General features: G+C 60.0%; 102 protein-coding genes, 4 tRNA genes and 3 pseudogenes. 63 read left to right on the forward strand and 46 right to left on the reverse strand.

Going from position 1 to position 113181, the window contains the following annotated elements; all coding sequences use genetic code 11:
- Window positions 1-107: 107 nt before the first annotated feature.
- The gene (locus CAF65_RS29115) at window positions 108-656 is read right to left on the reverse strand and encodes a methyl-accepting chemotaxis protein (RefSeq protein ID WP_371919025.1); all 549 of its coding nucleotides are present in this window, start codon (window positions 654-656) and stop codon (window positions 108-110) included.
- A gap of 1450 nt (window positions 657-2106) precedes the next feature.
- Window positions 2107-3777 (reverse strand): diguanylate cyclase GcbA, encoded by a 1671-nt coding sequence (gene gcbA, locus CAF65_RS23275; RefSeq protein ID WP_085718380.1) that lies wholly within the window; start codon window positions 3775-3777, stop codon window positions 2107-2109.
- A gap of 485 nt (window positions 3778-4262) precedes the next feature.
- On the opposite strand from gcbA, the gene CAF65_RS23280 reads away from it, so the two are divergent.
- The 6 genes from CAF65_RS23280 to CAF65_RS23305 all read left to right on the forward strand — a co-directional run bounded on the left by CAF65_RS23280 (window position 4263) and on the right by CAF65_RS23305 (window position 10957).
- A complete protein-coding gene (locus CAF65_RS23280) occupies window positions 4263-5330 on the forward strand; it encodes a DUF2333 family protein (protein WP_085718381.1) in 1068 nt (355 codons plus the stop codon).
- A 3-nt stretch (window positions 5331-5333) separates the two neighbouring features.
- On the forward strand, window positions 5334-5891 hold the full coding sequence (locus CAF65_RS23285) for an NUDIX hydrolase (protein WP_085718382.1): 558 nt from the start codon (window positions 5334-5336) through the stop codon (window positions 5889-5891).
- Between the two features lie 219 nt (window positions 5892-6110).
- Entirely contained in the window at window positions 6111-6482 is a 372-nt protein-coding gene (locus CAF65_RS23290) for a translation initiation factor Sui1 (RefSeq protein ID WP_008016777.1), read from the forward strand.
- Window positions 6483-6700: 218 nt separating this feature from the next.
- Complete coding sequence (gene speA / locus CAF65_RS23295) at window positions 6701-8614, forward strand: arginine decarboxylase (RefSeq protein ID WP_085718383.1); 1914 nt, start codon at window positions 6701-6703, stop codon at window positions 8612-8614.
- A 232-nt stretch (window positions 8615-8846) separates the two neighbouring features.
- Window positions 8847-10166, forward strand: coding sequence for a contractile injection system protein, VgrG/Pvc8 family (locus tag CAF65_RS23300; RefSeq protein ID WP_085718384.1), 1320 nt, complete (start codon window positions 8847-8849; stop codon window positions 10164-10166).
- The gene (locus CAF65_RS23305; RefSeq protein ID WP_085718385.1) at window positions 10163-10957 is read left to right on the forward strand and encodes a DUF4123 domain-containing protein; all 795 of its coding nucleotides are present in this window, start codon (window positions 10163-10165) and stop codon (window positions 10955-10957) included. The genes CAF65_RS23300 and CAF65_RS23305 overlap by 4 nt, the downstream gene beginning before the upstream one ends.
- 43 nt (window positions 10958-11000) lie before the next feature.
- Here the strand turns inward: CAF65_RS23305 and CAF65_RS23310 are convergent, their stop codons facing one another.
- Together CAF65_RS23310 and CAF65_RS23315 are read right to left on the reverse strand one after the other, a co-directional pair.
- The gene (locus CAF65_RS23310) at window positions 11001-12350 is read right to left on the reverse strand and encodes an MATE family efflux transporter (protein WP_085718386.1); all 1350 of its coding nucleotides are present in this window, start codon (window positions 12348-12350) and stop codon (window positions 11001-11003) included.
- 66 nt (window positions 12351-12416) lie between these two features.
- Entirely contained in the window at window positions 12417-12710 is a 294-nt protein-coding gene (locus CAF65_RS23315; RefSeq protein WP_085718387.1) for a hypothetical protein, read from the reverse strand.
- A gap of 179 nt (window positions 12711-12889) precedes the next feature.
- Between CAF65_RS23315 and CAF65_RS23320 the strand changes: the two genes are divergently transcribed.
- Genes CAF65_RS23320 through CAF65_RS23335 form a run of 4 tightly spaced genes read left to right on the forward strand, consistent with a single transcriptional unit; the run spans window position 12890 to window position 15175 of the window.
- Window positions 12890-13192, forward strand: coding sequence for a MazG-like family protein (locus CAF65_RS23320; protein ID WP_007971343.1), 303 nt, complete (start codon window positions 12890-12892; stop codon window positions 13190-13192).
- Complete coding sequence (locus CAF65_RS23325) at window positions 13192-13941, forward strand: methyltransferase domain-containing protein (protein ID WP_085718388.1); 750 nt, start codon at window positions 13192-13194, stop codon at window positions 13939-13941. The genes CAF65_RS23320 and CAF65_RS23325 overlap by 1 nt, the downstream gene beginning before the upstream one ends.
- Before the next feature lie 12 nt (window positions 13942-13953).
- Window positions 13954-14556 carry a DUF4136 domain-containing protein gene (locus tag CAF65_RS23330; protein ID WP_085718389.1) on the forward strand — a complete coding sequence of 201 codons (603 nt, stop codon included), beginning with the start codon at window positions 13954-13956 and terminating at the stop codon, window positions 14554-14556.
- 55 nt (window positions 14557-14611) lie between these two features.
- Window positions 14612-15175 (forward strand): DUF4136 domain-containing protein, encoded by a 564-nt coding sequence (locus CAF65_RS23335; protein WP_085718390.1) that lies wholly within the window; start codon window positions 14612-14614, stop codon window positions 15173-15175.
- 111 nt (window positions 15176-15286) lie between these two features.
- On the opposite strand, the gene CAF65_RS23340 is transcribed toward CAF65_RS23335, so the two are convergent.
- The 3 genes from CAF65_RS23340 to CAF65_RS23350 form a co-directional block, all read right to left on the reverse strand.
- Window positions 15287-17107 (reverse strand): ATP-binding protein, encoded by a 1821-nt coding sequence (locus CAF65_RS23340; RefSeq protein ID WP_085718391.1) that lies wholly within the window; start codon window positions 17105-17107, stop codon window positions 15287-15289.
- 344 nt (window positions 17108-17451) lie between these two features.
- Window positions 17452-18306: a MaoC/PaaZ C-terminal domain-containing protein gene (locus CAF65_RS23345; protein WP_085718392.1), complete on the reverse strand. Its 855-nt coding sequence runs from the start codon at window positions 18304-18306 to the stop codon at window positions 17452-17454.
- A gap of 2 nt (window positions 18307-18308) precedes the next feature.
- Window positions 18309-19661 (reverse strand): 3-oxoacyl-ACP reductase, encoded by a 1353-nt coding sequence (locus CAF65_RS23350; RefSeq protein WP_085718393.1) that lies wholly within the window; start codon window positions 19659-19661, stop codon window positions 18309-18311.
- Window positions 19662-19875: 214 nt separating this feature from the next.
- Here CAF65_RS23350 and CAF65_RS23355 point away from each other — a divergent pair, with 214 nt between their 5' ends.
- Window positions 19876-21153 (forward strand): acetyl-CoA C-acetyltransferase, encoded by a 1278-nt coding sequence (locus CAF65_RS23355; protein ID WP_085718394.1) that lies wholly within the window; start codon window positions 19876-19878, stop codon window positions 21151-21153.
- A 58-nt stretch (window positions 21154-21211) separates the two neighbouring features.
- Here CAF65_RS23355 and CAF65_RS29120 read toward each other — a convergent pair whose 3' ends face one another.
- Together CAF65_RS29120 and CAF65_RS29125 are read right to left on the reverse strand one after the other, a co-directional pair.
- The gene (locus tag CAF65_RS29120; RefSeq protein WP_371919026.1) at window positions 21212-21979 is read right to left on the reverse strand and encodes a methyl-accepting chemotaxis protein; all 768 of its coding nucleotides are present in this window, start codon (window positions 21977-21979) and stop codon (window positions 21212-21214) included.
- Between the two features lie 90 nt (window positions 21980-22069).
- A pseudogene (locus CAF65_RS29125) lies at window positions 22070-23260 on the reverse strand (cache domain-containing protein); the annotation flags it as partial.
- Window positions 23261-23603: 343 nt separating this feature from the next.
- Here CAF65_RS29125 and CAF65_RS23365 point away from each other — a divergent pair.
- Window positions 23604-24497 carry a PA4780 family RIO1-like protein kinase gene (locus tag CAF65_RS23365; RefSeq protein ID WP_085718396.1) on the forward strand — a complete coding sequence of 298 codons (894 nt, stop codon included), beginning with the start codon at window positions 23604-23606 and terminating at the stop codon, window positions 24495-24497.
- A 195-nt stretch (window positions 24498-24692) separates the two neighbouring features.
- Here the strand turns inward: CAF65_RS23365 and cueR are convergent, their stop codons facing one another.
- The 3 genes from cueR to CAF65_RS23380 form a co-directional block, all read right to left on the reverse strand.
- Window positions 24693-25106 (reverse strand): Cu(I)-responsive transcriptional regulator, encoded by a 414-nt coding sequence (gene cueR, locus CAF65_RS23370; RefSeq protein ID WP_085718397.1) that lies wholly within the window; start codon window positions 25104-25106, stop codon window positions 24693-24695.
- Entirely contained in the window at window positions 25103-27496 is a 2394-nt protein-coding gene (locus CAF65_RS23375; protein ID WP_085718398.1) for a heavy metal translocating P-type ATPase, read from the reverse strand. The genes cueR and CAF65_RS23375 overlap by 4 nt, the downstream gene beginning before the upstream one ends.
- Before the next feature lie 87 nt (window positions 27497-27583).
- The gene (locus CAF65_RS23380) at window positions 27584-27967 is read right to left on the reverse strand and encodes a hypothetical protein (protein WP_085718399.1); all 384 of its coding nucleotides are present in this window, start codon (window positions 27965-27967) and stop codon (window positions 27584-27586) included.
- Between the two features lie 147 nt (window positions 27968-28114).
- Here CAF65_RS23380 and CAF65_RS23385 point away from each other — a divergent pair, with 147 nt between their 5' ends.
- Both CAF65_RS23385 and CAF65_RS23390 read left to right on the forward strand, forming a co-directional pair.
- Window positions 28115-28312 (forward strand): heavy-metal-associated domain-containing protein, encoded by a 198-nt coding sequence (locus CAF65_RS23385; protein ID WP_057395749.1) that lies wholly within the window; start codon window positions 28115-28117, stop codon window positions 28310-28312.
- Between the two features lie 90 nt (window positions 28313-28402).
- Complete coding sequence (locus CAF65_RS23390) at window positions 28403-29599, forward strand: multidrug effflux MFS transporter (RefSeq protein WP_085718400.1); 1197 nt, start codon at window positions 28403-28405, stop codon at window positions 29597-29599.
- Window positions 29600-29607: 8 nt separating this feature from the next.
- On the opposite strand, the gene CAF65_RS28525 is transcribed toward CAF65_RS23390, so the two are convergent.
- Both CAF65_RS28525 and CAF65_RS23395 read right to left on the reverse strand, forming a co-directional pair.
- A complete protein-coding gene (locus CAF65_RS28525) occupies window positions 29608-29781 on the reverse strand; it encodes a hypothetical protein (protein ID WP_008021930.1) in 174 nt (57 codons plus the stop codon).
- Window positions 29782-30047: 266 nt separating this feature from the next.
- Complete coding sequence (locus tag CAF65_RS23395) at window positions 30048-31061, reverse strand: zinc-binding alcohol dehydrogenase family protein (RefSeq protein WP_085718401.1); 1014 nt, start codon at window positions 31059-31061, stop codon at window positions 30048-30050.
- A gap of 125 nt (window positions 31062-31186) precedes the next feature.
- Between CAF65_RS23395 and CAF65_RS23400 the strand changes: the two genes are divergently transcribed.
- Entirely contained in the window at window positions 31187-32101 is a 915-nt protein-coding gene (locus CAF65_RS23400; RefSeq protein WP_085718502.1) for a LysR family transcriptional regulator, read from the forward strand.
- A gap of 331 nt (window positions 32102-32432) precedes the next feature.
- Complete coding sequence (locus CAF65_RS23405) at window positions 32433-33167, forward strand: helix-turn-helix transcriptional regulator (RefSeq protein ID WP_085718402.1); 735 nt, start codon at window positions 32433-32435, stop codon at window positions 33165-33167.
- 54 nt (window positions 33168-33221) lie between these two features.
- Here CAF65_RS23405 and CAF65_RS23410 read toward each other — a convergent pair whose 3' ends face one another.
- Window positions 33222-34175, reverse strand: a complete 954-nt coding sequence (locus CAF65_RS23410; protein ID WP_085718403.1) for an adenosine deaminase — start codon at window positions 34173-34175, stop codon at window positions 33222-33224.
- A gap of 82 nt (window positions 34176-34257) precedes the next feature.
- A pseudogene (locus tag CAF65_RS23415) lies at window positions 34258-34419 on the reverse strand (2OG-Fe(II) oxygenase); the annotation flags it as partial.
- A gap of 157 nt (window positions 34420-34576) precedes the next feature.
- Here CAF65_RS23415 and CAF65_RS23420 point away from each other — a divergent pair.
- The 3 genes from CAF65_RS23420 (at window position 34577) to CAF65_RS23430 (ending at window position 37408) form a co-directional block, all read left to right on the forward strand.
- Window positions 34577-35632: a Gfo/Idh/MocA family protein gene (locus CAF65_RS23420; protein WP_085718405.1), complete on the forward strand. Its 1056-nt coding sequence runs from the start codon at window positions 34577-34579 to the stop codon at window positions 35630-35632.
- Window positions 35633-35634: 2 nt separating this feature from the next.
- On the forward strand, window positions 35635-36450 hold the full coding sequence (locus CAF65_RS23425) for a sugar phosphate isomerase/epimerase (RefSeq protein ID WP_085718406.1): 816 nt from the start codon (window positions 35635-35637) through the stop codon (window positions 36448-36450).
- Window positions 36451-36529: 79 nt separating this feature from the next.
- Window positions 36530-37408, forward strand: a complete 879-nt coding sequence (locus CAF65_RS23430; protein WP_085718407.1) for a DMT family transporter — start codon at window positions 36530-36532, stop codon at window positions 37406-37408.
- A 126-nt stretch (window positions 37409-37534) separates the two neighbouring features.
- Here the strand turns inward: CAF65_RS23430 and CAF65_RS23435 are convergent, their stop codons facing one another.
- A complete protein-coding gene (locus tag CAF65_RS23435) occupies window positions 37535-38872 on the reverse strand; it encodes an MFS transporter (RefSeq protein WP_085718503.1) in 1338 nt (445 codons plus the stop codon).
- 268 nt (window positions 38873-39140) lie between these two features.
- Here CAF65_RS23435 and quiC point away from each other — a divergent pair, with 268 nt between their 5' ends.
- Window positions 39141-41042: a 3-dehydroshikimate dehydratase QuiC gene (gene quiC, locus CAF65_RS23440; protein ID WP_085718408.1), complete on the forward strand. Its 1902-nt coding sequence runs from the start codon at window positions 39141-39143 to the stop codon at window positions 41040-41042.
- Between the two features lie 102 nt (window positions 41043-41144).
- The gene (locus tag CAF65_RS23445; RefSeq protein ID WP_085718409.1) at window positions 41145-41822 is read left to right on the forward strand and encodes a TetR family transcriptional regulator; all 678 of its coding nucleotides are present in this window, start codon (window positions 41145-41147) and stop codon (window positions 41820-41822) included.
- 74 nt (window positions 41823-41896) lie between these two features.
- Here the strand turns inward: CAF65_RS23445 and CAF65_RS23450 are convergent, their stop codons facing one another.
- From CAF65_RS23450 to CAF65_RS23470, 5 genes are all read right to left on the reverse strand, one after another.
- On the reverse strand, window positions 41897-42751 hold the full coding sequence (locus tag CAF65_RS23450; protein ID WP_085718504.1) for a shikimate dehydrogenase: 855 nt from the start codon (window positions 42749-42751) through the stop codon (window positions 41897-41899).
- Between the two features lie 5 nt (window positions 42752-42756).
- Window positions 42757-43197, reverse strand: coding sequence for a type II 3-dehydroquinate dehydratase (aroQ, locus tag CAF65_RS23455; RefSeq protein ID WP_085718410.1), 441 nt, complete (start codon window positions 43195-43197; stop codon window positions 42757-42759).
- A 140-nt stretch (window positions 43198-43337) separates the two neighbouring features.
- Complete coding sequence (locus CAF65_RS23460) at window positions 43338-44249, reverse strand: LysR family transcriptional regulator (RefSeq protein WP_008022572.1); 912 nt, start codon at window positions 44247-44249, stop codon at window positions 43338-43340.
- Window positions 44250-44362: 113 nt separating this feature from the next.
- Window positions 44363-45442, reverse strand: coding sequence for a tRNA (uridine(54)-C5)-methyltransferase TrmA (gene trmA / locus CAF65_RS23465; protein WP_085718411.1), 1080 nt, complete (start codon window positions 45440-45442; stop codon window positions 44363-44365).
- Window positions 45439-46734, reverse strand: coding sequence for an NCS2 family permease (locus CAF65_RS23470; RefSeq protein ID WP_085718412.1), 1296 nt, complete (start codon window positions 46732-46734; stop codon window positions 45439-45441). The genes trmA and CAF65_RS23470 overlap by 4 nt, the downstream gene beginning before the upstream one ends.
- A 222-nt stretch (window positions 46735-46956) precedes the next feature.
- Between CAF65_RS23470 and CAF65_RS23475 the strand changes: the two genes are divergently transcribed.
- Window positions 46957-47403, forward strand: a complete 447-nt coding sequence (locus CAF65_RS23475; protein WP_085718413.1) for a DUF4879 domain-containing protein — start codon at window positions 46957-46959, stop codon at window positions 47401-47403.
- A gap of 68 nt (window positions 47404-47471) precedes the next feature.
- Window positions 47472-48023, forward strand: a complete 552-nt coding sequence (locus CAF65_RS23480) for a DJ-1 family glyoxalase III (protein ID WP_085718414.1) — start codon at window positions 47472-47474, stop codon at window positions 48021-48023.
- A 6-nt stretch (window positions 48024-48029) separates the two neighbouring features.
- Here CAF65_RS23480 and CAF65_RS23485 read toward each other — a convergent pair whose 3' ends face one another.
- Window positions 48030-49280 carry an MFS transporter gene (locus CAF65_RS23485; protein WP_085718415.1) on the reverse strand — a complete coding sequence of 417 codons (1251 nt, stop codon included), beginning with the start codon at window positions 49278-49280 and terminating at the stop codon, window positions 48030-48032.
- A gap of 385 nt (window positions 49281-49665) precedes the next feature.
- Between CAF65_RS23485 and CAF65_RS23490 the strand changes: the two genes are divergently transcribed.
- The 3 genes from CAF65_RS23490 to CAF65_RS23500 all read left to right on the forward strand — a co-directional run bounded on the left by CAF65_RS23490 (window position 49666) and on the right by CAF65_RS23500 (window position 52379).
- On the forward strand, window positions 49666-51102 hold the full coding sequence (locus tag CAF65_RS23490) for a cytochrome ubiquinol oxidase subunit I (RefSeq protein WP_085718416.1): 1437 nt from the start codon (window positions 49666-49668) through the stop codon (window positions 51100-51102).
- 3 nt (window positions 51103-51105) lie between these two features.
- Window positions 51106-52113 (forward strand): cytochrome d ubiquinol oxidase subunit II, encoded by a 1008-nt coding sequence (gene cydB, locus CAF65_RS23495; RefSeq protein WP_085718417.1) that lies wholly within the window; start codon window positions 51106-51108, stop codon window positions 52111-52113.
- Window positions 52114-52211: 98 nt separating this feature from the next.
- Window positions 52212-52379 carry a DUF2474 domain-containing protein gene (locus CAF65_RS23500; RefSeq protein ID WP_007975773.1) on the forward strand — a complete coding sequence of 56 codons (168 nt, stop codon included), beginning with the start codon at window positions 52212-52214 and terminating at the stop codon, window positions 52377-52379.
- Between the two features lie 63 nt (window positions 52380-52442).
- On the opposite strand, the gene CAF65_RS23505 is transcribed toward CAF65_RS23500, so the two are convergent.
- Together CAF65_RS23505 and CAF65_RS23510 are read right to left on the reverse strand one after the other, a co-directional pair.
- Window positions 52443-53567: a methyltransferase gene (locus CAF65_RS23505; RefSeq protein WP_085718418.1), complete on the reverse strand. Its 1125-nt coding sequence runs from the start codon at window positions 53565-53567 to the stop codon at window positions 52443-52445.
- 165 nt (window positions 53568-53732) lie between these two features.
- On the reverse strand, window positions 53733-54446 hold the full coding sequence (locus CAF65_RS23510; protein WP_085718419.1) for an autoinducer binding domain-containing protein: 714 nt from the start codon (window positions 54444-54446) through the stop codon (window positions 53733-53735).
- Between the two features lie 302 nt (window positions 54447-54748).
- Here CAF65_RS23510 and CAF65_RS23515 point away from each other — a divergent pair, with 302 nt between their 5' ends.
- Complete coding sequence (locus CAF65_RS23515) at window positions 54749-55525, forward strand: ferredoxin--NADP reductase (RefSeq protein ID WP_085718420.1); 777 nt, start codon at window positions 54749-54751, stop codon at window positions 55523-55525.
- 42 nt (window positions 55526-55567) lie between these two features.
- On the opposite strand, the gene mscL is transcribed toward CAF65_RS23515, so the two are convergent.
- Window positions 55568-55981, reverse strand: a complete 414-nt coding sequence (gene mscL, locus CAF65_RS23520; RefSeq protein WP_085718421.1) for a large-conductance mechanosensitive channel protein MscL — start codon at window positions 55979-55981, stop codon at window positions 55568-55570.
- A gap of 634 nt (window positions 55982-56615) precedes the next feature.
- On the opposite strand from mscL, the gene radA reads away from it, so the two are divergent.
- Window positions 56616-57983: a DNA repair protein RadA gene (gene radA / locus CAF65_RS23525; protein WP_085718422.1), complete on the forward strand. Its 1368-nt coding sequence runs from the start codon at window positions 56616-56618 to the stop codon at window positions 57981-57983.
- A 130-nt stretch (window positions 57984-58113) separates the two neighbouring features.
- On the opposite strand, the gene CAF65_RS23530 is transcribed toward radA, so the two are convergent.
- The gene (locus CAF65_RS23530; RefSeq protein ID WP_085718423.1) at window positions 58114-58482 is read right to left on the reverse strand and encodes a PilZ domain-containing protein; all 369 of its coding nucleotides are present in this window, start codon (window positions 58480-58482) and stop codon (window positions 58114-58116) included.
- A gap of 160 nt (window positions 58483-58642) precedes the next feature.
- Here CAF65_RS23530 and CAF65_RS23535 point away from each other — a divergent pair, with 160 nt between their 5' ends.
- The 3 genes from CAF65_RS23535 to yjiA all read left to right on the forward strand — a co-directional run bounded on the left by CAF65_RS23535 (window position 58643) and on the right by yjiA (window position 62057).
- Window positions 58643-60709: a carbon starvation CstA family protein gene (locus CAF65_RS23535; protein ID WP_085718424.1), complete on the forward strand. Its 2067-nt coding sequence runs from the start codon at window positions 58643-58645 to the stop codon at window positions 60707-60709.
- A 15-nt stretch (window positions 60710-60724) separates the two neighbouring features.
- A complete protein-coding gene (locus CAF65_RS23540; RefSeq protein WP_007895266.1) occupies window positions 60725-60922 on the forward strand; it encodes a YbdD/YjiX family protein in 198 nt (65 codons plus the stop codon).
- A gap of 163 nt (window positions 60923-61085) precedes the next feature.
- On the forward strand, window positions 61086-62057 hold the full coding sequence (yjiA, locus tag CAF65_RS23545; RefSeq protein ID WP_085718425.1) for a GTPase: 972 nt from the start codon (window positions 61086-61088) through the stop codon (window positions 62055-62057).
- Between the two features lie 103 nt (window positions 62058-62160).
- On the opposite strand, the gene CAF65_RS23550 is transcribed toward yjiA, so the two are convergent.
- The 5 genes from CAF65_RS23550 to CAF65_RS23570 form a co-directional block, all read right to left on the reverse strand.
- Window positions 62161-62850, reverse strand: a complete 690-nt coding sequence (locus CAF65_RS23550; RefSeq protein WP_085718426.1) for a GntR family transcriptional regulator — start codon at window positions 62848-62850, stop codon at window positions 62161-62163.
- 25 nt (window positions 62851-62875) lie between these two features.
- Entirely contained in the window at window positions 62876-63580 is a 705-nt protein-coding gene (locus CAF65_RS23555; RefSeq protein WP_057400500.1) for a FadR/GntR family transcriptional regulator, read from the reverse strand.
- Window positions 63581-63629: 49 nt separating this feature from the next.
- A complete protein-coding gene (locus tag CAF65_RS23560) occupies window positions 63630-64943 on the reverse strand; it encodes a C4-dicarboxylate transporter DctA (RefSeq protein WP_085718427.1) in 1314 nt (437 codons plus the stop codon).
- A 350-nt stretch (window positions 64944-65293) separates the two neighbouring features.
- Window positions 65294-66547: a serine hydroxymethyltransferase gene (gene glyA, locus CAF65_RS23565; protein WP_085718428.1), complete on the reverse strand. Its 1254-nt coding sequence runs from the start codon at window positions 66545-66547 to the stop codon at window positions 65294-65296.
- Window positions 66548-66724: 177 nt separating this feature from the next.
- A complete protein-coding gene (locus CAF65_RS23570; RefSeq protein ID WP_085718429.1) occupies window positions 66725-70573 on the reverse strand; it encodes a bifunctional diguanylate cyclase/phosphodiesterase in 3849 nt (1282 codons plus the stop codon).
- A gap of 289 nt (window positions 70574-70862) precedes the next feature.
- Between CAF65_RS23570 and ettA the strand changes: the two genes are divergently transcribed.
- Together ettA and gdhA are read left to right on the forward strand one after the other, a co-directional pair.
- The gene (gene ettA, locus CAF65_RS23575) at window positions 70863-72527 is read left to right on the forward strand and encodes an energy-dependent translational throttle protein EttA (RefSeq protein ID WP_085718430.1); all 1665 of its coding nucleotides are present in this window, start codon (window positions 70863-70865) and stop codon (window positions 72525-72527) included.
- Between the two features lie 372 nt (window positions 72528-72899).
- Window positions 72900-74237, forward strand: a complete 1338-nt coding sequence (gene gdhA, locus CAF65_RS23580) for an NADP-specific glutamate dehydrogenase (protein ID WP_085718431.1) — start codon at window positions 72900-72902, stop codon at window positions 74235-74237.
- On the opposite strand, the gene CAF65_RS23585 is transcribed toward gdhA, so the two are convergent.
- From CAF65_RS23585 to CAF65_RS23595, 3 genes are all read right to left on the reverse strand, one after another.
- The gene (locus CAF65_RS23585) at window positions 74234-74728 is read right to left on the reverse strand and encodes a GreA/GreB family elongation factor (RefSeq protein WP_085718432.1); all 495 of its coding nucleotides are present in this window, start codon (window positions 74726-74728) and stop codon (window positions 74234-74236) included. The genes gdhA and CAF65_RS23585 overlap by 4 nt on opposite strands.
- A gap of 263 nt (window positions 74729-74991) precedes the next feature.
- Window positions 74992-76845 carry a DUF4105 domain-containing protein gene (locus tag CAF65_RS23590; RefSeq protein ID WP_085718433.1) on the reverse strand — a complete coding sequence of 618 codons (1854 nt, stop codon included), beginning with the start codon at window positions 76843-76845 and terminating at the stop codon, window positions 74992-74994.
- A 93-nt stretch (window positions 76846-76938) separates the two neighbouring features.
- Complete coding sequence (locus CAF65_RS23595; RefSeq protein ID WP_085718434.1) at window positions 76939-77427, reverse strand: DUF3015 domain-containing protein; 489 nt, start codon at window positions 77425-77427, stop codon at window positions 76939-76941.
- A gap of 276 nt (window positions 77428-77703) precedes the next feature.
- Here CAF65_RS23595 and CAF65_RS23600 point away from each other — a divergent pair, with 276 nt between their 5' ends.
- Both CAF65_RS23600 and CAF65_RS23605 read left to right on the forward strand, forming a co-directional pair.
- Window positions 77704-80142, forward strand: a complete 2439-nt coding sequence (locus CAF65_RS23600; RefSeq protein ID WP_085718435.1) for a Lon protease family protein — start codon at window positions 77704-77706, stop codon at window positions 80140-80142.
- A gap of 237 nt (window positions 80143-80379) precedes the next feature.
- Window positions 80380-80721 (forward strand): hypothetical protein, encoded by a 342-nt coding sequence (locus CAF65_RS23605; RefSeq protein ID WP_008022519.1) that lies wholly within the window; start codon window positions 80380-80382, stop codon window positions 80719-80721.
- A gap of 6 nt (window positions 80722-80727) precedes the next feature.
- Here the strand turns inward: CAF65_RS23605 and CAF65_RS23610 are convergent, their stop codons facing one another.
- Window positions 80728-82557, reverse strand: coding sequence for a hypothetical protein (locus tag CAF65_RS23610; RefSeq protein WP_085718436.1), 1830 nt, complete (start codon window positions 82555-82557; stop codon window positions 80728-80730).
- A 161-nt stretch (window positions 82558-82718) separates the two neighbouring features.
- On the opposite strand from CAF65_RS23610, the gene CAF65_RS23615 reads away from it, so the two are divergent.
- The 3 genes from CAF65_RS23615 (at window position 82719) to CAF65_RS23625 (ending at window position 84372) form a co-directional block, all read left to right on the forward strand.
- Window positions 82719-83207 (forward strand): TIGR00645 family protein, encoded by a 489-nt coding sequence (locus CAF65_RS23615; protein WP_085718437.1) that lies wholly within the window; start codon window positions 82719-82721, stop codon window positions 83205-83207.
- 135 nt (window positions 83208-83342) lie between these two features.
- Window positions 83343-83633 carry a DUF6482 family protein gene (locus tag CAF65_RS23620; RefSeq protein WP_085718438.1) on the forward strand — a complete coding sequence of 97 codons (291 nt, stop codon included), beginning with the start codon at window positions 83343-83345 and terminating at the stop codon, window positions 83631-83633.
- Window positions 83634-83754: 121 nt separating this feature from the next.
- Entirely contained in the window at window positions 83755-84372 is a 618-nt protein-coding gene (locus tag CAF65_RS23625; protein WP_008022510.1) for an FKBP-type peptidyl-prolyl cis-trans isomerase, read from the forward strand.
- A 131-nt stretch (window positions 84373-84503) separates the two neighbouring features.
- On the opposite strand, the gene CAF65_RS23630 is transcribed toward CAF65_RS23625, so the two are convergent.
- From CAF65_RS23630 to CAF65_RS23640, 3 genes are all read right to left on the reverse strand, one after another.
- Window positions 84504-84761 (reverse strand): hypothetical protein, encoded by a 258-nt coding sequence (locus CAF65_RS23630; protein WP_085718439.1) that lies wholly within the window; start codon window positions 84759-84761, stop codon window positions 84504-84506.
- Window positions 84762-84964: 203 nt separating this feature from the next.
- Window positions 84965-85306, reverse strand: coding sequence for a zinc ribbon domain-containing protein YjdM (locus tag CAF65_RS23635; protein ID WP_008022504.1), 342 nt, complete (start codon window positions 85304-85306; stop codon window positions 84965-84967).
- A gap of 203 nt (window positions 85307-85509) precedes the next feature.
- On the reverse strand, window positions 85510-86478 hold the full coding sequence (locus tag CAF65_RS23640; protein ID WP_085718440.1) for a polyprenyl synthetase family protein: 969 nt from the start codon (window positions 86476-86478) through the stop codon (window positions 85510-85512).
- A gap of 239 nt (window positions 86479-86717) precedes the next feature.
- Between CAF65_RS23640 and rplU the strand changes: the two genes are divergently transcribed.
- The 5 genes from rplU (at window position 86718) to CAF65_RS23665 (ending at window position 90477) form a co-directional block, all read left to right on the forward strand.
- Complete coding sequence (rplU, locus tag CAF65_RS23645) at window positions 86718-87032, forward strand: 50S ribosomal protein L21 (protein ID WP_007950961.1); 315 nt, start codon at window positions 86718-86720, stop codon at window positions 87030-87032.
- Between the two features lie 35 nt (window positions 87033-87067).
- Complete coding sequence (gene rpmA / locus CAF65_RS23650) at window positions 87068-87325, forward strand: 50S ribosomal protein L27 (protein WP_003281574.1); 258 nt, start codon at window positions 87068-87070, stop codon at window positions 87323-87325.
- Window positions 87326-87520: 195 nt separating this feature from the next.
- Window positions 87521-88744: an Obg family GTPase CgtA gene (cgtA, locus tag CAF65_RS23655; protein ID WP_085718441.1), complete on the forward strand. Its 1224-nt coding sequence runs from the start codon at window positions 87521-87523 to the stop codon at window positions 88742-88744.
- 137 nt (window positions 88745-88881) lie between these two features.
- Entirely contained in the window at window positions 88882-90000 is a 1119-nt protein-coding gene (gene proB, locus CAF65_RS23660; protein WP_085718442.1) for a glutamate 5-kinase, read from the forward strand.
- A 12-nt stretch (window positions 90001-90012) separates the two neighbouring features.
- On the forward strand, window positions 90013-90477 hold the full coding sequence (locus tag CAF65_RS23665) for a CreA family protein (RefSeq protein ID WP_085718443.1): 465 nt from the start codon (window positions 90013-90015) through the stop codon (window positions 90475-90477).
- Window positions 90478-90656: 179 nt separating this feature from the next.
- Here the strand turns inward: CAF65_RS23665 and rpsT are convergent, their stop codons facing one another.
- A complete protein-coding gene (gene rpsT / locus CAF65_RS23670; protein ID WP_007970922.1) occupies window positions 90657-90935 on the reverse strand; it encodes a 30S ribosomal protein S20 in 279 nt (92 codons plus the stop codon).
- Window positions 90936-91187: 252 nt separating this feature from the next.
- On the opposite strand from rpsT, the gene murJ reads away from it, so the two are divergent.
- The 6 genes from murJ (at window position 91188) to ispH (ending at window position 98666) form a co-directional block, all read left to right on the forward strand.
- Complete coding sequence (gene murJ / locus CAF65_RS23675; RefSeq protein ID WP_085718444.1) at window positions 91188-92726, forward strand: murein biosynthesis integral membrane protein MurJ; 1539 nt, start codon at window positions 91188-91190, stop codon at window positions 92724-92726.
- Window positions 92727-92855: 129 nt separating this feature from the next.
- Window positions 92856-93794: a bifunctional riboflavin kinase/FAD synthetase gene (gene ribF, locus CAF65_RS23680; RefSeq protein WP_085718445.1), complete on the forward strand. Its 939-nt coding sequence runs from the start codon at window positions 92856-92858 to the stop codon at window positions 93792-93794.
- 13 nt (window positions 93795-93807) lie between these two features.
- Window positions 93808-96639, forward strand: a complete 2832-nt coding sequence (gene ileS, locus CAF65_RS23685; protein ID WP_085718446.1) for an isoleucine--tRNA ligase — start codon at window positions 93808-93810, stop codon at window positions 96637-96639.
- Window positions 96632-97144, forward strand: coding sequence for a signal peptidase II (gene lspA / locus CAF65_RS23690; protein ID WP_007970932.1), 513 nt, complete (start codon window positions 96632-96634; stop codon window positions 97142-97144). Before ileS ends, lspA begins: the two co-directional genes overlap by 8 nt.
- Window positions 97145-97151: 7 nt before the next feature.
- The gene (gene fkpB, locus CAF65_RS23695) at window positions 97152-97589 is read left to right on the forward strand and encodes an FKBP-type peptidyl-prolyl cis-trans isomerase (RefSeq protein WP_178076738.1); all 438 of its coding nucleotides are present in this window, start codon (window positions 97152-97154) and stop codon (window positions 97587-97589) included.
- 129 nt (window positions 97590-97718) lie between these two features.
- The gene (gene ispH, locus CAF65_RS23700; RefSeq protein ID WP_015096888.1) at window positions 97719-98666 is read left to right on the forward strand and encodes a 4-hydroxy-3-methylbut-2-enyl diphosphate reductase; all 948 of its coding nucleotides are present in this window, start codon (window positions 97719-97721) and stop codon (window positions 98664-98666) included.
- Here ispH and CAF65_RS23705 read toward each other — a convergent pair.
- A complete protein-coding gene (locus CAF65_RS23705; RefSeq protein ID WP_085718448.1) occupies window positions 98635-99174 on the reverse strand; it encodes a GspH/FimT family pseudopilin in 540 nt (179 codons plus the stop codon). The two genes, ispH and CAF65_RS23705, sit on opposite strands and share 32 nt — an antisense overlap.
- A gap of 128 nt (window positions 99175-99302) precedes the next feature.
- Here CAF65_RS23705 and CAF65_RS23710 point away from each other — a divergent pair, with 128 nt between their 5' ends.
- Genes CAF65_RS23710 through thiO form a run of 7 tightly spaced genes read left to right on the forward strand, consistent with a single transcriptional unit; the run spans window position 99303 to window position 103389 of the window.
- A complete protein-coding gene (locus tag CAF65_RS23710) occupies window positions 99303-99776 on the forward strand; it encodes a GspH/FimT family protein (protein ID WP_085718449.1) in 474 nt (157 codons plus the stop codon).
- Window positions 99773-100222 (forward strand): type IV pilus modification protein PilV, encoded by a 450-nt coding sequence (gene pilV / locus CAF65_RS23715; protein WP_085718450.1) that lies wholly within the window; start codon window positions 99773-99775, stop codon window positions 100220-100222. The genes CAF65_RS23710 and pilV overlap by 4 nt, the downstream gene beginning before the upstream one ends.
- Window positions 100219-100926, forward strand: coding sequence for a PilW family protein (locus CAF65_RS23720; protein ID WP_085718451.1), 708 nt, complete (start codon window positions 100219-100221; stop codon window positions 100924-100926). The genes pilV and CAF65_RS23720 overlap by 4 nt, the downstream gene beginning before the upstream one ends.
- A gap of 10 nt (window positions 100927-100936) precedes the next feature.
- Window positions 100937-101416 (forward strand): PilX N-terminal domain-containing pilus assembly protein, encoded by a 480-nt coding sequence (locus CAF65_RS23725; RefSeq protein ID WP_085718452.1) that lies wholly within the window; start codon window positions 100937-100939, stop codon window positions 101414-101416.
- A gap of 25 nt (window positions 101417-101441) precedes the next feature.
- On the forward strand, window positions 101442-101816 hold the full coding sequence (locus tag CAF65_RS23730) for a hypothetical protein (RefSeq protein WP_256578715.1): 375 nt from the start codon (window positions 101442-101444) through the stop codon (window positions 101814-101816).
- A 14-nt stretch (window positions 101817-101830) separates the two neighbouring features.
- On the forward strand, window positions 101831-102232 hold the full coding sequence (locus CAF65_RS23735) for a type IV pilin protein (protein ID WP_085718454.1): 402 nt from the start codon (window positions 101831-101833) through the stop codon (window positions 102230-102232).
- Window positions 102233-102288: 56 nt separating this feature from the next.
- Window positions 102289-103389, forward strand: a complete 1101-nt coding sequence (gene thiO, locus CAF65_RS23740; RefSeq protein WP_085718455.1) for a glycine oxidase ThiO — start codon at window positions 102289-102291, stop codon at window positions 103387-103389.
- Window positions 103390-103428: 39 nt separating this feature from the next.
- Here thiO and CAF65_RS23745 read toward each other — a convergent pair whose 3' ends face one another.
- The 4 genes and pseudogenes from CAF65_RS23745 to CAF65_RS23760 form a co-directional block, all read right to left on the reverse strand.
- On the reverse strand, window positions 103429-104766 hold the full coding sequence (locus CAF65_RS23745; RefSeq protein WP_085718456.1) for a sigma-54 dependent transcriptional regulator: 1338 nt from the start codon (window positions 104764-104766) through the stop codon (window positions 103429-103431).
- Window positions 104763-105083: pseudogene (locus CAF65_RS23750) on the reverse strand (hypothetical protein); the annotation flags it as partial. The gene CAF65_RS23745 and the pseudogene CAF65_RS23750, both read right to left, overlap by 4 nt.
- Window positions 105084-105111: 28 nt before the next feature.
- On the reverse strand, window positions 105112-105345 hold the full coding sequence (locus CAF65_RS23755; RefSeq protein WP_085718458.1) for a PP0621 family protein: 234 nt from the start codon (window positions 105343-105345) through the stop codon (window positions 105112-105114).
- A 124-nt stretch (window positions 105346-105469) separates the two neighbouring features.
- Window positions 105470-106492: an outer membrane protein assembly factor BamD gene (locus CAF65_RS23760; RefSeq protein ID WP_085718459.1), complete on the reverse strand. Its 1023-nt coding sequence runs from the start codon at window positions 106490-106492 to the stop codon at window positions 105470-105472.
- Window positions 106493-106643: 151 nt separating this feature from the next.
- On the opposite strand from CAF65_RS23760, the gene rluD reads away from it, so the two are divergent.
- The 7 genes from rluD to CAF65_RS23795 all read left to right on the forward strand — a co-directional run bounded on the left by rluD (window position 106644) and on the right by CAF65_RS23795 (window position 111738).
- The gene (gene rluD / locus CAF65_RS23765; protein WP_085718460.1) at window positions 106644-107606 is read left to right on the forward strand and encodes a 23S rRNA pseudouridine(1911/1915/1917) synthase RluD; all 963 of its coding nucleotides are present in this window, start codon (window positions 106644-106646) and stop codon (window positions 107604-107606) included.
- Window positions 107603-108328, forward strand: a complete 726-nt coding sequence (gene pgeF / locus CAF65_RS23770) for a peptidoglycan editing factor PgeF (protein ID WP_085718461.1) — start codon at window positions 107603-107605, stop codon at window positions 108326-108328. Before rluD ends, pgeF begins: the two co-directional genes overlap by 4 nt.
- Window positions 108329-108458: 130 nt before the next feature.
- A complete protein-coding gene (gene clpB, locus CAF65_RS23775) occupies window positions 108459-111023 on the forward strand; it encodes an ATP-dependent chaperone ClpB (protein ID WP_085718462.1) in 2565 nt (854 codons plus the stop codon).
- Between the two features lie 300 nt (window positions 111024-111323).
- Window positions 111324-111399: transfer RNA gene (locus CAF65_RS23780), tRNA-Asn, on the forward strand.
- 9 nt (window positions 111400-111408) lie between these two features.
- A tRNA-Pro gene (locus CAF65_RS23785) sits at window positions 111409-111485 on the forward strand.
- A 5-nt stretch (window positions 111486-111490) separates the two neighbouring features.
- A tRNA-Lys gene (locus CAF65_RS23790) sits at window positions 111491-111566 on the forward strand.
- A 95-nt stretch (window positions 111567-111661) separates the two neighbouring features.
- A tRNA-Pro gene (locus CAF65_RS23795) sits at window positions 111662-111738 on the forward strand.
- A 122-nt stretch (window positions 111739-111860) separates the two neighbouring features.
- Here the strand turns inward: CAF65_RS23795 and CAF65_RS23800 are convergent.
- Window positions 111861-113159, reverse strand: a complete 1299-nt coding sequence (locus CAF65_RS23800) for an NAD(P)/FAD-dependent oxidoreductase (protein WP_085718463.1) — start codon at window positions 113157-113159, stop codon at window positions 111861-111863.
- Window positions 113160-113181 lie beyond the last annotated feature (22 nt).

The raw sequence follows: 113181 nt of genomic DNA on the forward strand, positions 1-113181 counted from the left end.
GGGCGGGAGTTTTGTGGTGAAGGTTCTGACGCCTTCGCGAGCAGGCTCGCTCCCACAGGGGTAGCGCCCACCCTTGTGGGAGCGAGCCTGCTCGCGAAGGCGGTTTATCAGACGCGGAAGGCTTGGACAGCCGTGTGCAATCGCCCACCCAGCACCAGCAGGTTCTCCCCCTGCTCGCGCCCTTCGCCGATACGCAGCAGGTTATCCCCTCCCAACTGGTGAATCCGCTCACTGTGGTCGCGGATCTCGCTGACAGCGCCGCTTTGCTGGGCGGTGACATCGGCGATGCGTACCGCCGTGTCGGAAATGGTCTGGATTGCCCCGACGATTTTGTCCAGCGCGCCATCGGCGGCCTGGGCCTGGTTGGCGGTAGCTTCGGCGTGTTCGACCTGGGCGCGCATGCCTTCCACCGATTGCCGCGCGGCGGTTTGCAGGCCTGCGATCAGCGTCTGGATTTCTGCCGTGGCCCCGGCGGTACGTTGCGCCAGTGAGCGCACTTCTTCGGCCACCACGGCAAAACCTCGGCCCATTTCCCCGGCCCGGGCTGCCTCGATGGCCGCGTTCAAGGCCAGCAGGTTGGTCTGGTCGGCAATCGAGCGGATCACCGTCAGCACGCCACCGATAGTGGCCGACTCTTCGGCCAGGTGTTCGATCATTTGTGCATTGCCTTGCACTTCATCCACCAGCGCATGCAGGCCGGTGAGGCTCAGGCCGATGACTTTCTGTCCATGCTCCACGGCCAGGCCGGCGTGGCGGCTGGCGTCGGCGGCCTGGCTGGCATCACCGGCGACTTGTTGAATGGTCGCTTCCAGTTCGCTGAGGGAGTCGCGGATCAGCGCCGTATCGCCGGCCTGGTGCTCGGCACCGCTGTGCAAGTCGTTGCTCAGGTCGGCCAGGGTGCGGCTGCTGCCGGCCACCTGTTCGGCGTTGCGGCGAATGGTCCCCACCAGGTCCACCAGATACGCCCGCAAGCGGTTGAGCGACGCTTCAATGTCATGCAGTTCGCGGTTGGTGTTGCCCAGTTGAATGTCGCGGCTGAAGTCGCCTTCGGCCCAAGTCGACAGGGCCGGGGCGAGGTTGGTCAGGGTCCGGGCCAGTTTGCGCTGCAGGGTGTCGATCAGCAGTGCAATCAATAGAATCAAACCGATCATCACGCCTTGCATCAACCGCACTTCACCCTGGATCTGCCCGTGCTGGGCGCGTACCACCGGTTCCAGCCCAGCAATGGCCTGTTGCACGTCGGCGATTTTCAAGTGAGTCGCGGTGCTGAGGTCGGCACGTTTGCTGATTTGATCGCGAGTGCGCGAGAGCTCGGCCGGGTAGCGGGTGAGCAGGCTGTTGAGCTCGCGCTTGAGGCCAACGCCGGCATCTTCGGCGACGGTTTTTTCCTTGTTCTCAAGGCCCATCATCGAGGCGAAATCATCGGTGTTCGAGTCGTTGCTGGTGGTCACGCCCAGCAGCGGCAGGGCGTCGAGCTTCTCCGCCTGGGTGCGGATGTTGGCCACTTCGCGTTCAACATCGGCGGCCAGTTCACTGCGGCCGCTGCTGACCAGTTTGTCCCGCGCCAGGGACAACTTACCCAGGTGCTGCGATGCGGCGAGCAGCGGCGTCAGGTAGGCCGCATTACCACTGGCGTACTGGCTGAGCTGATCGAGACTGGCGCCCAGTTCCCGCTCGGCCTGCAGCAGCAGCGCTTGCGGATCGCCGGCCAGTTTGCCGGCGGCCAACAGGTCGGTTTTGCTGAACTCTTCAAGGGTCGACAGGCTGGGGCGCAAGGTTTCGGCCAAGGCCGGTGGCAATTCGCCGAGTTGTTTTTGCAGACTGTCGATGCCCTGGGCGGCACTGCTCAGGCGCAGGGTATCGCCGCTGCCAAGGTAATCTTCGACGCTGCGGGCGACTTCATTCTGAAACTGCTGCGACAGGCCCAGGTAGCGCTCCATTAATAGATACGGGCGCTCAAGGGCTTTCTGCGACCACCACAGCGTCGCGCCGAGGGCCACGCACACGGCCACCAGAAGGAGGGTATTGAGATTGGTCAGCAGCTTCAGGCGCATTACGGACTACCAACGGCAGAAATGGTAAGTGCCTGAAGTTATTGCGTTTCTGTTACAGGGTTATGACCGTATCGGTCGATTCCGATAAAAAAGTGGCACTTTGCTTTGATGTGCGTGCGGCCTGTACGCGATTGCGTCCACCGTCTTTGGCGCGATACAGCGCCTCATCGGCCTGACTGGCCATCATCAGACTGTCGGAGCTTTCGCATAACTCCACCACCCCGGCACTGAAGGTGCACCACAGGTCCTGGGGTTGAGCGGGGTAGTGAATCTCGGCAAAACGCTGACGGATTTCATCGAGCACGTTGTAGGCCGCTTCGATATCGGTGTCCGGCATGACGATGGCGAACTCTTCGCCACCATAGCGGCCGATGAAGTCGGTTTTGCGCAGGCGTTGTTTGAGAAACAGCGCCAGGCTCTTGATCACCCGATCGCCCATGGGGTGGCCGTGGCTGTCGTTGACCCGTTTGAAATGGTCGATGTCGAGCATGGCAAAGCTCAGCGGTTTGTTCTCGCGACGGGCGCGGAACGAGCAGTCTTCGAGCAATTGCAGGATGTGCGTGTGGTTGTACAGGCCGGTCAGGCTGTCACGGACCATCCGTGCCTTGAGGTTGCGGGCTCGCGCCGCACGGTTGCGCACGGTGGTGATCAGGTGCCGGGGCTTGATCGGTTTGGTCAGGAAGTCATCGCCGCCCTCGCTCATGGCGTCGAGCTGTTTGTCCAGGTCGTCTTCGGCCGACAGGTAAATGATTGGCACGCTGACGTAACGGTCGTTGTGACGGATCACCTTGGCCAGTTCCGTACCGGTGCAGGCCGGCATATACATGTCGAGGATGATCAGGTCCGGCTGGAAATCCGCCAGTTCGGCCATGGCCTGGATCGGCTCGATCAACGTCCGGGTAACGATCCCTGCGCTGTTGAGCAGGCGCTCGGTGTGCAGGGCCTGGGCGCGGGAGTCGTCGATGATCAGCACTTTATATGGTTCGTACTGGGCAACGCAGGTCAGGACTTCGATTTTCTCCAGCAGGCTCGACGCTTCGAGGGTGCCGGTGAGGAACTCTTGGCCACCGGCACGCACGGCGGCCAGGCGGGTCGGGGTGTCGGTTTCGTGCAGGCTGAAGAACAATAGCGGCAAACGCTGGTCGAGGCCTTCCTGGGCTTCAGCGGCCAGTTTCAGGCCGACACCGGGGCCACTGAAATCCACGTCCATGACAATCGCTGCGGGCGAGCGCTCAACCATCGATGAGCGAAACGCGTCCACGCTGTCCAGGGACTGGGCGCTGAGCCCGAAGAACTCCAGTTGCTTGGCCAGGCGCTCGGCGCGGTCGTGATCCTGCAACATCACATAGATGGGCTTGCGCAGGGGAGGCAGGAAAGTCTGATCGAGTTGGTCGCCATGGCGCAGGCCGGTGCGTGACAGGCGTTGCATCAAGCGATTGAGGTCGGTGATCAGGCCGCTGCTCAGGCGTCCGCGGTTGGCATCGACTGCCTTCAGGGACTCACCGATATGGTGTGCCAGTTGCGTGTGCTCCGGTTGCTCGAAACGCTCGGCGAAACGCAGCAGGCGCAGGTTGGCCTCGCTCAGTTCCGAAAGGTCGGCGGTGGACCACTCACTGCGTTGCAGGCGCTGCCATATCTCAAGAATCTGACGAGCCTGATGAATTACCCGCTGGGCAAAGTGATGCTTGAGGCGCTCGCGGCTGGGGTCTTCTGGCTCGGTCATATCCTGACTACTAGTTAGGGTGCACACTGAGGTCGACTGGTGGCTCTATGCTAGCACCACTTTTCCATTACATGAGTGCTGTACGTCAATAATCTGCAATGTGACTCCATTCAGTTTGTGACTGGCTGGTCTGATTCAGGCCTTGGAAGTCCTGGCATGCGGAGGGCGAAGTGCATTGATCAGGGCACTTGACGGGTGTGGGGCGGCCATTGGCGAGTGACTGACCTTCGGCCATTGATGATTTTTTTGCGAGTGCTGACCGGCTCGGTTTTTTGGGTTTCAGGGGGTAGGGGATTCCCTTATGAATGCAATCCGAACCATTAGGTGAACTTCGAGGGCGGCAGCGTCGTCGGGTAGGCAGGAACACTTTTCATCCCAAGCCCGGTAATTTTCCCCTTCGATGCAATGGCGGGTGCCGAGCCAAGGCACGTTGTTGTATGGTTGTGGTCGAACCGTCGAACTCAAGAGATTGAAAGGATATCGCCATGCTGGACTGGAAGAACCGCACAGGCAGTGCGCCTGAACGTGCCGCTGAACCGAAGTCGGAGGCCCGAAGTTATCTGGGCGGCCTGTTGTTCAGCCGGGCGCTGGCCACTCTGCTGGGTATCTACCTGTTGGTGGCGAGTGTCCTGGGCTGGTACTGGAGCCAGGAACCGGCGTTGTTCCCGGTTCAGCAAACCGCTCAACTGGCGGCCGAGAAAGAAGGCAAGCAGATGGTGGTCGGCTATACCACGGTGGAAACCCTCAAGACCGTCGCCGGCACCTTGCTGACCAAGCCAGGCGGCTATATTTCCAACGACCGATTCCCGCCAGGCCTGTGGATGGACAACATGCCGAGTTGGGAATACGGCGTGCTGGTGCAGGTCCGCGACCTGAGCCGTGCACTGCGTAAAGACTTCGCCCGCTCACAGTCGCAGTCCGCTGAAGACGCCGACCTGGCCAAGGCCGAGCCGCGTTTCAACTTCGACAACAAGAGCTGGGTGCTGCCGTCCAGTGAGTCCGAGTACCAGGAAGGTATCAATTCCCTGAGCCGCTATCAGGCGCGCCTGTCCGACCCGAACCAGAAGAGCGCATTGTTCTATGCCCGCGCCGACAACCTGAACAACTGGCTGGGTGATGTTGGCACCCGTCTCGGTTCGTTGTCGCAACGGCTGTCGGCCAGTGTCGGGCGGGTCAAACTCAATACCGCGTTGAAAACCGAGGTGGTGGCGCCGGGTGAAGTGCCACAGGTCGATGAGGAAATCGTCGAGACCCCGTGGCTGCAGATCGACAATGTGTTCTACGAAGCCCGTGGCCAGGCCTGGGCTCTGTCGCATCTGTTGCGTGCCATCGAAGTCGACTTTGCCGATGTGCTGGCCAAGAAGAACGCAACTGTCAGCGTGCGCCAGATCATTCGTGAACTGGAGGCGTCGCAGGAGCCGGTGTGGAGTCCGATGATCCTCAATGGCAGCGGCTTCGGTGTGTTGGCCAACCACTCGCTGGTCATGGCCAACTACATTTCCCGGGCCAACGCCGCGGTGATCGATTTGCGTCAATTGCTCAATCAGGGCTGAGTCATGGTCGATAACGCCAGAGAGGCCGCGCACCGCGCGGCGTCTGATGCCGAACAGATCGCCTGGGTCGACGAGCAGGACAACCTGCTCGGCGCCCTGGTCCGTTCCGACCTGCGCGAGCGCGGGCTGATCGGGCGCGGCACCTACATCATGCTGTTCAACTCCGCTGGCGAACTGTGTGTGCATCGCCGCACGCTGAGCAAGGCGATCTATCCCGGTTACTGGGACGTGGCGGCGGGTGGCATGGTGCTCGCCAGTGAAACCTACGCCGAGTCGGCGGCCCGGGAACTGGAGGAAGAACTGGGCGTGAGTGGCGTGGAACTGACCGCCCATGACCATTTTTTCTTCGAAGACACCGGCAATCGCCTGTGGTGTTCGGCGTTCTCGGCGGTGTGGGACGGCCCGTTGATCCTGCAACCGGAAGAAGTGCTCGAAGCACGTTTTTTGCCGGTTGAGGAAGTGCTGCGGGAAATCGAGGAAAAGCCTTACTGCCCGGACTCTTTGGCGGCACTGAAGCGCTATCTGAGGTCTCGCGGGCAAGACGTCGCAAAAAGGCTATAAATTGGCGCCGATTGGCTCTTAGCAATCGGCGTTTTTGTCGTTACACTGCGCGACCTTTTCAAACTGAACCGGTATGGCTGTTTCTGTAGGAGCTAGCTCCTGCAGTGAAATGAATGTCGTACCGTATCAGTAGCGCTGCCCCTGCCTGAGTGGGGCTTCGCGGTCGATGGCACTTCCCAGGTGCTGCGACCAGTCTTTGTCCTCCAAAGAGGATTGCCGGTGGCCAAAAAAGCCGCATCCTTCGCCGCCCTGGGCGGCCTGGTATTTTCCACCGACGCAGGTCGTCATTGCCCGGAGTGCAGTAAACCGGTGGACGCCTGCATCTGCAAACAGACCGTTATCCCGGCCGGCGACGGCATTGCGCGCGTGCGTCGCGAAAGCAAGGGCCGTGGCGGCAAGACGGTGACCACCATCACTGGCGTGCCATTGGCTGAAGATGCGCTCAAGGAACTGGGCACGACGTTGAAGAAACGTTGCGGTACCGGTGGGGCGTTGAAAGACGGTGTCATCGAAATCCAGGGCGATCATGTCGAGCTACTCTTGGCAGAGCTGATCAAGCTCGGTTTCAAAGCGAAGAAATCCGGCGGCTAGCAGCCTCTGTGAAAACCACCCTCGGCTTGACCGGTCCTGATGGCATTCAGGCCTGGCGTCAGCTACATGGTTTTCACAGAGCCTGTTCATGACCGGTTTCTAAACTCACTGCGGTCGGCGGGGTCTATTGCCTCGTTGACGAACCGTCATTTTCATTCTTTAGACTGCGCCGGCCTGAACCCAGGCGACGCACTATGACTTCTTTATAGGGGACTTCGATGTCCGTACGACGCACACGCAAAGACGATGGCAGCCAATGGACAGTTGCGGACAGCCGCAGTGTTTACGGGATTCGCCATTGGGGGGCCGGGTATTTCGCGATCAATGACGCCGGTCGCGTCGAAGTTCGTCCGAACGGTCCGAGCAGCTCGCCTATCGACCTGTTCGAGCAAGTCGACCAGCTGCGCAAAAGCGGCCTGTCCTTGCCGTTGCTGGTCCGCTTCCCGGACATTCTGCAGGACCGCGTGCGTCAGCTGACCGGCGCGTTCGACGCCAACATCGAGCGTCTGGAATACCAGAGCAAGTACACTGCGCTGTACCCGATCAAGGTGAACCAGCAGGAAGCGGTGATCGAGAACATCATCGCCACCCAGAACGTTTCCATCGGCCTGGAAGCCGGGTCCAAGCCCGAACTGCTGGCAGTGCTGGCACTGGCGCCGAAGGGCGGCACCATCGTCTGCAACGGGTACAAGGACCGCGAATTCATCCGCCTGGCGCTGATGGGCCAGAAGCTCGGCCACAACGTGTTCATCGTGATCGAGAAGGAATCCGAAGTCGGTCTGGTGATCGAAGAAGCTGCCTCGCTCAAGGTCAAGCCTCAGGTCGGCCTGCGCGTGCGCCTGTCGTCTCTGGCGTCGAGCAAGTGGGCGGACACCGGCGGCGAGAAATCCAAGTTCGGTCTGTCGGCGGCGCAACTGCTGTCGGTGGTCGAGCGTTTCCGCGCGGCCGGCCTGGACCAGGGCATTCGCCTGCTGCACTTCCACATGGGCTCGCAGATCGCCAACCTCGCCGACTACCAGCACGGCTTCAAGGAAGCGATCCGTTACTACGGCGAGTTGCGCAACCTCGGCCTGCCGGTGGACCACATCGACGTTGGCGGTGGCCTGGGCGTGGACTACGATGGTACGCACTCGCGTAACGCCAGTTCGATCAACTACGACATGGACGATTACGCCGGCGTCGTGGTCGGGATGCTCAAGGAATTCTGCGATGCGCAGAGCCTGCCGCACCCGAACATCTTCTCCGAAAGCGGTCGCTCCCTGACCGCTCACCACGCCATGCTGGTGGTGCAAGTGACCGACGTCGAGAAACACAACGACGACGTTCCGCAGATCGAGAACAAGGACGCACTGCCGGAAACGGTGCAGTGGCTGGTGGACCTGCTGGGGCCGACCGACATCGAGATGGTCACCGAAACCTACTGGCGCGCCACGCACTACATGAGCGATGTTGCGGCCCAGTATGCCGACGGCAAGCTGACCCTGGCCGAGAAAGCCCTGGCCGAGCAATGCTACTTCGCGGTGTGTCGCCGCCTGCACAACTCGCTGAAGGCGCGCCAGCGTTCCCACCGTCAGGTGCTGGACGAACTCAACGACAAGCTGGCGGACAAGTACATCTGCAACTTCTCGGTGTTCCAGAGCCTGCCGGACACCTGGGCCATCGACCAGGTACTGCCGATCATCCCGCTGCATCGCCTCGACGAAGAGCCGCTGCGCCGTGCGGTGCTGCAAGACCTGACCTGCGACTCCGACGGCAAGATCAACCAGTACGTCGACGAGCAGAGCATCGAAACCAGCCTGCCGGTGCACGCGCTGAACGAAGGTGAAGACTATTTGCTGGGAGTGTTCCTGGTCGGCGCCTACCAGGAAATCCTTGGCGACATGCACAACCTGTTCGGTGATACCGACTCGGTGAACATCTACCAGAACGCCGACGGCAGCGTGTACCACGCCGGTATCGAAACCCATGACACCATCGAAGACATGCTGCGTTACGTGCACTTGTCGCCGGAGGAACTGATGACTCACTACCGCGACAAGTGCGCCAGTGCCCGCATCAGCGCAACCGAGCGCACGCAGTTCCTCGATGCCTTGCGTCTGGGGCTGACCCGTTCGTCTTACCTGTCTTCCTGAGGTAAGCGCTACGCTGATCAGGTTGTCTGAAATTTTTCCGTTTGCTGCGGAAATTTCAGATGACCTGGTGCGGCAATTCACCTGTTCCAGGCGAAATTTCCAGCATCTTCGATAACCCAACACATTTGGTCTTCTTTTCGCGTAGGTCATTTCCTAAGTTGTACTTCGGCACTCTACTCGGCCATGTCTCTCAGCGAGAATCCCCGGCCGCCCCTCCTGTAGAGAAACGCCGATGTTCAATCCAGTCAGCGAACCGTCATTTCGTCTGGATGTAGCAGGTCTGCCCGACTCCTTCGAGGTCCTGGCCTTTACCGGTAGAGAAGCCATCAGCGAGCCGTTCGTGTTCGACCTGGAGTTGCTGATCGATGACCCGGTGCTTGACCTTGCCAGTTTGCTGTATCGCCCGGCCTCCTTGCATTTCGGGCCAGCCGGAAGCTACGTGCATGGACAATTGCGTGAACTCGTCCAGCGTGATCATGCCTCGGGCCCTCGACTCTGCCAGGTGCGCCTGGGGCCAAAACTGGCATGCCTGGCCCAGCGCTTCAGCCAACGAATCTTCAGCGGCCGTTCAGTGCCGCAAATCCTCGACCAGGTGCTCAAGGAGCACGGCATTACCGGCAAGGATCGACGCCTGGAGCTGAGCGGTGATTACCCGGCCAGGGATTTTTGCACGCAATATCGAGAGTCAGACCTGCAGTTTCTCCAGCGACTGTGCGCCCAGGAACGGCTTCACTACCACTTCGAACACCGGGCCTGCGGACACTGTGTGGTGTTTGGGGATGACCGGCAGCATTTTCCAACCGGCGAACCGGCGGTGTTCCGCAGCGATGGTGATTGGCCGGCGGTGCGGCAGTTCGAACGTCAATGCTGCACAGGAACAGCAGCGCAGTGTGCCGAATGCCGGACAGACCTGGCGATCTTGCGCAGCGGTCGGCTGATGTCGCTGTCCGGTCATCCGGTTGCCGATTGCAATCGACTTTGGCTGCTGACCCACGTTGAACATTGGGGCAGCCAGGATACGACGACGCCTTACCACAATCAGGTCCGTGCCCTGCGCTGGCCTGCACCCATCGAGCCGCCCTGTGCGGCGGTCAAACCACAGATGCATAGCCTGCAACGGGCGTGGCTCGTCGAGGTCGATGAACCAGGCCCCGACCCGGCAAGAGCGGTACCGGTGCAATTCGACTGGCTTTATCAGGGCGAAGGGGCAGCACCCAGTCATTGCTGGTTACCCTTGGCCAGGACGTTGCAGGCTGAAGTGTTCTCGCCATTGCGGGAAGGAACTGAGCTGGTCGTGAGTTTTGTCGAGGGCGATCCCGATCAACCGCAGATAACCGGGTTGCTGCATGCACCGGCAACGATCGAGGTGACGGACACCGACACACCCCAGGCCACCTGCACCCCTGATGAGGGCCTGGAGCAATGGTTGCAGTCGGGAGAGCCATTGCTGGTGTTGTGCCTGTTGCCCGGCGGTGGCAGCTTCAACCACTGTGCAGAGGTATTGTGCACCTGTCGCCTGGCGACACAGCTTGGCCAGAGCTCTGGAGCATGATAGTCACACGCACGCCCGAGGCCCCACCGCAGTGGCTGTTGCTGGTTGTGCCGGGCACGCCGCAGGCGGGCGTCACACTTCGACAGATGTTTGCGCAAGCCTGGTGGTCCGGGCTGTTCGAAGGTACCGAGTGGCATGCGCTGCATGAACAGGGACCGGTCCTGGTCGATCTGCGCACCTGCCCGGCACTGGCCGATTTATGCATCGTCGACGGGCGGCGTTGGCCCGGGTTGCTGATGGTCAGCGAGGCCAGCGCTTCGTCGTTGCTGGTGCATTTGCGGCGCATGCTCACGGTCACGCTTGGCCAGTACCGAGCCCTTTTGAGCTACTACAACCCGATCACGGCCAGCTATTTTTTTGATGCCTGCGATGCGGCTGAACTGAGTCGCTGGCTAGGGCCTATCAAGCAGTTGCGCTGGTTCGGCGGCACTTGGGCGGATCGCGCGATGGGGTGCGAGGGCTGGCAGCGCTTGTCCAACCCGGGGTTGACGGTCAGCCCGCTGGCAATCGAGGAGAGCCTCAGCGCCGGGCAACTGGGAGCACTGCAAACCTGCCTGCTCGAGCAGCATGCCTGGCGCTGGAGCCAATCCACCGGTGTCGATTTCTACCGCCTGTCGGCCCATGTGCAGGAGGGGGTGGTGCTGGGTTTCAGCGAGCGCCCGGTGCTTGATGGCTGGATATGGCTACGCTTGCAGTATCCAGACGCCGTGCCCGTGCAGCCATTGCCGGGCAGGACTCAACAGGAACGCCTCGATAGCCTGCGTCACCGGTGGCAGAACGACCTGCCCTGATGCTGGTCACGTTGTCCCGGTCGTTGCCTGGACTGGCGCCCGTTCAGTGAGTGCTGCCGGCGAACCAGCCATCGTGACGGCGCAGGCGCCAGGCGATCACGCCGAGGGTCAGGCTGCGCAGCAGCATGAACAATAGAAAGGTTATCCACAGGCCATGATTGCCCCCACCTTGCAGTGCCCAGCCGACAGGCAGCACCAGCGCCACGGTCAGCAGCATGCCGTTGCGCATTTCCCTGGCGCGGGTGGCGCCGATGAACAGGCCGTCGAGCAGGTAACTCCAGACGGCTATCAGCGGCAGTACGGCGAGGTAGGGCAGGTAGATGAAGGCGGTGTCGCGCACACTCTGAATGTCCGTCTGCATCTCGATGAACAAATGCCCGGCGAACAGGAACAGCGCGGCAAAGCCCAGGCTCGCCAGCAACGACCAGCCTCCTGCCACTATCAATGAACGGCGCAGGGCATCGCGGTCGCGGGCGCCGAGAGCATGCCCGCACAGGGCTTCGACGGCATGGGCCAGGCCATCGAGGGCGTGGGCAGTGAGCAGCAGACCGTTGAGCAGCAAGGCATTGGCCGCGACCGTGGCGTCGCCCAGCCGTGCGCCTTGCACCGTGATCAGGAAAAACACCGATTGCAGCGCCAGGCTGCGGATGAAGATGTCGCGGTTGACCGCCAGCAATGGCCGCCAGCTCTGCCACCGCGCCAATGCCGCCCAGACGATATGCCCGGGGTAGGCGCGCAAGGCTTTGCGAGTCATCAGCAAACCGATCAGTGCACCGGTCCATTCGGCAATCACCGAGGCCCGGGCAGCACCCGCCACGCCCCATTCCAGGCCGAGGACGAACCACAGGTTCAGGGCAATGTTGACCAGGTTGGTGCTCAGCAAAATCGCCAGCGGCGCCCGGGCATTCTGGGTGCCGAGAAACCAGCCGACCAAGGCATAACTGGCGAGCGCCGCCGGCAGGCCAAACAGGCGGGTGTGGAAGAACTCGCGGGTCAGATGATCGAGCTCCGTCGACGGTTGCATGAAGTGCAACGCGACTCCGCTCAACGGCACGCCTACCGCGCCCAGCACCACGGCCAGGCCGATGGCGAGCAAGAGGCCTTGCAACAGAATCTGTCGCAACGCCGCACCATCCCCGCGCCCGGCTGCCTGGGCGGCGAACCCGGTGGAGCCCATGCGCAGAAAACCCATGGCCCAGGCAAGGAAGGTATACAGACTCGCCCCGACCGCGACGGCGCCAAGTTGATGGGCGTGGGGCAGGTGACCGATGACGGTGCTGTCGACCAGAGCCACCAGCGGTACGGAAATGTTCGAAAGAATCATCGGTGCGGCGAGTGCCCAGACCCGGCGATGGGTAGGGCGGTCACGCCAGTCGGCGGTCAGGATGGACATGCAGGCTCCTTGGAGGAGCGGGCATTGTAGCGGTACATCGAGAGCAAGCCGCGATCAATTGTGGGGTCAGTGAATAATCCAGCTGAGCAACCAAAGCCCCAGCACCAACCAGATGATCCCCATGATGAACGACGCATTGAGAAATGCGCGGATCGCCGACCACAGCAGTATCAGCCCGAGGATCAAGGTCACGATGCTGACGATCGAGGTTTCCATGCCCAGCGCCATGGACAAGCCTTCGACAAAATTGCTGCTGGCGTTGCTCAACAGATTGAACAGCCCACTGAGGCCATCAACGATGAAGCGGATGATCGAGCCGAGTACCTGGCCGAGCCATTCGGAAAAACCTTCTACCTGCATGGAGTGGGAGTCCTGATTAAAGAGAGTCGAGTCTTGGGCTGTCGATCATGCTGCCGAGTTCCCCCAAGCATAGAGGGTTGCACAGTACCTGTGGGAGCGGGCTTGCTCCCACCCGAAAAACGTTGTCACTTGCCATCCTCGGTCATCCCCCCGAAGCTATACGTCTTCAGGAGAGCCCGATGAACCTTGTTGAACTGACCGAACGCCTGCATGCCATCCGTGACCGCAATGACTGGCGGCAATTTCACAGCCCGAAAAACCTCGCCATGGCCGCGAGTGTGGAAATGTCCGAGCTGGTGGAAATTTTCCAGTGGCTGACCGAAGACCAGTCACGCCAGTTGCCGGCGGACAAACTCGCCCACGCCGGGCAGGAGGTCGGTGACATCGTGCTTTATCTGTTGCTGTTGTGCAGTGAGCTGGGTCTGGACATGGAGGCCGTGGTGCGCAGCAAACTGGCGGATAGCGAACGGAGGTTCAGCTGATGAGCGACCGTCATTTCGATCAACTGGCAACCCGTTTCGCCGAAAAAATCTATGGCGGTGCCAAAGGCGCGATCCGTCTGGCGGTGTTGCAGGCCGATCTGGCCGAAACCTTGCCCGACCGGCCGCTGCGCGTTCTGGACATCGGCGCCGGCCTGGGCCACATGTCGTTGTGGCTGGCCCAGCGTGGCCATCAGGTGACCCTCGCCGAGCCTGCCGAACCGATGCTCGAAGGGGCCCGCCAACGCTTTGCCGAAGCCGGGCAGAGCGCGACATTCATTCAGGCTCCCTGGCAGGAACTGCTCGGGCAGCTCACCGAACCCTATGACCTGGTGCTGTGTCACGCCGTGCTGGAGTGGTTGGCCGAACCCCACGCCATCCTGCCGGTGCTGCATCAGCTGACCAAGGCGGACGGCTGGCTGTCCCTGGCGTTTTACAACCGCGATGCACTGATTTATCGCAACTTGCTCAAGGGGCATTTCCGCAAGATGCGCAAGAACGTCATGGCCGGCGAAAAGCAGAGCCTGACCCCGCAGCAACCCCTCGATCCACGCGAGCTGGCGGCGCAACTTGAAGGCCTGTGGCGGGTCGAATCAGAGAGCGGAGTGCGGGTTTTTCACGATTACATGCCGGTGGAATTCCAGGCCCGCGCCGAGCTGGTGGACTTGCTGGAAATGGAACTGGCCCACCGTCGCCATCCGAGCTTTGCCGGGCTTGGGCGTTACTTGCACTGGATCTGTCGGCCTGTCTGATCGGAGCACGAAATGAAAAGTCATTCAGGTGTGCTGATGTTCTGCCTGGGGCTGGCCGCCTGTCAGGGCAGCAACCCCTATGTCGCCACGTCCAAGCCTTTGCCACCGGCACCGCCCCAGGCTGCCAACACCTTTGACCGCAGCGCTTACCCGGCAGCACCGCGTGACTATGGACGCTACCGCAGTTGGGCCTGGCTCAACGGGCACCTGCCACCGGGCACTGCCTGGGCCGACTCGGCGCAGGTCGCCGAAGCGGTCAGCGATGCGCTGGATCAACGCGGCTTGCGCCCGTTGCACGACAATCGCCCGGCCGACCTGTTTGTCAGCGCCGACCTGCGCCTGGAAACCCGCTTGCGCCAGGTCCGGGACGACTACGGTTACTACGGCGGTTACGGCGGCTACGGGCCGGGATACGGCATGTACGGTAGTGTGCCGATTGTGCGCACCTATTCGGAACAGGTCGTGGTAGTTCAAGTGGATATGTTTGACGCCAGGAGCGGCCAGCCGGTATGGAGCTCGAGCGCTGAAACCGGCAACCGGGGCAGCGAAAGCGAGCGGGTCGACGCGATACGGAAGGCTGTGGAAAAGGCAATGTCGGCGTATCCTCCTAGTTAGCTTCTTGTAGATAAGAAGCATTTCACAGGATCATGCCTTCAACCGGAGAATCACCATGTTCCGCCGTTTTGTTTTACTGGCAGTGGCCGCGCTGCTCAGTGCCTGCGCTGCCAACCAGGTCAATCATGACTTCGACGCCAGCCGCGATTTTGCTGCCTATCGCAGCTGGACCTGGAAAGAACCCGCCCTGCAATACCGTCCCGATGATCCACGAATCAAGAGCGACCTGACCGAGCAGCGCATCCGTCAGGCGGTTGCCGATCAACTGGATCAGCGTGGTTTGCGCCCGGCCGCCTCAGGCGCCAAGGGCGATTTGAATGTGCAGACCTACTTGATTGTCGAAGAGCGGCAACAACAGGTGACCACCAATTACGGCGGCGGCTGGGGCTACCCATGGCATGGCTACTACGGCGCCCCCATGTATAACGAAACCCGCAATGTCAGCTACAAGGTAGCGACCATCCAGATCGACATGCTCGATGGCAAGGACGGCAAACTGGTGTGGCGCGGCAGTGACGAACAGTTACTCAGCCGCACGCCGAACCCGACGGATCGTCGCGATGCCATCTGGGAAACGGTCACGCGGATCTTGGCTAACTACCCACCGCACGCCTCCTAGAATCAGTCAGCCCCCTCGACCCCTGTGCACCCACAGGGGTTTTTTTATGCTCGACACTGGCGAGCCTGGGGGTCGACCTGAACAAAGCCGAGGTGGGGCCAACCTCGGTTGTCACTCGGGGCGCCCGTCACTGCTGATCTGATCCGGCAGCACAATTGGCAGTTCGATGCAAAAACGCGCACCTTCGGTGGAGTTACTGACACTCAGTTTACCGCCCATGTTTTCGACGATGCCGTAGCTCACCGAGAGCCCCAGACCGGTGCCGACGCCCACCGGTCTGGTGGTGAAGAACGGCTCGAAAGTCCGCTCCAGCAAACGCGGGTCGATACCGCCGCCGTTGTCTTCGACCCACAGGCGTACCGAGCGTGTATCCCGTTCGGCGTACAGCGAAATCCATGGATTGAACCCGGGCTGGGTTTCGCGTTTGCCGAGCAACGCGTCCCGGGCGTTGACCGTCAGGTTGATCAGCACCTGTTCAAGCAGATTGACGTGGCCGCGCACCTGCACTTCAAAACCGGTCTCGATGATGCGCAGGTCGATGCCTTTGCCGCGCATGCCCTCGGACAACAGCGACCGCGCGCCTTCGATGGCCAGGGCCGGGTTGAACTGTTGCTGCTCGATTTCCGAGCGGCGGCCGAACACCCGCATGTGATCCACCACCCGCGCGGCGCTCTGTTCCTGGCTCTTGATGTCGCTGATGTCGAGCATGAATCCCACCAGCCGACGTTTTTTCCCCACGCCCAGGGACTGGCCTTGCAGGCGATACCAGATTGGTTCGGGTGCACCGTCGGGGTGATACAGGCGTACGCACAACAGCAGCGGCATACCCGACACCTGCAAGTCTTGCAGACGGATGCGCAGCTCTTCGCGGTCGGCGGGATACACCTTGTCGAGCAAGTCCTGCACGGATAAACGTGTCGCTCCAAGGTTCAGGGTCGTGGCCAGCGAAGGTGCCAATTGCAACTCGTCGCTGTCGCTGAAAACTTCCCACCAGCCTGTGCCCAGCAACGCTTGCAGCGATTCCAGTCGTTCCAGTTGCAGATGATGTCGGTGCTCGCGCAGGCGTTCGAGCAAGGGGCTGGCGAGTGCAGCGGTGATTTGCAGCCAGTCGCGCTCAGTGACATCGGGGGCCCGTTGGTGCGCTGTATATAAACCGCACAGCAACCAGGCAACCACCCCTTGCGCATCGTGGTAGGGCACGGCGAAGCCATCGGTATTGCCGAAGGTTTCTTGCAGGCGCGGGTGTTCGCGCAGGGTCAGGTGCTGCGGCGTCGAGCCGCTCAAACTGTCCAGCCCAGTGCCCAAGCGTTGGCCGTTTTGCCACAGTTGCGGTGCATCGAGGGCTGCGTAGTGTTGGTGAATCTGCCAACCCTGTGCCTGCTCATCGAGCAAGGCCAGGGCAATACAGGGAATCTGAAAGCGTTGGGCCAGGTTTTGCAGTTGTTCGCCCAGCATTTCGGGCAGGCGCGTCAGGCTGCACAGGCGCAACTGCTCGGTGATTTGCATCGCCAGCACCTGGCATTGTTCGCGGTTGCGCGATTGCCGGCGCTCAAGCAGCAAGTCGCCGATGTCGAGCATCTGCAGCAGCCAGGCATCGGCCAAGGGTTGCACCCAGCCGCGCAAATGCAGTGGCGGACCATTGAGGCTGTAGAAGTCCAGGTCCAGGGTTTGTCCCTGCCAGTCCGCCGGTACACCTTCGATGACGAGGCTACTGTGGGGCAACAGAAAGTCGAGCAGGTGTGGTGCCTGCGTGCCGGGACTTTGCTGAGTCAACAGGTGCCGCAGCGGACCGCTCAGTTGAACGATGCGCCCCTCGGCATCGAGCTGCATCTGCAAACCGAAACTGTGCACCCGCAGTGTCTCTTGCGGCTCCGGCGGTGGGGGCGGATGGCGGTTGAGCAGGCGCCCGAAGAGTTTGTCGCCGGCACTCAAAATTGCAGGCTCGCACTGGCCGCGAGGGTCGCCGGCAGGTTCAGGAACGGGATGGCGGCGCCTTTTTGATTGTGGGGGAGGCTGGCTTTCATGAGTGTGTCTACCCTGACCAACACATGTGTCATGTCAGCATAGAATCATTCAGCCAAAACGGATGTTTTTTACCGAATGCAGAGCTTTGTCCTACTGATCTGGCTGGCGCTGTGCGCCGCACACGATGCCCGGCAATGGCACATCGGTATGACTCACCCACATAGGTAAAAGTCTTTAACTGGCCGGCCTGATTGTCTGGGTGTAATCATTACCTGTGTGAGTAAACTCCCTCGCCACAGACATTGGCCTTGTCAGGCCACTGGCCGCCAATGCCCGACCATATGCTCCAGGTCCCCGGCGCCCATCAGTTGAAAGTCCCCGCTCGCCCCCGGTGCACTGGCCAGCAATGTCACCTCGCTGGGCAGCCGTACCGGCTTCTTGAACCGCACCGCGATCTCGACATTCGCTGCAGGCAGATGCACGGCCAGCGCAGCCAGCGTGCGCGCCTTGTTCCACAGGCCATGGGCGATGGCGGTCGGGAAACCGAAGAGTCGGGCACTGGCTGCGCTCAGGTGGATCGGGTTGTAGTCGCCGGACACTTTGGCGTATTGCCGGCCGATGTCCGACGGCGCTTTCCAGTGGTCGACTTCGGTCAAGGCCAGGCTGCTTGCCAGTTGCTCCTCGGGCGGTTCGCCCACAAGTTTGACGCCGCGACAGAGCATTCGGCTTTGCGCTTCCCACAACGGCCCCAACTGATCGTCGAGGGTGGTCAGCAAATCGAACGTCGCGCCTTTGGCGTGGGGTTGCAGGTTCTGCACCTGTACGCTGACGCGCACCCGGCTCACCCCGCCCATGGGACGCAGCGCACGAATGCGATTGCTCAGGTGAATCAGGCCAAGCAGCGGGAACGGGAAGTCCCTGGCCGTGAGCAATTGCATCTGCAAGGCAAACCCGAGGATGTGCGGGTAGGTCGGTGGCAGCAGGCCGTTGTCGGCGAAACCACAGACCTTGCGATAGGCCGCCAGATGCCTGGGATCGACATCGACCCAGCAACGCAAACCTGAGTCGGACAAGGTGGTGCCGGTGATTTTTCGCCGGGTCGCGGCGCGGGCGTACAACCCCGGCAGGCTGGGTTCGCGATCGAGTGTGTGCCAGTCAGTGATCATCCTTAAGCCCCCAGAACGCTTTGTCCACACACGCGCAACGCTTGCCCGGTGAACGCGCCGGTGCCCGGTTGTACCAGCCAGGCCACGGCCTCGGCGACGTCTTGCGGCAGACCGCCCTGGCCGAGGGCGCTCATGCGGCGGCCGGCTTCGCGCAGGCCGAAGGGAATGTGCGCGGTCATTTGCGTTTCAATGAAACCCGGCGCCACGGCATTGATGCTGATACCGCGCTTCTGGAGCAGCGGCGCCCAGGCTTGCGCCAAGCCGATGAGCCCGGCCTTGCTCGCGGCGTAATTGGTTTGTCCGCGATTGCCGGCGATGCCGCTTATGGACGCCAGCAGAACCACCCGGCCGTTGTCATGCAGGGTGCCGCTGTCGAGCAGGGCCTTGGTCAGTACTTGCGGCGCATTGAGGTTGACCGCCAGCACGGCGTCCCAGTATTCCGGGGTCATGTTGGCCAGGGTTTTATCCCGGGTGATACCGGCGTTGTGCACCACGATGTCGAGGCCGTCGGGCAACTGTTCGATCAACTGCGCGGCAGCGTCTTCAGTGCAGATGTCGAGGGTGATGCTGCGCCCGCCGAGGCGCGCGGCGAGGGCGTCGAGATCGGTCCTGGCCGGTGGCACGTCGAGCAGGATGATGTCGGCACCATCACGGGCCAGGGTTTCCGCGATGGCGGCACCAATGCCTCGCGCTGCGCCGGTAACCAGTGCCTTGCGCCCGGCGAGCGGGCGTGTCCAGTCGCTGACGGGTGTCGAGCACGGATTCAAGCGAATGACCTGCCCGGACACGAAGGCGCTTTTCGGGGAGAGGAAAAACCGCAGCGGGCCTTCCAGTTGTGACTCGGCACCTTCGCCGACATGGATCAATTGCAAGGTGCCACCGCTGCGCAACTCCTTGGCCAGCGAACGGCTGAAACCTTCCAGGGCACGCTGTGCACTGGCGGCGAACGGGTCGCTCAGAGATTGCGGATCGCGCCCGAGAATCACCAGGTGCGCACAGTGATCGAGGTTTTTCATCAGCGGCTGGAAAAACTCGCGCAGTTGCTTGAGCTGATCGGTGTGCAGCAGATCACTGGCATCGAACACCACGGCCTTGAGTTTCGGTCCGTGGCCGGGAATCCAGGCCGTGGCCCTTGAAGGCTCGGTGCCGTAGCTGTAGATCGCGTCGGTCAAGCGGTTGGCGAAGGTGCTGACGTGTTTCGCCAACGGCCCGCCGCCGATCAGCAGTGCACCTTCTACAGGTCGCAGTCGGCCTGCTTGCCAGCGCTCCAGTCGGGTCGGTGCCGGCAGCCCCAGGGCGCCGACCAGGCGATGGCCGATGGACGAATTGGCGAAGTCGATATAGCGGTCAGACATGGAACACGCTCCGGCAGCTGGGGTTGAAAGTGTGGACCACGAATGGCGATCAGTCGTTCGATCCACGAGATACGGCCTACGCTAGTGTAGGAGCGAGCCTGCTCGCGATGGCGATAAGTCAGTCGACATCAATGTAGCTGACAGGCCGCCATCGCGAGCAGGCTCGCTCCTACAGGGGGCGGTTTTCGTTTTGAATCACTCACCAGGAGTTCTTATGACCCAGCTGCGCCGCGTCGCGATCATCGGCGGTAACCGGATTCCCTTCGCCCGCTCCAACGGCCCCTACGCCACGGCCAGCAACCAGATGATGCTCACCGCTGCCCTCGAAGGCCTGATCGAACGTTACAACCTGCACGGCCAGTGCATCGGCGAAGTGGTTGCCGGGGCCGTGCTCAAGTTGTCGCGTGACATGAACCTGACGCGTGAATGTGTACTGGGTTCGCGACTGTCGCCTGCCACCCCGGCCTATGACATCCAGCAGGCGTGCGGTACCGGGCTGGAAGCGGCGTTGCTGGTGGCGAACAAGATTGCCCTGGGCCAGATCGATTGCGGCATTGCCGGTGGTGTGGACACCACCTCGGATGCGCCGATCAGTGTCAGCGAGGGGTTGCGCAAAATCCTCCTGCAAGCCAATCGCGCGAAAACCACCGGCGACAAACTGAAAACATTCCTGCAATTGCGTCCCCAGCATCTGATCCCCGAATTCCCGCGCAACGGCGAGCCGCGCACCGGGTTGTCAATGGGCCAGCATTGCGAGCTGATGGCCCAGACCTGGAACATCCCTCGCCAAGCACAGGATCAACTGGCGCTTGAGAGCCACCAGAAACTGGCCGCGTCCTACGCCGAAGGCTGGCACAACGACCTGATGACACCGTTCCTGGGACTCACCCGCGACAACAACCTGCGCCCTGACTCCACGCTGGAAAAGCTCGCCGCCCTCAAACCGGCGTATGAGAAAAGCGCCATGGGCACCCTGACCGCAGGCAATTCCACACCGCTGACCGATGGCGCGTCACTGGTGCTGCTGGGCAGCGAGGAATGGGCCAAGGCACGCGGGTTACCGATTCTTGCCTACTGGCGTGACGGTGAGGCGGCGGCGGTGGATTTCGTCAATGGCGCGGAAGGGTTATTGATGGCGCCGGTCTATGCCGTACCGCGCTTGCTCGCGCGCAATGGCCTGACCTTGCAGGACTTCGACTACTACGAAATCCACGAAGCCTTCGCCGCGCAAGTGCTGTGCACATTGAAGGCCTGGGAAGATCCGCAGTATTGCCAAACCCGTCTTGGGCTCGATGCGGCGCTGGGCTCGATCGACCGCAGCAAGCTCAACGTCAAGGGCAGTTCACTGGCGGCGGGGCACCCGTTTGCCGCCACCGGTGGGCGCATCGTCGCCAACCTGGCGAAGTTGCTGGATGCGGCGGGCAAGGGACGGGGACTGATTTCGATTTGCGCGGCGGGCGGGCAGGGTGTGACTGCCATTATCGAGCGCTGAACACAAAAAACTGTGGGAGCAAGCTCGCTCCCACAGGGGGTAGTGGTGATTTTGCGAATCAGGTACGGAACCGGCGCACCAATACGTCCAGCTCATTCGACAATCCGGCCAGGCTCTGGGAGTCCAGGCGTGCCGAGTTGGCCAGTTCCGCCACCAGTTGCGCATCGCCATGGATCTGGCTGATGTGCCGGTTGATGTCTTCGGCCACTTGATGCTGTTGTTCCGCCGCCGTGGCGATCTGAGTGTTCATGTCGCGGATCACGTCCACCGACTCGCGAATCTGCCCGAAGCTGTTACGTGCTTCACCGATGCGCGTCACCGATTGCTGGGACACTTCCAGGCTGGCGTGCATCTGTTGGGTCACCTGGCTAGTGCGTTTGGCCAGGTTGCCCAGCAGGCCGTCGATTTCCGCCGTGGAGTCGGCCGTGCGCTTGGCCAGGGCCCGCACTTCGTCGGCCACCACGGCAAAACCGCGACCTTGTTCACCGGCACGGGCCGCTTCGATCGCGGCGTTCAGCGCCAGCAGGTTGGTCTGCTCGGCGATCGAACGGATGGTCCCCAGGATCGACTGAATGTCGTTGCTGTCGCGCTCCAGCTGTTGCATCGACTGGGCCGACTGTTCGATTTCCTGGCTCAGGCGATCAACGCTGTTCACCGCCGCATCAATCTGCTGCTGACCTTCACGCGCCTGGCGCTGGCCACTGTCGGCGGATTCGGCCGCCTGACTGCAAGAGCGTGCGACTTCGTTGGCGGTGGCGACCATTTCGTGGAACGCCGTGGACACCATGTCCACTGCTTCACGCTGGCGTCCGGCGGCTTCGGCCATGTCGCTGGAGACCTGGGTCGAGCTCTTGGAGGTATCGAGGATCTTGCCCGCCGCACCGCCGATATTCTGGATCAGGTTGCGAATCGCCGTCAGGAACTGGTTGAACCAGTTGGCCAGTTGCGCGGTTTCGTCGCTGCCACGGATTTGCAAGTTCTGGGTCAGGTCGCCTTCGCCCTGGGCGATGCCTTCCAGGCCACTGGCCACGCTGCGGATCGGGCGCACGATGAGGCTGGCAAAACTGGCGCCGACGATGGCGAAGATGACGGCCAGTACGGCAGCGATGATGGCGATCAACCAGGTCAACTGGGTGGCGGAGCTCATCACGTCGTTCTGTTTGATCAGGCCGATGAAGGTCCAGCCCAGTTGCTCCGACGGCCAGACGTTGGCCATGTAGCGCTCGCCGTTCAACTCCACTTCCACCAGGCCCTTGCCAGCCTTGGCCAGTTGCGCATAGCCGTCGCCAAGGCTGTTCAGCGGTTTGAAGTTGTGTTCCGGTTGTTTCGGGTCCACCAGGACCGTGCCGGTGTTTTCCAGCAGCATCAGGTAGCCGGTTTCACCGAGCTTGATCTGTTTGACGATTTCGGTGAGCTGCTTGAGCGTCACGTCGATGCTGACCACGCCGCCGTTGGTGCCCAACTTGTTGTCGATGGTGCGCACGGTGCTGACATAGGTCGCATCGTCCTGGGCCCAGTAATAGGCCTCGGTGCGGAACGGCTTGCCCGGTTTGGCCTGGGCCGCTTTGTACCAGGGACGCTGGCGCGGGTCGTAGTTGCTCAGCTTCGGATCATCCGGCCACGACACGTAGCCGCCTGCTGCCGTGCCGAGAATGGCGTAGGCGTAGGCCGGGTGGCTGTTGCCCAGATCCTGGAGCAGAGTGAAGACTTTCTTGTCCATCTCGCCCTGGGGAATGCTCTCGGCGTTGGCGCCCATGTAAGTCTTGAGGCTGTCGTCGGAGTTTCGGATCAGCGGTTGCCTGGCCAGGTAATCGACGTTCTGGCTGATGCCGTCAAAGAACAATTGCATGGCGTTGCTGACCTGACGAATCTCGCGGGCACTGCCGTCGACGAATTCGTCCCTGGCATCACTGCGCAGGTTCAGCACAACGAGGGTGGCGACCAGTACCACGGGCAGGCAGGCGATGATTGCAAACGCCCAGGTCAACTTCTGTTTGATGTTCATCCGCGCTCCAGATTTTCTTGTAGGCCCACGCAGTGCAGATGACTCGCGGTTTATTGGCAGCCGTAAACGTTCTTGGTCAACCCGGATCCTTGAGTGCGGCATCGCTTTTTTGAGGTGGCGATTGTCGGACAAATCACTTTGTCACTAAGGACTTCGGCTGTTGTCGGAGGAAATTGAGGCCCGTCGGGAAAAATCCTATGGAAGGTACGAACTGTGGTGTCTGCTTCTGTCGCAATTGCCCTCAATGCCCTTGCACAACAAGTGACGCAGGCTCGGCTATGATCTGGAGCGACCCGTGGCGGTCGTCGGTTTTACCCGATGAGTTCGGCACATTGTGTGCTTCTGCAATGTTCATAAGTCGGCAACCCCTCCCCCCGGTGAGTGGATTGCCGTATAACGAATGACTTTCGCGTGTTTGGTAATAAAGGACCCACAATAAAAGCTGATGAAGACTCCAAAACGCATTGAACCCCTGATCGAGGACGGTCTGGTCGACGAGGTGCTGCGCCCACTCATGAGTGGTAAAGAAGCAGCTGTTTATGTGGTGCGCTGCGGCAACGAGTTACGTTGCGCGAAGGTCTACAAGGAGGCGAACAAACGCAGTTTCCGTCAGGCGGCCGAGTACCAGGAAGGCCGCAAGGTGCGCAATAGCCGTCAGGCCCGTGCGATGGCCAAGGGCTCCAAGTATGGCCGCAAGGAAGCCGAAGACGCCTGGCAGAACGCCGAAGTGGCGGCGCTGTTCCGTCTGGCCAATGCCGGTGTGCGGGTGCCCAAGCCGTTCGACTTCCTCGAAGGCGTACTGCTCATGGAGCTGGTGGCCGACGAGCACGGTGATGCCGCGCCGCGTCTGAACGATGTGGTGTTGGAGCCGGACCAGGCCCGCGAGTATCACGCGTATCTGATTTCCCAAATCGTGCTGATGCTGTGTACTGGTCTGGTGCACGGCGACCTGTCCGAGTTCAACGTGCTGCTGACGCCGACCGGTCCGGTGATCATCGACCTGCCACAAGCGGTGGATGCAGCGGGCAACAACCACGCATTCAGCATGCTGGAGCGGGATGTGGGCAACATGGCGTCCTACTTCGGGCGGTTCGCGCCGGAGTTGAAGAAGACCCGATACGCCAAGGAGATGTGGGCCTTGTACGAGGCCGGTACCTTGCACCCGGCCAGTGTCCTGACCGGCGAGTTCGTCGATACGCAAGAGCTGGCCGACGTGGGGGGCATCATGCGCGAAATCGAGGCTGCACGCCTGGACGAAGAGCGCAAGCAGGCGGCCCGCGCGGCGGACGATGCGCCACCGGGCAAGGCCGAAGAACCGCCTCCACCGTGGATGCAGTGATCGGCTAAAGAAAACCCGGCTTTGGCCGGGTTTTTTGTGGATTACAGATTCAATGTGACACACACAATACCTGTGGGAGCGAGCTTGCTCCGGGCGGCGATCCGACGATGACGTCGGCACATCCAACATTGATGTGTCAGATACACCGCTATCGCGAGCAAGCTCGCTCCCACAGGGTTTTGCGGTGCCCTGCAATCAAGCGCGGGTCGGGGTGGCGCAACACCCCGACTCCAGATTCTTGAGAATCGGGCAATCCGGCCGATGATCGCCGTGACAGTGCTCAACCAGATCTTGCAGGGTGTCGCGCAACTGGCCGAGTTCACGTATCTTCCGGTTCAACTCATCGATGTGCTGGCGGGCCAACGCTTTCACATCGGCGCTGGCGCGCTGGCGGTCTTGCCAGAGGGTCAGCAACTTGGCGACTTCTTCCAGGGAGAACCCCAGGTCCCGCGAGCGCTTGATGAACGCCAGCGTGTGCAGGTCGTCATCGCCATACACCCGATAACCGCTATCAGTGCGATGGGCCGCCTTGAGCAGGCCGATGGATTCGTAATAACGGATCATCTTTGCGCTCAGGCCGCTGTGGCGGGCCGCTTGGCCGATGTTCATCGGTTGTCCTCCAGGTCCTTGGGTTTCCAGGTTTTCAACAGTAGCGCATTGCTCACCACGCTGACGCTCGACAACGCCATGGCCGCACCGGCCAGCACCGGGTTGAGCACGCCAGCCACTGCCAGCGGGATGCCAATCAGGTTATAGATGAAGGCCCAGAACAGATTCTGACGGATTTTTGCGTAGGTCTTGCGACTGATCTCCAGCGCGGCCGACACCAGTCGCGGATCGCCGCGCATCAGGGTGATGCCGGCCGCGTGCATGGCGACGTCGGTGCCGCCACCCATGGCGATGCCGATGTCGGCGGCGGCCAGTGCCGGGGCGTCGTTGATACCGTCGCCGACCATCGCCACCACGCCGGTTTCTTTCAAGGCGGCGACCGTGGCGGCTTTGTCCGCCGGCAGTACTTCGGCATGCACATCCTGGATGCCCAGTACCTCGGCCACCACGTTGGCACTGCCACGATTGTCGCCAGTCAGCAGGTGGCTGCTGATGTTCCGCGCACTCAGTTGTTGCACCGCTTGCAGCGCCCCGGGCTTGAGGGTGTCACCGAAGGCGAACAGGCCCAGCACTTGTGGCTCGGGGGATTGTTCGATCAGCCAGGACAAGGTCCGGCCTTGTTTTTCCCACGCGATCGCCGAGTCGGCCAATGGCCCGGCGTTCAAGCCGCTGTCCTCCAGCAGGCGACGATTGCCCAGCGCCAGGCGACGCCCTTCGAGGCTGCCGGCGATGCCGCGGCCGGTCAGGGACTGGCTGTCGCTGACATCGGCTACCTTCAAGTGGCGTTCGACACAGGCATCCAGAACAGCCTTGGCCAGCGGATGCTCACTGCCGCGTTGCAGGGCACCGGCCAATTGCAAAAGGCGCGCCTCATTACCGTCGATGGCACTCAGATGAGCAATGCGCGGGGCACCGGAGGTCAGGGTGCCGGTCTTGTCGAACACCACCGCGCTGACCTCATGGGCGCGCTCCAGTGCTTCGGCGTCCTTGATCAGAATCCCGTGACGTGCCGCCACGCCAGTGCCGGCCATGATCGCCGTCGGCGTGGCCAGGCCCAGGGCGCACGGGCAGGCGATTACCAGCACCGCCACGGCGTTGATCAACGCGGTTTCCATCGGCGCGCCATACAGTAACCAGCCGATCAGGGTTGCCAGGGCAATCAGCAGCACCGTGGGCACGAACACCTGGCTGACTTTATCCACCAGTTTCTGGATCGGCGCTTTTGCGGCCTGGGCGTCTTCCACCAGGCGGATGATCCGCGCCAGCACGGTTTCCGCACCGAGGGCCTGGGTACGCACCAGCAAGCGGCCTTCGCCGTTGATCGCGCCGCCGGTAACTTTGTCACCGGGCTGCTTGGGCACCGGCAGGCTCTCGCCGCTGATCAGGGCTTCGTCGGCGTGGCTCTGACCTTCAATCACTTCGCCGTCCACCGGAAAGCGTTCGCCGGGTTTGACCAGCACCAGGTCGTTGAGGTGCAGGGCAGTGATGGCGACCTCTTGCTCGTGGCCATCGATCACCCGGATCGCCCGCTCCGGACGCAAGGCTTCGAGGGCGCGGATGGCGCTGGCGGTCTGGCGCTTGGCGCGACTTTCCAGGTACTTGCCCACCAGCACCAAGGCGATCACCACCGCCGAGGCTTCGTAATACAGATGCGGCATGCGCCCGGCGGCGGTAGCCCATTCGTATAGGCTCAAGCCGTATCCGGCACTGGTGCCCAAGGCGACCAGCAGATCCATGTTGCCGGCTCCGGCGCGCACGGCTTTCCACGCGGCGAGGTAAAACCGTGCGCCGAAAATGAATTGCACGGGCGTGGCCAGGGCGAATTGCACCCAGGCCGGGAGCATCCAGTGCACGCCGAAGGGCTGTAGCAGCATCGGCAATACCAGCGGCAAGGCGAGGGCAATGGCGATGATCAAGGCCCTGCGTTCGCGATGCAGGCGCTGTTGCTGACTGTCGGCTGACGGGTGTTCGGCTTCCCATACGCTGGCGGCGTAACCGGCCTTGGCCACGGCCGCGATCAAGGTTTGCGGATCGATCTGGCCGAGCAGTTCCAGGTGGGCACGTTCGTTGGCCAGGTTGACGCTGACGCTTTTTACTCCCGCAACCTTGCCCAGCGCACGCTCGACCCGACCGACGCAGGACGCGCAGGTCATGCCGTCGATGATAAGTTCCAGACTCTGCTGTGGCACGCTGTAGCCGGCCCTGGATACGGCCTCCATCAAGGCAGGCAAACTGTCGCTGGGTGCCTGAACCCGGGCCTGTTCAGTGGCGAGGTTGACGCTGACGGCACTGGCGCCGATGACTTTGCTCAAGGCGCGCTCGACACGCCCGGCGCAACTGGCGCAGGTCATGCCGGCAATTGGCAGGTCGAACGTGGTGGATTCGGACATCGGTCGCACTCCCTGTAGTAGATGACCACAGGATCAACCTTGCCATGCTGGCAAGGTCAAGTACCAATTCGATGTGGGAGCGATGTGTCAGTAGCCGAGGCCGGCGCGTTTCAGGTACATCCCATCCTGCGTCATCGCGATCCGGTACTTGAGCACATCCCCGGCCTTGAGCTGGATATCCTGCGAACCCGGTGCGAGCATGCCCGGATTGCAACCCGGCACCTGACCCGGGAGTAACTTGAGGCGCAACGAGACGTTGCCGGGCGGCAAGTTGAATGAGGTGCTCTGCTCCTGAAACAGCCGCGCCGCCAGTTGATCGTGGATGTACACACCGATTTCGCAGCTGGTCGCGACTTCCAGGCGCTCGCGGGAAATGATCAGCACGCCATAATCCTGACCGGCAGCATTGACCGAAGGCACGGCGGCAAAAAGGCTGAGAAAGCCAAACAGGCTGAAAACCGACCAGCGCATGGCTGAATCTCCTGAGTTCGAGTCATTGATGGACGCAGCTTGGCCGAGCCCGGCGCCGATTGCCAGCCCGGCAGCTAACGTCAGAACTTGACCTTGCCATGGTGGCAAGCATGAAACTGGGTTCAATCTCGGAAAAGGAGTCATCCCATGCAAGTGTTCAACGTTGAAGGCATGTCTTGTGGTCACTGCGTCAAGGCCATTACTCAAGCGGTCCAGGCCAAGGACCCGGCGGCCAGTGTGCGGGTCGATCTGGCGAGCAGGGAGGTCGGCGTCGAAAGTACATTGACCGCTCAGCAAGTGATCGAGGCGATCAGCGAAGAGGGTTACGGCGTCAAGCTGGCCTGATTTTGATAGTTAGCCAGCTACCGGAATGTTCAAGGCGTTCATGCACGGCTAGACTGTCGGGCTGCCGACTACTGCCCCACTGGATGCCTGATGAACTTCCGTACCATTCTGATTCTCGGCGCCTTGAGCGCTTTCGGTCCGCTGGCGATCGATTTCTATCTGCCGGCCTTTCCGGCCATGGCGCTGGCCTTCGGGACAGACGAAAATCACGTTCAGATGACGTTGGCGGCCTACTTCCTCGGCTTGTCCATCGGTCAACTGGCCTATGGCCCGGTGGCGGATCGCTTCGGGCGACGCATTCCACTGCTCACCGGTGTCGGCTTGTTTACCGCTGCCTCTCTGGCATGTGCCTATGCACCGAACCTGGAATGGCTGATCGGTGCGCGTTTCGTCCAGGCCTTGGGCGGCTGCGCCGGGATGGTGATTTCCCGGGCGGTGGTCAGCGACAAGTGTGATGCGGTGGGTTCGGCGAAAGTCTTTTCGCAGTTGATGCTGGTGATGGGGCTTGCCCCCATCCTCGCGCCATTGCTGGGTGGCTTGTTGGTCAACACGACAGGCTGGCAGTCGATCTTCCTGACCTTGACCGGATTCAGTGCGCTGGCGGGGCTGGCGGTTGCGACGGGATTGCCGGAAAGCTTGCCGGCCCACATGCCGCGTCAACCGCTGTCGGGTGCGCTGCGTCAGTATGGCCGGTTGCTGGCCGACCCGATATTTCTTGGCCATGCCTTGACCGGGGGCATCGCCATCGCCGGGATGTTTGCCTACATTGCCGGTTCTCCCTTCATCATTATCAAGCTCTACGGCGTTCCGGCCGAGCACTTTGGCTGGCTGTTCGGCACCAATGCCGCGGGCTTCATTCTGGTGGCACAGGTTAATGCGCGGCTGCTGGCCAAGCGCGGTCCGGCCTTCTTGTTGGCGCGCGCAGTGTGGGTTTACCTGGCCGCCGGCGTGACGTTGCTCGCGGTCAGCTCCCTGCACACCGCACAACTCTGGCCGTTGCTGATTCCATTGTTCATCTGTATCGCCAGCCTCGGTTGCATCAGCCCCAACGCCGCGGCCTGCGCGATGAGCGGGCAGGGCGGACGGGCCGGTAGTGCGTCGGCGCTGCTCGGTTGCCTGCAATTCAGCGTGGCTGCCGGTGCCTCTGCACTGGTGGGTGTGCTGCACGACGGCAGCGCCGTGCCGATGGCCATGGTCATCAGCCTGTGTGGCATTCTGGTGGTGAGCGCGGCGATGCTCACCCGGCGTTTGCAAAATGCCCGGGCGCTGGCGCAAGCCCAGGTTTGAGGCCGGAGTCAGCCGGCTGCACGCTGCGGGTGGAGGACGGGGATCTGGTGAGGGGCCTGGATGCGGGCTTCGAGGGTACGCGTGAAAGCGCGAGCTTCTGCTTCGCTGCGGAACGTCACGGCATGTTGATCTAAGCGAACTTGCCACTGGGACTTTGCCAGTTCCTTTATCAGGATCTTCATAGCCGAACTCCTCTCGTAAAAGATGTCTCGTAAAAGATGTCTCGTAAAAGACGTTACGCAAAAGACTGCCTCACAGGAGATTCGATTGTAGTCCCGAATACGAGCGCCATTGTGACAAGGGGCAACTGTCGGACTGACGGTTTGTAACTAAAAAAAACACGACTTTTCGATGGCGTCCGCAGGGGCTGTCTGCGACCCGGACACCACCGGTCGCAGACAAAAAACGCGGAAGGCTGATGAAATCAGCGATGGCTTTTTTCAGCGCTTCAGAACCCTTCCAGCACAATCTTGCCCTTGGCTTTGCCGCTCTCCAGCAGGGCATGGGCACGGCGCAAATTGCTCGCATTGATCGTGCCGAAGTGTTCGCCCATGGTGGTTTTCAGGGTGCCGGCATCGATCAGCCTGGCGACGCGATTGAGCACGTTGTGCTGCTCGATCATGTCCGGGGTTTCAAACAGCGAACGGGTGTACATGAACTCCCAGTGCAGTGACAGGCTCTTGCGTTTGAGCTTGGTCACGTCCAGCGACTTGGGGTCATCGATCAGCGCCAGTTTGCCTTGCGGTGCCAATGCCTCGACCAGTTGGTCCAGGTGCTGGTCGGTCTGGGTCAGGCTGGCGACGTGGGTGACCTGATCCACGCCGGCCTGCTTGAGCGCTTCGCTCAGTGGCTGGCTATGGTCGATCACCAGATCGGCGCCCAGTTCCTTCACCCAGTTTTGGGTCTGCGGACGCGAAGCGGTGCCGATGACCTTAAGGGCAGTCAGTTGGCTGGCCAGCTGCGTAAGAATCGAGCCCACACCACCCGCCGCGCCGACGATCAACAGGCTCTGGCCTTCATCGGCTTTGCCCTCACGCACTCGCAGGCGTTCGAACAACAGTTCCCACGCCGTGATCGCGGTCAGCGGCAGGGCCGCGGCTTCGGCGAAACCCAGGGTCTTCGGCATGTGGCCGACGATGCGCTCGTCCACCACATGCAATTCGCTGTTGCCGCCCGCACGCGCGATGGAGCCGGCGTAATACACCTTGTCGCCGGCCTTGAACAACGTCACTTCACTACCCACAGCCTTGACCACGCCGGCCACGTCCCAACCCAGCACCTTGGCCGCGCCGCCTTCGGGCTGTACGTTCTGGCGCACCTTGGTGTCCACCGGGTTGACCGAGATGGCTTTGACTTCCACCAGCAAGTCGCGGGGGCCGGCAACCGGTTCCGGCAGTTCTATGTCTTGCAGGGCCTTGTCGTCACCGATCGGCAACGAGGCGTAGTAGGCAATGGCTTTCATGGGCGACTCCTGAACACTGATAAAGAAGAGATTCGATAGGGGAGATGATTGGCTATTTCTCCTGAAGATAAAACCGGTTAAAAGAGCAGTCTCTTTCAATTTTTTTTTGATAGTCGGTGCTCTTGATGCTGCGTTTCGATGACTTGCAGTTGTTTGTCCGGGCGGCGGACCTGGGCAGCCTGTCCGCCGCTGCGCGTGGCATGGACATGTCGGCGGCGGTGGCCAGTGCGGCGCTCAAACGCATCGAACAGCAACTCGGCGCCCGTTTGTTGGCCCGTTCGACCCGCAGCCTGCGCCTGACCGCCGAAGGCGAGGGCTTTCTGGAATACGCCCGCGCGGCCTTGAGCAATCTCGACGAGGGACGGCGATTGCTGGCCCGTGGTCAGGACCAGGTCAGCGGAGTTCTGCAACTGTCGGCGCCATCGGACTTTGGCCGCAATCTGCTACTGCCCTGGCTCGATGAGTTTCAACGCGAGCATCCGAAACTGACCGTGCGCCTGCTGCTGGGGGACCGCATCGCCGACCTGTTTCGCCAACCGGTAGACGTTGCCCTGCGCTACGGTGAACCGGAGGACTCCAGCCTGGTGGCGCTGCCCATCGCCCCGCAGAACCGCCGGGTGTTGTGTGCCGCTCCCGGCTATCTGGCTCGCCATGGCGAGCCGCGGCAACTGGAGCAACTCGCACAGCACAATTGCCTGTTGTACATGCTCGGCAGCCGGGTCCACGATCACTGGAGTTTTCACGACGGCAAGCGCGAAGTCAGCCTGACCGTCAGCGGCGACCGCTTCAGTGACGATGCCGATGTCGTGCGCCTTTGGGCCGTGGCAGGTGCCGGGATCGCTTACAAGTCCTGGCTCGATGTCGCTGCCGATGTACTCGCCGGCCGCTTGAAGGTGCTGATGCCGGAGTTGCTCTGTGAGCGCGCACCGCTGAATCTGTTGTGCGCCCATCGCGCGCAATTGAGTAAGCCAGTGAACCTTTTGCGGGAAATGCTTGCCAGCCGATGCGCCCGTTTGAGTAGTCAATTTCCGGGCTTTTAGGAGATCGATCATTAGTCGCACAAAAAAAAGAGAAATTTCTCTCAGGAACGATCACCACCTATGCCGGGCAGAGGACAGGATCCAACGATCAACCCGCATATACTAGCGCCCTCATCATATAAATAGCGTCGATCCACCAATGGCGGGTCCACGTTCGAGTCGGCCCGGCCGCACGGTCATTCTTCTGGCCCTCGCAGCATCCGCCAGGCATCGCTCATGAGTGAGCAAAGCGTTGCCGGGTTTATGGCAGTTCCACGATTTGGCCGACGACACATTACTGGTCAAGATGTTTCTGGACTGTAGACGAAACGATTCAACAGGGAGTGAATACATGGAACATGCACCTTGCATCAGCCAGATCGCCACATTGCTGGCTGACCCAAAGCGCAGCGCAATAATGTGGGCCTTGATGGATTGTTCGGCGCGAGCAACCGAAGAGTTGGCATTGCTGGCCGGCCTGACATCGTCTTCGGCCAGTGCACACCTGGGGCGTTTGTCCGCTGGCGGTCTGTTGAAGGTTGAAAACCGCGGCCGCAAACGCTTCTTCCGCCTGGCCGCTCCCGAGGTCGGGGCGGCAATCGAAGCACTGGCCAGCGCGACCTTCGCCAGCGCCTCCCAGGATATTCCCGACGTATACAAGCGCAATGCGCCTCTCGTCAAACCCCGGGCGGTGCGTTCGTCATTGTTGAATGCCCGACTGTGCGACGATCACTTGGGGGGCACCCTGTCCGCCGATCTGTATCAGCGACTGCTGGAGGCAGGCTGGATCGAACATTTTGATCAGCGGGTCACGGTCACGCTCAAGGGCGCGACGGAGTTGGCGGCACGGGGGGTGTTCATCCAGGCGCTGGTCCATCACAACGGCAGGGTTGCTTGCGCGTGCCCTGACTGGAGTGAAAGACGCCCGCACATGGGCGGCTCGCTGGGCGCGGCATTGTTGCAGCTGTTCATGCAGTCGGGGTGGCTGAGCCTGCCCAACGATTCCCGAGCCTTGCAGGTGACAGCCTCCGGGCAACGGGAAATTCATCGCTTTGCCCAGGAAGCCGAGTTGGAAATGGCGCTGTAGTGCACCGTTGCGGGAGCGAGCGCATTTGCTCCCGCCGGGCTTGGGCGCTGAACCTTACGGTTTCACCAGCCGCGCATCGAGGCTGTTCTGCGCCAGGCGTTTGGCCTGGTCCTGGGTCATGCCCAGGTGAGTGTGCAGTGCATGGAAGTTCTCGGTGACATAACCGCCGAAGTACGCCGGGTCATCGGAATTCACGGTCACTTTCACGCCGCGTTCCAGCATGTCGAGAATGTTGTGCCGGGACATGTGATCGAATACGCACAGCTTGGTGTTCGACAACGGGCACACCGTCAGCGGGATCTGCTCATCGATGATTCGCTGCATCAGGCGCTCGTCTTCGATGGCGCGCACGCCATGGTCGATGCGCTGGATTTTCAGCAGGTCGATGGCTTCCCAGATGTACTCGGGCGGGCCTTCTTCACCGGCGTGGGCGACGGTCAGGAAGCCTTCGTGACGGGCACGGTCGAACACGCGCTGGAACTTGCTCGGCGGGTGGCCCATCTCGGAGCTGTCCAGGCCCACGGCGACGAACGCATCGCGGAACGGCAGCGCCTGGTCGAGGGTTTTCTGGGCCTCGTCTTCGCTCAGATGACGCAGGAAGCTCAGGATCAAACCACTGGTGATACCCAGTTGCTGCTCGCCGTCCTTCAGTGCTGCGGCGATGCCGTTGAGTACGACTTCGAACGGGATGCCACGGTCGGTGTGGGTCTGCGGGTCGAAGAACGGTTCGGTGTGTATCACGTTCTGCTCTTTGCAGCGCAGCAGATACGCCCAGGTCAGGTCATAGAAATCCTGGGACGTGCGCAGCACATCGGCCCCCCGGTAATACAGGTCGAGGAACTCCTGCAGGTTGTTGAAGGCATACGCCTTGCGCAAGGTTTCGACGTCGTTCCATGGCAAGGCAATCTTGTTGCGCTCGGCCAGGGAGAACAACAGCTCGGGTTCCAGCGAGCCTTCCAGGTGCAGGTGCAGTTCTGCCTTGGGCAGGGCGTTCAGCCAGTCGTACATGATTCTTTTCTCATCAGGTGCAATGGTCGCCATTCTACAGAGGGTTGCCGCAACAATTGGTAAAACCTGACCAGGCGGTTCATCACACCGCTTCCAGTTCCCGTCGATAAGCGTAGGTATCGGCAAAGCGCGAGAGCAGGAACTCGGCGCAGGTGGTGGCCGGGTGTTTCGCCGGGTGCAATTGATCCTGACAACCGTGCAGGCATTCGATGCGGGTATCCGGATGCGGCTCGGCGAAGTACGGGGGAACGACGGCTCGCTCCCACATGTTGAACGGCGTTCAACTTGAGAAGCTGTGCGCTGTTCGAACACTTTCAGGATGGGGTAGTGTAAGAATCTGGAACTCGGTTCTAAATTATTGGAGTTCAACGCTCCAATAACACTGACAAGAGGACCGCATCTTGAATTCACCCCTTCGCATCGCCTTGATCGGTGCTGGCAACATGGGCCAGCAGCATTACTGGCATCTGCAGTCCATGACCGAAGCGACCTTGTGCGCCGTGGCCGATCCCGGGCCGCAGGCGGCAAGTCTTGCGGCTGAATGGGGCGTGGCCCATTTCGCCGATTATCGTCAGATGCTGGAGCAGGCGAAGCCGGACGCCGTCATCGTCGCCAACCCGAACACGCTGCACGTCAGCACGGCCCTCGATTGTCTCGCGGCCGGCGTGCCGGTACTGCTGGAAAAACCGGTGGGTGTGCACCTGGATGAAGCCCGGGAGTTGGTGGCTGTCTCGAAGGCTAGCGGTGTTCCGGTGCTGGTCGGCCATCACCGTCGCCACAATCCGCTGATCGTCAGCGCCCATGAACTTATCCACAGCGGCGCATTGGGCCGGCTGACCACGGTTACGGCGCTCTGGCAGTTGCGCAAGCCCGACAGCTACTTCGAAACACACTGGCGCCGCGAGGCCGGTGCGGGGATGTTGTTGACCAACCTGATCCACGACCTCGATCTGCTGCGGCACTTGTGCGGCGAAGTGCACCAGGTTCAAGCCATTACCAGCAACGCCATACGCGGGTTTGCCAACGAGGATTGCGCGGCGGTGTTGCTGCAATTCGACAACGGTGCGCTGGGTAGCCTGACCGGCTCGGATGCGGTGGCTGCACCCTGGAGTTGGGAGCTGAATTCAGGAGAGAACCCGGTTTATCCGCGTCACGCCGATCAACCGTGTTACTTGTTGGCGGGAACGGGCGGGGCGCTGAGCATTCCACAACTCAAGCACTGGCACTACACACAAGCCGATGGCGGATGGCATCAACCGTTGCTGGCCACCCAGGAAAGCTTCAGTGCCGGAGAAGCCCTGCGTCTGCAGTTGCAGCACTTTGTGCGTGTTGCGCGTGGGGAAGTCGAGCCGCTGGTGAGTGCCGCCGATGCCGCGCGTACTTTGGCGCTGATCGAAGCCATCCGCGAAGCCGCTGAAACCGGTCGTGCCTGCGCGCCATCCTTGGTCGAGGGCTGACCATGAGCGAACGAGTCTTCTCCCTGGCCAGCCTGACTGTGCTGGAGTTGTCACCGCCCGACATGGTCGAGGTCGCCGCGCGGACCGGTTACAGTCATGTCGGCTTGCGCCTGGTACCGGCGACCCCTGAGGAACACCATTTTGCCTTGGTGGCCGACAGCGAGTTGCGGCGCCAAACCCTGGCGCGTCTGCGCGATACCGGTATCGGGGTGCTGGACGTCGAAATCCTGCGTCTCAAGCCGGAGACCGTTGTTGCCGACTTCGAGAAAATCCTGGAGGTGGGTGCCCAATTGGGTGCCAGTGAATTGCTGGTGGCCGGCAACGATCCTGATGAACAACGGCTGACGGAACATTTTGCCGAACTCTGTGATCTGGCGGCACTCTATGGGCTGCACCCGAATCTGGAGTTCATGCCCTGGACCGATGCGCGCAATCTTCAACAAGCCGTGCGTATTGTAGAAAACGCCAGGCGGGAAAACGGCGGCGTGTTGGTGGACGCCTTCCACTTCGATCGTTCGGGATCGCGGCTGGAAGATCTGGCCAACGTTGCTCCCTCACGGTTACGGTATGCACAGTTGTGCGATGTCGCAGGACTACGGCCGGCCGATATGGCGGAGATCTTGCGCCAGGCGCGTAACGAACGGCGTTTTCCCGGCGATGGCGATTGTGATTTGTCGGGGTTGCTGGGTTGTTTGCCGACTAACATTCCATTGAGCCTGGAGATTCCCACCGTGCAGTTGCTGGAGCAGGGCGTGAGTGGATTGGACCGGGCGCTGATGGCGCTGGATAAAACCCGGGAATTGTTGGCGCGGCTGTAATCGGTACTGCGCACCATTCGCTGGTAGGAGCGAGCTCGCTCCTACAGGCGAAGCTTTTGACTTTATGCAAGGAAACCCAATGACCGTCAGCACCCCGCTTTCCGGCGTCAATCAGCCCTTCAAAGGGATCCTGCTGATCGTTGTCGCAACCTTCCTGTTTTCCACCCACGACGCCTTTTCCAAATACCTCTCCGGTTTCTATCCCATTGTCATGGTGGTCTGGGCGCGTTACCTGGTTCACACCTTGTTGATGGCCGGGATTTTCCTGCCGCAATCCGGGCTGCGGGTCCTGCGCACCAAACGGCCATTGCTTCAGGTGATCCGGGCGCTGTGCCTGCTGGGCACCAGTCTGTTTTTCACCACAGGGTTGATGTACATCCCGCTGGCCGAGGCCACGTCGGTCAACTTCCTGGCACCGGTACTGGTCACCGCTTTGTCGGTGCCGTTGCTGAAGGAGCGAGTGACGCGGGGGCAATGGCTGGCGGTGATTTGCGGTTTTATCGGGGTGCTGATCATCGTTCACCCGGGGGGAGATCTGTTCACTCCGGCGGTGTTGCTGCCGTTCTGCTCGGCGCTGTTTTTCTGCTTCTATCAACTGCTGACGCGCAAGCTCGGCGAGATCGACAGCCCGACCACCAGCAATTTCTTCGCAGGCTTGTGCAACACGCTGGTGATGAGTGCGTTGGTACCGTTCTTCTGGCAGACGCCGAACCTGATGCATGGCGCGATGATGCTGGCGCTGGGGGCCTGCGGGATGACGGCACACCTGTTCTTGACCCAGGCGTTCCGTCTCGCTGCGCCGGCACTGCTGGCGCCGTTCAGCTATTGCCAGATCATCTTTGCCGGCCTGCTGGGCTGGCTGCTGTTTTCCCATACACCGACACTGACCACCGTGATCGGTATTGCTGTGATCTGCTGCAGCGGGCTGGCGGCTGCCTGGCAGCAAAGCCGCCGATAGAAGGGTAACGATCAGAGACTTGTGGGAGCGAGCCTGCTCGCGAAGACGGACTGTCATTCAACATTGACGTTGGCTGACGTACCGCTTTCGCGAGCAGGCTCGCTCCCACAGGGACTGATGACTTCTTTAGTCAGTGACGGTCGGAATCTTGCGCGGTGCCATGAAGTACATCCAGATCAGCGCGATGAAGTACATCGCCGGAATCAGGGTGAACAGCACGGTGTAGTTGTTGTTGGTGACGGTCAGGATATGGCCGACCAACTGGGTCATGAACATCCCGCCAACCGCCGCACACATGCCGCCGAAGCCGAATACCGTGCTCATCATGTGCTTGGGCGTGTAGTCCATCACCAGGCTCCAGATGTTCGCAGTCCAGGCCTGGTGTGCGCCGATGGCCAGGGAAATGGCGAATACGGCGATCCACAGATTGCTGGAGCCGGCGGCCATGATCACGCCGATGATGCAGCAGGCGAACAGCAGCATCGACATCAGCCGCGCCTTGATCGGGTTGATCCCGCGACCGATCAGGAACGAGGAGAGGATGCCGCCGCCAACGCTGCCGAAGTCGGCAGTGAGGTAGATGATGATCAGCGGAATGCCCATCTGGGTCACGTTGATGCCCAGGTTGTATTGCTGATTGAGGAACGGCGGCAGCCAGTACAGGTAGAACCAGAACACTGGCGCGGTGATCGAGTAGGCGAGGGCGAAGGCCCAGGTGCCGCGCATGCGCAGGATTTTCGAGAACGGCACGCGGGCTTGCTCTGGCTCGACTTCTTTCTGGATGTAGTCCAGCTCCGATTGTTTGACGCTCGGATGCTCTTCCGGATTGAAGTACTTCAAGCCCCAGAACAGCAGCCAGATCCCGCCCAGTGCCGACATGCACAGGAAAGCGGCCTGCCAGCCCCAGGCATGCAGGATCAGTGGCAGCAGCATCGGGGTGAACATCGCACCGACGTTGGTCCCGGCGTTGAAAATCCCGGTGGCCACGGCGCGCTCGCCGGCCGGGAACCACAGACGCGTGGTTTTCACGCAGGCCGGGTAGTTGGCGGCTTCAGTCAGGCCGAGGATGAAGCGGCAGACCATGAAGCCGGCCGCCGAAGTGGCCAGGCCATGAGCCCCGGTCGCCAGGCTCCAGAGCAACACGGCGCAGAAGAACACGCGCTTCACACCGACCCGGTCGATCAATCGGCCTTGCAGCACGAAACCGATGGCGTAACCCACTTGGAACCAAAAGTTGATGTTGGCGTAATCCATCGCCGTCCAGCTCATTTCCTTGGCCAGGATGGGCTGCATCACACCCAGTGCGGCGCGGTCGATGTAGTTCAGGGTGGTGGCGAAAAACACCAGCGCCAGCATGCCCCAACGGGTTTTGCCGACCGCCATGGCGCCGCGGATCTTGTCGCCGATGCCACCGGCAGTGACGTTCATGGCCGGAGCCATGCGTGAGCTTTGGGAAGGAATCATGTGTACCACCCGTTTTTTGAATTTGTTATTTGGTGTTTTGGACATCGCGGCCGGTGCTGCGTGTCCGGACTTAATGTGAGGACGATGTTGGGCATTGGACAAAAAATCGTCAATTCGCCGACCACCATTTTGTTCGATAATCGAACACAAAACTAACTGGATAGTACACTTTGCATTGCTCAATGCATGGGCCAGCTCAATAATTCCCTCACTCTTTTAAAAGCGGCGCAAATTCCCTGTAGCCGAAGCCTCCACCGGGAGCCGAAATATGCAGCGTTCCATTGCCACCGTATCCTTGAGCGGTACCCTGCCGGAAAAACTCGAAGCTATTGCCGCCGCCGGATTCGACGGCGTCGAGATTTTCGAGAACGACCTTCTCTACTACGACGGCAGTCCACGGGAAATCAAACAGATGTGTGCCGATCTCGGGATCGCCATCACCCTGTTCCAACCGTTCCGTGATTTCGAAGGCTGTCGGCGTGATCGGCTGTCGCGCAACCTGGAACGCGCCGAGCGCAAGTTCGACCTGATGCAGGAGTTGGGCACCGACCTGGTGCTGGTGTGCAGCAACGCCTCGACCGAGTCCATCGGCGATGAACAGGTTCTGGTCGACGATTTGCGGCTGCTGGCCGAGCGTGCCGGTGCCCGTGGTTTGCGCATCGGCTACGAAGCACTGGCCTGGGGCCGGCATGTGAACACGTATCAACAGGTGTGGAACATCGTGCGTCAGGCCGATCATCCAAGCCTTGGCGTGTTGCTGGACAGCTTTCACACCTTGTCACTCAAGGGCGATCCAAGTGCTATCGCCGAGATTCCCGGCGATAAGATCTTCTTCGTGCAAATGGCCGACGCGCCGATTCTGGCCATGGACGTGCTGGAGTGGAGCCGGCATTTTCGCTGCTTCCCGGGCCAGGGTGAATTCGACTTGCCGGGGTTCCTCGCGCCGATCATCAAGAGCGGGTACACCGGGCCGTTGTCGCTGGAAGTCTTCAACGATGGCTTCCGCGCCGCGCCGCCACGAGCCAACGCCGCTGACGGTTTGCGCTCGTTGTTGTATCTGGAAGAGAAAACCCGCGAGCGTCTGGCGCAGGAAACCACGCCTGCGGCCAACCCCGAGATTCTGTTCGAAACACCCAAGGCCAGCGAGTACAACGGCATCGAGTTTCTCGAATTCGCCGTGGACGAAAGCCTCGGTGCCAAGCTCTCCCATTGGCTGGAACGACTGGGTTTCGTCAAGGCCGGGCAGCATCGCTCCAAGAGCGTCAGCCTGTTGCGTCAGGGTGATATCAACCTGATCCTGAACTCGGAGCCTTACTCTTTCGGCCACAGCTTTTTCGAAGCCCACGGCCCTTCGCTGTGCGCGACCGCCGTGCGGGTCAAGGACAGTGCGAGCGCATTGGCCCGTGCCGTGGCCTACAAGGGCCAGCCCTATCGCGGTCTGGTCGGCCCCAACGAATTGGAGCTGGCGGCGGTGCGTGCGCCGGACGGCAGCCTGATCTATCTGGTGGATCAGCACGCCGATGTTTATGGCACTGACTTCAATCTGTACCCGCAAGCTCCGGTCAACGGCGGCCTCAAACGCATCGACCACATGGCGATGGCGCTGCCGGCCGACAGCCTCGACAGCTGGGTGCTGTTCTACAAGAGCCTGCTGGATTTCGAGGCGGACGATGAGGTCGTGCTGCCGGATCCTTATGGTCTGGTGAAGAGCCGTGCCTTGCGCAGTCGCGACAGTTCGATCCGCCTGCCGCTGAACATTTCCGAAAACCGCAACACCGCGATCTCACATGCGCTGTCGAGTTATCGCGGCTCCGGTGTGCATCACATCGCGTTTGATTGTGATGACATCTTTGCTCAGGTCCGCCGCGCGAAAGAGGCGGGCGTGCCGTTGCTGGATATTCCGCTCAACTACTACGATGACCTGGCGGCACGGTTCGACTTCGACGACGAGTTCCTCAGCGAGCTGGCCTACTACAACGTGTTGTACGACCGCGACGCCCAGGGCGGTGAGCTGTTTCATGTGTACACCGAGCCGTTCGAGGGGCGATTCTTCTTTGAGATCATCCAGCGTAAAAACGGTTATGCCGGCTACGGCGCAGCCAACGTCGCGGTGCGGCTGGCGGCCATGGCCAAATCCCGTAGCGGCGCATTGCGTCAGGCGAAGTTGTAGGAAATTCGTAAACGCGGGATTAAACGTGGGCTGTGCGGCTTCCTTCACCGTGTCGCGCGGCCCATAATCGCCAGCCTGTGCAGTGATGGCCGTGAGCCCGCAATGACAATGAATTCAGAACTCCCCGCAGCCTCCGTAGAACCAGGTGCCGAGCCGCGCAAGAGTCGCAAGAACAACCCGGAAAAGACCCGCGAAAACATCCTGCAGGAGGCGATAGTCGAGTTCGTCCAGCAGGGGCTTTCCGGTGCTCGCGTCGATGCCATCGCCGAGCGCATCCACACCTCCAAGCGCATGATCTATTACTACTTCGGTAGCAAGGAACAGCTCTACGTCGAGGTGCTGGAGAAACTCTACGGCGATATCCGCAGCACCGAAAATCGCCTGCATCTGGCGGAGCTGGCGCCGGTCGAGGCGATTCGGCGGCTGGTGGAGTTCACCTTCGATCACCATGACCGCAACGTCGATTTCGTGCGCATCGTCAGCATCGAGAACATTCACAACGCTGAGTATGTGAAACGCTCGGATGCGATCAAGGCGATGAACAACACTATCCTCGATTCACTGGGGGAGATTCTGCGTCGCGGCGCCGAACAAGGGCTGTTCCGTACCGGTCTTGATCCGCTGGATGTGCACCTGCTGATCAGTTCGTTCTGCTTCTATCGCGTCTCGAACCGCCACACCTTTGGTGAGATTTTTCAGATCGACCTGCCGGACGAACGCATCAAGCAGCGCCATCGGGAGATGATTTGCGAGTCGGTTCTGCGCTACCTGCAGGCCTGATTCAGCTGTGTGAATCGCCTTTGCAGGAGCCGGCTTGCTGGCGATAGCGTCTGTACGATCGCCAGCAAGTTGGGTCAACCATTCATGCTTTGAAAATGCGCCAGCATTCGCTGGGCGTCCGGTACCACGCCGCTGAACAGCTCGAATGCCTTCACCGCCTGAAACACTGCCATGTTGCCGCCGTCCAGCGTCCGGCAACCGAGGGCGCGGGCGTTGCGCAGCAGTTCGGTTTCCAGCGGGAAATAAACGATTTCCGCCACCCACAATTCGGCTCGAAGCAACTCGACCGGCACCGGCATGCCCGGCAGTTTTTTCATGCCCATCGGCGTGGTGTTGACCAGGCCGTCAGCTTGGGCCAAGGCGCTCGGCAGGTCATACCCGGCTATCGCCCGACCGACGCCGAAATGCTGATTGAGGTTGTCAGCCAGATCCTGGGCGCGGCGGATGTCCACGTCAAAAATGCTCAGCTGTTGGATGCCTTCGCTCAACAAGGCGTGGGCTACCGCGGCACCTGCACCACCAGCGCCCATCTGTACGACACGGTTGACGGCAACGCCTTTCAGACCCCGGCGAAAACCCTCGGCAAAGCCCAGGCAATCGGTGTTGTGGCCGATGCGTTTGCCATCCTTCAGTACCACGGTGTTCACCGCGCCGATGCCACGGGCCTCCGGTGAGAGTTCATCGAGCAGCGGGATGATCGCCTGCTTGCATGGAAAGGTGATGTTCAAACCGGTGAAGTTCATGCGCTCGGCGGCCGTCAACAGATCGGGCAGGGCGTTGCTGTCGAGCTTCAACTGATCAAGATCAACCAGGCGATAGAGGTAGCGCAGCCCCTGAGCATCGCCTTCGTGCTCGTGCAAGGACGGTGTGCGGGAAGCCTGGATGCCGGCGCCGATCAGCCCGGCCAGTACCACGTTGTTCTGAGTCACGGCGATCACCCCTTCAAACGATGACTGAAGTGTTCCAGCGCCAGGCGATAGCCGTGACTGCCAAAACCGGCCATCACCGCCGTCGCAATGGCGGATACGAACGAGTGGTGGCGAAAGGGTTCGCGGGCATGCACGTTGGACAGGTGGACTTCAATGACTGGCAGTTCACTGGCGACCAGGGCATCGCGGATGGCGACCGAGGTGTGGGTCCATGCGGCAGGGTTGATGACGATCCCGGCGCAGCGACCGCGGGCTGCGTGAATCCAGTCGAGCAATTCGCCTTCATGGTTGGTCTGGCGAAACTCCACTGCCAGGCCGAACTCTTCGGCGGCGCGCCCGCACAGGGCCGAAATGTCTGCCAGGGTTTCGTGGCCGTAGGTCGCCGGTTCACGGGCGCCGAGCAGGTTCAGGTTCGGGCCGTTGAGCACCAGAACGATAGGGGACATCGGAATCTCTCCACTTATTATTTTTGGAATCGACCGAGGTTCTCGGCCTGTGGAGATAAATTGTACTAACTGGTTAATTCGGTCAATTGCAGAGAAGGCACGCTGACGGTTTGTGGGCGATGATCGGACACTTTCGCTGTTCAGCGCGGCAAATGCTCCACCAGAAAATCAATGAACGCCCTCAAGCGCAGCGGAACATGGCGGCTTTGCGGGTAAAGCAGAGTGAATGGCCTTGAGCGTCCGCCATACGGCTTGAGCACTTCCACCAGCGAGCCGTCGGCCAGTTCCTTTTCAACGATAAACCGATAAGTCTGAAACAACCCCGCCCCATGTTTGGCCAGGGTCACACCGCCCAGTACATCGTCGGAGCAACTGAGGTTGCCCTCGGCCAGAATCTCCCGTGGCACGCCTTCATCGTTGAACAGCCAGGCAATGCGCCGGCCGCTGCTGGGCAATTCGTACTGAATGCATTCGTGGTTTTCGAGGTCGTCGAGGGTTTGCGGAGTGCCGGCCCGTTTCAGGTAATCAGGGCTGGCGATCATCACCAGGGCGGCATCTTCCAACTGTCGGGCGATCAGGCCCGAATCCGGGATGGCTCGCACACGAATCGCCATGTCGTAGCCTTCGCCGACGAAATCGATGTTGCGATTGCTGATGTGCGACTCGACCTTCACCGCCGGATAACGCGCCCGAAATTCCGGTAACAGCGGCAGGATTCGATGATGCGCGTAGGTGGTCGGAATACTGATGCGCAAGGTACCGGATGGCACTTGCTGCTGGCCCATCACCTCGCGCTGAGCCTCGACCAGTTGTGCCAGGGCCTGGCGGCACTCCTCGTAATAGCGGCGACCACTGTCGGTCAGCTTCACGCTGCGCGTGGTGCGCGCGAACAGGCGCACCCCCAGGCGTTCTTCCATGCGCGACACCGAACGGCTCACGGCAGCGGGGGTGACACCTGCCACCAGCGCCGCGGCAGTAAAACTGCCGGCCTCGGCGGCCAGGCAAAACAGTTCAATGCTGCCCAACTGAAGATCGTCGAATTGTCGCTGCATGATTGATTACACCGGGGATCAGATGAAGTAACCGATCCAGTATTTATCAGTCTTGCGTGCACGAATACAAAAAAACCGTCACGAGGACGGCTTATTTGTGGGTGCGCTTGTAATCAACGCCGGGTCAGCATCACCCCGGACTCCATGTGATGGGTCCACGGGAACTGGTCGAACATGGCGCACCGGGTGATGCGGTGGGTGTCGTGCAGTTGGGCGATGTTGGCTGCCAGGGTCTGCGGGTTGCAGGAGATGTACAGGATGTTGTCGAAGCGCCGGGTCAGCTCGCAGGTGTCCGGGTCCATGCCGGCGCGGGGCGGGTCGACGAACACGCTGCCGAACTCGTAGCTCTTGAGGTCGATGCCGTGCAGGCGGCGAAACGGACGCACTTCGTTCAGGGCTTCGGTCAGTTCTTCGGCGGACAAACGCACCAGGGTGACGTTATCCACCGCGTTTTCGCTGAGATTGCTCAGCGCCGCGTTGACCGAGGTCTTGCTGATTTCGGTGGCCAGCACTTTGCGTACGCGGGTGGCGAGCGGAAGGGTGAAGTTGCCGTTGCCGCAATACAGCTCCAGCAAATCGTCGGAGCGATCGCCAAGCGCATCGTATGCCCAGTTGAGCATCTTCTGGTTCACCGTGCCGTTGGGCTGGGTGAACGCGCCCTCTGGCTGGCGGAAGCTGAAGGTGCGGCCGCCGACGTCCAGCTGTTCGACGACGTAATCATGACCGATGACTTCGCGCTTGCCCTTGGAGCGGCCGATGATGCTGACGTTCAGGTCCGCGGCCAGTTTCGAGGCCGCCAGGTGCCAGTGCTCGTCCAGCGGGCGGTGATAGCACAAGGTGATCATCGCGTCACCGGCCAGCGTGGTCAGGAACTCCACCTGGAACAGCTTGTGGCTCAGGGCCGCGCTGGCTTTCCATGCAGCCTTGAGTTGCGGCATCAACTGGTTGATGCGCAGGCTGGCAATCGGGAACTCTTCGATCAGGATTGGCGTGCGTTTGTCTTCCTGGGAAAACATTGCGTAATGACGCTCGCCGGCCTCGCGCCACAGGCGGAACTCGGCGCGCAGGCGGAAGTTTTTCAGCGGCGAATCGAAAACAGCTGGCTCGGGTGCATCGAACGGGGCCAGCAGGTCACGCAAACGCGTGACCTTTTCTTCGAGCTGAACGGCATAGGCCTGGGAATCAAAAGTCATGCGTTGAACCAACCCAGCTTGATCACGAACAGTATCGACAGGATCACCAGCGCCGGGTTCAGCTCACGGCCGCGACCGGACATCAGCTTGATGGCGGTCCAGGAAATGAAACCGAAGGCGATGCCATTGGCGATGGAGTAAGTGAATGGCATTGCCAGCGCGGTGATCACCACAGGCGCGGCAACAGTGATGTCGTCCCAGTCTATTTCGGCCAGGCCGGATGTCATCAGCACGGCGACGAACAGCAGGGCCGGTGCGGTGGCGAAGGCTGGAACGCTGGCGGCCAATGGCGAGAAGAACAGCGCCAGCAGGAACAGGACCGCCACCACAATGGCGGTCAGGCCGGTGCGGCCACCGGCACTCACACCGGCGGCGGATTCGATGTAGCTGGTGGTGGTCGAGGTACCCAGCAGCGAACCGGCCATGGCCGCGGTGCTGTCGGCGATCAGGGCGCGGCCCATTTTCGGCATGTGGCCGTCTTTGCGCATCAATCCGGCGCGCTTGGCCACACCGATCAAAGTACCGGAGTTATCGAACAGGTCGACGAACAGGAACGCAAAAATCACGCTGACCAGACCGATGTCCAGTGCACCCTTGATGTCCAGTTGCAGGAAGGTCGGGGCCAGCGATGGTGGCATCGACATCACGCCGCCGAACGGGGTGAAGCCCATCACGATGGAAACGATGGTCACCACCAGAATGCCGATCAGCACCGCACCGCGCACGGCAAGGGCTTCAAGTGCGACGATCAGGGCAAAACCGAGGGTGGCGAGGATCGGCGCCGGTTGTTTCAGGTCACCGAGGCCGACCATGGTCGCCGGGTTGCTCACCACGATACCGGCGTTGTGCAGGGCGATCAGCGCGAGGAACAGGCCGATGCCGGCAGCGATCGCCGAGCGCAGCGGCAGCGGGATGCTGTTGATGATCCATTCACGGATGCGGAAGATCGACAGCAGGAAGAAACACACCGCCGAGATGAACACCGCGCCGAGCGCCACTTGCCAGGTATGGCCCATGTGCAGGACCACGGTGTAGGTAAAGAAGGCGTTCAAGCCCATGCCCGGTGCGAGGGCGATCGGGTAGTTGGCGATCAGGCCCATGGTCGTCGAGCCGATGGCAGCTGCCAGGCAGGTGGCGACAAACACCGCGCCCTTGTCCATGCCAGTCTCGCCGAGGATGCTCGGGTTGACGAACAGAATGTAGGCCATGGCCAAAAAGGTCGTGACGCCCGCCAGAATCTCGGTCCGCACGTTGGTGTTGTGTGCCTTGAGTTGAAACAGCCTTTCCAGCATGTCTGCTCCCCGTGGCGCGCCGGGCGCCGTGAATGTATCGACCTCAACAGCAAAGCACAGACAGCAGAACGCGCCTGGAAATTACTGTGGGCCGGAAAAAGCCGCGCATCATACCAGTAGCTTGGGAATATGGCTGCTTATGGCGGTGATCGTCGTCGATGTTTTGCGACAAGGCCAAGTGCGCCATACTGCGCGCTGTTTTTTGGGGTGGATGGGTCCTGCATGAAAAAGCGTCTGGTTGCCGCCTTCGGAGTATGGATGGCGTTGTTTGTCGGGGCTCAAACGGCCGTGGCCGCCTCGGCTGCGCCATTGACGCAATTGAAAGTACTCAAGGTCGCGTCGCCGTCCTGTGGAATCGAGAACATCGACGAAGGGCAAACCCGGACCCGCTGCGATCACAATGGCCCGAACATCACGGTGTACGTGCTGGAAGTGGGTTATGGACGCGAGGCCCATGTCACTCTGGACGGTTTCGAAGTGAACGGCACCCGCACACCGGTCTGCGCGTTCAAGAACGGTAACCTGACCAGTTGCACCCCCGGGGAAAAAACCGTCGGTTATTTGTATGCCCTCGATCTGGCGGGCAAGCAGGAAGGCACGCTGACCTTCAGCAATACCTCGATCAACGCGCCCGGCAATACGATGTCGACGCAGCTTTATATCCAGTAAGTTCACGTATCGAACAAGGGTCAGGAAAGCTGACTACGCTTAAAGGATCATTCCGTGGACAGTACCCGATGACCTTTAGAGCCTTGATTGCCCTCGCCGAGGGCAGCGACGACCTGCAAACCGTGACCCTGATCGATGCACTGCGCCGCGCCAGAATAGAAGTGGTGGTGGCCAGTATCGAAGGGCGGCGCATGCTCACCTGCGCCCGCGGTACTCGCCTGACGTCCGATGCGATGCTGGTGGACTTGCTGGCGCAGCCCTTCGACCTGATCGCCTTGCCGGGTGGTGCGGTGGGTTCGCAGCACCTGGCGGCACACCAACCCCTGCAACAATTGATCAAGGATCAGGCGGCAGCCGGTCGCTTGTTCGCCGGCATCGCCGAAGCGCCCGCCGTGGCGCTGCAGGCCTTTGGCGTATTGCGTCAACGGCGCATGACCTGCCTGCCCTCGACCAGCCATCAACTGTCGGGCTGCACCTTCGTCGATCAGCCGGTGGTGGTCGACGGCAATTGCATCACCGCCCAGGGCTCAGGCGCCGCTTTGGCGTTTGCCCTGACCCTGGTGGAGCAACTCTGCGGCAAAGCCATGCGTACGACGGTGGCGGGGGAGTTGTTGGTTTAGATAACTTCAGGCTTTTGCTTCTCCCTTCTCTTCATCTTTAGCCACGTGCATGCGATCGCGGCTGGCCAGTGTCGGGAACAGCTTGACCCACACTCCGGTCACCACCAGTGTGCCGATCCCGCCCATGACCACGGCTGGCACGGTGCCAAACCAATGGGCAGTCAGGCCCGATTCGAATTCACCCAGCTGGTTCGAAGCGCCAATGAACAAACCGTTCACGGCACTGACCCGGCCGCGCATTTCGTCCGGGGTTTCCAGTTGAACGAACGAGGCGCGGATCACCATGCTGATCATGTCCGCCGCGCCCAACACCACCAACACCGCCAGGGAAAACCAGAACGAGGTCGACAGGCCGAAGGCGATGGTTGCCACGCCGAAGATGCCCACGGCGGTGAACATCACCCGCCCGACATTGCGTTCCACGGCAAACCGCGCCAGGCACAGTGACATCAGCAGCGCACCCACTGCCGGTGCCGAGCGCAAAAGGCCCAGCCCCCATGGGCCGGTCAGAAGAATGTCCTTGGCGAACACCGGCAGCAACGCTGTCGCACCGCCCAATAGCACCGCGAACAGATCGAGGGAGATCGCCCCGAGAATGTCCGGACGACTGCGGATGAAGCGAATGCCCGCCAGCAGCGAATCCAGAGTGGCCTTGCCCTTGTTCAGCGGGGTTTGCCGGGCTGGCAGGTTGAGCATCAGCGAACAGGCGATGACATACAGCAGCACCGTCGGGCCATACACCCAGACGCTGCCGAAGGCGTAGAGCAAGCCGCCGAGGGCAGGGGCGACGATAGTTGCCGATTGCTGGGCCGATTGCGCGGCGGCCACGGCACGGGGAAACAGTGCGCTGGGCACGATGCTGGGCAGCAGGGCCTGGGTGGTCGGCATTTCAAAGGAGCGAGCGGCACCGAGCAGGAAGGCCAGGATGAAGATCATTTCCCGGGTGACATGGTCGGTCGCGCTGCCGATGGCCAGTGACAGGGCGATCAGTGCCTGCAAGGACTGGCAGATCGCCGCAACCTTGCGCCGGTCATAGCGGTCGGCGACGTGCCCTGTGTGCAGCATGAACAGCACGCGCGGGGCGAACTCGACCAGGCCGACCAGGCCCAGGTCAAGCACGTTGCCGGTCAATTGATACAGGTTCCAGCCGATGGCCACGGTGAGCATCTGGAAGCCGCTGGCGGTGAATATCCGGGCCAGCCAGAACGCGAGAAAAGGGCGATGGTGACGTAACAGCAAGGGCTCTTGGCTGGGCATCTGCGGGAAAATCTGGGGGAGGGGAGCGGCGAGATTATCACCAACCTGTAACGGGAAGTTGCCATAACAAAAAATTTAGTTAGCTAGATACCTATCTTGAGAACACAGGGAATGTGTTGCAGCAGATAACAAAAGCCATGAGGCAACTTGTCACGCGGCAAAAGACCACGCGGGTTATCCCCGAAAATGGGACTACTCTTTCAACGTTGATTGATCCAGATCAAAACCCGCAAAAGGAATTGATCCGGCGGCCGCCAGGCCAGACTCCCTGCGTTGTGATGCGTGCAAAAAAAGAACAAACAGAGATTCGCCACACTCCAAACCCGTGGGGGCCGTGGGTGCAGGCTTCCAGCCAGCAGCCGTACTACCTGACAGAGGAAGACTTATGTTCGGTTTAGAGGCACTTGATCTCGCCCGAATTCAGTTCGCGTTCACCATCTCGTTCCACATCCTGTTTCCGGCCATCACCATCGGCCTGGCGAGTTACCTGGCGGTACTCGAAGGCCTCTGGCTGAAAACCCATAACGACACCTACCGTGACCTCTACCATTTCTGGTCGAAGATCTTTGCCGTCAACTTCGGCATGGGGGTGGTTTCCGGTCTGGTAATGGCCTATCAGTTCGGCACCAACTGGAGCCGCTTCTCGGACTTCGCGGGTTCCGTGACCGGGCCGTTGCTGACCTATGAAGTGCTTACGGCGTTCTTCCTCGAGGCCGGGTTCCTCGGCGTCATGCTGTTTGGCTGGAACAAGGTCGGGCGTGGCCTGCACTTCTTCGCCACCGTGATGGTCGCTATCGGTACGCTGATCTCGACCTTCTGGATTCTCGCCTCCAACAGCTGGATGCAGACCCCGCAGGGCTTCGAGATCGTCAACGGTCAGGTCATCCCCACCGACTGGCTGGCGATTATCTTCAACCCCTCGTTCCCCTATCGCCTGATGCACATGGCCACGGCGGCGTTTGTTGCCACGGCCTTCTTCGTCGGTTCCTCCGCGGCCTGGCATTTGCTGCGCGGCAAGGACAACCCGGCGATCCGCAAAATGCTCTCGATGGCGATGTGGATGGCATTGATCGTGGCGCCGATCCAGGCGGTCATCGGTGACTTCCACGGCCTCAACACGCTGGAGCATCAGCCGGCGAAAATTGCCGCGATCGAGGGGCACTGGGAAAACAAAGGCAACGAGGCGACCCCGTTGATCCTGTTCGGCTGGCCGGACATGAAGGAGGAAAAAACCAGGTTCGCCGTCGAAATCCCGTACCTGGGTAGCCTGATCCTCACGCATTCCCTGGACAAGCAAGTACCGGCGCTCAAGGAGTTCCCACCCGAAGACCGGCCAAACTCGACCATTGTGTTCTGGTCGTTCCGGATCATGGTGGGCCTGGGCTTCCTGATGATCTTCACCGGGCTGTGGAGCCTGTGGCTACGCAAGCGTGACACCCTGTACACCTCGCGGCCGTTCCTGTACCTGGCGTTGTGGATGGGGCCGTCAGGCCTGATCGCGCTCCTCGCCGGCTGGTTCACCACGGAAATCGGCCGTCAGCCGTGGGTGGTCTACGGCCTGATGCGTACGGCGGATGCGTCGTCCAACCATAGCTTCATGCAGTTGAGCATCACCCTGATCCTGTTTGTCGTGGTTTATTTCGCGCTGTTTGGCGCCGGTCTTGGCTACATGATGCGCCTGGTGCGCAAGGGGCCGAAGATCGACGAAGGCAAGGAAACCAACGACGGCGGCCCCGGCCAGAAACGCACACCGGCCCGTCCGTTGTCCGCAGCCGACGACGATCACGCCGATGCCGACCACAGCCTGACCAAGGAGATTTGAATCATGGGTATTGATCTTCCGCTGATCTGGGCCGTGATCATCATCTTCGGCATCATGATGTACGTGGTCATGGACGGTTTTGACCTGGGCATCGGCATTCTCTTCCCGTTCATTCCGGGCAAGACCGATCGCGATGTGATGATGAACACCGTCGCCCCGGTCTGGGACGGCAACGAGACCTGGCTGGTGTTGGGTGGCGCGGCGTTGTTCGGCGCGTTTCCGCTGGCCTATTCGGTGGTGCTCTCGGCGTTGTACCTGCCGCTGATTCTGATGTTGATCGGGTTGATCTTCCGCGGTGTGGCCTTCGAGTTCCGCTTCAAGGCCAGGGATGACAAGCGCCACCTGTGGGACAAGGCGTTCATCGGCGGCTCGATCACTGCGACGTTCTTCCAGGGCGTTGCGCTCGGCGCGTTCATCGATGGGCTACCGGTGGTCAACCGACAGTTCGCCGGTGGTTCACTGGACTGGCTGACACCGTTCACGATGTTCTGTGGTGCGGCGCTGGTGGTGGCCTATGCGTTGCTCGGTTGCACCTGGCTGATCATGAAGACCGAAGGCAAGTTGCAGGAACAGATGCATGACCTGGCAAGGCCATTGGCCTTCGTGCTGCTGGCGGTGATCGGCGTCGTCAGCATCTGGACCCCGTTGGCCCACGCAGAAATCGCCGCACGCTGGTTCACCATGCCGAATCTGTTCTGGTTCATGCCGGTGCCGATTCTGGTGCTGGTGACGATGTACGGCCTGATCCGCGCCGTGGCCCGCAACGCGCACTACACACCGTTCCTGCTGACCCTGGTGCTGATCTTCCTCGGTTACAGCGGGTTGGGCATCAGCCTGTGGCCGAACATCATCCCGCCGTCGATCTCGATCTGGGATGCCGCCGCGCCGCCGCAAAGCCAGGGCTTCATGCTGGTGGGCACGCTGTTCATCATCCCGTTCATTCTGGGCTACACCTTCTGGAGCTACTACGTGTTCCGCGGCAAGGTCACTCATGAACACGGCTATCACTAGCCCTCTACACCACGAATTAGTAGGAGCGAGCTTGCTCCGGGCGGCGTTCCGACGATGGCGTCGGAACGCCGCCACCGATCTTGAAGAGGATTGACGTTATGGCCGCCAAACATTCCCTGCACGACATTGAAGAAGCCGAAAAAAAGCCGCTGTGGCAGCGGCTCGGCTGGTTAGCACTGATCTGGGTCGGCAGCGTGGGCGCTTTGTTCATCGTCGCCAGCCTGATGCGTCTGTTCATGAACGCGGCCGGCCTGACCACGCACTGACATCTCCCCGTAGCCTCAAGGCACGGATTTACAACCCTCCGACCGGAGGGTTTTTTTTGCCTGTTACTTGCGCGCCTTGAGGATCACGAACTTCGGATTGGCTGCCACTTGCTCGACACCACGGAACAATCGCGCCAGCTTGCTGTGGTAGCCCAGGTGACGATTGCCGACGATGTACAGCGCGCCGCCCACCACCAGCGATTCGCGCGCCTGCTGGAACATCCGCCAGGCCAGGAAGTCGCCCACCACTTGTTGCTGGTGAAACGGTGGATTGCACAGCACGACGTCAAGCGATTGCGGTTCCTGGCCGGCCAGGCCGTCGCCGGCACGCACGGTCACTTCCCGTTCGCCCAACGCTGCACGCCAGTTTTCAGAGGCCGATTGCACGGCCATGAAAGATTCGTCCACCAGCGTGTAGTGGGCCTCGGGGTTTTGCAGGGCGCTGGCGATGGCCAGAACGCCGTTGCCGCAACCGAGATCGGCGACCTGCGCCGAGCCGAGGTTTTTCGGCAGGTGTGGCAAAAACGCCCGGGTGCCGATGTCCAGGCCTTCGCGGCAAAACACATTGGCATGGTTGAGCAGTTCGATAGCCGGTTCGTCGAGTCTGTATCGTGTCGGGTAAGGCGATACAGCTGGCGTTTTGTCTTGAGCCGCGGCAATCAATAGTCGCGCCTTCTTCACGGCCAACGAGGCTTGTACGGGGCCGATGTAACGCTCCAGCAAGTCGCCCGCCGCCCGGGGCAGGTGTTTGATCATGGCCGCGGCAACCACTTGTGCGCCGGGTGCCAGTTGGCCTTGCAGGCGTATCAGTTGTTCTTCCAGCAGCGCCAGGGTTTTCGGTACGCGGATCAGCACGCAGTCGAACGGCCCGACAGGGGCCTCGCTGGCGGGGACGCCCGGTACTGCATCAAACGCCAGGCCGTTGCGCACGAGGTTCTTTTCCAGGCCCTGGAAGGCCAGAAACGAATCACCGCTGCTGACCACCCGCACCTTACCCGCCAGGCTGGCCGCTAACGCGCCGAAACTGTCATTAAGGACCAATACCCGGGTGTCTGGCACCGGTTGCTGTTCGGCCAGATGATTGAGCAGGTATTCATCGGCCGCGTCGAAAGCTTGCAGTGGTTCGTTCTGCTGTTCGGGCTGGCGGATCAGGTCGAGGCTGGCGAAGGGTGTTTCGAGCAAAGGCATGGGGCAGGGCTCTGGGTAATCAACGAATGTCCCGCTGCCCTAAGGCGTTGGAGCGGGCGGAGCCGTCCGAGTGCACAGGACTACACGTCAACACTCAAGAAGGATCGCAAATGGTACGTTTTTTTACCTTGGATTACTCGCGGGTTTTCCCGCAGTCGGGCGCTTTCAGATGGCGCCGGAACGTGTCGCGGCGATGACTGCCGCAATCTTGTTATTGACGCCAAGCTTCTCGATAGCCCTGTGCACATGAAAGTTGACTGTGCGTTCACTCAAATTGAGGATCCTGGAAATCTCAAAGGCCGTCTTGCCATCGGCCGACAGCTTCAATACTTCGAGCTCCCGTCGTGACAAGGGGGGACCCTGAGGGGGAGTCGGTATTTTCGGTTGCATTGCGATCGCCAGAGCGTGCAAGTGGCGGCTGATGAAAACCGAGAAACCAAGATTCTCGTACAGCTCATAGGCTGAAATCGGGCAATGGCTCCTGGCCATGCTGAGAATACTGCGCAGGCCTGTTTCCTCATCGTGGATCGCCTGGGACCAGCCATGCTGCAAACCTTGTTGCTGCAACAACTGCCATAGCCATGGCGTCCTGGAAAAAAGCTCTTCGCTCCAGAGGACAGGCAACAATGAATGACTGCAATGAGCTACTACTGGGTCTATTTGCGTGGCGTTGCTTTTTTCATATTGAATATTCCACTCATGGGGGAAATTGTTCAGGTTCACCGTACTGGCGTCGACTCCGACGGAGTTTGAAGTAATTGAAAAGCCAAAGAATTTATATCCAAGGTTCCTGGCGAAATTGAGCGCGACTCGATAAGCAGTATTGATCTCTTGTGTATGCGCCAATTGCTTAAGCTGAGACTCCTTCCAGATCTCCATACATTGATCTCCATAAGTGTGTCCTTGGGCGCAATGTTGGATCCCAGATTTGGCCCGTCACGAGTGTAGGACAGTTCCTGTGGAGAGGGTGCGACAATTTTGCTCTTTTGACTGATGGAAAAGTGTATTTCAGGTTCTTAGGCAATCGATGAATTGTAAAATGCCATATGTCATTTTATATCCTGCGTTGTATGTCACATTTAGTGAAAGTCACTTGTGCAGATTAATGCCACTACAAACTGTCGGTGTTTATGCTGCTTTCTTTGCGGGACACTGGGGGGGTCTTTTGATTGGAGCCTTCCATGTCCGTCAGTGAAGAAAAATTTACGCGTCAGACCTTGTTCGAGGTGCATCCGTTGACTCCGAACCTGTTTACCCTGCGCGCTACTCGGGATGCAGGGTTTCGTTTTCGGGCGGGGCAGTTTGCCCGATTGGGCGTCACCAAGGCTGACGGCAGCACGGTATGGCGCGCCTACTCCATGGTGTCCTCGCCCTTTGACGAGTTCCTCGAGTTCTTTTCCATTGTCGTACCGGGCGGTGAGTTCACCAGCGAATTGAGCCGCCTGGGCGTCGACGATGCATTGCTGGTAGACCGCCAGGCTTTCGGCTACCTGACGCTGGACCGCTTTGTCGATGGGCGCGATCTGTGGTTGTTATCCACAGGCACGGGCCTGGCGCCGTTCCTGTCGATACTCCAGGACTTCGAAGTCTGGGAGAGATTCGAGCGGATCATCCTGGTCTACAGCGTTCGCGAAGCACGGGAACTGGCTTATCTGGATCTGATCGCAGGGCTGACGCAACGTGAGTACCTGGCAGAGTATGCACACAAACTGCAATTCATCACCACGGTCACTCGTGAACAGCATCCCGGCGCATTGAACGGGCGGATCACCACGCTGATTGAAAACGGCGAACTGGAGCGCGTCGCGGGTGTTGCGCTGGCGCCTGAGCATTCACGGGTCATGCTGTGCGGCAATCCGCAGATGATCGATGACACGCGCAAACTGCTTAAACAGCGGGACATGCACTTGAGCCTCAGTCGGCGACCCGGCCAGGTGGCAGTGGAAAACTTCTGGTAAAAAAAACGGCGCCCCTAAGGCGCCGTTTTTTCGCTAATGCCGTCAAGGTCGATTGTTCTGGGCCTTGAGCAAGTCGCGGATCTCGCCCAGCAACTCTTCTTCCTTGGTTGGAACCGGCGGCAGGCTGGGGGCCACGGCCTCTTCGCGCTTCAGGCGGTTGATGGCCTTGACGCCCATGAAAATCGCAAAGGCGACGATGACGAAGTCGATGACGGTCTGGATGAATTTGCCATAGGCCAGCACCACCGCCGGAGTAGCGCCTTCTGCTGCCTTGAGCGTTATGGCCAGATCACTGAAGTCCACGCCACCGATCAGCATCCCGATTGGCGGCATGACCAGGTCACCGACAAACGACGTAACGATCTTGCCGAAGGCCGCACCAATAATGATGCCGACGGCCATGTCGACCACGTTGCCTTTGACCGCGAAGGCCTTGAACTCGTTTAGCACGCCCATAGGTTATTTCCTTGTTACAGATGAGGTTGATGAACGCAGTGTAAATCAGCAAATCGCATCCTGCTCGCATCAACCGCCTCTTGTGCTTGCCGGCAATCGACCCGGGTGGTGTTGAAACACTCACCGATTGATCTCATCTGAGGGACGGTCAGGTCTTCTGCGGAGTTCGTATATGACGTTTTTTTGCGAAATGGCGTCGTCTGTATGAGGAGTCAAGGTTTAGAGAATATCCCTGAATCGGGACGTTAAAGTTGATCGGGTAGTTAGTGTCAGGATGCTTTATTGAATCTGGTTGCAGTTGCAGTGGTATGAACTGTTTCGTTAGTTTTGGGTGTGTAATAAATGTATGTTTCTCTCGGTTAGTGCTGCGTTTGTGTGGGTGTTTTCGGAGTTGTGCATTAAGTGTATGAGTTAATAATATTTGTATAAGTTTTCAAGTCGCACGGTAGAGTGTTTTTCTAGGTTTTTTGGCCATGTTGTGCAAAAAAAACTTATACAAGAATTTGTCGAGTGTGTATCTCAATATGCCAGAACTTAATGAGGCCATTTGAAATCATCAAAAGGGTTGCGCAGTTTCCGGCCGCACTCGAGCGCCTTGGCTGAGCTATCATCGCGTTTTTTTCCGGGAGTTCCGATGGCCAAGGCCAAGCGCATGTACGGCTGCACCGAGTGCGGCTCAACTTTCCCCAAATGGGCCGGCCAGTGCGCTGAGTGCGGGGCGTGGAACACGCTCACCGAAACCATGGTGGAAAGTGGCGGGGCAGCCGCCCCCAGCGGTCGTACCGGCTGGGCTGGCCAGCAGGCGCAGATCAAGACCCTGGCCGAAGTCAGTGTCGAAGAAATTCCGCGTTTCTCCACCGCTTCCGGCGAGCTCGACCGGGTTCTGGGTGGCGGCCTGGTGGATGGCTCGGTGGTGCTGATCGGTGGCGACCCCGGCATCGGCAAGTCGACCATTCTGTTGCAAACCCTGTGCAACCTAGCCAAGAGCATGCCGGCGCTGTACGTCACCGGTGAAGAGTCCCAGCAGCAAGTGGCCATGCGTGCACGGCGCCTGGGGTTGCCTCAGGATCAACTGCGGGTCATGACCGAAACCTGCATCGAAGCCATCATTGCCACGGCCCGTCAGGAAAAGCCCAGGGTGATGGTGATCGACTCGATTCAGACGATCTTTACCGAGCAACTGCAATCGGCGCCGGGTGGTGTATCCCAGGTGCGTGAAAGCGCGGCGTTGCTGGTGCGTTATGCCAAACAGAGCGGTACGGCGATTTTCCTGGTGGGCCACGTCACCAAGGAAGGCGCGTTGGCTGGCCCTAGGGTGCTGGAGCACATGGTCGACACGGTGCTGTATTTCGAAGGCGAGTCCGATGGGCGCCTGCGTCTGCTGCGGGCGGTGAAGAACCGCTTCGGTGCCGTCAATGAATTGGGTGTGTTCGGCATGACCGACAAGGGCCTGAAAGAAGTCTCCAATCCGTCGGCGATTTTTTTGACCCGCGCCCAGGAAGAAGTCCCGGGCAGTGTGGTGATGGCAACATGGGAAGGTACGCGGCCTATGCTGGTGGAGGTTCAGGCGCTGGTGGACGACAGTCACCTTGCCAACCCGCGTCGGGTCACGCTGGGGCTGGATCAGAACCGGCTGGCGATGTTGCTGGCAGTGCTGCACCGTCATGGTGGCATTCCGACCCACGATCAGGATGTGTTCCTCAACGTGGTCGGTGGGGTCAAGGTGCTGGAAACGGCGTCCGACCTGGCGTTGATGGCGGCGGTGATGTCCAGTTTGCGCAACCGGCCGTTGCCCCACGATCTGCTGGTGTTCGGGGAAGTCGGGCTGTCCGGGGAGGTGCGTCCGGTGCCGAGCGGTCAGGAGCGCTTGAAAGAAGCGGCCAAGCACGGCTTCAAGCGGGCCATCGTGCCCAAGGGCAATGCACCGAAAGAGGCGCCGGCAGGGTTGCAGATCATTGCCGTTACGCGTCTGGAGCAGGCGCTGGATGCGTTGTTCGAATAGTTGCTGACGAAACATGGACCTAGTGGGAGCGAGCCTGCTCGCGAAGGCGGTATGACAGACAGCATCAATGTTGAATGTGATGTCCTCTTCGCGAGCAGGCTCGCTCTCACATTGGATGTTTGTCTGGTCGTCAGACTTCGATCAGTGCACCCAATTCTCGTTCCAGCTCCTGCGGTTCAGCCAGGTTGAGCTCGATCAACCGCCGCAGGCGTTCAATAGACTCCAGACTGATGTGCAGGCAAACAAAGCCGAGTTGGCCATGGTCGTCGTGGGCCAGTTGCACGTCCATGGTGATGTCGGCCTCTTCGCTCAGATGTATGTTGACCAGAAAATCCTGCTGCGGATTGCCCAACCACGGGTCAGGTCGCTTGATCAGTAACCCCTTGAGCGACAGATCAAGCAACTTCACCGGCCAGGTGGACTCACCCTGACTCAGCTCGGTTCGGGCATCGAACGCAATACGTTTGAAGCGGCGACGTTCGGCAGGGGGCTCGCTCATGGCGCGATCCTCGGAAATGTACGCTGACTATAGACCCGCATGATCCAAGGCTGCCAGCGCGTGCCGGTGTCCAGACCAATGTCGGGGTATGGCCTTTGTCGTCAGGAGCGCTAAACTCGGGGTGGCTGTCTTTCTTGTCCACTCTGGCTGGAATAATAAAATGAAAAATAATAATAGCCCGCTACGCCATCTGCCTTGGCTGCTGCTGGCAATCGTAGGTGCGTGTGCCTTGGGTGTCGTGGCATTGCGCCGAGGCGAGGCAATCAACGCCTTGTGGATTGTGGTCGCTGCCGTGGCCATCTATCTGGTCGCCTATCGCTACTACAGTCTGTTCATCGCTAGCAATGTCATGCAACTCGATGCGCGACGGGCCACTCCCGCTGTGCTCAATAATGACGGTCTGGACTACGTTCCGACCAACAAACACATTCTTTTTGGTCACCACTTCGCGGCCATTGCCGGCGCGGGGCCGCTGGTCGGCCCGGTGCTGGCAGCGCAGATGGGCTACCTGCCCGGCACGCTGTGGCTGATCGCCGGCGTGGTGCTGGCCGGTGCGGTGCAGGACTTCATGGTCCTGTTCATGTCCACCCGCCGTAACGGCCGGTCCCTGGGCGATATGGTCCGTGAAGAAATGGGCCGTATCCCCGGCACCATCGCACTGTTCGGCTGCTTCCTGATCATGATCATCATCCTCGCAGTGCTGGCGCTGATCGTGGTGAAGGCGCTGGCCGAAAGCCCGTGGGGCATTTTCACAGTGATGGCGACCATCCCGATCGCGATGTTCATGGGCATCTACATGCGCTACATCCGCCCCGGTCGCATCGGTGAAATCTCGGTGATCGGCGTGCTGTTGCTGCTCGGTTCGATCTGGCTGGGCGGGCAGATTGCCGCGGACCCGGTGTGGGCCAAGGCCTTTTCCTTCACCGGTGTGCAGATTACCTGGATGCTGATCGGTTACGGTTTCGTGGCCGCCTCGTTGCCGGTGTGGCTGATCCTGGCGCCACGCGACTACCTCTCTACGTTCCTGAAAATCGGCACCATTGTCGGGTTGGCGATCGGCATCCTGATCACCATGCCGGAGCTGAAGATGCCGGCACTGACCCAGTTCGTCGACGGCACCGGCCCGGTATGGAAGGGCGGTCTGTTCCCGTTCCTGTTCATCACCATCGCCTGTGGCGCGGTCTCGGGCTTCCATGCGCTGATCTCCTCCGGAACTACACCGAAACTGCTCGATAACGAGGTCAACGCCCGTTACATCGGCTACGGCGGCATGCTGATGGAATCGTTCGTGGCCATCATGGCCATGGTCGCCGCGTCGGTGATCGAGCCTGGCGTGTACTTCGCCATGAACAGCCCGGCTGCCGTGGTCGGCGGTGATGTGGTGGCGGTGGCGCAAGCGGTCAGCAACTGGGGCTTCGCGATTACCCCGGAAGCCCTGCAAGCGGTGGCCCACGACATCGGTGAGACCACCATCCTGGCCCGTGCCGGCGGTGCGCCGACCCTGGCGGTGGGGATCGCGCAGATCCTGCACAGTGTGCTGCCGGGTGAAAATACCATGGCGTTCTGGTACCACTTCGCGATCCTGTTCGAAGCGCTGTTCATCCTCACTGCAGTCGACGCCGGTACCCGTGCCGGGCGCTTCATGCTCCAGGACCTGCTCGGTTCCTTCGTGCCTGCGCTGAAACGCACCGAATCCTGGGCTGCCAACTTCGTTGCCACCGCCGGTTGCGTGGCCATGTGGGGCTGGTTGCTGTACCAAGGGGTGATCGACCCGCTGGGCGGCATCAACACCCTGTGGCCGCTGTTCGGTATCTCCAACCAGATGCTGGCCGGTATCGCGCTGATGCTCGGCACCGTGGTACTGATCAAGATGAAGCGCCAGCGCTACGTTTGGGTCACCATGCTGCCAGCCGTGTGGCTGCTGGTCTGCACCACCACCGCCGGCTTCATCAAGCTGTTCGATGCCAACCCGGCGATCGGCTTCCTGGCCCTGGCCAAGAAATACAGCGATGCGCTGGCCTCCGGTCAGGTGCTGGCCCCGGCCAAGAGCATCGACCAGATGCAGCACGTGATCTTCAACGCCTACACCAACGCAACGCTGACCGCGCTGTTCCTGTTCGTGGTGTTCAGCATCCTGTTCTATGCGCTCAAGGTCGGCATTTCCGCCTGGGGCAGCAAGGAGCGTACGGATAAAGAATCGCCATTCCAGGCGCTGCCGGAAGCGTGATCGAGGATTTGCACCATGTTCAATGACCTGAGTCGCCTCGGTAAATACCTCGGTCAGGCTGCGCGCCTGATGGTCGGCATGCCCGACTACGACAACTACGTCGAGCATATGCAGACCAAACACCCGGACAAACCGGTGATGAGCTATGAGATGTTCTTTCGGGAGCGTCAGGAAGCCCGTTACGGTGGCAAGGGTGGGCCGAAGTGCTGTTGATCCGGTTGTCGGATTAATAGCAATACCTGTGGGAGCGAGCCTGCTCGCGATGGCGCTGTATCAGTCAACATAACTGTTGAAGCTGACGGCCCCTTCGCGAGCAGGCTCGCTCCCACATTTGTTTTGTGTTCACTTTTTATTGTATGAAGCAGGAGAATCACACTTGTCCTCTCCCATCCCGGTCACGATCCTCAGCGGCTTCCTCGGCGCTGGCAAGACCACCCTGTTGCGTCACCTGCTCAAAGCCGAGCACGGCCTGAAAATCGCCGTGATCGAGAACGAATTCAGCGACGCCGGTATCGACACCCAGTTGTTGGGCGATGAACCGGTGCAAGTGATGACGTTGTCCAATGGCTGCGTCTGCTGCACCATCCATACGGACCTGACCAAAGCGCTTTATCTGCTGCTAGAGCGTCTGGACCAGGGCGACATCGCCTTCGACCGCCTGGTGATCGAGTGCACTGGCCTGGCCGACCCGGCGCCCGTGGCGCAAACCTTTTTCATCGACGAAGAATTGCGCGAGCGCTATATCCTCGACGGCATCATCACGCTGGTCGATGCGGCACATGCCGACCTGCACCTGACCCAGACCATCGCCCAGGCGCAGATCGGTTTCGCCGACCGCCTGCTGGTGAGCAAGCGCGATCTGGTGGACGAGCCGACCTTCACCGCGTTGAGCGAGCGCCTGACCCGCATCAACCGTCGCGCGCCGATCCGCGTGGTCGACCACGGCAAGATCGACCTGGCGGAGTTGCTCGACGTGCGCGGTTTCAATCTCAACGCCGACCTCGGTGGTGCGGTGAGTTTGCGACCAGTCAGCCAGGCTCCGTCCGTCGACCGCATTTCCAGCCTGGTGCTGCGCACCGAAAGGCCGCTGGATATCGACAGACTCAGCGAGTTCATGAACGAGCTGCTGGAGGAGCATGGCAAGCAGTTGCTGCGCTACAAAGGTGTGTTGAACATCCTTGGCGAACCGCGTCGCATGGTGTTCCAGGGCGTCTTGAAGCTTTATGGATTCGACTGGGATACCGAATGGGCCGACGATGAAACCCGCGAAAGCGTTATCGTGTTCATTGCCGATGAGCTACCGGAAGAGAAAATTCGTGAGGGGTTTGCGCAGGTGGCGGCGGAGTAAGCTCCAACATTTTCAGCGGGCCTGATGCCGCCATCGCGAGCAGGCTCGCTCCCACATTTGAAATGCGGTCCCTTGTGGGAGCGAGCCTGCTCGCGATGGCAATTTATCCGGCAACACGATTATGGCTGACTACTGATCCAGAGTTCAGCAGTACCTCCTCAAGATGATCCAGATGCCGGTTCATCAACATTTCGGCCAACACAATATCCCCACGCTCCACCGCATCGACAATCTGTATGTGCTCCTGCCAGCCGCAATAATCATCTGTCTGGGCGTCAAACTGCGCAATCGCCAATGAGGTCAGAGGCACCAGGCTGCCAAGAAAATGCACCAGCGGTGCATTTCCCGCCATTTCGGCCAGTTGCAAGTGAAACGCCCCCGATAACCGAATCGATGGACCACGTTCCTTGCATTGGCGTTCGCTTTCGATCAAGGCACGCAGGCGTTTCAGGTCTTGCGCGCAGGGTCGCTGACACGCCAGCCGTACCAGCATGGTCTCGGTCAACCGCCGGGCATGCAGTGTCTGCCGGGTCTGCTCGGCATCAAGTTCGGCGACGCGGGGACGATGGTTGACTCGAAGGAGGATGATTTGCTGATGGGACAGTCGCGTCAGCACATCACGCACATCGTTGCGTCGAACACCGAACATCTGCGCCAGGCTTTCTTCCGTGAAGCGGCTGGCCGAATGGATGCGCTGTTCGAAAATGGCATCGAGGATCCGCGAATACAGATCATCCACCGAAGGGCGGATGGGCAGGGTAACGAGTGTTTGTGGCGAGGCGAAGCCGATCATGGCCAATCTCCAGTTCGAAGAGGGTTCAACTGCCGAGGTTGTCTTCCGGGATGTTCAGTTCGATGCCCATGCGCTGGCCTTCGCGCAAAATGTGCCGACGCATCTCGGCACTGGCCTGGGCGCTGTTCTTGCTGCGGATCGCCCGCACCACGGCTTCGTTTTCTTCAAGGCGTTCAGCCAGATGCTCCGGGGAGTTGCGCAACACTTCGGCGCTTTGCTTGAGGGCATTGCTGGTTTGCTGGACCACGCTCTGGAAGATCGGGTTCGAGGTCAAGGTGAACAACTCCTCGTGGAAGGCGATATAAGCGCTGACTCCGGCTTCACTATCGCCAGCCTCCAGGGCTTCGCGCATGTCCATCAGGGTCAGGCGCAGTTGCCCGACTTCCTTGCTGCTGATGGACTGCGCCACGAGGCCGACGATGAACGGTTCCAGGGTGTAGCGCAGTTGCAGCACATCTTCGAGGCTGGCTCCGGCCACGGCGCTGTCATGGCTTGCGTTGTCGCTGAGTTGCGCGTCGAGCACCACAACGCCTTTACCCGGCATTGAACGCACGAGGCCGAGGGTTTCCAGCACGATCACCGCTTCGCGCAGGCTCGGGCGGCTGATGCCCAGTTGTTCGGCCAGTTCACGCTGGCCCGGCAACATGTCGCCGGAGCGCCACTGCCCCCTGGCCAAAGCGGCCCGAAGTTTTTCTACCACTGAGTTGACGACGGTTGATGAGGTAATCACTTGTTCGCTCCGTGAGCCGTGCCTGCGGGTCGGCAGGCACGGCGGTCATTCAGAATTCTTTGGCTGCCGCTTGAGCAACCGGTTTTCGCGGCTGGAAGGTATAACCCGTCTGACCGGAAAGTACCTTGTTCGCCCGCTGCACATCGATGTCCTTTTCCCAGCGTGCGATGGCGACGGTCGCCACACAGTTGCCGATCAGGTTGGTCAGTGCCCGGCCGATGCCCATGAACCAGTCCACGGCCAGCACCAGCACCAGACCCACCACTGGAATCGCCGGAATGGCGGTAAGGGTGGCCGCCAGAATCACCAGCGCCGAGCCCGGAATACCGTGGGCACCCTTGGAGGTGATCAACGATACCAGCAGAATCGTCAGCAGGTCGGTCATGGCCAGCGGCGTGCCGGTGGCGTTGGCGATGAACACAATGGCCAGGGTCAGGTAGATCGAGAAACCGTCGAGGTTGAACGAGTAACCCGTTGGAATCACCAGGCCGACTGTCGAACTACCGATGCCCAGATGCTCGAGCTTGCGCATGATTTGCGGCAGCACGGCATCGGATGAAGCGGTGCCCAGGACAATCAATAGTTCTTCGCGCAGGTACTTGAGCAATGGCCACATCTTCAAGCCGGAGAGGCGCATCACCAGGCCGAGAATCAGGGCAACGAAGGCCACGCAGGTCAGGTAGAACAAACCGACCAGGCTGCCCAGGTGTTGCAGCGAGTCCAGGCCATATTTGCTGGTGGTGAAGGCGATCGCGCCAAATACACCGATCGGTGCCAGTCGCACGATCATGCCCATGATGCGGAAGATCACGTGGCTGAGCTCATTGATCAGCCGCGAAATACCCGAAGCCGCCTCGCCCACCAGATTCAGTGCACTGCCGAACAACACTGAAAACAGCAGGACCTGCAGGATATTGTTATCGGCAAAGGCACCGATCACCGAAGTCGGAATCAAGTCCATCAGGAACTGTGTGGTGGTGTGCATGTGCTGGCCACGTTGGGCAATGTCGCCCATGTCGGCAGCGGAAAGCTGTTCCAGGTGAATGTTCGCGCCGCTGCCGATGCCGGTGCTGAAGGCGAACACCAGGCCGATCACCAGGGCGATGGTGGTCAGCACTTCAAAGTAGATCACTGATTTGAGGCCGATGCGCCCGACCTTTTTCAGGTCGCCGGCACCGCTGATGCCGCTGACCACCACGCAGAACACAATCAGGCCGATGAGCATTTTGATCAGCTTGATAAAACCGTCACCGAGCGGTTTGAGCTGAGCGGAGTATTCGGGAAGGGTCAGCCCGCAGACGATGCCGAGCACCAGTCCGAGAACCACTTGGAGGAAGATTGAACGCGAGCACCATCTGAGCATGGGAGGAATCCTGGTCGGTGTCCTGGCTGCCGTGCGCAAGGCGCATCGACTTCGGGACTTAATTATTGTGGTCTTACCGGTATGTCCAGTGCAGGCGCAGTCTAGGCGCTATTTTTAGATGTTCGCAAGTAAAAATTAGAAAATTGGCATGACCGGTCTTACCAGTTGTGCTGATCCTGTAGGAGCGAACTTGCTCGCGAGGGCCGTCAACGATAACGAGTGCTTGCTGGTTCAACGCATCATCATTGAAATCATCGCGAGCAAGCTCGCTCCTACAGAAGCATTTCACGGGCGAAAAAAAACCGGCCATCTCTGGCCGGTTTCTCATGACTGCGGTTAAGCGGGGCTGATTAAGCGCCGTATACCGGCAGCTTCTTGCAGATAGCCTTGACCTTTTCACGAACGGCATCGATCACCGCTTCGTTGTTCAGGTCAGCCAGGATGTCGCAGATCCAGCCGGCCAGTTCCTTGCACTCTGCTTCCTTGAAGCCGCGAGTGGTCACAGCCGGAGTGCCGAAGCGCAGGCCGGAGGTGACGAACGGGGAGCGTGGGTCGTTTGGCACGGAGTTCTTGTTCACGGTGATGAACGCTTTGCCCAGAGCGGCATCGGCGTCTTTACCGGAGATTTCCTGCTTGATCAGCGACAGCAGGAACAGGTGGTTCTGAGTACCGCCCGACACCACGTCGAAGCCGCGCTCGATGAACACGCCGGCCATGGCCTGGGCGTTCTTCACCACTTGTTGCTGGTAAGCCTTGAACTCAGGCTGCAGCGCTTCCTTGAAGCAGATCGCCTTGGCCGCGATCACGTGCTCCAGTGGGCCGCCCTGGGCGCCCGGGAATACCGCGGAGTTCAGCTTCTTCTCGATGTCGGCGTTGGCGCGAGCCAGGATCAGGCCGCCACGTGGACCGCGCAGGGTCTTGTGAGTGGTGGTGGTCACGACGTCGGCGAATGGAACCGGGTTCGGGTAGACACCCGCGGCAACCAGACCGGCCACGTGGGCCATGTCGACGAACAGGTAAGCACCGACCTTGTCGGCGATAGCGCGGAAGCGTGGGAAATCCAGAACCTGCGAGTAGGCAGAGAAACCGGCCACGATCATTTTCGGCTTGTGCTCGACCGCCAGGCGCTCGACTTCGTCGTAGTCGATCAGACCGTTGGCGTCGATGCCGTACTGGATGGCGTTGTACAGCTTGCCCGAAGACGAAACGCTGGCACCGTGGGTCAGGTGACCGCCGTGGGCCAGGCTCATGCCCAGGATGGTGTCGCCAGCCGACAGCAGGGCCAGGTAAACGGCGCTGTTGGCTTGCGAGCCAGCGTGCGGCTGAACGTTGGCGTAGTCGGCACCGAACAGCTCTTTGGCGCGGTCGATGGCCAGTTGCTCAACAACGTCTACGTACTCGCAGCCACCGTAGTAGCGCTTGCCCGGATAGCCTTCGGCGTACTTGTTGGTCAAGACCGAGCCTTGAGCTTCCATCACCGCAGGGCTGGTGTAGTTTTCCGAAGCGATCAGCTCAATGTGCTCTTCCTGGCGCTGAGCTTCTTGCTCCATGGCGGCAAAGAGATCGGCGTCGTACTTGGCAATAGTCAAATCACGGCTGAACATGGCGGTCCTCAAGGATCGGGGGCGGAAAAGGGGGGCATTCTAACCCAATGGGTTTTAGATGGCATATGAAACGGCATCATGTCGCAGACAAGTGGGCTTCATGACTGATATGCGGCATCTGTGCAGGCCTAATCGCTGGCTTGCCAGCGATTAGGCCTACAGTCTCACTGCAAAATTTCAGTCAAACATGAACAGTGCATCATTGCTGAACTGCCCTTCGAACCGGCCTGCCGGCATCGGGTGGCCAAACAGGTAACCCTGCACCTCGTCGCAACCGTGCTCTCTCAGGAAATCAAGCTGCTCGTGGGTTTCCACGCCTTCGGCGATCACCGCCAGGTTCAGGCTGTGGGCCATGGCAATGATCGCCCGGGCGATCTGCGCATCCTGTTCACCCGACGGCAGGCCGTCGACGAAGGTGCGGTCGATTTTCAGTACGTCGATCGGGAACTGCTTGAGGTAGTTGAGCGATGAGTAACCGGTACCGAAATCGTCGACCGCAATGCTCAGGCCGAGGTTTTTCAGGCCATCGAGGATCTGCATCGCCTCGCTGACTTCGCGCATCAGGATACTTTCGGTGAGTTCCAGTTCCAGGCACGCCGGTGGCAGACCGGTTTCTTTGAGGATGGTGGCGATCCGCGTGCCGAGTTGCCCGTCGGAGAACTGCCGCGCCGAGATGTTCACCGACACCTTCGGCACCCGTACCCTGGCCTGATGCCAGGCCTTGAGCTGGCGGCAGGCTTCGCTGATCACCCAGTCGCCGACATCCACGACCAGCCCGAGCTCTTCCAGCACTGGAATGAAATCCCCCGGTGGCACCAGCCCGCGGCGTGGGTGGCGCCAGCGCAACAGTGCCTCGGCACCGGTCAGGCGCTTGCCGTCTCCGCTGAACTGCGGTTGGTAATACAGTACGAATTCATTCTGCTCCAGGGCATGGCGCAAGTCGCTTTCCAGCTCCAGGCGTTCCAGCGCACTGGCGTTCATGTCTGCCTGATAGAACTGGAAGTTGTTCTTGCCACGCTCCTTGGCGTGGTACATCGCTGTGTCGGCATTCTTCATCAACTGGCTGAGTTCGTTGCCGTCCTGCGGGCTCAGGGCGATGCCGATACTGGCCGTGACGAAGAACTCACGGCCTTCGAGCACAAACGGTTTCACCAGGCTGGCGAGAATCTGTTCGGCCACATGAATGGCCCGGTTCAGGGCAATTTCACGGTTGGCTCGCGGTTGCAGAAGCAAGGTGAATTCGTCACCGCCCATGCGCGCCACGGTGTCGTCATCGTCGACGCAACCGAGCAGGCGCGCGGCCATTTCCTTGAGCATGCGGTCGCCGGCGGCGTGGCCCAGGGAGTCGTTGATCGGCTTGAAGCGATCAAGATCGAGGAACATCAGCACCACCCACGACTTCTGTCGTTCGGCCGATTGCAGTGCCGTGTGCAGGCGATCCTGGAACAGTGTGCGGTTGGGCAGGTGGGTCAGGGCATCGTAGTAGGCGAGGCGGTGAATCCGCTGCTCGCTGGCCTTGCGCTCGCTGATGTCGCTGAAGAAGCACACATAACTGGCCAGGTCGCCTTCGTCGTCGAGTACGGCGGTGATCCCGACCCAGGCCGGGTAGTGCTCGCCGTTGCGGCGCTTGAGCCAGACTTCGCCTTCCCAGGTGCTGTGCTGGCCCAATTGCTTGAGCACATAACGCAGATGGGTTTCCTGCTGCTCGTCGACGGTCAGCATGTTCGGCAACTGGTCGAGGACCTGCTCCACGGCATAACCGCTGACACGGCTGAAGGCTTCGTTGGCCTGGACGATGTAGCCGGCCGGGTCGGTGATCAGGATCGCCGAGGTCGAGTGTTCGAATACCGTGGCGGCCATGCGCAAGTCTTTTTCGGCCCGGCGTTGCTGGCTGATGTCGCGGCCGACGCCGAGCACGCCTTCGAACGTACCGTGCTCGTCCCAGACCAATACCAGGCGCAGTTCGATCGGGATCTTGCGCCCGTCGGCCCGCAGACAATCGAACAGGAACAGTTGGGTTTGCACCTGGCTGCGTAATAGAGCCAGTTGGTCCGGCTGATCCAGCGCTTTGCTGACCCGGTCCATCAGGTGGTAGATACCGGTCAGTTGTTGCGGGTTGGCAATGGTCGATTGCCAGCCGTTCTGGAAAATCCACTCGACGTCGTAGCCCAGCACGGCTTGCACCGAAGGGCTGACGTAGTTGAGGTTAAGGCGGCTGTCGGTGGAGAAAATCACGTCGCTGATGCTTTCGGCGAGCATCCGGTAGCGCTGCTCGCTGTCGCGCAGCGATTCGCTGGCTTCGATCTGGTCGGTGATGTCCTTGGCCACGCCGATGATCCGCGTGACCTGATCGTCCTTGTCCCGCGCCAGTGCCTGTTCGCGAATCTCGAAGCGTCGCCACTGGCCGTCTCGATGGCGGAAGCGCAACTGGCACTGCATCAATTGGCGATAACCGGCCTGGCGCTGGACCTGGCGTGAGCGATGGTAGTAGTCGGCGTCTTCGGGGTGCAGGAGGATTTCCCAGAAATATTCGCCCATCTGCTGCAGTTCGGTGCGGCTGTAACCCAGGGTCTGGCCCAGGTGGTGGTTGCTGAAGATCATGCGCTGGCTGATCACATCCTGCACATACAGGTGATCCGGCACCGTGCGCACCACGTCCGACCAGAACCCTTCGCGCTCCTGCAATGACAGTTCGATGAGCTTGCGGCTGGTGATGTCGGTGATGCTCAGGATCACCGCGTCATAGTCGTCCGGGGGTTGCGGCAGACGCAGCACCAGCCACAGGTGCTGGTCGCGACCGCTGGCGTCCTGGTGCTTGATTTCCAGCTCAAGCTGTTGCTGCCGGTTGAGCAGCGCGTCGAGCACCTGGTTACCGATGGCGGTGCCGTCCTGCGGATTGCTGTCGACCAGCAGTTTCCAGGCGTTGTCGGTGCTATCGACATTAAGCAGTTGCAGCGCGACCTGGTTGACCTCGGTAATCCGCAGTTCCTTCAGCAATTGCCGGCGTTGCTCCGGGATCGCCAGCCATGCTTGCAGTTGCTCGCTGCCCTGCAGTTGTGCCTTGTCGAAAAAGACCTTGAGCCCCGACATGTCGAGCACGCACAAAGCCACGCCGGTGCCTTCGAAAATGTCCTGATAACGCCGGCGGCCTTCATTCAATTGGCGCTGACGTCGGCGCATGTTCAGCAAGGCAAGAAACGGCAGCATGGAAAGTGCCAGGCCCAGCAGGCATTTGCCGATGAACGCCGGCAGCAGTTCCTCCAGCACGCGCTGACGGTCGAACAAGCCGCGCAATTGCCAATCGCTGCTGCTCAGCGGAACCGTCAGCACGCTGTTGGCGATGTCGTCGGCGGTCAGCGTCCCCGGGTTGACCGAGGGCAACGCTTCGTCACGGCTGACGATCTGATGATTGATGCGGTTTTCCACCAGCCACAACGGACGGTCCCCGGCCTCGCTTTGCTTGGTCAAGGACGAAAAGAAGGTGGGGGGCAGGCGCAAGACCCAATAGCCTCGGGAGCTGCCGCTGGCCTGATGCAACAATAGATGCACCACGGAACCGTCGGTGGCATTGCTGAAGTAGTGTGCCTGGACGTGGCTGCGGCGTACCAGTTCACCCAGGTAGTCGCTGTCATCGCTGTCGGGAGCGCTGTCACTGATGACTCTTCCCGAGGGGCTGAGCAAAGCCAGGCTGCGCAGATCGGGCAGCGACTGTTGCAGCTTGCGCAACAGGGCCTGCAGTTCATCGGCGTCCTGCGGTTGTTCGACGATCGGCAACAGGTTGAGGGCGATCTGCGCGTTGAGTGCCATGTTCAGGCTGACCTGCGCGGCCAGATCGGCGGTGTAGTCGATGGTGTACTGACGCTGGTTCTTCTGGGTTTCCCGCAACTGGTCGAGCAACTGCCAGAACAGCAGGGCCAGCAGCAAAAGTACGAGTGTCGCCAAGGTGCCCTTCAAAGTCCCGCGCAGGGGAGCGCCGGGCGCAGTGGCCGGCGCACTGGAAGGCAGAGGCGGGGGGACATTGGACAAGCTGTAATCCTGCGGTTTGGCTGGACTGGCGCGACGTGCACTATAAGCCGGACGCCCGAAGGGCGGCTAGCATGCCTTGAGTTGTGGCGAAGTGCCAGCCCCTGTCCGTCGGCTGGACTGCCACTGGTCAATAAGGTAGCTTTGCCGGTTACGCGGGGGCGTTCCAGCTCCTAGACTCAGACTTTTTTCAGCGCGCACGTTTTGATCCCCTCAAGCGAGCGACGCGCACGGTCTGGCCAGGCATTGCCTGCGCTCCAATCATTCATCAGTCACTGACCCTAGGTTCTCCATGGCTCAATACGTATTCACCATGCATCGGCTGGGCAAAGTTGTTCCGCCGAAGCGGGAAATCCTGAAAAACATTTCTCTGTCGTTCTTCCCTGGCGCCAAGATCGGTGTGCTCGGCCTCAACGGTTCGGGTAAGTCCACACTGCTGAAAATCATGGCTGGTGTCGACACCGAGTTCGAGGGCGAAGCCCGTCCGATGCCGGAGCTGAACATCGGCTACCTGCCGCAGGAACCGATCCTGGACCCGACCAAGACCGTGCGTGAAGTGGTCGAAGAAGCGGTCAGCGTGATCAAGGACGCCCAGGCGCGTCTGGACGAGGTCTACGCGGCCTACGCCGACCCGGATGCCGATTTCGACAAATTGGCGGCCGAGCAGGCCAAGCTCGAAGCCATCCTGCAGGCCAGCGACGGCCACAACCTTGAGCGTCAACTGGAAGTCGCCGCCGATGCGCTGCGTCTGCCGGCCTGGGATGCCAGGGTCGAACACCTCTCCGGTGGTGAAAGGCGTCGTGTGGCCCTGTGCCGTCTGCTGCTGTCCGCCCCGGACATGCTGCTGCTCGACGAGCCGACCAACCACCTGGACGCCGACTCCGTTGCGTGGCTTGAGCATTTCCTGCACGACTTCCCGGGTACTGTGGTAGCGATCACGCACGACCGTTACTTCCTGGACAACGTTGCTGGCTGGATTCTGGAACTCGACCGCGGCGCGGGCATTCCGTACGAAGGCAACTATTCGGGTTGGCTGGAAGCCAAGTCCGATCGTCTGGCTGCCGAATCCAAGCAACAGTCGGCCCACGAAAAAGCCATGAAGGAAGAACTGGAGTGGGTGCGCAAAGGCGCCAAGGCCCGCCAGTCCAAATCCAAGGCACGTCTGCAGCGCTTCGAAGAAATGCAATCGCAGGAATTCCAGAAACGCAGCGAAACCAACGAGATCTATATCCCTGCCGGTCCGCGCCTGGGCGACAAGGTCATCGAGTTCAAGAACGTCACCAAGGGCTACGGCGACCGCGTGCTGATCGACAACCTGTCGTTCTCCATGCCTAAAGGCGCCATCGTCGGCGTGATCGGCGGTAACGGTGCCGGTAAGTCGACCCTGTTCCGCATGCTGATGGGCAAGGAAACTCCGGATTCGGGCAGCATCGAAGTCGGTGAAACCGTGCAACTGGCTTGCGTCGACCAGAGCCGCGAAGACCTGGACGGCAGCAAGACCGTGTTCCAGCAGATTTCCGACGGTTCCGACCAGATCCGCATCGGCAACTACGAGATTCCGTCGCGTACCTACGTCGGTCGCTTCAACTTCAAGGGCGGCGATCAGCAGAAGTTCGTCAAGGATCTGTCCGGTGGTGAGCGTGGCCGCTTGCACCTGGCCCTGACCTTGAAAGAGGGCGGCAACGTCCTGCTGCTCGACGAACCGTCCAACGACCTCGACGTTGAAACCCTGCGTTCCCTGGAAGAAGCCCTGCTGGACTTCCCGGGCGCCGCCATTGTGATCTCCCACGACCGGTGGTTCCTTGACCGCGTCGCGACGCACATCCTGGCGTACGAAGACGACTCGCAAGCCGTGTTCTTCGAAGGTAACTACACCGAGTACGAAGCCGACCGTAGAAAGCGCCTCGGCGATGCGGCTGCCCAGCCGCATCGTGTGCGGCACAAGAAACTGGCCTGATTTCGGGTTGGTTGCATAAAGAGCGGAGCCTTCGGGCTCCGTTTTTTTTTTGCGTTTTTTTCAGGTGCACCGAGTTGTGTTCATCGCAGGCAAGCCAGCTCCCACAGGAAATGAGTAAAGCCCGGAATGTGTGAACACCACTAGAACCAGTGGGAGCTGGCTTGCCTGCGATAGCGGTGTCACTAATGGTGCGGGATTTGAGTTCGAGCTCCCCGTTCGGGTGCAAAAATGGCTGAAAATCAGGAGGGGTTTATATTCTGTGCACCATTTAATTTCATTAATGCGACATTTTGCGCTGTTCTTGTGCGCAATTCGTTTGTTACAGTCCGGCTCAATCTCCTACAACGACAATCAATTTGCCGAGACTTTTCCATGATCGAATCTGTCGAATCCTTCCTTGCCCGCCTGAAAAATCGCGATCCGGACCAGCCTGAATTCCATCAGGCCGTGGAAGAAGTGCTACGCAGTCTATGGCCGTTTCTTGAAGCCAACCCGCACTACCTGACCTCGGGCATTCTGGAGCGTATCTGCGAACCGGAGCGGGCGGTGGTGTTCCGCGTGTCGTGGGTCGACGATCAGGGCAAGGTCCAGGTCAATCGCGGATTCCGTATCCAGATGAACAGCGCCATCGGCCCGTACAAGGGCGGCCTGCGTTTCCATCCGTCGGTGAACATGGGCGTGCTGAAATTCCTCGCCTTCGAACAGACCTTCAAAAACTCCCTGACTTCATTGCCCATGGGGGGCGGCAAGGGCGGTTCGGACTTCGATCCGAAGGGCAAGAGCGACGCGGAAGTCATGCGCTTCTGCCAAGCCTTCATGAGCGAGTTGTACCGTCACATCGGTGCCGACGTTGATGTGCCAGCCGGTGATATCGGCGTTGGCGCCCGGGAAATCGGCTTCCTGTTCGGTCAGTACAAGCGTCTGAGCAACCAGTTCACCAGTGTGCTGACAGGCAAAGGACCAAGCTATGGCGGCAGCCTGATTCGCCCGGAAGCCACCGGTTTCGGTTGCGTGTACTTCGCCGAAGAAATGCTCAAGCGCCGTGATCAGACCGTTGAAGGCAAGCGAGTGGCGATCTCCGGTTCCGGCAACGTTGCCCAGTACGCGGCGCGCAAGGTGATGGACCTGGGGGGCAAAGTGATTTCCCTGTCTGACTCCGAAGGCACGCTGTATTGCGAAGCTGGCCTGAGCGAAGATCAGTGGCTGGCGTTGCTGGATCTGAAAAACGTCAAACGCGGGCGGATCAGCGAATTGGCGGCGGCGTTCGGCCTGGAGTTTCGCGCCGGCCAGCACCCATGGTCGCTGCCGTGCGACATTGCGCTGCCATGCGCCACGCAGAACGAACTCGATGCCGAAGCTGCGCACACTCTGCTGCGTAACGGCTGTGTATGCGTGGCCGAAGGCGCGAACATGCCGACCACGCTGGAGGCTGTGGATATCTTCATCGAGGCCGGCATTCTGTTCGCACCGGGCAAGGCATCCAACGCCGGTGGCGTGGCGGTGAGCGGTCTGGAGATGTCGCAGAATGCCATGCGCCTGCTGTGGACCGCTGGCGAAGTGGACAGCAAGCTGCACGCGATCATGCAGTCGATTCACCACGCCTGTGTGCACTACGGTGAAGAGAACGGACGTATCAACTACGTCAAGGGCGCGAACATCGCCGGCTTCGTCAAAGTCGCCGATGCCATGTTGGCCCAAGGCGTGGTTTAGGACGGTTCGATGCGGATCACTTCAATCACTTGATCGCCGGCAGGACGCTGCCACAGCACTTCATCGTTGAGTCGTGCGCCGAACAGCGCCCGACCCAGCGGTGAACCCCAGTTGATCAGACCGTGGGCGGCATCGGCCTGATCTTCGCCCACCAGTTGTACCCGGCGTTCGGTGTTGTGTTCATCGGCATAGGTCACCCAACTGCCGAACTGCACTTTCTCGGTCGAAGTCGCGGCGGGTACTACCTGAGCGCTGCCCAGGCGCTGCTTGAAATAACGCAAATCACGTTCGAGATCCGCCAGGCGCTGCTTGTCGGCCTCGTCGCCTTTTGCCGATTGTTCAGTGTGCTGGGCTTGCAGTTCGGCGACCTTGGCCTGCAACAGGCTGAGGCCTTGCGGCGTGACGTAATTGGGCTGCGCGCTGACCTGCCGTTCGACAGGCTGATCGGCTTGCTCGGCGGCGCTATCTTCATGGACGAAGGCACGGCTCATGGAATTCTCCTGGTACAGGGTTTGGATCATGGTCGCAGGCATCTGGTTTCACTGGATGTCTGAAAGCGACTTACGGCGAGTGATTGGCCCTGGCCTATCACTCGCCACATTTCGAACTCCCATGCCCCAACGGCCCATAAGGAAAGTCTAGAAGCCGGCTCGCCAGGATGGTGTGCCAGGGCGGTGAAAAATCCATTCAACACCGCATTCCCCTTGTAGGAGTGAGCAAGCCCGCTCCCACAGGGGCGGTGGTGTGTATCAGGTCAGTAGTGATACCACTTCATCTCAAGCATCACTTCGTTCTCGGGCGTCGCCAAATGGCTGAACTCGCGCCGGGCACTCAAGCGCAGTCCGAGATTGCGGGATATTTCCCATTGCTGATTCAGACTCAGGCTACGACGCACTTCGCCATTGGTGAAAAAATCACCTTTGGTTTCCAGGCTGAAATTACCCATCGGGTTTTTCCACAGCACACCACTGTTGAAGCCTGCGGCCGGCGCGATGAAGGCGGCGAAGTCGTTATTGTGTTCGATACGCACAGTGCCCAGGGCAAATCCGAGCAGGTCATCGCCCAGTTGCCAGGTCCCACCGCCACCGCCGTTGACGTGGCTGACCAGGGTCTGGTCATCGTGCTTGCCCGGCACTCGCTCCAGACCACCGGTGACTTGCCATGAGAGTGGTTGCAGCAATTGGTTGCGCGGGGTCAGAGAGCGAATGGTCGCCAGGTCCAGTTGCTGCACTTGCCAGTCATTGCCTTCGTACTGGCGCAGTTTCAATTGCAGAATTTCGATCTGCGCGCCCAGTGGAAAGCTTTCGCTGTTGTCATTGAGGTCGTGATAAGCCATGCGCAAGCCGTACTCGCCAAAGGCTTTATCACCACGGGTGCCGAGGCCGAGCTGCCAGGTACGGGACTCGTGACCGTCTTCGGGCAGGCCGGGTTGCGCGATGTCCAGCTCCGGCGCCGGGTTCTGGTTGATTGCCCGCAGCAGTTCGAAGCTGCGCCGGGCCTGCGCCGGGTCGCGTTCCTGGCCATTGGCGCGGTAGCGCTCCAGTCGATAGGCCGCATCGATGATCAGTGCCTGGCGCTCGCGGGGTTGTGCCTTGAACGCCGGGTCCTGCAATCGGTTCTGATCGGCGCTGACTTTCAGCACCCATTGCTGCTCTTCAGGGGGCAGCGGCTCGGCGCGACTGAGCAACTCGCGCTCCCGGGACGGACGATACAGGATGGATTCCACCAGCCCGGCATTCTTCACGGCTTTGACGGTGTCGGTCGGGATAGCCGTGAGCGGGAATTGCCCGGTCAGGCGCAAGCTCGGGCGGGCCACTTGCAGCAGTTCCAGTAAACGGTATGAGCAGTTTTCGTCGAAGAAGAAATAGTCGAACTTGATCTGCTTCAGCTCCCAGACGTGCTCGACCATGCGTGCGGTTTCCTGCCGGGTCAGGTTCAGCCGGTATTCCCACAGGTCGCGGTTTTCCAGGCTGCGGTATTCCGAGAGTTTTTCCTGGTAGGGCACCATTGCGAACAAGCCGGGGTAGCCGCCCATCAGGCCTTTCCAGGCATAGAGGATGCTGTTGTCCGAGCCCTCGATGTAGGCGCCGAAGTTGATCGCGTAACTGAGCAGCGAAGTCTTGTCGCTCTTCACTTCGGCCTGATCGATGCGCAGCAGGGTGTGGCCGAACATCGAGGACGGGCTGTTCAGATAGGCTGCCGGGAAGATCATCACCGCACTGTCCGGTGAGACGTCCTTGAACCATTGCCTGAACCCGGCGCAATCCGGCGTCGGCAGGCCGGTCAGGCCGAGCTGTTCTTTCAGCCAGCGGGTGCGGGCCGGATAGACGCATTGAGCGTGTGTTTCACCGGTACTGGCCGGGGCGTACAAGGCTTGTACCGTCGCCGCCAGTTCATGGTCGGGGTTTTCATTGCCGTCGGCGGCGAGGAAGAATTTCCTGTCGCTGACATGGCTGCGCCAGCCGCCGAGCTTGGCGGTTTCGTAATGGCCCAGAGATATCCAGAAAGGGTCGTTGGCCAGTTGCTGCAAACGTTGTGGGTCGATGTGAGGCGCGGCGGACAGTGGGGCGCAGACACACAGCGCCAGCCAGACAAGGCGTTTGAGCATAGATGGCAACTTGAATACTTGGGAAAAAGACCCAAAAAGGGGCAGGTCCAAAAAACAAAACCCGCTTCCCGAAAGAAGCGGGGCAGGTCGAGCTTAAGCTTGAGTCGCGTACTTGGCCAGACGAGGGTCGGCTTTGAGCACGGCCAGGGTATTGGCATGCACGTCTTCGGCAGTCACGTCAGCCTTGTTGAAGATCTGCTGGAAGTGCTCGTGAGTGACGGCGGCGAAATGCGCACGGTCTTCCGGCGCCACGCCCAGTACCACGGCATAGGTGGTCAGCGCTTCGCCCTGACCTTTGGCCATGTCTTCGGACAGCTCGTTCATCATGCCATTCATGGCAAACCAGGATTTGCCGCCATAGGTCAGCGACGCATTGGTCGCGCAACCGTTGGTGCCGGAGGTCATGCCGAAGGTGGCGTTGCCGGAGGTGCCGTTGGTGGTGGATGCCAGGAAGTGAGCCGGAGTGCCACGCTGGCCTTCGAACAGCATGTTGCCCCAACCGCAATCCGGCCCGCCTGGCGCCTGAGCCATGGCGTTGATGGATACAGCGGTGAAGAGAGTACCGAGAAGAATCCGTTTCATAGCTTTGTTCTCTTTAGGTGCCTGCCAATGGACATGGGTCTGGCCCGTCTGGTGCCAGTGGGCCGGTCATTAGTCCAGCCGCGCAGTTTGGAGTTTAGGCACGATCACGGGGTTCCGTGATTTTTTGCAGAACATTCATGGGGAACGGCGGCGAAAGCCCGGCCCGCCTGGGGTTGGCGGATTGACGCTGCTCAGGCCTACGGCGCTCCTTGCCAGTCGGGTATGGGCGGCGCCAGAATGCTGCCATCTGCCCCGCCTGATTGTTAAGGAAGCCCGATGCCTGATCCTGTTGCTGCCAGCTTGCGTCTAGCGCCCGAAGCGCTGACCCGTCCGTTTTCCGCTGAACAGTTCAGCTTCTCTACCACCAATGATCTGGAGCCCTTTCGCGGTGTGCTTGGCCAGGAACGTGCGGTCGAAGCCTTGCAGTTCGGTGTGGCCATGCCGCGCCCCGGTTACAACGTATTCGTCATGGGCGAGCCTGGCACTGGCCGGTTTTCGTTCGTCAAACGCTACCTCAAGGCCGAAGGCAAGCGCCTGCAGACCCCGGCGGATTGGGTCTACGTCAACAATTTCGATGAGCCTCGCGAGCCGCGCGCACTGGAACTGCCGTCGGGCAGCGCTGGCGCGTTCATCGGTGACATCAACGGCTTGATCGACAACCTGCTGGCGACGTTTCCGGCGGTTTTCGAGCATCCGTCCTATCAGCAGAAGAAAAGCAGCATCGACCGCGCCTTCAATCAGCGCTACGACAAGGCCCTGGACGTCATCGAGCGTCTGGCGCTGGAAAAGGACGTCGCGCTGTACCGCGACGCCAGCAATATCGCTTTCACCCCGATGAGCGACGGCAAGGCGCTGGACGAAGCTGAATTCGCCCAGTTGCCGGAAGCCGAGCGCGAGCGCTTTCACGAGGATATTTCGGCCCTGGAGGAGCGCCTGAACGAGGAACTCGCCAGCCTGCCGCAATGGAAGCGTGAGTCGAGCAACCAGTTGCGTCATCTGAACGAAGAAACCATCACCCTGGCCTTGCAGCCATTGTTGTCGCCATTGTCTGAAAAATACGCCGAGAACGCGGCGGTTTGCGGTTATCTGCAAGCCATGCAGGTGTACTTGCTCAAGACCGTGGTCGAGCAACTGGTGGACGACAGCAAGACTGACGCTGTCGCCCGCAAGTTGCTGGAGGAACAATACGCGCCGAGCCTGGTGGTCGGCCACTCGGCCAGCGGCGGTGCGCCCGTGGTGTTCGAGCCGCACCCGACTTACGAAAACCTCTTCGGTCGTATCGAATACAGCACCGACCAGGGCGCGCTGTATACCACCTACCGCCAGCTGCGGCCGGGGGCCTTGCACCGGGCCAACGGTGGGTTCCTGATCCTTGAAGCGGACAAGATGCTCAGCGAGCCGTTCGTGTGGGACGCTCTGAAACGTGCCCTGCAATCGCGCAAGCTGAAAATGGAATCACCGCTGGGTGAGCTGGGCCGCCTGGCCACCGTGACCCTGACTCCGCAGTACATTCCGTTGCAGGTCAAAGTCGTCATCATCGGTGCCCGTCAGCTGTATTACACGCTGCAAGACCTCGATCCGGACTTCCAGGAGATGTTCCGCGTCCTGGTGGATTTCGACGAAGACATCCCGATGGTCGACGAGAGCCTGGAACAGTTCGCCCAGTTGCTCAAAACCCGTACTTCCGAAGAAGGCATGGCACCGCTGACCGCCGATGCGGTGGCACGTCTGGCGACTTACAGTGCCCGTCTGGCCGAGCACCAGGGGCGCTTGTCGGCGCGAATCGGTGACTTGTTTCAACTGGTCAGCGAGGCGGACTTCATCCGCCATCTGGCCAGCGATGAAATGACCGACGCAGGGCACATCGAGCGCGCGCTCAAGGCCAAGGCCACGCGGACCGGGCGGGTTTCGGCGCGGATTCTCGACGACATGCTGGCCGGGATCATCCTGATCGACACCGCTGGCGCGGCGGTCGGCAAGTGCAACGGCTTGACCGTGCTGGAAGTCGGCGACTCGGCCTTTGGTATACCGGCGCGGATTTCCGCCACGGTGTACCCGGGCGGCAGCGGCATCGTCGACATCGAGCGCGAGGTCAATCTCGGCCAGCCGATCCACTCCAAAGGCGTGATGATCCTTACCGGTTATCTGGGCAGTCGTTACGCCCAAGAGTTTCCGCTGGCGATTTCGGCGAGCATCGCCCTGGAACAATCCTACGGTTATGTCGATGGCGACAGTGCTTCCCTGGGCGAGGCCTGTACCCTGATCTCGGCCTTGTCGAAAACCCCGCTCAAGCAGTGCTTTGCCATCACCGGTTCGATCAACCAGTTCGGCGAGGTGCAGGCGGTCGGCGGAGTCAACGAGAAGATCGAGGGCTTTTTCCGTCTGTGTGAAGCCCGTGGGTTGACCGGTGAGCAGGGGGCAATCATTCCTCACGCCAACGTCGCCACACTGATGCTCGACGAGAAGGTGCTGGCGGCGGTGCGAGCGGGGCAGTTCCATGTCTACGCGGTCCGTCAGGCCGACGAAGCCTTGAGTTTGCTGGTTGGCGAGCCGGCCGGCGAGCCGGACGAGAATGGCGAATTCCCTGAAGGCAGCGTGAACGCGCGGGTCGTGGAGCGTCTGCGGGTTATCGCGGAAATGATCAGCGAAGATGATCTGAAAGAAGCCGAGAAGGAGTTGGCGCAAGAGGCTTTGGCGGAAACCAAACCGGCCTGATGCAGTAATCAATGTGGGAGCAAGCCCGCTCCCACATTTGTTTGTGTGGATAACTAGTAAGGCGTCATCGAAATGACGTCAATATTCACGCTATGACCATTCGGCGCCTTTCGGTCTCGCGTGGCCTGCAAGCCAGACTTTTCTTCTATTCTCTGCTCAGGGATATCGAGAGTAATCACAGGATCGAAACAGCCTTCCCGAGGGGGCTGAATACCGGATCTACCGAGGGTCGCCGCCATGTCGCGCAACCTCTGCCTCACCCGTCAATGCCTGGGCCTTGTAACCCGTATCGAGTGTGCCATCCGTCCATTGGCGGGAGATACAGGCATGTGGACTCTGCTGTTCGCCGCCGGAATGGCCGGCGAACAACCTTCGGCCATCAAGGCCCAAGGCCCGTTTCACGGGCCAGTCGTCGCTGAATCAATCCTCGACACCATCGTTGAAAGCCTGACTTTGCACGGCTACGAGTTGGCCGACGATCCGCAAATCTGGTGCCTGCATCTGCAGGCCCAACTGCGGGAAATCAATGGTGGTCGCTGCCGAAACATGGGCGGCTTCGAGTTTCACCCCGAGCACTGAGTCGCACTATTGATCAAGGCGCGTCATGTCGGCCTTGTCGAGTCTGACCTCGAAACCATATTGCACGGTGGCGAGGTCAGTGCGCTGATAGGTTTCCAGGCGTGCAGGCTGCCCGTAGAAGTAATGCACGGCAAACTGCGCCGGACCTTGTGCGCTCGCGCCATGGCTGACCGATAGAATCTCCTTCAAGTAATTACCGCTGTCGTCCTTGGCGAAGAAGCGCCAGTCCTGGGCGGGAAATGCCTTCAGATCCACCACCAGTGCATTGTCTTTGAGTCCAAGGCCTTTGGGCAGTTGACGGGCATCCACAGTTTTTTTGTCGACCGTCGCCAGGAACAGCGGTATCGAGCCCACTGCATAGGCCGGCGTTTGCGGAAACAGATTCAGATCGTAAGTGATGATGCCGCGCATGGGGTCGATCCGGTACGCCTCAGGCGGCAGTTCGATCGGCTCGTCGCGATTGCCGCGATCGTCTTCGGTGAAGAAGCTCACCGGGCTTTCACCGGGATTGAACGATGTGCCAAGCAGTTCATCGTTGAAGCTGCGCAGATGAGTGAACTCGATTCGCGCAGCGCTGGGATCGTCGACTGACTGACTGATGCTGACGTTCTTTTTCAGTTGATCCTCAGTCAGCGTTGCCCCTTTCAGCCAGCTCGCCGCCTGGTCGTCATAGACCACCACGGACAGGTTCAAGGGCTGGATGGTCTTGTCCGTGGTCATGGCATCAAAGCGCCGGATCGGCAGGTCGAGGTCCTTTCGGGTGACGGTTACGGCGGAAAAATCCAGCATGCTGACTTCGAGGGTTTCGATCGTCCCGTTGAAGTACACCTTCGAATAATGTCGAGCCTGCTGTTTCTCGAAGTTGCGTTGCTCTTCGTCGAGCTGTTTTTCCAGTGCCTCGCTCCAGCTCTTTTGCTGTTGCATCTTGGCCAGTTGCTGCTGATAGAAGGCAATTTGTACCGCGGTTTCGTTGATTGAGCCGGCGCGCGTGATGAATTGCCCGGTGCTGTCCCTGGCCTGGACGATCAGCGGCTTCAGCGGTGTTTCACTGACCTCGGGGGCCAGCGGCGCGCTGTTGTTGTATTCGATTTCCGCGTAGTTGTTCGTCAATGTGAGCAGGGTGACACTCAGGTTGTCATCGGTGCGAGTCTGGCCTGTATCCTTTTTCGTCAGCTCGAAGCTGTAGAGGCGGCGTGGCGCGATGACTTCGACTTTGCCTTGCAGGCTCACCGGTTGCGGTTGCTGCTTTCTGTCGATGTCGAGACCTTCGATGAAGGGGTAGGCCACGGTCAGGTCATCGGGGTTGGTCAGGTTGGAGCTCGATGGGCTGAGTTGAATGCCGGGGTCGGTTTCCGACCATTCCGGCTGGAATGGAATCACTCGTTTATTGCTCAGGGTGACCGACTGCCATTCCAGGCCATGGGGAAACAAAAACGTGGCAGGAACGCTGAACGTGAACGGGAACACCGGTTGCAGATCGGTCAGGTAGTCGGAACCGGAGTCCTTTTGCAGCACGAACAACCCGTTGATGTAGGTGTCGACCAGGGCCTGCGGGGTCGGGTAGTGCTTGAGCATGGCGAGGGCGTCTTCGCCGTATTCGGTTTCCAGCGGTTTACTGTCGAGTTTGAGTCGGGCGCGTTCGAGCAGCAGCAGTGAGCCACCCAGCTCCGACACGACATCCTTGAGTTTCGGGTCCTGGATGGCGTCCAGCGACTTTTCGAACTGCGCGGTTTTTTCTTCGAGGCTGACCTGGCGTTTTTCATCGCTGGGTGAGCAGCCGCTTAGCAACAGCGCCAGGCAAATACCGGCACTCGTCAAAGGCAATCGCACATCCATTTCCAGTCTTCCTGTCCGACATCACTGAGCAGTCAATGATTTGGACACTAGCAGAAAAATTTTGATACACAGGCGCAGGTGGCGGATTTTTCGACGGTTTCTGGCCATGGACGGGCGGCTGGTATACTCGCGGCTATTTCCAATCCAACGTGTGAGACTCAATGGAACGCTTTATCGAAAATACAATGTACGCCTCTCGCTGGCTGCTGGCGCCGATCTATTTCGGCCTGTCCCTCGGGTTGCTGGCGCTGGCGCTGAAATTCTTCCAGGAAGTCTCCCACGTCATTCCGAACGTGTTTTCGATGGCTGAGTCGGACTTGATCCTGGTGCTGCTGTCGCTGATCGACATGGCGCTGGTGGGCGGATTGCTGGTGATGGTGATGATTTCCGGCTACGAGAACTTCGTCTCGCAACTGGACATCGACGACACCAAGGAAAAGCTCAACTGGCTGGGCACCATGGACTCTTCGTCGCTGAAAATGAAGGTGGCTGCGTCGATCGTGGCGATCTCGTCCATTCACTTGTTGCGCATCTTCATGGACGCCAAGAACGTCGATCCTGAGCATCTGCAGTGGTACGTGATCATCCACATGACCTTTGTGGTCTCGGCATTCGCCATGGGTTACCTGGACAAAGTCACCAAGCACTGATCCATTGCCGGCCCCATGAAACACGCCGCCCGTCTGTTGCAAAACAGACGGGCGGCGTCGTTTGTGGCTTGTGCTTTGATGCGCCGAGGCCTATCTCTGTAATGAGATTGGCTCGCTACTGCGTGAGGTGCGCTCATGAACCTGCAAGAATTGAATGCGTATGCCGTCGCCGGGAAGGTTGATGAGCTGAACCTGATCTCCATGGAGGGAGGCATTTACCTGCTTGAGGCGCGTATGCACGGAGCGGCCTATCCCTTGAACGATACGCCCGGTCACACGATGCAGTTGCGCTCGGTGGAGCATGCCCGTGATGTGCTGCGCTCCTTTCCCAAGTTGCACTTCAATCTTGTGCACACGGTCGTGCATGACGAGATGTGCGGGCTGGTTGCCGATGTTGAGGAAAACCTGAAGGTGCCGATCGCCTGACGTCCCTCATCAATGACATGACATCTGTGCTAGTCTGCTGGCCCTTTTGGTTCCGGGCGCTCCGGGGCGCGCTGTGTACGCATGGCAAGTTCCCGAGCCGTCCGCACAGCGGAGCAGTGTCATGTCCGAAGTAAATCTGTCCACCGACGAAACCCGCGTCAGCTACGGTATTGGCCGTCAGCTGGGCGACCAACTGCGCGACAACCCGCCACCGGGCGTAAGCCTGGACGCGATCCTGGCAGGTCTGACCGACGCATTCGCCGGCAAGCCAAGCCGTGTGGGCCAGGAAGAAATGTCCGCCAGCTTCAAGGTCATCCGCGAAATCATGCAGGCCGAAGCTGCAGCCAAGGCTGAAGCGGCTGCTGGCGAAGGCCTGGCCTTCCTGGCTGAAAACGCCAAGCGTGAAGGCATCACCACTCTGGCTTCCGGCCTGCAGTTCGAAGTCCTGACCGCTGGCGAAGGCGCCAAGCCATCCCGTGAAGACTCCGTGCGTACTCACTACCATGGCACCCTGATCGACGGCACTGTGTTCGACAGCTCCTACGAGCGCGGCCAGCCTGCAGAATTCCCGGTTGGTGGCGTGATCGCCGGCTGGACCGAAGCCCTGCAACTGATGAACGCCGGCAGCAAATGGCGCCTGTACGTGCCGAGCGAACTGGCTTACGGCGCTCAAGGCGTTGGCAGCATCCCGCCGCACAGCGTACTGGTGTTCGACGTCGAACTGCTCGACGTTCTGTAAGTCGCGCCATTACCTGTAGGAGCGAGCATGCTCGCGATGGGCGTCAACGATAACGCGGCCATTCTGAATGAACGCGGTGTCTTTGAGTTTTTCGCGAGCAGGCTCCCTCCTACAGGGTCTTGCGGTGATTTTCATATTTCGATCTTGTGGTGCAGTTCACTGTGCGGGCGCAACGCCCGGGCATAGCAGAACAGAAACAGGTTACGCACCACTTCCTTGAGCACCACCGGCTCGTTGGAACTCAAGCCATTGAGATCCAGATCACCCTGATCCTGCAGCTCGCTCAAGGCTTCCTCTTCCAGTACGGCACAGACTTCCCCGGTTTCCCGGTGCAGGATCCTGAGGTAAGGGTGTGGTCGGTCCAGCCAGGCATCGATCAAATAAGTCATGGTTCTCATCTCCATCGAGGGTTTTATGAGAATAATTCCTATTCGTAAAATAGCAAGGGCCTATTGGCGGTTTGCGCTTTTTCCGGGTAGAGATTGCGTCAGGTCAAAACGACTGGCGTTTGGCTATTGGGAGGGTTTGCTGGGGGAAGCTGGGGAGGGTGGGGCGCCATCCCACGCCGGGCGCGGGATGGAGGGCAGCAGGTTCAGACTTTTCTGACGAACTCGGACTTGAGTTTCATCGGGCCAATGCCGTCGATCTTGCAATCGATGTCGTGATCGCCATCGCACAGGCGGATGTTCTTGACCTTGGTGCCGACCTTGACCACCAAAGACGTACCCTTGACCTTGAGGTCCTTGATCACGGTGATGGTATCGCCGTCCTGCAGGACATTGCCGACTGAATCCTTTTTCACTGCGTCATCGGACGCCGCTTCGGCTTCACCGTTGGCGGACCATTCGTGGGCGCACTCGGGGCAGATCAGCTGGGCGCCGTCTTCATAAGTGTATTCGGAATTGCATTTTGGGCAGGGTGGCAGCGTGCTCACTAAGGCTCCTTGGATTCAGGATCGCTAAAAAGCGCACATTGTATAGGGTTTTAGACGGGAGAGGGCACAGTGCAGGAAAACCTGTGGGGAACAACCCTGTGGGAGCGAGCTTGCTCGCGATGGCGTCCTTTCAGTCAACAACAATGTTGAATGTAAGTGCCTAATCGCGAGCAAGCTCGCTCCCACAGGGTTTTGCAGTGTTGTCAGTGTGTACGCGCGACCGCAAACTCACTCAATTCAACCAGTGCATCGCGGTATTCGCTGGAAGGCAGTGCTTCGAGGCACTTGATCGCGCGGGCCACATAGTCTCGGGCCAGTTGCGCGGTGTACTCCAGCGAGCCCGAGGCTTCCACGGCTTCTCGGATGCTTTCCAGGTCTTCGATTCCGCCTTTCTGGATCGCTTTGCGTACCAGGGCGGCCTGCTCCGGCGTGCCTTCACGCATGGTGTAGATCAGCGGCAGGGTCGGCTTGCCTTCGGCCAGATCATCACCGACGTTCTTGCCCAGGGTTTCGGCGTCGCCTTTGTAATCAAGCAGGTCGTCGACCAGCTGGAAGGCCACTCCCAGGTGATCGCCGAATGTACGCAGGGCTTCGGCCTGCTCAGGCGTGGCTTCGCACAGGGCGGCAGCACTGTGGGTCGAGGCTTCGAAGAGCATCGCGGTCTTGCCGCGGATGACCTCCATGTAGGTTTCTTCGGTGGTGCTGGCGTCACGCACCTTCGACAGCTGCAACACTTCGCCTTCGGCGATGATGCGCGTGGCTTGCGAAAGGATCTTCATCACTGGCATGGAGCCCAGCTCGACCATCATTTCGAAGGAGCGCGAATACAGGAAATCACCGACCAGCACGCTAGGCGCGTTGCCCCACATGGCGTTGGCGGTCGAGCGGCCACGGCGCATGCCGGACATGTCGACCACGTCGTCATGCAGCAGGGTAGCGGTGTGCAGGAACTCGATGGTGGCGGCCAGCAGGCGCAGGTCGTCACCTTCCCGGCCCAGGGCCTTGCCACATAGCAACACCAATAAAGGACGCAGGCGTTTGCCGCCGGCCGAGGTAATGTAATCGCCGATTTTCGATACCAGCGGCACTCGGGAAGTCAGCTGCTTCTTGATGATGCCGTCGACGGCGCTAAAATCGTCCGCGACCGCGCGGTAGAAAGCTTGGGGTTGCATCAGCGACAGTCGCTCCAGAAGGGTTGCGCGGCATGCTAGGACCCACGCCTGCAGGTGTCAAGGCGCGATGGACGGCCCCTTGCAAGGCTGGCGTGGCTTGCGTACAATCGCGCACCCTGAACTTCCTGGGCAGCACCTGCCTTACGCAATTGCAAGTCGGCCTCCAGCCCCATGCAGCCATGCCAGCCAATACCTCTTCTTATAAAGAGCTGGGTGAGCAGGATTATCGGAGAAATACCATGTCTTATGCAGTAATCGTTACTGGCGGCAAGCAGTACAAAGTCGCCCCAGGTGAATACCTGAAGATCGAAAAACTGGAAGTCGCTACCGGCGAATCCGTTACCTTTGATCGCGTTCTGTTGGTTGCCAACGGTGACGACGTGAATATCGGCGCTCCAGTTGTTGCTGGCGCTACCGTTGTGGCTGAAGTGATCTCCCAAGGTCGTCACGATAAAGTCCGCATCATCAAGTTCCGTCGCCGTAAGCACCACATGAAGCGTATGGGCCACCGCCAGTGGTACACCGAGATCAAAATCACCGGTATTCAGGCTTAATTTCAGCCTAATTCCTCACTAGGAGAATTGAACTCATGGCACACAAAAAAGCTGGTGGTAGTACCCGTAACGGTCGCGACTCAGAAGCCAAACGCCTTGGCGTGAAGATGTATGGCGGCCAGGCTATCAAGGCAGGCAACATCATCGTGCGTCAGCGCGGCACCCAATTCCACGCTGGCTACGGCGTTGGCATGGGTAAAGATCACACCCTCTTCGCTAAAGTCGAAGGCGTGATCAAGTTCGAAGTAAAGGGCGCCTTCGGTCGTCGTTACGTGAGCGTAGTCGCAGCTTAATTGCGCGATCGCTGGAAAAGCCCTGTCTCGCGACGGGGCTTTTTCGTTTGTGGGGTGAGTCTCTTGCAAAGCTGTTTGTATGGGCTGTCGGCGTACGATGTAGGTGTCGTGGTTTGGGGTCGCTGCGCTCATTTTTGCAAGAGTCTTATGTCTTGATTGTTTTTCGGCTCGTCCGTATGGCGAGAGGCGTTTGTTATGAAGTTTGTTGATGAAGTATCGATTCGAGTAAAAGCCGGTGACGGCGGCAATGGCTGCATGAGTTTCCGTCGCGAAAAATTCATCGAAAACGGCGGCCCTAACGGTGGTGATGGTGGTGACGGCGGTTCCATCTACATGATGGCTGACGAAAACCTCAATACCTTGGTGGACTACCGTTACACCCGGCACTTCGATGCCGAGCGTGGCTCCAACGGCGGCAGCACCGACTGTACCGGCAAGAAGGGCGAGGATCTGATTCTGCGTGTACCCGTTGGTACCACGGTGATCGACTCTGCCACTCAGGAAGTGATCGGCGATTTGACCAAGGCTGGCCAGAAACTGCTGGTGGCACACGGCGGCTGGCACGGCCTGGGCAACACCCGTTTCAAATCCAGTACCAACCGTGCTCCGCGTCAGACTACGCCAGGCAAGCCGGGCGAGCAGCGTGACCTGAAGCTGGAAATGAAGGTGCTCGCGGACGTCGGTCTGCTGGGCTTGCCGAACGCCGGCAAAAGTACCTTTATCCGTTCGGTATCGGCCGCCAAGCCGAAAGTTGCCGACTATCCGTTCACCACGCTGGTGCCGAACCTGGGTGTGGTCAGTGTCGATCGCTGGAAGAGCTTCGTGGTCGCGGACATTCCGGGTCTGATCGAAGGTGCTTCCGACGGCGCGGGCCTGGGGATTCGCTTCCTCAAGCACTTGTCGCGTACTCGCCTGCTGTTGCATCTCGTCGACATGGCGCCGCTGGATGAAACCAGTGCTCCGGACGCCGCAGAAGTCATCGTCAGTGAGTTGACCAAGTTCAGCCCGTCCCTGGCGGAGCGTGATCGCTGGCTGATCCTGAACAAGTGCGACCAGATTCTGGATGAAGAGCACGATGCTCGCGTCCAGGAAATCGTCGATCGCCTGGAGTGGACCGGTCCGGTCTACGTGATCTCGGCCATTGCCAAGCAAAACACCGAGCGCCTGTGCCACGACATCATGCGTTACCTGGAAGATCGTGCCGATCGCCTGGCTAATGACCCGGCTTACAAGGAAGAGTTGGCCGAGCTCGATCAGCGCATCGAAGATGAAGCTCGTGCCCAGTTGCAGGCGCTGGACGACCAGCGTGCCCTGCGTCGCAGTGGCGTGAAGTCGGTCCACGACATCGGCGACGATGATTGGGACGAAGAAGATGTGGATGACGAAGACGGTCCGGAAATCATTTACGTGCGCGACTGATTCGTTGAGATAAACTTAAGCGCCGCTCAATCGAGCGGCGTTTTGGTATCTGGAAATCGATCGTTGGTCACGAATAACCACGAATAATGTCACGGGCAGTGCCAGGTCGTGCTGCCCTCAAGCTAAGGTTGAAGATGATGCGGAGCAAGGTGACAGGTGCGCAGCGTTGGGTCGTGAAGATCGGCAGCGCTTTGCTGACGGCGGACGGCAAGGGCCTGGATCGCGCGGCAATGGGTGTCTGGGTTGAGCAGATGGTGGCCTTGCATGAGGCGGGTGTCGAGCTGGTGCTGGTGTCCTCCGGGGCGGTGGCTGCCGGTATGAGCCGTTTGGGCTGGACCTCGCGACCCAGTGCGATGCACGAGCTTCAGGCCGCTGCTGCAATCGGTCAGATGGGGCTGGTGCAGGCCTGGGAGTCGAGCTTTGCCGAGCATGGCCGGCATACCGCGCAGATTCTCCTGACTCATGACGACCTGTCGGACCGCAAGCGCTACCTGAATGCCCGCAGCACCTTGCGTGCGCTGGTCGAACTCAAGGTCATTCCGGTGATCAACGAGAACGACACGGTGGTCACCGACGAAATCCGTTTTGGCGACAACGACACCCTGGCGGCGCTGGTGGCGAACCTGGTCGAGGCGGATTTGCTGGTGATTCTGACGGACCGCGACGGCATGTTCGACGCTGATCCGCGCAACAATCCGGATGCCCAGCTGATTTACGAGGCGCGAGCCGATGATCCGGCGCTTGACGCTGTGGCGGGCGGTACCGGTGGTGCGCTGGGGCGTGGCGGCATGCAGACCAAGCTGCGCGCTGCGCGTCTGGCGGCGCGATCCGGTGCTCACACCATCATCGTCGGTGGGCGGCTTGAGCGCGTACTGGATCGCCTCAAGGCGGGTGAGCGCATTGGCACCTTGCTCTCGCCGGAGCGCGGCATGCTGGCGGCGCGCAAGCAGTGGCTGGCCGGTCATCTGCAAACCCGTGGCACCCTGGTGCTGGATGCCGGTGCCGTGATCGCGTTGTCCGAGGGCAACAAGAGCTTGCTGCCGGTCGGAGTCAAATTGGTTCAGGGCAGCTTCCGTCGTGGTGAGATGGTGGTCTGCGTGGCGCCGGACGGTCGTGAGATTGCTCGTGGCCTGGCCAACTACAGTGCGCTGGAAGCGCAAAAAATCATCGGTCAGTCGTCCGACGCGATTGTCGGTCTGTTGGGTTACATGGCGGAACCGGAACTGGTTCACCGCGATAACTTGATTCTGGTTTGAAGGAATACCTGGATGCGCGTGGCAAAAGGATTGTTGGGTCTGTTGCTGGCGATGCCGCTGCTGGCTTCGGCCGAAGAGATCGGTCAGGTGTCGACGGTGTTCAAGTTCGTCGGGCCAAATGACCGGATTGTGGTCGAGGCATTCGATGATCCCAAGGTCGACGGTGTGACCTGCTACCTGTCGCGCGCCAAGACTGGCGGGGTGAAGGGTGGTCTTGGTTTGGCCGAGGATCGTGCCGAAGCGTCTATCGCTTGCCGGCAGGTCGGGCCTATCAGCTTCAAGGGTGAGCTCAAGGATGGCGATGAGGTGTTCAAGGAGCGCACGTCCCTGGTGTTCAAGACCATGCAGGTGGTGCGCTTCCTCGACAAGAAGCGCAATACGCTGGTGTACCTGGTTTACAGCGATCGCTTGATCGAAGGCAGTCCGCAGAATGCGGTGACGGCGATTCCGATCTTGCCCTGGGCGAGCGCCCAATAATCTGACGCAATTCAAGCTGTGGGAGCGAGCTTGCTCGCGATGACGGATTAGCATTCAGCATCTGCATTGGCTGGATATCCGCTATCGCGAGCAAGCTCGCTCCCACGGTTTTTAGTATCCATCAAATCGCAGGCAATAAAAAACCGACCCTGAGGTCGGTTTTTTAATAAACGGGTCGCTTAGGCAGCAGCGGCAACGTTCAGGGCCTTGACGTGGCCATTCAGGCGGCTCTTATGACGAGCGGCCTTGTTCTTGTGGATGATGCCTTTATCGGCCATGCGGTCGATAACTGGCACAGCCAGAACGTAAGCGGCTTGAGCTTTGGCAGCGTCTTTTGCGTCGATGGCTTTAACTACATTCTTGATGTAGGTACGAACCATGGAACGCAGGCTGGCGTTGTGGCTGCGACGCTTCTCAGCCTGTTTTGCACGTTTTTTGGCGGAAGGTGAGTTGGCCACCGTCGAGCTCCTCGAAAGACTTTTTAGGAAATAGCAAACAAAATAGGCCGCGAATCATGCCGATGAGTTGATGTGTTGTCAAGGGCGGTTGATGCGTTCCGCTGAGTGGTCGATCTAAAGAGGCGGGATATTTATTTCCGGCGCTTGACCTGTAAACTCGCGAGCTTTGGCTCTGTGCTGTTGCGGCGCGGAGTATCGCATAAGTGGGCGCGTAGTTCGCCTGCTGTTTATCGACAGGCACAAACTCTTTCCATGAATCTGCTCAAATCGTTGGCCGCCGTCAGCTCTATCACGATGCTTTCCCGGATTCTGGGGTTTGTTCGGGATACCCTCATCGCACGCGCATTTGGCGCGGGAATGGCGACTGACGCCTTCTTTATCGCCTTCAAATTGCCCAATCTGCTGCGGCGAATCTTTGCCGAAGGGGCATTTTCCCAAGCGTTCGTGCCGATTCTTGCCGAATATAAAAGCCAGAAAGGCGAGGAGGCGACGCGAACCTTCATCGCTTATGTCTCGGGCCTGCTGACGCTGGTGCTGGCGCTGGTCACAGCATTGGGCATGATCGCCGCGCCGTGGGTCATCTGGGTGACTGCGCCGGGTTTCACCGATACCCCGGAAAAATTCGAACTGACCTCCAGCCTGTTGCGGGTGACCTTTCCGTACATTCTGCTGATTTCCCTGTCGTCGTTGGCCGGTGCGATCCTCAATACCTGGAACCGCTTTTCGGTGCCGGCCTTCGTGCCGACCCTGCTGAACGTCAGCATGATCATCTTTTCGGTGTTTTTGACGCCGTACTTCGATCCGCCCGTAATGGCACTGGGCTGGGCGGTATTGGTCGGCGGCCTGGCGCAGTTGCTCTATCAGCTGCCGCACCTGAAAAAGATCGGCATGCTGGTGCTGCCGCGCCTGAACCTGCGCGACACGGGGGTCTGGCGGGTGATGAAGCAAATGCTGCCAGCAATCCTCGGTGTCTCGGTGAGCCAGATTTCGCTGATCATCAATACCATCTTCGCTTCGTTCCTGGTTGCCGGCTCCGTGTCGTGGATGTATTACGCTGATCGTTTGATGGAGCTGCCATCCGGTGTGCTGGGCGTGGCGCTGGGTACGATTCTGTTGCCGACCCTGGCCAAGACCTACGCCAACAAGGATCGTAATGAGTATTCGCGCATACTCGACTGGGGCCTGCGCCTCTGCTTTGTATTGGTGCTGCCTTGCTCGCTGGCATTGGGGATTCTGGCGGAGCCGCTGACGGTTTCCCTGTTCCAGTACGGCCAGTTCAATGCGTTTGATGCATCGATGACCCAGCGCGCCTTGATCGCCTATTCGGTCGGGTTGCTCGGAATTATCATGATCAAAGTGCTGGCCCCCGGCTTTTATGCGCAACAAAATATCCGTACACCGGTAAAAATTGCGATTTTCACCCTGGTGGTGACCCAGTTGTTCAACCTGATGCTGATCGGGCCGCTGGCTCACGCGGGCCTGGCCTTGGCGATCAGTGCCGGCGCTTGCCTCAATGCCGGATTGCTGTTCTATCAACTGCGCAAGCAGCAGATGTACCAGCCGCAGCCGGGCTGGGCGAAGTTCACGTTCAAGCTGCTGGTCGCGGTGGCAGTGATGTCCGCGGTACTGTTGGGGGTAATGCATTTCATGCCGGCCTGGGATCAAGGGCATATGCTCGAACGCTTCTTGCGTCTGGGGGCTTTGGTAGCGGCGGGTGTGGTGGCTTATTTCGGCATGTTAGTGTTGATGGGCTTCCGTTTGCGCGACTTCAATCGCAAGGCGCTGGGCTGAGGTTCTGGCCTCGATAAACACGGGCGAGCCGGCGGTTTTGTCGGCTCGATCACTTTGGGTTACGGTGTTGCCTGTCGTCGGCCGCCGGGTGTGGTTATAATCGACCACTTTATGAGCAAGAAGCGCGTTATGCAGCTGGTTCGAGGCCTCCACAATCTGCGCCCCCAGCATCGGGGCTGTGTCGCCACTATTGGCAACTTTGACGGTGTACACCGTGGCCACCAGGCTATCCTGGCGCGGTTGCGTGAGCGTGCGCTCGAGTTGGGCGTGCCCAGTTGCGTGGTGATTTTCGAGCCGCAACCGCGAGAGTTCTTTGCTCCGGAGACTGCACCGGCCCGTCTGGCCCGTCTGCGGGACAAGCTGCAATTGTTGGCTGCCGAAGGCGTCGACCGTGTTTTGTGCCTGGCTTTCAACCAGCGCTTGAGCAAGCTCAGCGCCAGCGAGTTCGTCGATACCATTCTGGTGGATGGCCTTGGTGTCCAGCACCTGGAGGTCGGTGATGACTTCCGTTTCGGCTGTGACCGCGCGGGAGATTTCGATTTCCTGCAACAGGCCGGGATCCTTCAGGGGTTTACCGTCGAAGCGGCGCAAACCGTCGAACTCGACGGCATCCGGGTCAGCAGCACGCAGGTCCGCAATGCCCTGGCCGCCGCGGATTTCGCCCTGGCTGAACGCCTGCTCGGGCGGCCGTACCGGATCGCCGGTCGCGTATTGCATGGCCAGAAGCTCGCTCGGCAGTTGGGGACGCCCACCGTCAACATACAACTCAAGCGTCGTCGCGTGCCGTTCACCGGGGTTTACCTGGTGGACGTCGAGATCGACGGCAAGACCTGGCCCGGCGTCGCCAATATCGGCGTGCGGCCCACGGTTCAAGGTGATGGCAAGGCCCACCTGGAAGTGCATCTTTTAGATTTTGCCGGCGATCTGTATGACCGGCGTTTAACGGTGGTTTTCCACCACAAGCTGCGTGAAGAGCAGCGTTTCGCCTCTCTGGAGGCGCTGAAAACGGCGATCAACGCGGATGTCGCCGCCGCCCGTGCACTAGCCGCACCTAGCGCCCATCGCTAATGAAGAGCCTTAAATGACCGACTATAAAGCCACGCTAAACCTTCCGGACACCGCCTTCCCAATGAAGGCCGGCCTGCCTCAGCGCGAACCGCAGATTCTGCAGCGCTGGGACAGCATTGGCCTGTACGGAAAGTTGCGCGAGATTGGCAAGGATCGTCCGAAGTTCGTCCTGCACGACGGTCCTCCTTACGCCAACGGCACGATTCACATCGGTCATGCGCTGAACAAGATTCTCAAGGACATGATCATCCGCTCGAAGACCCTGTCGGGCTTCGACGCGCCTTATGTTCCGGGCTGGGACTGCCACGGCCTGCCGATCGAGCACAAGGTCGAAGTGACCCACGGCAAGAACCTGGGCGCGGACAAGACCCGCGAACTGTGCCGGGCGTACGCCACCGAGCAGATCGAAGGCCAAAAATCAGAATTCATCCGTCTGGGCGTGTTGGGTGACTTCGCCAACCCGTACAAGACCATGGACTTCAAGAACGAGGCCGGCGAAATCCGCGCCTTGGCCGAGATCGTCAAGGGCGGTTTCGTGTTCAAGGGCCTCAAGCCCGTGAACTGGTGCTTCGACTGCGGTTCGGCCCTGGCCGAAGCGGAAGTCGAGTACGAGAACAAGAAGTCCTCGACCATCGACGTGGCGTTCCCGATTGCCGATGAAGCCAAACTGGCGACCGCGTTCGGCCTGCCATCGCTGGCCAAGCCTGCTTCGATCGTGATCTGGACCACCACCCCGTGGACCATTCCGGCCAACCAGGCGCTGAACGTTCACCCGGAATTCACCTACGCCCTGGTCGACGTTGGCGATAAATTGCTGGTGTTGGCTGAAGAGCTGGTCGAGTCGTGCCTGGCGCGTTATTCGCTGGAAGGCTCGGTGATCGCTACCGCCAACGGTTCGGCGCTGGAACTGATCAATTTCCGTCACCCGTTCTACGACCGTCTGTCGCCGGTATACCTGGCCGACTACGTTGAACTGGGCGCCGGCACCGGTGTGGTTCACTCCTCTCCGGCCTACGGCGTGGACGACTTCGTGACCTGCAAGAAGTACGGCATGGTCAACGATGACATCCTCAACCCGGTACAAAGCAACGGCGTTTACGTGCCGTCGCTGGAGTTCTTCGGCGGCCAGTTCATCTGGAAGGCCAACCCGGCCATCGTCGACAAGCTGACCGAAGTCGGTGCGCTGCTGCACACCACCGTCATCGAACACAGTTACATGCACTGCTGGCGCCACAAGACCCCGCTGATCTACCGCGCCACCGCGCAGTGGTTCATCGGCATGGACAAGCAGCCGACCACTGGCGACACCCTGCGCCAGCGTTCGCTCAAAGCCATTGAAGACACCACGTTCGTCCCGGCCTGGGGTCAGGCGCGCCTGCACTCGATGATCGCCAACCGTCCCGACTGGTGCATCTCCCGTCAACGCAACTGGGGCGTGCCGATCCCGTTCTTCCTGAACAAGGAAAGCGGCGAACTGCACCCACGCACCGTTGAATTGATGGAAGAAGTCGCCAAGCGTGTCGAAGTCGAAGGCATCGAGGCCTGGTTCAAGCTGGACGCCGCCGAACTGCTGGGCGATGAAGCGCCGCAGTACGAAAAGATCAGCGATACGCTGGACGTCTGGTTTGACTCGGGTACTACGCACTGGCACGTCCTGCGCGGTTCGCACCCGATGGGGCACGAAACCGGTCCACGCGCCGACCTGTACCTGGAAGGCTCGGACCAGCACCGCGGCTGGTTCCACTCGTCGCTGCTGACCGGTTGCGCCATCGACAACCACGCACCGTATCGCGAACTGCTGACTCACGGTTTCACCGTCGACGAGTCCGGTCGCAAGATGTCCAAGTCCCTGGGCAACGTGATCGCGCCGCAGAAAGTCAACGACACCCTGGGCGCCGACATCATGCGTCTATGGGTAGCCTCGACCGATTACTCGGGTGAAATGGCGGTTTCCGAGCAGATCCTGCAACGCAGTGCGGACGCCTACCGGCGTATCCGCAACACCGCGCGTTTCCTGCTTTCGAACCTGACCGGTTTCAACCCGGCCACCGACCTGCTGCCGGCCGAAGAAATGCTGGCGCTGGACCGTTGGGCCGTGGACCGTACCCTGCTGCTGCAACGCGAGCTGCAAGAGCACTACGGCGAATACCGCTTCTGGAACGTGTACTCGAAGATCCACAACTTCTGCGTGCAGGAGCTGGGCGGCTTCTATCTCGACATCATCAAGGATCGTCAGTACACCACTGGCGCCGACAGCAAGGCCCGCCGTTCGTGCCAGACCGCGCTGTTCCACATTTGCGAAGCGCTGGTGCGCTGGATCGCACCGATCCTGGCGTTCACCGCTGACGAACTGTGGCAGTACCTGCCGGGCGACCGTAACGAGTCCGTCATGCTCAACACCTGGTACGAAGGCCTGAGCGAACTGCCGGAAGGCTTCGAGCTGGATCGCGCTTACTGGGACCGGATCATGGCGGTCAAGGTCGCGGTCAACAAGGAAATGGAAATCCAGCGTGCAGCCAAGGCTGTCGGTGGCAACCTGCAAGCCGAAGTGACGCTGTTCGCCGAAGACGCGCTGACCGCCGACCTCGCCAGGCTGAGCAACGAACTGCGCTTCGTGCTGATCACTTCGACCGCCAGCGTTGCGCCATTGGTGCAGGCACCGGCCGATGCCGTGGTCACCGAAGTCAGCGGCCTGAAGCTGAAGATCGTCAAGTCGAGCCATGCCAAGTGCGCCCGTTGCTGGCATTGCCGTGAAGACGTCGGCGTTAACCCTGAGCATCCGGAAATCTGCGGCCGTTGCGTGGATAACATCAGCGGCGCTGGCGAGGTCCGTCACTATGCCTAATGCCGTTGGCCGTTTCGGACGGCTGAGCTGGCTCTGGTTGAGTTTGCTGGTCCTGGTCATCGACCAGGCCAGCAAGTTCTACTTCGAAGGCAAGCTCCAGATGTACCAGCAGATTGTAATCATCCCCGATTACTTCAGCTGGACCCTGGCCTACAACACTGGCGCGGCGTTCAGCTTCCTGGCTGACAGCTCCGGCTGGCAGCGCTGGCTGTTCGCGTTGATCGCTGTCGTGGTCAGTGCGGTGTTGGTGGTGTGGCTCAAGCGTCTGGGGCGTAACGAGACCTGGCTGGCGGTTGCGCTGGCACTGGTGCTCGGCGGCGCGCTGGGCAATCTGTATGACCGCATTGCCCTGGGCCATGTGATCGATTTCATTCTGGTGCATTGGCAGAACCGCTGGTATTTCCCTGCGTTCAACTTTGCCGACAGTGCTATCACTGTCGGCGCTGTCATGCTGGCACTGGATATGTTCAAAAGTAAAAAGACCGGAGAAACCGTTCATGACTGAACAGGTATTGGCTGAGCAACGTATCGGCCAGAACACGGAAGTCACCTTGCATTTCGCATTGCGCCTGGAAAACGGCGACACGGTGGACAGCACCTTCGACAAGGCCCCGGCGACCTTCAAGGTCGGTGATGGCAATCTGTTGCCAGGTTTCGAAGCAGCCTTGTTTGGTTTCAAGGCCGGTGACAAGCGTACACTGAGCATCGAGCCGGAAAATGCTTTCGGTCAGCCTAACCCGCAAAACGTGCAGATCATCCCGCGCTCACAGTTCCAGAACATGGAACTGTCGCCTGGCTTGCTGGTGATCTTCAACGATGCAGCCAATACCGAGTTGCCGGGCGTGGTCAAGGAGTTCGACGATGCGCAAGTGACCGTCGACTTCAACCACCCGCTGGCGGGCAAGACGCTGACCTTTGATGTGGAAATCATTTCCGTCAAAGCGCTGTAACTGCTTTTCTGTAGGAGCGAGCTCGCTCGCGATGATCGTTAACGAATACGCGTTCTTCTGGATTAACGCGTTGTCCTTTAGTTTTTCGCGAGCAAGCTCGCTCCTACAGGGCAAGATACGAGGCACAGCATGCAAATCAAACTCGCCAATCCCCGTGGCTTCTGCGCCGGTGTGGACCGGGCGATCGAAATCGTCAACCGCGCCCTGGAAGTCTTCGGGCCGCCGATCTACGTACGGCATGAAGTGGTCCACAACAAATTTGTCGTTGAGGACCTGCGCTCCCGTGGTGCGATCTTCGTCGAAGAGCTGGATCAGGTACCGGACGACGTCATCGTGATCTTCAGTGCCCACGGCGTTTCCCAGGCCGTGCGCAGTGAAGCGGCTGGTCGTGGACTGAAAGTATTCGACGCCACCTGCCCGCTGGTGACCAAAGTCCACATCGAAGTGGCGCGCTACAGCCGTGACGGTCGTGAATGCATTCTCATCGGCCACGCCGGTCACCCGGAAGTCGAAGGCACCATGGGCCAGTACGATGCCAGCAATGGCGGCGCGATCTACCTGGTCGAAGACGAGAAAGATGTCGCGGCGTTGCAGGTAAACAACCCTGAAAAGCTCGCCTTCGTGACCCAGACCACCTTGTCGATGGACGACACCAGCCGTGTTATCGACGCCCTGCGTTCGCGCTTCCCGGCCATCGGTGGGCCGCGCAAGGACGACATTTGCTACGCCACGCAAAACCGTCAGGACGCGGTCAAGCAACTGGCCGACGAGTGCGACGTGGTGCTGGTGGTCGGCAGCCCGAACAGCTCCAACTCCAATCGCCTGCGCGAATTGGCAGAACGCATGTCCACTCCCGCCTACCTGATCGACGGTGCCGAAGACCTGCAAAAGAGCTGGTTCGACGGTGTCGAGCGTATCGGCATCACCGCTGGCGCCTCCGCCCCGGAAGTCCTGGTGCGTGGCGTGATCCAGCAATTGCAGGCCTGGGGGGCTACTGGCGCCGATGAATTGGCCGGTCGCGAGGAGAACATCACGTTCTCGATGCCTAAAGAACTGCGCGTTCGCTCGTTGCTCTGATTTTCTTCCTTTCTTCGCATAACGCCTGCGCAGCCTTGTCGCTGCGCAGGCTGACGCGACCGGTCCGCGCCAACACCACCTGATATTGGCTCACCGGCTCGCGGATTGCACAAATGTGCAATGTCCCTCCAATCAGTGATTCGCCCTGGCCTCTGAATCGTATAGAGCGTTCGACCGGACCGTTCCCCACAATCGACACGCGTGTGCCGTTCTGGCGTTCGGCCAACAGTGGATTGTTGCTGTCCATATCCCCCTTGCCGCTGACATCCAGAATGATCCGCCAGCCCTGGCTCCAGTCGCCATTGATGCCATGAATCACCACGGCCTGGTTGCGGACGATGGCTTCGGTTCGGGCGGTGCGAATACCGCTGAAAAGAGCCTGTGCCGCTTGCTCTCTCTGGTTCGACTCGATCAGCGTTGCGAACGCTGGACTGACCAGTTGCAGAACAATTCCTGTAATTGCCAGTCCCATGAGCAGTTCGATCAGGCTGAAGCCTTGTTGCCGCATGACATCTCCCTCCGTGGCGTGCTGTGGCTCGCGCAATCCCTGCGCAAGAAATGGCATCACAAACGTAGCGCATCGCTCGAATTGTGCCGCGCAAGAGCAGGTATAGCCGAAGGAAACAGAAGGCCCCGATGGATCATCGTACAAAAGGTTTCACGCTGATCGAGTTACTGGTCGCGATCGCGATCCTTCTGATTCTGCTGACTCTGGCTGTCCCGGCGTTTACCCGCTCGATGCAAACGACGAGGGCTGATACTGAAATCGCTGATCTGCGACGAGCCCTGAATTTTGCCCGGCTCGAAGCCATCGATCGGGGCAATGCCACACGGGTGCGTCCGACGGCCGGTGGGGATGTCTGGAGTGGGGAGCTGGCGGTCTACGATGGTACTGGCGCTTTGGCCAATGTATTGCGGGTTGTTCCGGCGATGAGCGACGGCGCAACTCTGACGCTAACCTCGGGCGTGACTGCCATCGATTTCAACGGTATGGGCGGATTGTCATCACCGTCCTCAGAGGTGGTGATCAGCTATGGGCGGGGTGCTCAAGGCAGGACGCTGAAAGTGTGTTTGAACGGACGAATTCTATTGGGTGGAAGTTGCGGATGAGGATAGGAAGCCAAGGCACGCAGAAGGGCATGACGCTGGTTGAAGTCCTGGTGGCATTAGTCATTCTGGGGGTGGGGTTGCTAGGGGGCGCGGCGTTTCAGCTCAATGCGCTGAAGTACACGGACAGTGCGCGCATGACCAGTCAGGCCAGTTTTATCGCCTACGACATGATGGACCGCATTCGCGCCAACGCCGCTGCGGACTACACCATCGCGCCGCCGGCTACGGGTAATCCGGGTGTTGCCCGGGATCAGGACCTGTTCGACTTCAATTCCAACATTGTCAGCTCGCTCGGAGCCACCGCGACGGGCAGTGTCACCGTCAATCAGCAGGTGTACACCATCACGATTACCTGGGACGACTCACGGGCTGCGAATGCTGCCGACTCGCGGCGCAGCTTCGTCCTGACCAGCCGCACGTCCATTGATCCGGTGGTGATCCCGTGAGTCGTCGCAGCAGAGGCTTTGGCCTGGTCGAGTTGCTGATCGCCCTGGTATTGAGCCTGATCGTGGTGCTGGGCGTGGTGCAGGTTTTCATCGCGGCCAAAAACACTTATCTCAGTCAGAATGCAGCCGCGAACATGCAGGAGGACGCACGTTTCGTGTTGAGCAAAATGATTCAGGAAATCCGCATGGTCGGGATGTTCGGTTGCCTGGAAACGATCACTGATTCAAGTAAGAAAAGTGATTTCCATAGCAATCGTATAACGCCGATCCGTTGGGACAGTGGCAGTCGCAGTTTGACGCTGGTTACGGCGGATGTTGGCGGCAATGGCGGCAAGCCGGACTGGACCGTGCTTTCCGATTGTCGAAACAATTCGACGGCCTACAGCGACAGTGCGACTCCTGTGGCAGGGCAACTGGCCTTTCCAATACGGCAACTGACCTACAGCTTCAGCAACAACCAACTGCTTATGAGGGGCGGGGCCGCAGCAATGCAGGTATTGGTGGACAACGTAAGCGCTTTTGACGTGAGCTTCGGCCTGGCCAGCACTGCCACTGATCTGGCTGCCTCCCGCTACAGCAGCAACCCACCGGATCCTGCGCTGATTCGTAGCGTTCGCCTGAGCCTGACGCTCACCGATCGGAACCACCGGGTGAGCAATCAAACCTTCAACGCAGTGGCCGCTCTGCGCAACCGCTTGCCATGAGGGAATGTCAATGAACCGTTCTCCCATGACGTATTACACCCAGCGCGGCATGGCGCTGCTGGTCAGTCTGGTGTTTTTGCTCTTGTTGACACTGATTGGTCTTTCATCGATTCAAAGCGCCACCCTGCAGGAAAAAATGGCCGGTAGCGTCGCCTTGCGCAATCAGTCGTTTCAGAGTGCCGAAGCCGCATTGCGGGTGGGCGAGAGTGCAGTGCAACGGGACAGTTATGTGCTACCCGTTTGTAGCGGCATCGTTCAATGTGCACCGCCGTCCGAGTCCTCGACAATTACCGCTGCCGGTTTCAGCGCCTCGTCCGGAGTGACCTGGATAGCATCGGGCAACGGCTTTTATGGCGTGCAAAACATCGGTGTCAGCCAAGATGCGGTGAATGTGCCAATCAATACCCAGGCGACGTTGTATCGGGTAACGGCAGTAGGCATTGCGGGTCATTCGCGCAGTGTGGTGGAGAGCATCTATGCGAAGTACTGAGAGATACATCCGGCGGTGGTCACAATTGTTCGGCGTATTGGTCGCGCTGAACCTGTCGGTGTCGGCGCACGCTGCCACTCCACCGGATTCGCCAGCACTGAACCGGCCAACCTGCCTGGCGAGTGGTAACTGGTACGGGTTCTACCACAGCAATCAGGGATTGAAAGCCGTCTGCCTGAGGCTGCCCGATGCAATCAGCGTTAAGATGCTCGACAGCAACGACGATGGCGTGGTCGACAGCATCGACACGCTGTCCGATGGCGTGATCTTTGTTGGTGAGCATTCGACCCAGGACATCAGCGACAATGGCGGGGCCGTGAACGATGCCACTGGCGACGATACGCCGGGGATGGAAAAATCCGGCGATAGCCGTCGCATCATGTGGCGACAAATACAGTAAGTGAGAGTTGAGGCATGCGTAGTACCAACCGCGGTTTTACCCTGATCGAAATCATGATCGTGATTGCGATCATCGGGATGGTCATGACCATTGCTGCCCCGAGTTTAACCGAGTACCTGAACAAGGGCCGTCGCGCAGAAGTGGCGGGGCTGCTCTCGGAGCAGGCGCAGATCCTGGAGCGCTTCTACTCGCAGAAAAATGTCTACACCGATGCGACGGGCCTCAGTGCCGGCAATGATTACTACAGCATCACTCCGGCCCTGACCGACCAGGCCTTTCTGCTGACGGCGGTGCGCAAAGCTGGCACGAGCATGGCCACTGACAAGTGCGGTGATCTGACCATCACCAACACTGGTGTCCTCGGAATGGTCAACGCAAAATCCGGCCTGACCAGCAAAGATTGCTGGGGGCGCTGAGTTTCCTTTTCGGGTGTCCTTTACATCCTCTGTCTATTTAACGATTGGATCAGAACATGACCAGGCAACAGCAAGTGGTGATTGTCGGCGGTGGAGTGATTGGTTTGCTGACGGCCTTCAATCTCGCCTCCGAAGTGCAAAGCGTTGTGCTACTGGATCGCTCGAGCGTTGGCCAGGAGTCGTCCTGGGCCGGCGGCGGCATCGTTTCGCCGCTTTACCCGTGGCGCTACAGCCCGGCGGTCACCGCGTTGGCTCACTGGTCCCAGGACTTTTATCCACAATTGGGCGAGCGCTTGTTTGCCGCCACCGGCGTTGATCCTGAAGTGCACACCACCGGTCTGTACTGGCTGGATCTGGATGACGAGGCTGAAGCGCTGGCCTGGGCTGCCCGGGAACATCGGCCGTTGAGTGCGGTGGATATCTCTGCAGCGCACGACGCCGTACCGGTACTGGGCGGTGGTTTTTCCCGGGCGATCTACATGGCCGACGTCGCCAACGTACGTAATCCGCGTCTGGTGAAGTCGCTCAAGGCCGCGTTGCTGGCGCTGCCGAACGTGACGATCCATGAGCAGTGCGAAGTCAGCGGGTTTGTTCGTGACGGCAATAAAGTGGTCGGCGTGCAGACCTCCACAGGTACTGTCCTGGGCGATCAAGTCGTCCTGACGGCGGGGGCCTGGAGCGGTGATTTGCTCAAGCATCTTGATCTGACGCTGCCGGTCGAGCCGGTGAAAGGGCAGATGATTCTCTACAAGTGTGCGGCGGATTTCCTGCCGAGCATGGTCCTGGCCAAGGGCCGTTATGCGATTCCCCGGCGCGATGGACACATACTGATCGGCAGTACGCTGGAGCATGAAGGCTTTGACAAGACGCCGACCGGGTCGGCGCTGGAAAGCCTGAAGGCATCCGCGGTGGAGTTGATCCCGGCGCTGGCCGATGCCGAAGTGGTGGGGCATTGGGCCGGATTGCGCCCGGGATCACCAGAGGGCATTCCTTACATCGGCCCGGTGCCGGGGTTTGACGGGCTCTGGCTCAACTGCGGCCATTACCGTAACGGGCTGGTGCTGGCGCCGGCATCATGCCAGTTGTTTGCCGATGTGATGCTGGGCCGGGCGCCAATTATCGATCCGGCGCCTTATGCGCCTGCCGGGCGGTTCTGACTGGCGGACTGTGGGAGGAGCCTGCTCGCGATGGGGGCGTCAATCCAGTCCCAGCTTCTTGAGCCGGTAACGCATCGACCTGAATGACAGATTCAACCGCTGAGCCGCCGCCGTGCGGTTCCAGCGGGTTTCCTCCAGGGCCTGGAGTAGCAGTTGGCGTTCGACGTTTTCCAGGTAGGTTTGCAGATTGTCGATCCGGGTCAGGTCCGGCAGGCCAGCTTCAGCCCCACAGTTACCTTCGGCCAGGCGTAGGTCGCCGGCTTCGATCTGATTGTTCTCACACAGGGTGTGCGCCCGTTCAAGCATGTTTTCCAGTTCCCGCACATTGCCCGGGAAGCGATAGTTTTTCAGCACATCGAGGGCGTGGGGGTGGAGTCTCGCCGCAGGTTGACCGGTATCGGCGGCCAGGCGCTTGAGCATGTGGCTGGCCAACATTTCGATATCGTCACGACGCTCGCGCAAGGGCGGCACCCGGAGTTCGATCACGTTCAAACGGTAGTAAAGGTCATGACGAAATCGCCCGGCGGCGACTTCGGCGCCAAGGTCCTTGTGTGTGGCGCAGAGAATGCGCACATCCACCGCCACTTCCTGCTGCCCGCCGACGCTGCGTACGGCTTTTTCCTGAATCGCGCGCAGCAGTTTGACCTGCATTGTCAGCGGCAGGTCAGCCACTTCGTCAAGGAGCAGGGTGCCGCCGTGAGCGGTCTGGAACAGACCGGGTTTGTCTTCGATGGCGCCGCTGAAACTGCCTTTGCGGTGGCCGAAAAACTCGCTCTCCAACAGTTCCGAAGGAATCGCCGCGCAGTTGATCGGAATGAACGGCTGATTGGCGCGGGGGCTTTGATCATGAATCAGGCGCGCGACCAATTCCTTGCCGCTGCCGGATTCTCCGCTGATGTATACCGTCGCATGGCTACTGGCCAGTTTTGTGATGTGTTTACGCAGGTTGCGCATGGGCAATGAGTCGCCCAGCAAACGACGATCGACGCCAACCCCGCGGGCAGGAAGCAGCAGGGCGCTGGTGACCAGTTCACGCAGGCGGGTAAGGTCCACCGGTTTGGTCAGGAGGTCGAATGCCCCGGCCTTGAGCACATCGATCGCGGTTTCGAGACTGGCATAGGCGGTGATCATCGCCACTTGGACCTGCGGGTGACGTTGCTGGATGTGCTGTACCAGCTCCAGGCCGGTACCATCCGACAACTGCATGTCGGTCAGGCATAGATCGAAGCTTTCGCGTTTAAGCAGGGATTGCGCTTCGCCGACGTTGCGGGCGTTGAACGTCTCCAGCTTCATCCTTCCCAGGGTGATTTCCAGGAGTTCGCGTATGTCCGGTTCGTCATCGACGATCAAGACTTTTTGTCGTGGTCTCGTGTTCAACGTGGGTTCCGTCCGTGAGCAAAGGTCATGCAAAAGCAACCGCGTTCCTGGCGTGCCTTGAAGTCTAGGCGGGACAGAATGCTTTCGCCCGGCTCGCCGGACAGATAAGGCCCCAGGCCCTTGGTTTGGGGGGCGGGGGCTTCGTTATCGAGTGTTTCCAGTGATTTCGGATCGAGCCGTAGCGGCGACATTTGCTCGCGGCGCTGCAGCTGCAGGACGTGTTCGATTACCCGGTTCATTCGCAGAGTGTGGTCTTGAATAATCTGCGTCAGACGTCGATCGACGCCTTTCAGTTCCTTGGGTGCGCGCGATAGTCTTCAATCGGTCGCCATTTCGGGTGGCACGTCAGCGGCTACTGGAGCCCTTGTCTTGCTCGAGATGGGCCTGGCTGCAATACCACCGTTGGTCGAGGCTCAGCGCGCGGTCACGGGGCAGGTGAACGCCGCAATGGGCGCAACGGACCATGGGTGCCGCTTCCCGCTCGGCAGGGGGCCTGGGGGTGGAAGCCTGCCCCTTGAACTTACGCCAGAACCATACTGCAGCGGCAATCAGGGCAATCCAGAACAATAAACGAAGCATGGTGAGCTGCTATTCGACGGATGATCCGGCAGTTTAGCCAAGGACCTGTCAGGCGCACAGTGCAATAAATCGCCGAAACAAAAAAGGGAGACTCGAAAGTCTCCCTTTTTGCACAACCCGGGTGTCAGTCGAACACGCCGAAGGTCATGTAGCTGAACCACGAACGGTCGCTGTTGTTGCCTTCCGCTTCGTGATCTTCTTCTTCGACCGCGTCGCCATTATTGTCTTTAGGCTTGAGTTCGGCCGGGATTGCATCTTTGGCGTCCTGGAACTGCCTCTGCACGTCCTGGTTGGCGCGGGTTTCGCCCGGTGGCAGCGGCGGACGGGACTCGATCAGGCCCAGGGTCGCCTTGCTCAGCCACGAACGGTTGTCGGCTTCGGCCACGGTCGGCACGAACTGACCGTCCACCAGCGTCGGGTGGTTCGGGTAGTTGAGCTTCAGGGTTTCCAGGCTGGTGGCAGCCAGTTCGTCCAGGTGCAGGCGCTGGTAGGACTCGGTCATCACCGCCAGGCCGTCGCCGACCGAAGGGGTTTCCTGGAAGTTTTCCACCACGTAACGACCGCGGTTCGCGGCGGCGACATAGGCCTGACGGGTCAGGTAGTAGTCGGCCACGTGAATTTCGTAGGCTGCCAGCAGGTTGCGCAGATAAATCATGCGCTGCTTGGCGTCTGGTGCGTAGCGGCTGTTCGGGAAGCGGCTGGTCAGCTGGGCGAACTCGTTGTAGGAGTCGCGGGCGGCGCCCGGGTCACGCTTGGTCATGTCCAGCGGCAGGAAGCGCGCCAGCAGGCCGACGTCCTGGTCGAAAGAAGTCAGGCCCTTGAGGTAGTAGGCGTAATCGACGTTCGGATGCTGTGGGTGCAGGCGAATGAAGCGTTCCGCAGCGGACTTGGCCGCTTCTGGCTCGGTGTTCTTGTAGTTCGCGTAGATGAGTTCGAGTTGTGCCTGATCGGCATAACGACCGAACGGATAACGCGATTCCAGAGCCTTCAGCTTGGCGATGGCACTGGTGTAGCTACTGTTGTCCAGGTCATTTTGAGCCTGTTGGTACAGCTCGACTTCACTGAGGTTTTCGTCTACGACTTCCTTCGATGAGCAAGCAGCGGTCAATGCGAGGATGGCGATCAGCAGCAGGTGTTTCACTTGCATGGCGGCTTGCGTCCCTATGACGGCCGCTGTCTTGGGCGTGGCCGTCCTGTTATGATGAGCGCCCCGTTGAATAGCCTCGGGGCAAAAGACGCCGTATTTAACCACAAGCGCGCAGCCGAAACCAAAGGCTGTGCCGACGCCTAGTCTGAGCATGTCCGATAAAATTGAACTCCGCGCAGAGGTGCCGTCCGAATTGGGCGGCCAACGCCTCGATCAAGTCGCCGCACAATTATTCGCTGAGCACTCGCGCTCGCGCCTTTCCGCCTGGATCAAAGACGGCCGCCTGACTGTGGATGGGGCGGTTATCCGCCCGCGAGACATCGTCCATGGTGGCGCCATCCTTGAGCTGACTGCCGAGCAGGAAGCTCAGGGCGAATGGGTCGCTCAAGACATTGCCCTGGACATCGTCTATGAAGACGACGACATCCTGGTGATCAACAAGCCTGCGGGCCTGGTGGTGCACCCGGCTGCCGGTCACGCTGATGGCACCTTGCTCAACGCCTTGCTGCACCACGTGCCGGGCATCATCAATGTGCCCCGCGCCGGTATCGTGCATCGCCTGGACAAGGACACCACCGGTCTGATGGTGGTGGCCAAGACCATTCAAGCGCAGACGCAGCTGGTTGCACAGTTGCAGAGCCGCAGCGTCAGCCGGATCTACGAGTGTATCGTGATCGGTGTGGTGACAGCCGGTGGCAAGATCAATGCGCCGATCGGTCGTCATGGCCAGCAGCGCCAGCGCATGGCCGTGATGGAAGGTGGCAAGCAAGCCGTCAGCCATTACCGCGTGCTCGAGCGCTTCCGCTCCCACACTCACGTGCGGGTGAAGCTGGAAACCGGTCGTACGCACCAGATTCGCGTGCACATGGCGCACATCAACTTCCCGTTGGTCGGAGATCCTGCCTACGGCGGTCGCTTCCGCATTCCACCGGCGGCCAACCCGAGCATGGTCGAATCCCTGAAAAACTTCCCGCGTCAGGCGCTGCATGCGCGTTTCCTGGAGCTGGATCATCCAACCACCGGTCAGCGCATGAGCTGGGAATCACCGTTGCCGGAAGATTTCGTCTGGTTGCTGACCCTGCTCAAGCAAGACCGCGAGGCGTTCATCGGATGAGTGACTGGCTGATTCCTGACTGGCCCGCGCCGGCCGGGGTCAAAGCCTGTGTCACCACCCGTGCGGGTGGCGTCAGTGTGGCGCCGTTCGACAGCCTCAACCTTGGCGATCACGTCGACGACAGCCCTGAAGCAGTTGCCGAGAATCGCCGTCGCCTCACCGATCACTTTTCCATTCAACCGGCCTGGCTGCAGCAGGTCCATGGCATTGCCGTGGCCCATGCGGACCCAAGTCAGGTGGTCACTGCCGATGCCAGTTGGACGTCGACACCCGGTATCGCCTGTGCGGCGATGACGGCCGATTGCCTGCCGGTATTGTTTTGCGACCGTGCCGGGACTCGCGTTGCAGCGGCCCATGCCGGTTGGCGCGGGTTGGCGGCGGGTGTGCTGGAGGCCACCCTCGACAGTCTGGCCGTACCACCCGGCGAGGTGCTGGTGTGGCTCGGTCCGGCCATTGGTCCACAAGCGTTTGAAGTCGGCCCGGAAGTACGCGAAACCTTCGTGCAGCAACTGCCTCAAGCCGCAGAAGCCTTCGTGCCAAGTCAAAACCCCGGCAAGTTCATGGCCGACATCTATATGCTGGCCCGCTTGCGTCTGGCGGCTCGCGGTGTAACGGCTGTCTATGGTGGCGGTTTCTGCACCGTGACCGATCCGCGCTTCTTTTCTTATCGCCGTGCGCCCCGCACTGGCCGATTCGCCTCCCTGATCTGGCTTGACCGCTAAACTCCTCTGACCTGCGTCAACTGCACGACGCTTGAAACTCCCAGAATCGACCACATCTATTGTGCTATCTGGCAGGTTTCTTCATTCAGGATGTTTCATAGGTCCGGCCTGCTCAAAAGGAAGGTGACCCATGCGTATAGACCGTTTAACCAGCAAATTGCAGTTAGCGTTGTCCGATGCCCAATCCCTGGCCGTCGGCCACGATCATCCGGCCATTGAACCGGCACACTTGATGCAGGCCTTGCTCGAACAGCAGGGCGGCTCGATCAAGCCCCTGCTGATGCAGGTGGGCTTCGACGTCAACAGCCTGCGTAAAGAGCTGACCAAAGAGCTCGACCAGCTACCGAAAATCCAGAACCCGACCGGTGACGTGAATATGTCGCAGGATCTGGCGCGCCTGCTCAATCAGGCCGATCGTCTGGCGCAACAGAAAGGCGACCAATTCATCTCCAGCGAGCTGGTGTTGCTCGCCGCGATGGATGAGAACAGCAAGCTCGGCAAGCTGTTGCTCGGCCAGGGTGTGAGCAAGAAAGCCCTGGAAAATGCGATCAACAACCTGCGCGGTGGCGAGGCCGTCAACGACCCTAACCACGAAGAATCCCGTCAGGCTCTGGATAAATACACCGTCGACCTGACCAAGCGCGCCGAAGACGGCAAGCTCGATCCGGTAATCGGCCGTGACGATGAAATTCGCCGGACCATCCAGGTCCTGCAACGTCGTACCAAGAACAACCCGGTGCTGATCGGTGAGCCTGGCGTGGGTAAAACCGCCATCGCCGAAGGCCTGGCCCAACGCATCATCAATGGCGAAGTGCCGGATGGCCTCAAGGGCAAGCGCCTGTTGTCCCTGGACATGGGGGCGCTGATTGCCGGTGCCAAGTATCGCGGTGAGTTTGAAGAGCGGCTCAAGGCGTTGCTCAATGAACTGTCGAAGCAGGAAGGGCAGATCATTCTGTTCATCGACGAACTGCACACCATGGTCGGCGCCGGCAAGGGCGAAGGCTCGATGGATGCGGGCAACATGCTCAAGCCGGCCCTGGCCCGCGGTGAGCTGCACTGCGTGGGCGCCACGACGCTCAACGAGTACCGCCAATACATAGAGAAGGACGCCGCTCTCGAGCGACGTTTCCAGAAAGTGCTGGTGGATGAACCGAGCGAAGAAGACACCATCGCCATCCTGCGTGGCCTCAAGGAACGCTATGAGGTTCACCACAAGGTGGCGATCACCGACGGCGCGATCATTGCTGCGGCCAAACTCAGTCATCGTTACATCACTGACCGGCAGTTGCCGGACAAGGCCATCGACCTGATCGATGAAGCGGCCAGCCGCATCCGCATGGAGATCGACTCCAAGCCGGAAGTACTGGACCGTCTGGAGCGTCGCCTTATTCAGTTGAAGGTGGAATCCCAGGCACTGAAGAAAGAAAGCGACGATGCGGCGAAGAAGCGTCTGGAAAAACTGCAGGACGAAATCGCTCGTCATGAGCGCGAGTACTCGGATCTCGAAGAAATCTGGAATTCGGAAAAAGCCGAAGTCCAGGGTTCTGCACAGATCCAGCAGAAAATCGAGCAGTCCCGCCAGGAGCTGGAAGCGGCCCGTCGCAAAGGTGACCTGAACCGCATGGCCGAGTTGCAGTACGGGGTGATCCCGGACCTGGAGCGCAGCCTGCAAATGGTCGACCAGCATGGCAAAAGCGAGAACCAGTTGCTGCGCAGCAAGGTGACTGAGGAAGAAATCGCCGAAGTCGTATCGAAGTGGACCGGTATTCCGGTGTCGAAGATGCTCGAAGGCGAGCGCGAAAAACTGATGAAGATGGAAAGCCTGTTGCACCAGCGTGTGATTGGCCAGGAAGAAGCGGTGGTCGCGGTTTCCAATGCGGTGCGGCGTTCCCGCGCCGGATTGGCCGATCCGAATCGTCCAAGTGGTTCGTTCATGTTTCTCGGCCCGACCGGTGTCGGTAAAACCGAATTGTGCAAGGCGCTGGCCGAATTCCTCTTCGATACCGAAGAGGCGATGGTGCGGATAGACATGTCCGAGTTCATGGAGAAGCATTCCGTGGCTCGCCTGATCGGTGCGCCACCGGGCTACGTGGGGTATGAGGAGGGCGGTTACCTGACCGAGGCCGTGCGTCGCAAGCCGTATTCGGTGATCCTGATGGATGAGGTCGAGAAAGCGCACCCGGATGTGTTCAACATCTTGCTGCAAGTGCTCGAAGACGGTCGTCTGACCGATAGCCATGGCCGCACGGTGGATTTCAAGAATACTGTGATTGTCATGACCTCCAACCTGGGCTCGGTACAGATCCAGGAACTGGTCGGTGATCGTGAGGCGCAGCGTGCAGCGGTGATGGATGCGATTTCCAGCCACTTCCGGCCGGAGTTCATCAACCGGGTCGATGAAGTGGTGATCTTCGAGCCGTTGGCGCGGGATCAGATCGCCGGCATTACCGAGATCCAGTTGGGTCGTCTGCGCAGCCGCCTGACCGAACGGGAGCTGAAGCTTGAGCTCAGCCCTGAAGCCATGGACAAGCTGATTGCGGTCGGTTACGACCCGGTGTACGGCGCACGGCCGCTCAAACGAGCGATCCAGCGCTGGATCGAGAACCCGCTGGCGCAGTTGATCCTGTCCGGTCGATTCATGCCGGGCGACACGGCACATGGCGTGGTGGAAAACGACGAAATCGTCTTCGTCTGATCCAGATCGGCAACAAAATTGAAAAGGCCTCGCATTGCGAGGCCTTTTTTTCGTTAGGCTGTTGAACTCAAAGGAAAAGCCTTGTAAAGTGCGCCCCGCAGTAAGTCACCCGCCAGGGTTTCCGCTCACCAGGCAGGAATCCAAAATAAGTTGCAAATCATTAACTTGAAAGCAATTTAGGGGGTTGACAGAGGTTCTGAAGATTGTAGAATAGCGCGCCTCAGACACACGAACGCAGCGATGCGAACGGGTTGAAGAGAACGCAGTAAAGCTTCAAAGTTGTAAATTGAAATATGTAGTTCCGTGATAGCTCAGTCGGTAGAGCAAATGACTGTTAATCATTGGGTCCCAGGTTCGAGTCCTGGTCACGGAGCCAATTTCAAACCGGGGTATAGCGCAGTCCGGTAGCGCGCCTGCTTTGGGAGCAGGATGTCAGGAGTTCGAATCCCCTTACCCCGACCATTTTTGGGTCGTTAGCTCAGTTGGTAGAGCAGTTGGCTTTTAACCAATTGGTCGTAGGTTCGAATCCCACACGACCCACCATTTTTGAAACCAGGTAACACTGGGATCGAATCTTAAGATCAGACGCCAAAAGCTCTGTTCGCAGAAGGCGCCTCTTGAAGGTGCCTTTTTTTTACCGGGGTATAGCGCAGTCCGGTAGCGCGCCTGCTTTGGGAGCAGGATGTCAGGAGTTCGAATCCCCTTACCCCGACCATATTAAAAATCCTCGTATCGAAAGATACGGGGATTTTTTTTGTCCAAAAGATCTCATACGCACCGCAAAAGCAACTGTGGTAGCAAGCTGCCCGGAGCCGGCTCGCTACCACAGGTTTTATATCAATGCAGCTTCAAGCGCGGCTCGGTGCCGCGACCGATCTTGCTGCCCAGCATCAGCATCGCCGTGCGGAACGGTCCGTACAACGCCATCTGGTGCATGCGGTACAGCGACACGTAGAACATCCGCGCCAGCCAGCCTTCGAGCATTACGCTGCCGGTGAGGTTGCCCATCAAGTTACCCACAGCCGAAAAACGCGACAGCGAGATCAGTGAGCCGTAGTCGGTGTACTTGTACTCCGGCAATGCCTTGCCTTCGATGCGCAGTTTCAGCGATTTGGCCAGCAATGAAGCCTGCTGGTGAGCGGCCTGGGCACGTGGCGGCACATTGCGGTCGCTGCCTGGTTGAGGGCAGGCGGCGCAGTCACCGAACGCGAAGATGTTCTCGTCGCGGGTGGTTTGCAGGGTCGGCAGCACTTGCAACTGATTGATGCGGTTGGTTTCCAGGCCATCGATGTCCTTGAGGAATCCCGGAGCGCGAATCCCGGCGGCCCAGACTTTCAGGCTGGCCTTGATTTCGTTGCCGTCCGCGGTGATCAGGCTGTCGGCCGTCACTTCGCTGACAGCGGCATTGGTCATGACGTTGACCCCGAGTTTCTCCAGGGTTTTATGCACAGGTCCGCCAATCCGCTCTGGCAGCGCTGGCAGGACTCGTGGTCCGGCTTCGATCAGGGTGATGTGCATGTTTTCCGGCTTGATCCGGTCAAGGCCATAGGCCGCCAGTTCATGGGCGGCGTTATGCAGCTCGGCGGCCAGCTCGACCCCGGTGGCACCGGCACCGACGATGGCCACACTGATTTGCTCGATTGTGTCGGTCTGACCGGCGTGAGCACGCAAGTAGTGGTTGAGCAGTTGCTGGTGGAAACGCTCGGCCTGTTTACGCGTGTCGAGGAACAGGCAGTGTTGCGCAGCGCCCTGGGTGCCGAAATCGTTGGTGGTGCTGCCGACGGAGATCACCAGCGAGTCGTAAGACACTTCGCGGGCTGGCACCAGTTCCAGGCCGGCTTCGTCATAGGTGGCAGCCAGCTGGATTTTTTTCTTCGCGCGATCGAGCCCGCTCATGCGCCCCAGCTGGAACTCGAAGTGGTTCCATTTGGCCTGGGCGACATAGTTGAGTTCGTCTTCGGAAGAGTTCAGGGAACCGGCCGCCACTTCGTGCAACAACGGTTTCCAGATGTGGGTCAGGTTCGCGTCGACCAGCATCACACTGGCCGTACCACGCTTGCCCAGAGTCTTACCCAGACGGGTAGCCAACTCCAGACCGCCGGCGCCGCCGCCGACAATGACAATACGATGGGACATGGGGATAACTCGCAAGGCTAAA

Source organism: Pseudomonas sp. B28(2017), from assembly GCF_002113025.1.
In the GTDB taxonomy this organism is placed as follows: domain Bacteria; phylum Pseudomonadota; class Gammaproteobacteria; order Pseudomonadales; family Pseudomonadaceae; genus Aquipseudomonas.

Bases quoted from the DNA above. Each gene is read 5' to 3' on its own strand.
- CAF65_RS29115 (WP_371919025.1), bottom strand. From the start codon at position 656: ATGATCGAACACCTGGCCGAAGAGTCGGCCACTATCGGTGGCGTGCTG.
- gcbA (WP_085718380.1), bottom strand. From the start codon at position 3,777: ATGACCGAGCCAGAAGACCCCAGCCGCGAGCGCCTCAAGCATCACTTT.
- CAF65_RS23280 (WP_085718381.1), top strand. From the start codon at position 4,263: ATGCTGGACTGGAAGAACCGCACAGGCAGTGCGCCTGAACGTGCCGCT.
- CAF65_RS23285 (WP_085718382.1), top strand. From the start codon at position 5,334: ATGGTCGATAACGCCAGAGAGGCCGCGCACCGCGCGGCGTCTGATGCC.
- speA (WP_085718383.1), top strand. From the start codon at position 6,701: ATGTCCGTACGACGCACACGCAAAGACGATGGCAGCCAATGGACAGTT.
- CAF65_RS23300 (WP_085718384.1), top strand. From the start codon at position 8,847: ATGTTCAATCCAGTCAGCGAACCGTCATTTCGTCTGGATGTAGCAGGT.
- CAF65_RS23305 (WP_085718385.1), top strand. From the start codon at position 10,163: ATGATAGTCACACGCACGCCCGAGGCCCCACCGCAGTGGCTGTTGCTG.
- CAF65_RS23310 (WP_085718386.1), bottom strand. From the start codon at position 12,350: ATGTCCATCCTGACCGCCGACTGGCGTGACCGCCCTACCCATCGCCGG.
- CAF65_RS23315 (WP_085718387.1), bottom strand. From the start codon at position 12,710: ATGCAGGTAGAAGGTTTTTCCGAATGGCTCGGCCAGGTACTCGGCTCG.
- CAF65_RS23320 (WP_007971343.1), top strand. From the start codon at position 12,890: ATGAACCTTGTTGAACTGACCGAACGCCTGCATGCCATCCGTGACCGC.
- CAF65_RS23325 (WP_085718388.1), top strand. From the start codon at position 13,192: ATGAGCGACCGTCATTTCGATCAACTGGCAACCCGTTTCGCCGAAAAA.
- CAF65_RS23330 (WP_085718389.1), top strand. From the start codon at position 13,954: ATGAAAAGTCATTCAGGTGTGCTGATGTTCTGCCTGGGGCTGGCCGCC.
- CAF65_RS23335 (WP_085718390.1), top strand. From the start codon at position 14,612: ATGTTCCGCCGTTTTGTTTTACTGGCAGTGGCCGCGCTGCTCAGTGCC.
- CAF65_RS23345 (WP_085718392.1), bottom strand. From the start codon at position 18,306: ATGATCACTGACTGGCACACACTCGATCGCGAACCCAGCCTGCCGGGG.
- CAF65_RS23350 (WP_085718393.1), bottom strand. From the start codon at position 19,661: ATGTCTGACCGCTATATCGACTTCGCCAATTCGTCCATCGGCCATCGC.
- CAF65_RS23355 (WP_085718394.1), top strand. From the start codon at position 19,876: ATGACCCAGCTGCGCCGCGTCGCGATCATCGGCGGTAACCGGATTCCC.
- CAF65_RS29120 (WP_371919026.1), bottom strand. From the start codon at position 21,979: ATGGCCGAAGCCGCCGGACGCCAGCGTGAAGCAGTGGACATGGTGTCC.
- CAF65_RS23365 (WP_085718396.1), top strand. From the start codon at position 23,604: ATGAAGACTCCAAAACGCATTGAACCCCTGATCGAGGACGGTCTGGTC.
- cueR (WP_085718397.1), bottom strand. From the start codon at position 25,106: ATGAACATCGGCCAAGCGGCCCGCCACAGCGGCCTGAGCGCAAAGATG.
- CAF65_RS23375 (WP_085718398.1), bottom strand. From the start codon at position 27,496: ATGTCCGAATCCACCACGTTCGACCTGCCAATTGCCGGCATGACCTGC.
- CAF65_RS23380 (WP_085718399.1), bottom strand. From the start codon at position 27,967: ATGCGCTGGTCGGTTTTCAGCCTGTTTGGCTTTCTCAGCCTTTTTGCC.
- CAF65_RS23385 (WP_057395749.1), top strand. From the start codon at position 28,115: ATGCAAGTGTTCAACGTTGAAGGCATGTCTTGTGGTCACTGCGTCAAG.
- CAF65_RS23390 (WP_085718400.1), top strand. From the start codon at position 28,403: ATGAACTTCCGTACCATTCTGATTCTCGGCGCCTTGAGCGCTTTCGGT.
- CAF65_RS28525 (WP_008021930.1), bottom strand. From the start codon at position 29,781: ATGAAGATCCTGATAAAGGAACTGGCAAAGTCCCAGTGGCAAGTTCGC.
- CAF65_RS23395 (WP_085718401.1), bottom strand. From the start codon at position 31,061: ATGAAAGCCATTGCCTACTACGCCTCGTTGCCGATCGGTGACGACAAG.
- CAF65_RS23400 (WP_085718502.1), top strand. From the start codon at position 31,187: ATGCTGCGTTTCGATGACTTGCAGTTGTTTGTCCGGGCGGCGGACCTG.
- CAF65_RS23405 (WP_085718402.1), top strand. From the start codon at position 32,433: ATGGAACATGCACCTTGCATCAGCCAGATCGCCACATTGCTGGCTGAC.
- CAF65_RS23410 (WP_085718403.1), bottom strand. From the start codon at position 34,175: ATGTACGACTGGCTGAACGCCCTGCCCAAGGCAGAACTGCACCTGCAC.
- CAF65_RS23425 (WP_085718406.1), top strand. From the start codon at position 35,635: ATGAGCGAACGAGTCTTCTCCCTGGCCAGCCTGACTGTGCTGGAGTTG.
- CAF65_RS23430 (WP_085718407.1), top strand. From the start codon at position 36,530: ATGACCGTCAGCACCCCGCTTTCCGGCGTCAATCAGCCCTTCAAAGGG.
- CAF65_RS23435 (WP_085718503.1), bottom strand. From the start codon at position 38,872: ATGATTCCTTCCCAAAGCTCACGCATGGCTCCGGCCATGAACGTCACT.
- quiC (WP_085718408.1), top strand. From the start codon at position 39,141: ATGCAGCGTTCCATTGCCACCGTATCCTTGAGCGGTACCCTGCCGGAA.
- CAF65_RS23445 (WP_085718409.1), top strand. From the start codon at position 41,145: ATGACAATGAATTCAGAACTCCCCGCAGCCTCCGTAGAACCAGGTGCC.
- aroQ (WP_085718410.1), bottom strand. From the start codon at position 43,197: ATGTCCCCTATCGTTCTGGTGCTCAACGGCCCGAACCTGAACCTGCTC.
- CAF65_RS23460 (WP_008022572.1), bottom strand. From the start codon at position 44,249: ATGCAGCGACAATTCGACGATCTTCAGTTGGGCAGCATTGAACTGTTT.
- trmA (WP_085718411.1), bottom strand. From the start codon at position 45,442: ATGACTTTTGATTCCCAGGCCTATGCCGTTCAGCTCGAAGAAAAGGTC.
- CAF65_RS23470 (WP_085718412.1), bottom strand. From the start codon at position 46,734: ATGCTGGAAAGGCTGTTTCAACTCAAGGCACACAACACCAACGTGCGG.
- CAF65_RS23475 (WP_085718413.1), top strand. From the start codon at position 46,957: ATGAAAAAGCGTCTGGTTGCCGCCTTCGGAGTATGGATGGCGTTGTTT.
- CAF65_RS23480 (WP_085718414.1), top strand. From the start codon at position 47,472: ATGACCTTTAGAGCCTTGATTGCCCTCGCCGAGGGCAGCGACGACCTG.
- CAF65_RS23485 (WP_085718415.1), bottom strand. From the start codon at position 49,280: ATGCCCAGCCAAGAGCCCTTGCTGTTACGTCACCATCGCCCTTTTCTC.
- CAF65_RS23490 (WP_085718416.1), top strand. From the start codon at position 49,666: ATGTTCGGTTTAGAGGCACTTGATCTCGCCCGAATTCAGTTCGCGTTC.
- cydB (WP_085718417.1), top strand. From the start codon at position 51,106: ATGGGTATTGATCTTCCGCTGATCTGGGCCGTGATCATCATCTTCGGC.
- CAF65_RS23500 (WP_007975773.1), top strand. From the start codon at position 52,212: ATGGCCGCCAAACATTCCCTGCACGACATTGAAGAAGCCGAAAAAAAG.
- CAF65_RS23505 (WP_085718418.1), bottom strand. From the start codon at position 53,567: ATGCCTTTGCTCGAAACACCCTTCGCCAGCCTCGACCTGATCCGCCAG.
- CAF65_RS23510 (WP_085718419.1), bottom strand. From the start codon at position 54,446: ATGGAGATCTGGAAGGAGTCTCAGCTTAAGCAATTGGCGCATACACAA.
- CAF65_RS23515 (WP_085718420.1), top strand. From the start codon at position 54,749: ATGTCCGTCAGTGAAGAAAAATTTACGCGTCAGACCTTGTTCGAGGTG.
- mscL (WP_085718421.1), bottom strand. From the start codon at position 55,981: ATGGGCGTGCTAAACGAGTTCAAGGCCTTCGCGGTCAAAGGCAACGTG.
- radA (WP_085718422.1), top strand. From the start codon at position 56,616: ATGGCCAAGGCCAAGCGCATGTACGGCTGCACCGAGTGCGGCTCAACT.
- CAF65_RS23530 (WP_085718423.1), bottom strand. From the start codon at position 58,482: ATGAGCGAGCCCCCTGCCGAACGTCGCCGCTTCAAACGTATTGCGTTC.
- CAF65_RS23535 (WP_085718424.1), top strand. From the start codon at position 58,643: ATGAAAAATAATAATAGCCCGCTACGCCATCTGCCTTGGCTGCTGCTG.
- CAF65_RS23540 (WP_007895266.1), top strand. From the start codon at position 60,725: ATGTTCAATGACCTGAGTCGCCTCGGTAAATACCTCGGTCAGGCTGCG.
- CAF65_RS23550 (WP_085718426.1), bottom strand. From the start codon at position 62,850: ATGATCGGCTTCGCCTCGCCACAAACACTCGTTACCCTGCCCATCCGC.
- CAF65_RS23560 (WP_085718427.1), bottom strand. From the start codon at position 64,943: ATGCTCAGATGGTGCTCGCGTTCAATCTTCCTCCAAGTGGTTCTCGGA.
- glyA (WP_085718428.1), bottom strand. From the start codon at position 66,547: ATGTTCAGCCGTGATTTGACTATTGCCAAGTACGACGCCGATCTCTTT.
- ettA (WP_085718430.1), top strand. From the start codon at position 70,863: ATGGCTCAATACGTATTCACCATGCATCGGCTGGGCAAAGTTGTTCCG.
- gdhA (WP_085718431.1), top strand. From the start codon at position 72,900: ATGATCGAATCTGTCGAATCCTTCCTTGCCCGCCTGAAAAATCGCGAT.
- CAF65_RS23585 (WP_085718432.1), bottom strand. From the start codon at position 74,728: ATGAGCCGTGCCTTCGTCCATGAAGATAGCGCCGCCGAGCAAGCCGAT.
- CAF65_RS23590 (WP_085718433.1), bottom strand. From the start codon at position 76,845: ATGCTCAAACGCCTTGTCTGGCTGGCGCTGTGTGTCTGCGCCCCACTG.
- CAF65_RS23595 (WP_085718434.1), bottom strand. From the start codon at position 77,427: ATGAAACGGATTCTTCTCGGTACTCTCTTCACCGCTGTATCCATCAAC.
- CAF65_RS23600 (WP_085718435.1), top strand. From the start codon at position 77,704: ATGCCTGATCCTGTTGCTGCCAGCTTGCGTCTAGCGCCCGAAGCGCTG.
- CAF65_RS23605 (WP_008022519.1), top strand. From the start codon at position 80,380: ATGTCGCGCAACCTCTGCCTCACCCGTCAATGCCTGGGCCTTGTAACC.
- CAF65_RS23610 (WP_085718436.1), bottom strand. From the start codon at position 82,557: ATGGATGTGCGATTGCCTTTGACGAGTGCCGGTATTTGCCTGGCGCTG.
- CAF65_RS23615 (WP_085718437.1), top strand. From the start codon at position 82,719: ATGGAACGCTTTATCGAAAATACAATGTACGCCTCTCGCTGGCTGCTG.
- CAF65_RS23620 (WP_085718438.1), top strand. From the start codon at position 83,343: ATGAACCTGCAAGAATTGAATGCGTATGCCGTCGCCGGGAAGGTTGAT.
- CAF65_RS23625 (WP_008022510.1), top strand. From the start codon at position 83,755: ATGTCCGAAGTAAATCTGTCCACCGACGAAACCCGCGTCAGCTACGGT.
- CAF65_RS23630 (WP_085718439.1), bottom strand. From the start codon at position 84,761: ATGACTTATTTGATCGATGCCTGGCTGGACCGACCACACCCTTACCTC.
- CAF65_RS23640 (WP_085718440.1), bottom strand. From the start codon at position 86,478: ATGCAACCCCAAGCTTTCTACCGCGCGGTCGCGGACGATTTTAGCGCC.
- rplU (WP_007950961.1), top strand. From the start codon at position 86,718: ATGTCTTATGCAGTAATCGTTACTGGCGGCAAGCAGTACAAAGTCGCC.
- rpmA (WP_003281574.1), top strand. From the start codon at position 87,068: ATGGCACACAAAAAAGCTGGTGGTAGTACCCGTAACGGTCGCGACTCA.
- cgtA (WP_085718441.1), top strand. From the start codon at position 87,521: ATGAAGTTTGTTGATGAAGTATCGATTCGAGTAAAAGCCGGTGACGGC.
- proB (WP_085718442.1), top strand. From the start codon at position 88,882: ATGCGGAGCAAGGTGACAGGTGCGCAGCGTTGGGTCGTGAAGATCGGC.
- CAF65_RS23665 (WP_085718443.1), top strand. From the start codon at position 90,013: ATGCGCGTGGCAAAAGGATTGTTGGGTCTGTTGCTGGCGATGCCGCTG.
- murJ (WP_085718444.1), top strand. From the start codon at position 91,188: ATGAATCTGCTCAAATCGTTGGCCGCCGTCAGCTCTATCACGATGCTT.
- ribF (WP_085718445.1), top strand. From the start codon at position 92,856: ATGCAGCTGGTTCGAGGCCTCCACAATCTGCGCCCCCAGCATCGGGGC.
- ileS (WP_085718446.1), top strand. From the start codon at position 93,808: ATGACCGACTATAAAGCCACGCTAAACCTTCCGGACACCGCCTTCCCA.
- lspA (WP_007970932.1), top strand. From the start codon at position 96,632: ATGCCTAATGCCGTTGGCCGTTTCGGACGGCTGAGCTGGCTCTGGTTG.
- ispH (WP_015096888.1), top strand. From the start codon at position 97,719: ATGCAAATCAAACTCGCCAATCCCCGTGGCTTCTGCGCCGGTGTGGAC.
- CAF65_RS23705 (WP_085718448.1), bottom strand. From the start codon at position 99,174: ATGCGGCAACAAGGCTTCAGCCTGATCGAACTGCTCATGGGACTGGCA.
- CAF65_RS23710 (WP_085718449.1), top strand. From the start codon at position 99,303: ATGGATCATCGTACAAAAGGTTTCACGCTGATCGAGTTACTGGTCGCG.
- pilV (WP_085718450.1), top strand. From the start codon at position 99,773: ATGAGGATAGGAAGCCAAGGCACGCAGAAGGGCATGACGCTGGTTGAA.
- CAF65_RS23725 (WP_085718452.1), top strand. From the start codon at position 100,937: ATGAACCGTTCTCCCATGACGTATTACACCCAGCGCGGCATGGCGCTG.
- CAF65_RS23735 (WP_085718454.1), top strand. From the start codon at position 101,831: ATGCGTAGTACCAACCGCGGTTTTACCCTGATCGAAATCATGATCGTG.
- thiO (WP_085718455.1), top strand. From the start codon at position 102,289: ATGACCAGGCAACAGCAAGTGGTGATTGTCGGCGGTGGAGTGATTGGT.
- CAF65_RS23755 (WP_085718458.1), bottom strand. From the start codon at position 105,345: ATGCTTCGTTTATTGTTCTGGATTGCCCTGATTGCCGCTGCAGTATGG.
- CAF65_RS23760 (WP_085718459.1), bottom strand. From the start codon at position 106,492: ATGCAAGTGAAACACCTGCTGCTGATCGCCATCCTCGCATTGACCGCT.
- rluD (WP_085718460.1), top strand. From the start codon at position 106,644: ATGTCCGATAAAATTGAACTCCGCGCAGAGGTGCCGTCCGAATTGGGC.
- pgeF (WP_085718461.1), top strand. From the start codon at position 107,603: ATGAGTGACTGGCTGATTCCTGACTGGCCCGCGCCGGCCGGGGTCAAA.
- clpB (WP_085718462.1), top strand. From the start codon at position 108,459: ATGCGTATAGACCGTTTAACCAGCAAATTGCAGTTAGCGTTGTCCGAT.
- CAF65_RS23800 (WP_085718463.1), bottom strand. From the start codon at position 113,159: ATGTCCCATCGTATTGTCATTGTCGGCGGCGGCGCCGGCGGTCTGGAG.